This is a genomic window from Streptomyces lydicus (assembly GCF_000717345.1).
Classification (GTDB): domain Bacteria; phylum Actinomycetota; class Actinomycetes; order Streptomycetales; family Streptomycetaceae; genus Streptomyces; species Streptomyces lydicus.
In genome coordinates this window covers 1-112,452 of sequence record NZ_JNZA01000020.1, presented here as the reverse complement: position 1 = coordinate 112,452, position 112,452 = coordinate 1, and the positions used below count along the sequence as shown (strand labels likewise).

Annotated in this window: 104 protein-coding genes, 1 tRNA gene and 2 pseudogenes (1 of these 107 only partly in view); 34 read left to right on the top strand and 73 right to left on the bottom strand. The window is 72.1% G+C overall.

Going from position 1 to position 112,452, the window contains the following annotated elements:
* The 6 genes from OO62_RS20655 to OO62_RS20630 form a co-directional block, all read right to left on the bottom strand.
* Window positions 1-313 carry the beginning of a hypothetical protein gene (locus tag OO62_RS20655; protein WP_077193141.1) on the bottom strand. The gene continues 329 nt to the left of window position 1, outside the view, so the window shows 313 of its 642 coding nt (coding positions 1-313); the start codon lies at window positions 311-313; its stop codon lies off the left edge, out of view.
* A gap of 92 nt (window positions 314-405) precedes the next feature.
* On the bottom strand, window positions 406-1,203 hold the full coding sequence (locus tag OO62_RS20650; protein ID WP_033268967.1) for a type III pantothenate kinase: 798 nt from the start codon (window positions 1,201-1,203) through the stop codon (window positions 406-408).
* A 5-nt stretch (window positions 1,204-1,208) separates the two neighbouring features.
* Window positions 1,209-2,273, bottom strand: coding sequence for a carboxylating nicotinate-nucleotide diphosphorylase (gene nadC, locus OO62_RS20645; RefSeq protein ID WP_033268966.1), 1,065 nt, complete (start codon window positions 2,271-2,273; stop codon window positions 1,209-1,211).
* A gap of 52 nt (window positions 2,274-2,325) precedes the next feature.
* Window positions 2,326-4,095: an L-aspartate oxidase gene (locus OO62_RS20640; RefSeq protein WP_206738424.1), complete on the bottom strand. Its 1,770-nt coding sequence runs from the start codon at window positions 4,093-4,095 to the stop codon at window positions 2,326-2,328.
* Window positions 4,092-5,330: a pantoate--beta-alanine ligase gene (gene panC, locus OO62_RS20635; RefSeq protein ID WP_051733463.1), complete on the bottom strand. Its 1,239-nt coding sequence runs from the start codon at window positions 5,328-5,330 to the stop codon at window positions 4,092-4,094. Before panC ends, OO62_RS20640 begins: the two co-directional genes overlap by 4 nt.
* Window positions 5,327-6,415 (bottom strand): Rossmann-like and DUF2520 domain-containing protein, encoded by a 1,089-nt coding sequence (locus OO62_RS20630; RefSeq protein WP_033268965.1) that lies wholly within the window; start codon window positions 6,413-6,415, stop codon window positions 5,327-5,329. Before OO62_RS20630 ends, panC begins: the two co-directional genes overlap by 4 nt.
* Before the next feature lie 421 nt (window positions 6,416-6,836).
* Here OO62_RS20630 and OO62_RS20625 point away from each other — a divergent pair, with 421 nt between their 5' ends.
* Complete coding sequence (locus tag OO62_RS20625) at window positions 6,837-7,982, top strand: threonine aldolase family protein (RefSeq protein WP_033269022.1); 1,146 nt, start codon at window positions 6,837-6,839, stop codon at window positions 7,980-7,982.
* 126 nt (window positions 7,983-8,108) lie between these two features.
* Here the strand turns inward: OO62_RS20625 and OO62_RS20620 are convergent, their stop codons facing one another.
* Window positions 8,109-8,324 carry a hypothetical protein gene (locus OO62_RS20620; RefSeq protein WP_033268964.1) on the bottom strand — a complete coding sequence of 72 codons (216 nt, stop codon included), beginning with the start codon at window positions 8,322-8,324 and terminating at the stop codon, window positions 8,109-8,111.
* 100 nt (window positions 8,325-8,424) lie between these two features.
* Between OO62_RS20620 and OO62_RS20615 the strand changes: the two genes are divergently transcribed.
* Window positions 8,425-9,534 (top strand): DUF5937 family protein, encoded by a 1,110-nt coding sequence (locus OO62_RS20615; RefSeq protein ID WP_033268963.1) that lies wholly within the window; start codon window positions 8,425-8,427, stop codon window positions 9,532-9,534.
* Window positions 9,535-9,619: 85 nt separating this feature from the next.
* On the opposite strand, the gene OO62_RS20610 is transcribed toward OO62_RS20615, so the two are convergent.
* From OO62_RS20610 to OO62_RS20600, 3 genes are all read right to left on the bottom strand, one after another.
* Entirely contained in the window at window positions 9,620-10,336 is a 717-nt protein-coding gene (locus tag OO62_RS20610) for a glycoside hydrolase family 75 protein (RefSeq protein ID WP_033268962.1), read from the bottom strand.
* A 264-nt stretch (window positions 10,337-10,600) separates the two neighbouring features.
* Window positions 10,601-11,284 carry a response regulator gene (locus OO62_RS20605; RefSeq protein WP_033268961.1) on the bottom strand — a complete coding sequence of 228 codons (684 nt, stop codon included), beginning with the start codon at window positions 11,282-11,284 and terminating at the stop codon, window positions 10,601-10,603.
* A gap of 262 nt (window positions 11,285-11,546) precedes the next feature.
* Window positions 11,547-12,752, bottom strand: coding sequence for a sensor histidine kinase (locus OO62_RS20600; RefSeq protein WP_033268960.1), 1,206 nt, complete (start codon window positions 12,750-12,752; stop codon window positions 11,547-11,549).
* Window positions 12,753-12,925: 173 nt separating this feature from the next.
* On the opposite strand from OO62_RS20600, the gene OO62_RS20595 reads away from it, so the two are divergent.
* Both OO62_RS20595 and OO62_RS20590 read left to right on the top strand, forming a co-directional pair.
* Window positions 12,926-13,969 (top strand): SAM-dependent methyltransferase, encoded by a 1,044-nt coding sequence (locus OO62_RS20595; RefSeq protein WP_033269021.1) that lies wholly within the window; start codon window positions 12,926-12,928, stop codon window positions 13,967-13,969.
* Window positions 13,970-14,013: 44 nt separating this feature from the next.
* A complete protein-coding gene (locus OO62_RS20590; RefSeq protein WP_033268959.1) occupies window positions 14,014-15,156 on the top strand; it encodes an NADH-quinone oxidoreductase subunit D in 1,143 nt (380 codons plus the stop codon).
* Window positions 15,157-15,298: 142 nt separating this feature from the next.
* Here OO62_RS20590 and OO62_RS20585 read toward each other — a convergent pair whose 3' ends face one another.
* The 4 genes from OO62_RS20585 to OO62_RS20570 form a co-directional block, all read right to left on the bottom strand.
* Window positions 15,299-16,549 carry a coiled-coil domain-containing protein gene (locus OO62_RS20585; protein ID WP_063739036.1) on the bottom strand — a complete coding sequence of 417 codons (1,251 nt, stop codon included), beginning with the start codon at window positions 16,547-16,549 and terminating at the stop codon, window positions 15,299-15,301.
* A 64-nt stretch (window positions 16,550-16,613) separates the two neighbouring features.
* A complete protein-coding gene (locus OO62_RS20580; protein WP_033269019.1) occupies window positions 16,614-17,579 on the bottom strand; it encodes an ABC transporter substrate-binding protein in 966 nt (321 codons plus the stop codon).
* 12 nt (window positions 17,580-17,591) lie between these two features.
* Window positions 17,592-18,353, bottom strand: a complete 762-nt coding sequence (locus OO62_RS20575; protein ID WP_033268958.1) for an ABC transporter permease — start codon at window positions 18,351-18,353, stop codon at window positions 17,592-17,594.
* Window positions 18,353-19,087: an ABC transporter permease gene (locus tag OO62_RS20570; protein ID WP_033268957.1), complete on the bottom strand. Its 735-nt coding sequence runs from the start codon at window positions 19,085-19,087 to the stop codon at window positions 18,353-18,355. Before OO62_RS20570 ends, OO62_RS20575 begins: the two co-directional genes overlap by 1 nt.
* A 175-nt stretch (window positions 19,088-19,262) precedes the next feature.
* Between OO62_RS20570 and OO62_RS20565 the strand changes: the two genes are divergently transcribed.
* Window positions 19,263-20,495 (top strand): ABC transporter ATP-binding protein, encoded by a 1,233-nt coding sequence (locus tag OO62_RS20565; RefSeq protein ID WP_033268956.1) that lies wholly within the window; start codon window positions 19,263-19,265, stop codon window positions 20,493-20,495.
* A gap of 119 nt (window positions 20,496-20,614) precedes the next feature.
* On the opposite strand, the gene OO62_RS20560 is transcribed toward OO62_RS20565, so the two are convergent.
* The 6 genes from OO62_RS20560 to OO62_RS20535 all read right to left on the bottom strand — a co-directional run bounded on the left by OO62_RS20560 (window position 20,615) and on the right by OO62_RS20535 (window position 26,017).
* The gene (locus OO62_RS20560; RefSeq protein ID WP_033268955.1) at window positions 20,615-21,100 is read right to left on the bottom strand and encodes a DUF3180 domain-containing protein; all 486 of its coding nucleotides are present in this window, start codon (window positions 21,098-21,100) and stop codon (window positions 20,615-20,617) included.
* A gap of 167 nt (window positions 21,101-21,267) precedes the next feature.
* Window positions 21,268-21,864, bottom strand: a complete 597-nt coding sequence (gene folK / locus OO62_RS20555; protein WP_033268954.1) for a 2-amino-4-hydroxy-6-hydroxymethyldihydropteridine diphosphokinase — start codon at window positions 21,862-21,864, stop codon at window positions 21,268-21,270.
* Window positions 21,848-22,222 carry a dihydroneopterin aldolase gene (folB, locus tag OO62_RS20550; protein ID WP_033268953.1) on the bottom strand — a complete coding sequence of 125 codons (375 nt, stop codon included), beginning with the start codon at window positions 22,220-22,222 and terminating at the stop codon, window positions 21,848-21,850. Before folB ends, folK begins: the two co-directional genes overlap by 17 nt.
* A gap of 456 nt (window positions 22,223-22,678) precedes the next feature.
* A complete protein-coding gene (locus OO62_RS20545; RefSeq protein ID WP_033269018.1) occupies window positions 22,679-23,167 on the bottom strand; it encodes a nuclear transport factor 2 family protein in 489 nt (162 codons plus the stop codon).
* Between the two features lie 5 nt (window positions 23,168-23,172).
* A complete protein-coding gene (gene folP, locus OO62_RS20540) occupies window positions 23,173-24,081 on the bottom strand; it encodes a dihydropteroate synthase (protein WP_033268952.1) in 909 nt (302 codons plus the stop codon).
* A gap of 88 nt (window positions 24,082-24,169) precedes the next feature.
* A complete protein-coding gene (locus tag OO62_RS20535) occupies window positions 24,170-26,017 on the bottom strand; it encodes a phosphatidylglycerol lysyltransferase domain-containing protein (RefSeq protein WP_051733461.1) in 1,848 nt (615 codons plus the stop codon).
* A 141-nt stretch (window positions 26,018-26,158) separates the two neighbouring features.
* On the opposite strand from OO62_RS20535, the gene OO62_RS20530 reads away from it, so the two are divergent.
* Window positions 26,159-27,274: an alpha/beta hydrolase gene (locus OO62_RS20530; RefSeq protein WP_033268950.1), complete on the top strand. Its 1,116-nt coding sequence runs from the start codon at window positions 26,159-26,161 to the stop codon at window positions 27,272-27,274.
* Window positions 27,275-27,328: 54 nt separating this feature from the next.
* Here the strand turns inward: OO62_RS20530 and folE are convergent, their stop codons facing one another.
* The 6 genes from folE to dacB form a co-directional block, all read right to left on the bottom strand.
* Window positions 27,329-27,934: a GTP cyclohydrolase I FolE gene (gene folE / locus OO62_RS20525; RefSeq protein WP_033268949.1), complete on the bottom strand. Its 606-nt coding sequence runs from the start codon at window positions 27,932-27,934 to the stop codon at window positions 27,329-27,331.
* Window positions 27,935-28,055: 121 nt separating this feature from the next.
* Window positions 28,056-30,068, bottom strand: coding sequence for an ATP-dependent zinc metalloprotease FtsH (gene ftsH / locus OO62_RS20520; RefSeq protein WP_033268948.1), 2,013 nt, complete (start codon window positions 30,066-30,068; stop codon window positions 28,056-28,058).
* Between the two features lie 236 nt (window positions 30,069-30,304).
* Complete coding sequence (gene hpt, locus OO62_RS20515; RefSeq protein ID WP_033269017.1) at window positions 30,305-30,844, bottom strand: hypoxanthine phosphoribosyltransferase; 540 nt, start codon at window positions 30,842-30,844, stop codon at window positions 30,305-30,307.
* A gap of 86 nt (window positions 30,845-30,930) precedes the next feature.
* Entirely contained in the window at window positions 30,931-31,938 is a 1,008-nt protein-coding gene (gene tilS, locus OO62_RS20510; RefSeq protein ID WP_033268947.1) for a tRNA lysidine(34) synthetase TilS, read from the bottom strand.
* Window positions 31,939-32,129: 191 nt separating this feature from the next.
* Window positions 32,130-33,275: a zinc-dependent metalloprotease gene (locus tag OO62_RS20505; RefSeq protein ID WP_033268946.1), complete on the bottom strand. Its 1,146-nt coding sequence runs from the start codon at window positions 33,273-33,275 to the stop codon at window positions 32,130-32,132.
* A 386-nt stretch (window positions 33,276-33,661) separates the two neighbouring features.
* On the bottom strand, window positions 33,662-35,239 hold the full coding sequence (gene dacB / locus OO62_RS20500; protein WP_033268945.1) for a D-alanyl-D-alanine carboxypeptidase/D-alanyl-D-alanine endopeptidase: 1,578 nt from the start codon (window positions 35,237-35,239) through the stop codon (window positions 33,662-33,664).
* Window positions 35,240-35,325: 86 nt separating this feature from the next.
* Between dacB and OO62_RS20495 the strand changes: the two genes are divergently transcribed.
* Window positions 35,326-35,820 carry an inorganic diphosphatase gene (locus OO62_RS20495; protein WP_033268944.1) on the top strand — a complete coding sequence of 165 codons (495 nt, stop codon included), beginning with the start codon at window positions 35,326-35,328 and terminating at the stop codon, window positions 35,818-35,820.
* 108 nt (window positions 35,821-35,928) lie between these two features.
* Here the strand turns inward: OO62_RS20495 and OO62_RS20490 are convergent, their stop codons facing one another.
* Together OO62_RS20490 and OO62_RS20485 are read right to left on the bottom strand one after the other, a co-directional pair.
* Complete coding sequence (locus tag OO62_RS20490) at window positions 35,929-37,641, bottom strand: threonine/serine exporter family protein (RefSeq protein WP_033268943.1); 1,713 nt, start codon at window positions 37,639-37,641, stop codon at window positions 35,929-35,931.
* 267 nt (window positions 37,642-37,908) lie between these two features.
* On the bottom strand, window positions 37,909-38,625 hold the full coding sequence (locus tag OO62_RS20485; RefSeq protein WP_033268942.1) for a DedA family protein: 717 nt from the start codon (window positions 38,623-38,625) through the stop codon (window positions 37,909-37,911).
* Between the two features lie 197 nt (window positions 38,626-38,822).
* On the opposite strand from OO62_RS20485, the gene OO62_RS20480 reads away from it, so the two are divergent.
* The gene (locus tag OO62_RS20480) at window positions 38,823-39,191 is read left to right on the top strand and encodes a YbjQ family protein (RefSeq protein ID WP_033268941.1); all 369 of its coding nucleotides are present in this window, start codon (window positions 38,823-38,825) and stop codon (window positions 39,189-39,191) included.
* 105 nt (window positions 39,192-39,296) lie between these two features.
* On the opposite strand, the gene OO62_RS20475 is transcribed toward OO62_RS20480, so the two are convergent.
* The gene (locus tag OO62_RS20475; protein ID WP_033268940.1) at window positions 39,297-40,055 is read right to left on the bottom strand and encodes a MerR family transcriptional regulator; all 759 of its coding nucleotides are present in this window, start codon (window positions 40,053-40,055) and stop codon (window positions 39,297-39,299) included.
* Between the two features lie 115 nt (window positions 40,056-40,170).
* Between OO62_RS20475 and leuE the strand changes: the two genes are divergently transcribed.
* The 3 genes from leuE (at window position 40,171) to gad (ending at window position 43,031) form a co-directional block, all read left to right on the top strand.
* Entirely contained in the window at window positions 40,171-40,836 is a 666-nt protein-coding gene (leuE, locus tag OO62_RS20470; RefSeq protein ID WP_033269016.1) for a leucine efflux protein LeuE, read from the top strand.
* Window positions 40,837-40,984: 148 nt separating this feature from the next.
* Window positions 40,985-41,608, top strand: coding sequence for an NAD(P)H:quinone oxidoreductase (wrbA, locus tag OO62_RS20465; RefSeq protein WP_033269015.1), 624 nt, complete (start codon window positions 40,985-40,987; stop codon window positions 41,606-41,608).
* 16 nt (window positions 41,609-41,624) lie between these two features.
* Complete coding sequence (gad, locus tag OO62_RS20460; protein WP_033268939.1) at window positions 41,625-43,031, top strand: glutamate decarboxylase; 1,407 nt, start codon at window positions 41,625-41,627, stop codon at window positions 43,029-43,031.
* A 2-nt stretch (window positions 43,032-43,033) separates the two neighbouring features.
* Here gad and OO62_RS20455 read toward each other — a convergent pair whose 3' ends face one another.
* The 4 genes from OO62_RS20455 to OO62_RS20440 all read right to left on the bottom strand — a co-directional run bounded on the left by OO62_RS20455 (window position 43,034) and on the right by OO62_RS20440 (window position 46,880).
* The gene (locus OO62_RS20455) at window positions 43,034-43,702 is read right to left on the bottom strand and encodes a PadR family transcriptional regulator (RefSeq protein ID WP_033268938.1); all 669 of its coding nucleotides are present in this window, start codon (window positions 43,700-43,702) and stop codon (window positions 43,034-43,036) included.
* Window positions 43,703-43,761: 59 nt separating this feature from the next.
* The gene (locus OO62_RS20450) at window positions 43,762-44,322 is read right to left on the bottom strand and encodes a DinB family protein (RefSeq protein ID WP_033269014.1); all 561 of its coding nucleotides are present in this window, start codon (window positions 44,320-44,322) and stop codon (window positions 43,762-43,764) included.
* Between the two features lie 152 nt (window positions 44,323-44,474).
* Window positions 44,475-45,932, bottom strand: coding sequence for an aldehyde dehydrogenase family protein (locus OO62_RS20445; protein ID WP_033268937.1), 1,458 nt, complete (start codon window positions 45,930-45,932; stop codon window positions 44,475-44,477).
* Window positions 45,933-46,016: 84 nt separating this feature from the next.
* Window positions 46,017-46,880, bottom strand: coding sequence for a helix-turn-helix domain-containing protein (locus OO62_RS20440; protein WP_033268936.1), 864 nt, complete (start codon window positions 46,878-46,880; stop codon window positions 46,017-46,019).
* A 313-nt stretch (window positions 46,881-47,193) separates the two neighbouring features.
* Between OO62_RS20440 and OO62_RS20435 the strand changes: the two genes are divergently transcribed.
* Window positions 47,194-47,676 carry an ATP-binding protein gene (locus OO62_RS20435; protein WP_078617280.1) on the top strand — a complete coding sequence of 161 codons (483 nt, stop codon included), beginning with the start codon at window positions 47,194-47,196 and terminating at the stop codon, window positions 47,674-47,676.
* 95 nt (window positions 47,677-47,771) lie between these two features.
* Here the strand turns inward: OO62_RS20435 and OO62_RS20430 are convergent, their stop codons facing one another.
* The 4 genes from OO62_RS20430 to rpmG form a co-directional block, all read right to left on the bottom strand.
* On the bottom strand, window positions 47,772-48,011 hold the full coding sequence (locus tag OO62_RS20430; protein WP_033268935.1) for a DUF397 domain-containing protein: 240 nt from the start codon (window positions 48,009-48,011) through the stop codon (window positions 47,772-47,774).
* A 105-nt stretch (window positions 48,012-48,116) separates the two neighbouring features.
* Window positions 48,117-48,377: an SRPBCC family protein gene (locus tag OO62_RS20425; RefSeq protein WP_398741647.1), complete on the bottom strand. Its 261-nt coding sequence runs from the start codon at window positions 48,375-48,377 to the stop codon at window positions 48,117-48,119.
* Entirely contained in the window at window positions 48,374-48,625 is a 252-nt protein-coding gene (locus OO62_RS20420) for a type B 50S ribosomal protein L31 (protein WP_033268934.1), read from the bottom strand. The genes OO62_RS20425 and OO62_RS20420 overlap by 4 nt, the downstream gene beginning before the upstream one ends.
* 8 nt (window positions 48,626-48,633) lie before the next feature.
* Complete coding sequence (gene rpmG / locus OO62_RS20415; protein WP_033268933.1) at window positions 48,634-48,798, bottom strand: 50S ribosomal protein L33; 165 nt, start codon at window positions 48,796-48,798, stop codon at window positions 48,634-48,636.
* Between the two features lie 337 nt (window positions 48,799-49,135).
* Between rpmG and tatA the strand changes: the two genes are divergently transcribed.
* The gene (gene tatA, locus OO62_RS20405) at window positions 49,136-49,333 is read left to right on the top strand and encodes a Sec-independent protein translocase subunit TatA (RefSeq protein WP_033268931.1); all 198 of its coding nucleotides are present in this window, start codon (window positions 49,136-49,138) and stop codon (window positions 49,331-49,333) included.
* Window positions 49,334-49,351: 18 nt separating this feature from the next.
* Here the strand turns inward: tatA and OO62_RS20400 are convergent, their stop codons facing one another.
* From OO62_RS20400 to OO62_RS20370, 7 genes are all read right to left on the bottom strand, one after another.
* Window positions 49,352-50,197 (bottom strand): nitrilase-related carbon-nitrogen hydrolase, encoded by an 846-nt coding sequence (locus tag OO62_RS20400; RefSeq protein WP_033268930.1) that lies wholly within the window; start codon window positions 50,195-50,197, stop codon window positions 49,352-49,354.
* A gap of 379 nt (window positions 50,198-50,576) precedes the next feature.
* Complete coding sequence (locus tag OO62_RS40795; RefSeq protein WP_033268929.1) at window positions 50,577-51,134, bottom strand: chaplin; 558 nt, start codon at window positions 51,132-51,134, stop codon at window positions 50,577-50,579.
* 143 nt (window positions 51,135-51,277) lie between these two features.
* Window positions 51,278-51,682, bottom strand: a complete 405-nt coding sequence (locus OO62_RS20390; RefSeq protein WP_033268928.1) for a rodlin — start codon at window positions 51,680-51,682, stop codon at window positions 51,278-51,280.
* A 480-nt stretch (window positions 51,683-52,162) separates the two neighbouring features.
* A complete protein-coding gene (locus tag OO62_RS20385; RefSeq protein ID WP_033268927.1) occupies window positions 52,163-52,570 on the bottom strand; it encodes a rodlin in 408 nt (135 codons plus the stop codon).
* A gap of 334 nt (window positions 52,571-52,904) precedes the next feature.
* Complete coding sequence (locus OO62_RS20380; RefSeq protein WP_228332505.1) at window positions 52,905-53,180, bottom strand: hypothetical protein; 276 nt, start codon at window positions 53,178-53,180, stop codon at window positions 52,905-52,907.
* 281 nt (window positions 53,181-53,461) lie between these two features.
* Window positions 53,462-53,695, bottom strand: a complete 234-nt coding sequence (locus OO62_RS20375) for a chaplin (RefSeq protein ID WP_033268925.1) — start codon at window positions 53,693-53,695, stop codon at window positions 53,462-53,464.
* A gap of 364 nt (window positions 53,696-54,059) precedes the next feature.
* A complete protein-coding gene (locus OO62_RS20370) occupies window positions 54,060-54,467 on the bottom strand; it encodes a rodlin (protein ID WP_033268924.1) in 408 nt (135 codons plus the stop codon).
* 667 nt (window positions 54,468-55,134) lie between these two features.
* On the opposite strand from OO62_RS20370, the gene OO62_RS20365 reads away from it, so the two are divergent.
* The gene (locus OO62_RS20365; protein WP_033268923.1) at window positions 55,135-56,817 is read left to right on the top strand and encodes a bifunctional 3'-5' exonuclease/DNA polymerase; all 1,683 of its coding nucleotides are present in this window, start codon (window positions 55,135-55,137) and stop codon (window positions 56,815-56,817) included.
* A 134-nt stretch (window positions 56,818-56,951) separates the two neighbouring features.
* Window positions 56,952-57,977, top strand: coding sequence for an alpha/beta hydrolase (locus tag OO62_RS20360; RefSeq protein ID WP_033268922.1), 1,026 nt, complete (start codon window positions 56,952-56,954; stop codon window positions 57,975-57,977).
* Here the strand turns inward: OO62_RS20360 and OO62_RS20355 are convergent.
* Window positions 57,948-58,643: a TetR/AcrR family transcriptional regulator gene (locus tag OO62_RS20355; protein WP_078617279.1), complete on the bottom strand. Its 696-nt coding sequence runs from the start codon at window positions 58,641-58,643 to the stop codon at window positions 57,948-57,950. The two genes, OO62_RS20360 and OO62_RS20355, sit on opposite strands and share 30 nt — an antisense overlap.
* Before the next feature lie 97 nt (window positions 58,644-58,740).
* On the opposite strand from OO62_RS20355, the gene OO62_RS20350 reads away from it, so the two are divergent.
* Window positions 58,741-59,499, top strand: coding sequence for a spheroidene monooxygenase (locus OO62_RS20350; protein WP_228332504.1), 759 nt, complete (start codon window positions 58,741-58,743; stop codon window positions 59,497-59,499).
* Window positions 59,500-59,757: 258 nt separating this feature from the next.
* Window positions 59,758-60,240: a RidA family protein gene (locus tag OO62_RS20345; RefSeq protein ID WP_228332503.1), complete on the top strand. Its 483-nt coding sequence runs from the start codon at window positions 59,758-59,760 to the stop codon at window positions 60,238-60,240.
* A gap of 95 nt (window positions 60,241-60,335) precedes the next feature.
* On the opposite strand, the gene OO62_RS20340 is transcribed toward OO62_RS20345, so the two are convergent.
* The 3 genes from OO62_RS20340 to OO62_RS20330 all read right to left on the bottom strand — a co-directional run bounded on the left by OO62_RS20340 (window position 60,336) and on the right by OO62_RS20330 (window position 63,880).
* The gene (locus tag OO62_RS20340) at window positions 60,336-61,163 is read right to left on the bottom strand and encodes an arylamine N-acetyltransferase family protein (RefSeq protein WP_033268920.1); all 828 of its coding nucleotides are present in this window, start codon (window positions 61,161-61,163) and stop codon (window positions 60,336-60,338) included.
* Window positions 61,164-61,425: 262 nt separating this feature from the next.
* Window positions 61,426-62,694 carry an acyltransferase family protein gene (locus OO62_RS20335; RefSeq protein ID WP_033268919.1) on the bottom strand — a complete coding sequence of 423 codons (1,269 nt, stop codon included), beginning with the start codon at window positions 62,692-62,694 and terminating at the stop codon, window positions 61,426-61,428.
* Window positions 62,695-62,995: 301 nt separating this feature from the next.
* A complete protein-coding gene (locus tag OO62_RS20330; protein ID WP_033268918.1) occupies window positions 62,996-63,880 on the bottom strand; it encodes a glycerophosphodiester phosphodiesterase in 885 nt (294 codons plus the stop codon).
* A 297-nt stretch (window positions 63,881-64,177) separates the two neighbouring features.
* On the opposite strand from OO62_RS20330, the pseudogene OO62_RS41370 reads away from it, so the two are divergent.
* The 4 genes and pseudogenes from OO62_RS41370 to OO62_RS40780 all read left to right on the top strand — a co-directional run.
* A pseudogene (locus OO62_RS41370) lies at window positions 64,178-64,342 on the top strand (GNAT family N-acetyltransferase); the annotation flags it as partial.
* Window positions 64,343-64,824: 482 nt separating this feature from the next.
* Window positions 64,825-65,259 carry a carbohydrate ABC transporter permease gene (locus OO62_RS38190; protein ID WP_206738422.1) on the top strand — a complete coding sequence of 145 codons (435 nt, stop codon included), beginning with the start codon at window positions 64,825-64,827 and terminating at the stop codon, window positions 65,257-65,259.
* A complete protein-coding gene (locus tag OO62_RS40785; RefSeq protein WP_228332700.1) occupies window positions 65,205-65,678 on the top strand; it encodes an ABC transporter permease family protein in 474 nt (157 codons plus the stop codon). Before OO62_RS38190 ends, OO62_RS40785 begins: the two co-directional genes overlap by 55 nt.
* On the top strand, window positions 65,678-65,953 hold the full coding sequence (locus OO62_RS40780; protein WP_228332502.1) for an ABC transporter permease subunit: 276 nt from the start codon (window positions 65,678-65,680) through the stop codon (window positions 65,951-65,953). The genes OO62_RS40785 and OO62_RS40780 overlap by 1 nt, the downstream gene beginning before the upstream one ends.
* Before the next feature lie 159 nt (window positions 65,954-66,112).
* Here OO62_RS40780 and OO62_RS20315 read toward each other — a convergent pair.
* From OO62_RS20315 to topA, 5 genes are all read right to left on the bottom strand, one after another.
* Window positions 66,113-66,186, bottom strand: a tRNA-Thr gene (locus OO62_RS20315).
* A 90-nt stretch (window positions 66,187-66,276) separates the two neighbouring features.
* A complete protein-coding gene (locus OO62_RS20310) occupies window positions 66,277-67,866 on the bottom strand; it encodes an alpha/beta hydrolase (RefSeq protein ID WP_033268917.1) in 1,590 nt (529 codons plus the stop codon).
* A 233-nt stretch (window positions 67,867-68,099) separates the two neighbouring features.
* Complete coding sequence (locus OO62_RS20305) at window positions 68,100-69,362, bottom strand: DNA polymerase III subunit delta' (protein WP_033268916.1); 1,263 nt, start codon at window positions 69,360-69,362, stop codon at window positions 68,100-68,102.
* Window positions 69,363-69,595: 233 nt separating this feature from the next.
* On the bottom strand, window positions 69,596-72,919 hold the full coding sequence (tmk, locus tag OO62_RS20300) for a dTMP kinase (protein ID WP_033268915.1): 3,324 nt from the start codon (window positions 72,917-72,919) through the stop codon (window positions 69,596-69,598).
* 120 nt (window positions 72,920-73,039) lie between these two features.
* Window positions 73,040-75,889, bottom strand: coding sequence for a type I DNA topoisomerase (gene topA, locus OO62_RS20295; RefSeq protein ID WP_033268914.1), 2,850 nt, complete (start codon window positions 75,887-75,889; stop codon window positions 73,040-73,042).
* A gap of 494 nt (window positions 75,890-76,383) precedes the next feature.
* Here topA and OO62_RS40775 point away from each other — a divergent pair, with 494 nt between their 5' ends.
* Both OO62_RS40775 and OO62_RS40770 read left to right on the top strand, forming a co-directional pair.
* Complete coding sequence (locus OO62_RS40775; protein ID WP_033268913.1) at window positions 76,384-76,965, top strand: hypothetical protein; 582 nt, start codon at window positions 76,384-76,386, stop codon at window positions 76,963-76,965.
* A complete protein-coding gene (locus tag OO62_RS40770) occupies window positions 76,962-77,387 on the top strand; it encodes a DUF2752 domain-containing protein (RefSeq protein WP_051733458.1) in 426 nt (141 codons plus the stop codon). The genes OO62_RS40775 and OO62_RS40770 overlap by 4 nt, the downstream gene beginning before the upstream one ends.
* Window positions 77,388-77,403: 16 nt before the next feature.
* On the opposite strand, the gene OO62_RS20280 is transcribed toward OO62_RS40770, so the two are convergent.
* The 7 genes from OO62_RS20280 to bldG form a co-directional block, all read right to left on the bottom strand.
* On the bottom strand, window positions 77,404-77,808 hold the full coding sequence (locus tag OO62_RS20280; RefSeq protein WP_033268912.1) for a hypothetical protein: 405 nt from the start codon (window positions 77,806-77,808) through the stop codon (window positions 77,404-77,406).
* A 168-nt stretch (window positions 77,809-77,976) separates the two neighbouring features.
* The gene (locus tag OO62_RS20275; RefSeq protein ID WP_033268911.1) at window positions 77,977-78,174 is read right to left on the bottom strand and encodes a hypothetical protein; all 198 of its coding nucleotides are present in this window, start codon (window positions 78,172-78,174) and stop codon (window positions 77,977-77,979) included.
* Between the two features lie 151 nt (window positions 78,175-78,325).
* On the bottom strand, window positions 78,326-79,873 hold the full coding sequence (locus tag OO62_RS20270) for a DUF7059 domain-containing protein (protein WP_381565511.1): 1,548 nt from the start codon (window positions 79,871-79,873) through the stop codon (window positions 78,326-78,328).
* A 95-nt stretch (window positions 79,874-79,968) separates the two neighbouring features.
* Window positions 79,969-80,553: a hypothetical protein gene (locus OO62_RS20265; RefSeq protein ID WP_033268909.1), complete on the bottom strand. Its 585-nt coding sequence runs from the start codon at window positions 80,551-80,553 to the stop codon at window positions 79,969-79,971.
* Window positions 80,554-80,782: 229 nt separating this feature from the next.
* A complete protein-coding gene (locus OO62_RS20260) occupies window positions 80,783-83,188 on the bottom strand; it encodes a sodium-translocating pyrophosphatase (protein WP_033268908.1) in 2,406 nt (801 codons plus the stop codon).
* A gap of 829 nt (window positions 83,189-84,017) precedes the next feature.
* The gene (locus OO62_RS20255) at window positions 84,018-84,458 is read right to left on the bottom strand and encodes an ATP-binding protein (RefSeq protein ID WP_033268907.1); all 441 of its coding nucleotides are present in this window, start codon (window positions 84,456-84,458) and stop codon (window positions 84,018-84,020) included.
* Between the two features lie 113 nt (window positions 84,459-84,571).
* Entirely contained in the window at window positions 84,572-84,913 is a 342-nt protein-coding gene (bldG, locus tag OO62_RS20250) for an anti-sigma factor antagonist BldG (RefSeq protein ID WP_030412609.1), read from the bottom strand.
* Between the two features lie 162 nt (window positions 84,914-85,075).
* On the opposite strand from bldG, the gene OO62_RS20245 reads away from it, so the two are divergent.
* Complete coding sequence (locus tag OO62_RS20245) at window positions 85,076-87,586, top strand: DEAD/DEAH box helicase (protein WP_228332501.1); 2,511 nt, start codon at window positions 85,076-85,078, stop codon at window positions 87,584-87,586.
* A gap of 102 nt (window positions 87,587-87,688) precedes the next feature.
* Here the strand turns inward: OO62_RS20245 and OO62_RS38180 are convergent.
* From OO62_RS38180 to ssd, 7 genes and pseudogenes are all read right to left on the bottom strand, one after another.
* Window positions 87,689-87,961, bottom strand: a pseudogene (locus tag OO62_RS38180) (Rv3654c family TadE-like protein); the annotation flags it as partial.
* Window positions 87,936-88,337, bottom strand: coding sequence for a TadE family type IV pilus minor pilin (locus OO62_RS20240; protein WP_077193110.1), 402 nt, complete (start codon window positions 88,335-88,337; stop codon window positions 87,936-87,938). The pseudogene OO62_RS38180 and the gene OO62_RS20240, both read right to left, overlap by 26 nt.
* On the bottom strand, window positions 88,324-88,524 hold the full coding sequence (locus tag OO62_RS20235) for a DUF4244 domain-containing protein (protein WP_051733468.1): 201 nt from the start codon (window positions 88,522-88,524) through the stop codon (window positions 88,324-88,326). Before OO62_RS20235 ends, OO62_RS20240 begins: the two co-directional genes overlap by 14 nt.
* 217 nt (window positions 88,525-88,741) lie before the next feature.
* Complete coding sequence (locus OO62_RS40000) at window positions 88,742-89,308, bottom strand: type II secretion system F family protein (protein WP_033268905.1); 567 nt, start codon at window positions 89,306-89,308, stop codon at window positions 88,742-88,744.
* A 284-nt stretch (window positions 89,309-89,592) separates the two neighbouring features.
* Window positions 89,593-90,612, bottom strand: a complete 1,020-nt coding sequence (locus OO62_RS20225; protein ID WP_051733467.1) for a type II secretion system F family protein — start codon at window positions 90,610-90,612, stop codon at window positions 89,593-89,595.
* The gene (locus tag OO62_RS20220; RefSeq protein ID WP_033268904.1) at window positions 90,609-91,775 is read right to left on the bottom strand and encodes a TadA family conjugal transfer-associated ATPase; all 1,167 of its coding nucleotides are present in this window, start codon (window positions 91,773-91,775) and stop codon (window positions 90,609-90,611) included. Before OO62_RS20220 ends, OO62_RS20225 begins: the two co-directional genes overlap by 4 nt.
* Window positions 91,772-93,031 (bottom strand): septum site-determining protein Ssd, encoded by a 1,260-nt coding sequence (gene ssd, locus OO62_RS20215; RefSeq protein ID WP_078617278.1) that lies wholly within the window; start codon window positions 93,029-93,031, stop codon window positions 91,772-91,774. Before ssd ends, OO62_RS20220 begins: the two co-directional genes overlap by 4 nt.
* A 491-nt stretch (window positions 93,032-93,522) precedes the next feature.
* Between ssd and OO62_RS20210 the strand changes: the two genes are divergently transcribed.
* Window positions 93,523-94,431: an HAD family hydrolase gene (locus OO62_RS20210; protein ID WP_033268903.1), complete on the top strand. Its 909-nt coding sequence runs from the start codon at window positions 93,523-93,525 to the stop codon at window positions 94,429-94,431.
* Between the two features lie 375 nt (window positions 94,432-94,806).
* Here OO62_RS20210 and OO62_RS20205 read toward each other — a convergent pair whose 3' ends face one another.
* Complete coding sequence (locus OO62_RS20205; RefSeq protein WP_051733457.1) at window positions 94,807-95,664, bottom strand: Fic family protein; 858 nt, start codon at window positions 95,662-95,664, stop codon at window positions 94,807-94,809.
* 101 nt (window positions 95,665-95,765) lie between these two features.
* Between OO62_RS20205 and OO62_RS20200 the strand changes: the two genes are divergently transcribed.
* The 7 genes from OO62_RS20200 (at window position 95,766) to OO62_RS40765 (ending at window position 105,183) form a co-directional block, all read left to right on the top strand.
* Window positions 95,766-96,752 carry an ATP-binding protein gene (locus tag OO62_RS20200; protein WP_033268901.1) on the top strand — a complete coding sequence of 329 codons (987 nt, stop codon included), beginning with the start codon at window positions 95,766-95,768 and terminating at the stop codon, window positions 96,750-96,752.
* Between the two features lie 451 nt (window positions 96,753-97,203).
* Window positions 97,204-99,537 carry a SulP family inorganic anion transporter gene (locus OO62_RS20195; RefSeq protein WP_033268900.1) on the top strand — a complete coding sequence of 778 codons (2,334 nt, stop codon included), beginning with the start codon at window positions 97,204-97,206 and terminating at the stop codon, window positions 99,535-99,537.
* Window positions 99,538-99,685: 148 nt separating this feature from the next.
* On the top strand, window positions 99,686-101,650 hold the full coding sequence (gene acs / locus OO62_RS20190; RefSeq protein WP_033269003.1) for an acetate--CoA ligase: 1,965 nt from the start codon (window positions 99,686-99,688) through the stop codon (window positions 101,648-101,650).
* A 325-nt stretch (window positions 101,651-101,975) separates the two neighbouring features.
* Window positions 101,976-103,370, top strand: a complete 1,395-nt coding sequence (gene nhaA / locus OO62_RS20185) for a Na+/H+ antiporter NhaA (RefSeq protein ID WP_051733456.1) — start codon at window positions 101,976-101,978, stop codon at window positions 103,368-103,370.
* 43 nt (window positions 103,371-103,413) lie between these two features.
* A complete protein-coding gene (locus OO62_RS20180; protein ID WP_033268898.1) occupies window positions 103,414-103,872 on the top strand; it encodes a phage holin family protein in 459 nt (152 codons plus the stop codon).
* A complete protein-coding gene (locus tag OO62_RS20175; RefSeq protein WP_033268897.1) occupies window positions 103,869-104,807 on the top strand; it encodes an alpha/beta fold hydrolase in 939 nt (312 codons plus the stop codon). Before OO62_RS20180 ends, OO62_RS20175 begins: the two co-directional genes overlap by 4 nt.
* A gap of 178 nt (window positions 104,808-104,985) precedes the next feature.
* Window positions 104,986-105,183 carry a hypothetical protein gene (locus tag OO62_RS40765; protein ID WP_077193106.1) on the top strand — a complete coding sequence of 66 codons (198 nt, stop codon included), beginning with the start codon at window positions 104,986-104,988 and terminating at the stop codon, window positions 105,181-105,183.
* An 86-nt stretch (window positions 105,184-105,269) separates the two neighbouring features.
* Here OO62_RS40765 and OO62_RS20170 read toward each other — a convergent pair whose 3' ends face one another.
* From OO62_RS20170 to nth, 3 genes are read right to left on the bottom strand one after another with little or no spacing between them, the layout of a single operon-like run.
* Entirely contained in the window at window positions 105,270-106,469 is a 1,200-nt protein-coding gene (locus tag OO62_RS20170) for a MarP family serine protease (protein WP_033268896.1), read from the bottom strand.
* Between the two features lie 13 nt (window positions 106,470-106,482).
* A complete protein-coding gene (locus OO62_RS20165) occupies window positions 106,483-107,211 on the bottom strand; it encodes an NUDIX hydrolase (protein ID WP_033268895.1) in 729 nt (242 codons plus the stop codon).
* Between the two features lie 60 nt (window positions 107,212-107,271).
* Window positions 107,272-108,243, bottom strand: a complete 972-nt coding sequence (gene nth / locus OO62_RS20160; RefSeq protein ID WP_033269002.1) for an endonuclease III — start codon at window positions 108,241-108,243, stop codon at window positions 107,272-107,274.
* Window positions 108,244-108,797: 554 nt separating this feature from the next.
* Between nth and OO62_RS20155 the strand changes: the two genes are divergently transcribed.
* The gene (locus OO62_RS20155) at window positions 108,798-109,472 is read left to right on the top strand and encodes a Crp/Fnr family transcriptional regulator (RefSeq protein ID WP_006604164.1); all 675 of its coding nucleotides are present in this window, start codon (window positions 108,798-108,800) and stop codon (window positions 109,470-109,472) included.
* 95 nt (window positions 109,473-109,567) lie between these two features.
* A complete protein-coding gene (locus OO62_RS20150; protein ID WP_033268894.1) occupies window positions 109,568-110,377 on the top strand; it encodes a nucleotidyltransferase in 810 nt (269 codons plus the stop codon).
* A gap of 64 nt (window positions 110,378-110,441) precedes the next feature.
* Here the strand turns inward: OO62_RS20150 and OO62_RS20145 are convergent, their stop codons facing one another.
* The gene (locus tag OO62_RS20145; protein ID WP_033268893.1) at window positions 110,442-111,272 is read right to left on the bottom strand and encodes an MBL fold metallo-hydrolase; all 831 of its coding nucleotides are present in this window, start codon (window positions 111,270-111,272) and stop codon (window positions 110,442-110,444) included.
* On the bottom strand, window positions 111,269-112,216 hold the full coding sequence (locus OO62_RS20140) for an NUDIX hydrolase (protein WP_033268892.1): 948 nt from the start codon (window positions 112,214-112,216) through the stop codon (window positions 111,269-111,271). Before OO62_RS20140 ends, OO62_RS20145 begins: the two co-directional genes overlap by 4 nt.
* Between the last annotated feature and the right edge of the window lie 236 nt (window positions 112,217-112,452).

Here is a 112,452-nt window from a genome sequence, read left to right as displayed (position 1 = left end):
GGACGTATCCGGCCGCCAGTGCCTCCTTCAGCTGCGCGAGGTAGCCGGCGGCCGAGCCGGGGAGGGCTTCGCGGTAGCGGGCGAGGTCGGCGAGCAGGAAGGCGCGCAGCCGGCCGCCTTCGTGGACCGCCTCGTCGACGGCCTCGGCCAGCCGGAGGTATTCCTGGATGTCCTGCGACCGTTCCGGGCCGAGGGCGGCGAGCGGGGCGGAGTGGTCCGCCGTCTGGAGGGCATGGGCGAGGGCGCGACGGAGCACACGCAACTCATCGGCGCTGAACGCCATGCCGCCGCGGGTTCCGTTTGGCATTGGCATGTGGCGACTTTACGACCGAATCTGACAAAAGCCGCTTAATTCGTGAATGCTGGCGCGGCAGCGAGCCGCGCCAGCCGCCGCCGGCGGTTCGGCTACGAGCGGGCGACGTTGCGCTCGTAGACCAGCCGCAGTCCGATGAGGGTGAGCCAGGGCTCGTGTGCGTCGATCACCGAGGACTCACCGAGCACCATGGGCGCGAGCCCGCCGGTGGCGATCACGGTCACCTCGTCGGGCTCCTCGGCCAGTTCCTTGGCCATCCGCTGGACCACGCCGTCCACCTGGCCGGCGAAGCCGTAGAGGATGCCGGACTGCATCGCCTCGACGGTGTTCTTGCCGATGACGCTGCGCGGCCGGGCCAGTTCGATCTTGCGGAGCTGGGCGCCCTTGACGCCCAGGGCGTCCACGGAGATCTCGATGCCCGGGGCGATGACGCCGCCGACGTATTCGCCGCGCGCGCTGACCGCGTCGAAGGTGGTGGCCGTGCCGAAGTCGACGACGACCGCGGGGCCGCCGTAGAGCTCGACCGCCGCCAGGGCGTTGATGATCCGGTCGGCGCCGACCTCCTTCGGGTTGTCCATCAGGATCGGCACGCCCGTCTTGACGCCGGGCTCCACCAGGACGGCGGGCACGTCGCCGTAGTAGCGGCGGGTGACCTCGCGCAGCTCGTGCAGGACCGACGGCACGGTCGAGCAGATGGCGATGCCCTCGATGCCGTCGCCCAGGTCGTCGCCGAGCAGCGGGTGCATGCCCATCAGGCCCTGCAGGAGCACGGCGAGCTCGTCGGCGGTGCGGCGGGCGTCGGTGGAGATCCGCCAGTGCTCGACGATCTCCTCACCGTCGAACAGGCCGAGCACGGTGTGGGTGTTGCCCACGTCGATGGTCAGCAGCATGGCACTCAGCCGTCCTCACGCACGTCGGCATCGGGGGAGCCCGCCCCGCGGCCGTCGTCCTCGCGCAGGTCGAGGCCGATGTCGAGGATCGGGGAGGAGTGCGTCAGCGCACCCACCGCCAGATAGTCCACGCCGGTCTCGGCGTACGTCCGGGCGTTGGCGAGGGTGAGGCGGCCCGACGACTCCAGCATCGCGCGCCCGGCGACCAGCTCCACGGCCTCGCGGGTCTGCTCCGGGGTGAAGTTGTCGAGCAGGATCAGGTCGGCGCCCTCGGCGAGGATCGGGGGGATCTGGTCGAGCCGGTCGACCTCCACCTCGATCGCCAGGCCGGGGAACTCGTCGCGCACGGCGGTGAACGCCTCGGCGACGCCGCCCGCCGCGACCACGTGGTTGTCCTTGATCAGCGCCGCGTCCGACAGCGACATCCGGTGGTTGACGCCGCCGCCGCAGCGCACCGCGAACTTCTCCAGGGCGCGCAGCCCCGGCGTCGTCTTGCGGGTGTCGCGGACCCTGGTCTTCGTGCCCTCCAGGGCGTCCGCCCAGGCCCGGGTCGCGGTCGCGATGCCGGAGAGCCGGCACAGCAGGTTCAGCGCGCTGCGCTCGGCGGTGAGCAGGTCGCGGGTGCGGGTGGTGACGCTCAGCAGTGTGGTGCCGGCCTCGACCCGGTCGCCGTCCTCGACGTGCCGCTCGACCGCGAACTCGTCGGTGCACACGATGGACAGCACCGCCTCGGCGATCCGCAGCCCGGCGACCGTACCGGCCTCGCGGGCCGTGAAGTCGCCGGTGGCCACCGCGTCCTCGGGGATGGTCGCCACGGTCGTGACGTCCACTCCCTGGTCGAGGTCCTCCTCGACGGCGAGGTGCGCGATGTCCTCGACCTGGACGGGGTCGAGTCCGGCGTTCACCAGGAGCGCCGCCAGGTCGGGGTCGAGTCCGCAGGTCAGCGGGTCGATCTCGTACGCGTCGTCGTCGCCGGCGCAGCCGCAGGCATCGCCGCAGCCTCCGGCGGGGGCGCCGCCACCGGGTCCGCCGATCTGGAGGAGGGGGAGGTCGTCGGGGGTGCTGCTCACGGGATGGGCTCCGTATCCGGGGAGGGGGTGGTCGGTGGTCTGTCGGGCGGGGTTACGGGGCGAGGGCCGGCGGGAAGCCGGCGGTCGCCGTCGTACGGACGGTCAGCGCGCGGGCCGCGTCCAGGGTGATGCGGAAGTGCCGGCGCCAGGAGGCATCGTCCCGGTCCGGGTGGTCCTCGCGCCAATGGCAGCCGCGGGTCTCCTCGCGGCGGCGGGCCGCGGCGACCAGCACCCGGGCCACGCACAGGAGGTTGGTGGCCTCCCACGCCTCCACGCCGGGCTCGGGGGCCTTGTGCGCGGCTCCCGGGGTGTTCGCTTCGGCCGCCTCGGTCGCCTCCCGGTGGAGGCGGTCGAGTTCGGCGGCGGCCCGGGCGAGGCTCTCGGCGCTGCGCAGCACGCCGGCGCCGGCGGCCATGATCCGCTGTACGGCCGTGCGGGTCTCGGGGGCGAGGAGCGGGAGGGTCGCGCGGGGCGCGGCGGCCACCGGGGCGGGGTCCGCCGGGGTGTGCGGCGCGGGGTTCTCGGTGATGTCCGCGGCGATCCGCTCGGCGAAGACCAGGCCCTCCAGGAGGGAGTTGGAGGCGAGGCGGTTGGCGCCGTGGACGCCGGTGCAGGCGACCTCGCCGCAGGCGTAGAGGCCGGGGACGGTGGTGCGGCCGCGCAGGTCGGTGCGGACGCCACCGGAGGCGTAGTGCGCGGCCGGCGCGACGGGTATCGGCTCGGTGACCGGGTCGATGTGGTGGGCGCGGCAGGCGGCGAGGATCGTCGGGAAGCGGCTCTCCCACATGGCGGCGCCGAAGTGCCGGCCGTCCAAGTACATGTGCTCGACGCCCTGTTCGTGCGCCCGGCGCATGATCGCCTTGGCGACGATGTCGCGCGGCGCCAGCTCGGCGAGTTCGTGCTGCCCGACCATGAAGCGGGTGCCGTCGGCGTCGACGAGGTGGGCGCCCTCGCCCCGTACGGCCTCGGAGATCAGCGGCTGCTGGCCCTCCGCGTCCGGGCCCAGATACAGGACGGTGGGGTGGAACTGCACGAATTCGAGGTCGGAGACCTCGGCGCCGGCGCGCAGGGCCAGTGCCACGCCGTCCCCGGTGGAGACCGCCGGGTTGGTGGTCGCGGCGAAGACCTGGCCCATGCCTCCGGTGGCGAGGACGACGGCCGGGGCGTGTACGGCGCCGACGCCGTCGTGCTGGCCCTCCCCCATGACGTGCAGGGTGACGCCGGAGGTGCGGCCGTCGGCGTCCGTGAGCAGGTCCAGGACGAGCGCGTTCTCGATGGTGCGCAGTCCGGCGTCGCGGACCGCCTCGACCAGTGCGCGGGAGATCTCCGCCCCGGTGGCGTCGCCGCCGGCGTGTGCGATGCGGCGGCGGTGGTGGCCGCCCTCACGGGTGAGCGCTATCTCCTCGCCGCCCGGTGCGGTGTCGAAGCGCGCGCCGGTCGCGATCAGCCGGTGGACGGCTGCCGGGCCCTCGGTGACCAGGGTCCGTACGGCTTCCTCGTCGCACAGTCCGGCGCCCGCGACAAGGGTGTCGGCCAGATGCTGCTCCGGGGTGTCGCCGTCGCCCAGGGCCGCGGCGATTCCGCCCTGGGCCCATCGGGTGGAGCCGTCGTCGAGGCGCGCCTTGGTGACGACGACGGTGCGGCGGCCGGCGGCGGCGCAGCGCAGTGCGGCGGTCAGCCCGGCCACTCCGGAGCCCACGACGACCACGTCCGCTTCGATGGACCAGCCGGGCTCGGGGGCGTTCAGGCGTATCCGGGTGCCCGGAGCGGGGCCGGGGCCGGTGCCTGTCGCGGGGGCAGGGCCTGTTCCGGTGGCGGTCATCGGGTCGCTCCCAGGGGGCCGTGGGGGGTGGTGGGTGGTGTGCCGGGTGCTGCGGAGGTGCCGGCGGCGGCGTGCTGCGCCGCGGTGCCGCCCGTGCCGGCGGTGGCCTGCCGGGCGGCCGTGGTGTCCGGGCGGGGCGAGACGAACGTGAGCCGGAGGTTGTCGATCAGGCGGGTGGTGCCGACCTTGGCGGCGACGGCGAGGACCGCCTCGCCCTCGTAGTCGTCGGGGACCTCGGTGAAGTCGGACGGGTCGACCAGCGCCAGGTAGTCGAGCAGCAGCGGCGGCTCCAGCCGGGCGGCGTCGTCGAGGACGGCGCGGGCCGCGGCGCGCGCCACGGACGGGCCCTGGAGGGGGCTCGCGGCGGCGTGCGCGACGGCGTGGGCGTCGGCGGCGGCCCGGTCCTCGCCGAGGGCGGCCAGTGCCGCGGCGCGGTCCTGGGCCGGGTGGGCCGTGGAGACCGCCCGGGCGTGCAGCGCCTCCTCGGCGGTGAGCCGGTCGCGGGCGGCGAACAGGGCCGCGGAGAGCGAGAGGGCGGTGCGCCGCTCCGGGAGGGACAGGTAGCGGTTGCGGCTGGAGAGGGCGAGGCCGTCGTCCTCGCGCACCGTAGGGACGCCGACGATCTCGACGGGGAAATTCAGGTCGGCGGCCATCCGCGTGATGAGGGCCAGCTGCTGGGCGTCCTTCTGTCCGAAGAGCGCCACGTCCGGTCCGGTCAGGTGCAGCAGTTTGGCGACGACGGTCAGCACGCCGTCGAAGTGGCCGGGGCGGCTGGCGCCCTCCAGGAGCGTGCCCATGGGGCCCGCGGCGACCCGGACCTGCGGGCGGCCGCCCGGGTAGACCTCGTCGACGGACGGCGCGAAGACGGCGTCGGCGCCGGCTTCGGCGGCCAGTTCGACGTCCTCGTCCAGCGTCCGCGGGTACCGGTCCAGGTCCTCGCCGGCGCCGAACTGCAGCGGGTTGACGAAGACGGTGACGACGACCTGCCCCTCCGGCCCGACCCGGTGGCGGGCGGCCCGGACCAGGGCGGCATGGCCCTCGTGCAGGGCCCCCATGGTCATGACGACGGCGCGCGCGCCACTACGGCGCGGCAGGTCGCGGAGCGCGGCGGCGGTGTGGAGCAGGCGGGCCGCCGGGCCCGCGGACGGCCGGGAGGGGCACTCGGCGGACGGCTCGGCGGACGGCTGGGAGGACGGCTCGGGGGACGGCTGCGGGCTCGTGGGCGAGGAGGTCATCGGTCGCCTCCTTCGGGGCCGTGGTCGGGGGTGTCGGGGCCGTGGTCGGGACCGTCCGGGTCGTGGTCGCGGCCGTCGGGACTGCCGGGGCTCTCGGGGCTGCCGGGCGTGTCGGGGGCGGCGGGTCCGGTGCCGTGGGCGGCGGGGCCCGGGGCGGGGCGGGCGGCGGTGCCGGGGCCGTTGCCCGCGTCCGCGAGCACGCCGAGCAGGTCCTCGGCCAGTTCCGGCTTGAGCAGGCCGTGGGCCAGCGCCCGGTCCGCCGTCGTACGGGCCATCGCGAGGTACCCCGCGACGCTCTGCGGCGAGTGCCGGCGCAGCTCCGCGACGTGGGCGGCGACGGTGCCCGCGTCCCCACGGGCGACCGGCCCGGTGAGCGCGGCGTCGCCGGACCGCAGCGCGTTGTCCAGCGCCGCGCCCAGCAGCGGGCCCAGCATCCGGTCCGGGGCCCGCACGCCCGCGTCGGCCAGCAGCTCCATCGACTGGGCGACGAGTGTGACCAGGTGGTTCGCGCCGATCGCGAGCGCCGCGTGGTAGAGCGGACGGGCGGATTCCGCGATCCACTCGGGCTCCCCGCCCATCTCGATGACCAGCGCCTCGGCGGCCATCCGCAGCTCCTCGGGCGCGGTGACCCCGAAGGAGCAGCCGGCCAGCCGCTGCACGTCCACGGAGGTGCCGGTGAACGTCATGGCCGGGTGCAGGGCGAGCGGCAGCGCGCCGGCCCGGGTCGCCGGGTCCAGCACGGCGGTGCCGTAGCGCCCGGAGGTGTGCACGAGCAGCTGGCCGGGCCGTACGGCGCCGGTTTCGGCGAGGCCGGTCACCAGGTCGGCGAGCGCGTCGTCGGGGACGGTCAGCAGCACCAGGTCGGCGCGGGCGAGCACCTCGGCGGGGGTGACCAGCGGGACGTCGGGCAGCAGTTCGGCGGCGCGCCGTACGGAGGCGTCGGAGACTCCCGACACCGCGACCGGGCGGTGCCCCGCGAGCTTCAGCGCGGCGGCCAGGGCGGGCCCGACACGGCCTGCGCCGACCACTCCGACGGTCAGCCGGGCGGGGCGGTCCTGGGCCTCGAGGGGTGGAGTTGGATTCACGCGGCGATGGCCTTCCGTTCCAGTCCGCGGGGGGTACCGGACGATTCCTCGCCATGCTACGCGAGTGTTTCCGGCGGACTTCAGAGCTGTACGGACGGTGAGACGTGGGTCTCTCACGAGAGTTATCCACAGGGGTCGCGGAGCGGCGCGGGACCGAGTGATGATCGGTGCGACGGCGCGGGGCGGACGCGAACGGGATCGCGGAGCGAAGCGCGGAGAAAAGACCAGGCAGGGGGCTGTGAGGACGATGAACACCACGGGGGGCGGCGTGCCGGGCGAGAAGCCGGAGGCGGCAGTGGAGCAAGCGAAGGGCGGGGCAACGCGGGCGGACGGCTCGGGGGACGCGGTGGGCGCAGTGGACGCAGTGGACGCAGTGGAAGCGGGGGACGCGGGCCGTGTCGCGCCGGTCGGGCGGTCCCGGATGCTCGCGGCGATCCGCGGCTCGCGGCGGGTCCTGGCGGGCGGCGTGCCCGTCGAGACGGTCCGCGAGCGGATGGCCCGCCTGGTGGCCGACGCTCCCGGCGCGTACGACCTGGACGACTGGACGGACCTCTACGGCAACGACGACGGCATAGTCGGCGAGCTGGAGCGCCGGACCGCGGTAGCCCTGGGCACCGAGGCCGCCGCGTTCTTCCCGACCGGCACGATGGCCCAGCAGGTGGCCCTGCGGTGCTGGGCGGGGCGGACGGGCAACCCGGCGGTGGCCGGCCACCCGCTGTCCCATCTGGAGGTCCATGAGCGCGATGCCTGTGCGGTGGTCAGCGGGCTGCGCATGGTGCATCCGACGCAGGCGCCGCGGCTGCCGACCGCCGACGAGATCCATGACCTCCAGGAGCCGTTCGGCACCCTCGCGCTCGAACTGCCGCTGCGGGACGCCGGGTTCGTCCTGCCGGGCTGGGACGAACTGACCGCGGTGGTGGCGGCGGCCCGGGACCGGGACGCGGTGGTGCACTTCGACGGCGCCCGCCTGTGGGAGTGCGGCCCGCACTTCGGCCGCCCGCTGACAGAGATCGCCGCCCTCGCGGACAGCGTGTACGTGTCCTACTACAAGTCCCTGGACGGCATATCGGGCGCCGCCCTCGCCGGCACCGGGGACTTCGTGGCGGAGGCACGGGCCTGGCGGCACCGGTACGGCGGCCAGCTGTTCCAGCAGTGGCCGGCCGCGCTGGCCGCCCTGGCGGGCCTGGACCGTGAGTTGCCGCGCCTGCCCGGGTACGTCGCCCATGCGAAGGTCGTCGCCCGGGCGCTGGGCGAGGGGATGGCGGACGCCGCCGTGCCGTGGTTCAGGGTGCATCCGGAGGTCCCGCACACCCACCAGTTCCAGGTGTGGCTGCCCCATCCGCCCGAGGTTCTGAACGAGGCCGTCGTCCGGCAGGCGGAGGAGACGGGAACGACCTTGTTCCGCAAGTGGTTCGAGGCGGACCTGGGCGGGCCGCCCGGGGTGGCTCTGACGGAGGTGACGGTCGCCGCCTCCGCCATGAACTGGACCGCCGCGGAGGTGCGCTCGGCAGTCGCGGAGTTCCTGGGCTACGTGGAAGGAGTGCGTGCGGGGGTGAAGCGGGGCTGACATGAGCCGCGGCCGGCGTGGCCGGGGCGGACGTGACCCGTGACCGACGTGGTCGGGGCTGCGCGGTGGGCCGGGAACGAGAGGAAGGGGGGAGTGCGGCCGGCGAGGGCGGAGGCTTGCCCGGGGTCAGGACTCGGTGGGCTCGGCGTGGTGGTGCAGAGGGGCGGTGCGTGCGGCCGGGGCGGTGCGCGGTGCCTGCTCCGGGACGGCGGTGCGGGAGCGGCGCCACCGGAGGATGTCGCGGAGCGTGCGGACGGTGTGGGCGCCGGGGGCGGGCGGAGCGGATTCGGCCCGTCGGGCGGCGCGGTAGGTGTCGAGGAGGTGCTGCTGGGTGGCGTTCATGGGTGCCACTGTGCGGCGGTTCGGCGGCCTGGGGCGCGTCGATTGACGGGAGCCGTCAATCGACGACCGTGCAGGTCACACGGTCGCGCATGATGGGCGCATGGCCAACGTCATCGACATCACCGGGCTGCCGCCGGAGCGCGTCATCTTCTGCCCTTCCCCGCTGGCGGAGCTGAGCGCGGCGCTGCACGCGTTGTCCGAGCCGGGGCACCACCCGGGGCTGCACGGCTGGGTCACCGCCACCAACGCGGCGCTGAAGACCGACCTCGCCGACCGGTTGTGCGAGGCGGACTTCCTGTGGCGGTCGTCGCGTTCCGACATCCTCCTGCCGGCCCGGCCGGGGGCGACGCTTGCCGACGAACTGGACGACTTGGACCGGATCGACGACGAGCGGTTCGTGGCCTCGGCGTTCGAGATCTCCTGTTCGGCGGCGTACACCCGGGCCACGCCGTCGCCGCTGGTCGATGCGGACGAGCGGGCCCGCGTACGGGAGATGGCCGCCGCGCGCGGCCCACGGCAGGCGGCGTTCACCGACCGGATGCTGACCGACCCCGACGGGCTGCGGGTGTGGCTGCGCCGGCTGTTCGAGGACTGTGAGGAGGCGTTCTTCGGGGACATCTGGCGGCGGGTGGGCATCCAGTTGGCCGCCGACGCCCGGCACAAGACGGAACTGCTGCGCCGCAAGGGCCTGGCCGAGACGCTGCCCGCCACGTCGGCTGCGCTCTCGCTGGAGGGGGCGCAGGACGGCAGCGGTGGTGCGCGGATCGTGGTGGACAAGCTGGCCGGGGGCCGTACGACGGCGTTTGCGAACGCCGACGACCCCGGGGTCACGTTCCTGCCGACGTCGTTCGGCTGGCCGCATCTGCTGGTGAGCCACGCCCCGGGGTGGCGTCCGGTGATCCAGTACCCGGTGGCGAGCCCGGAGTTGCCGCCGCCGGCCACGCTGGAGCTCGTGCAGCAGCGGCTGGAGGCCCTGGGGCACCCGATGCGGATGCAGCTGTGCCGCACGCTGGCGCGCGGGCCCCACACGACGGGGGAGCTGGCGCACGCGTACGGCATCACCCCGCCGGAGGTGTCGCGGCACGTCACGACGCTGAAGAAGGCCGGCTTGGTGCTGACGCGGCGCCGGGGGCGCTATGTGCTGCACCAGCTGGACCTCCAGGTGGTGGCCCGGCTGGGCAGCGACTTCCTTGAGGGCGTGCTGCGCTGAGGGACGGGGAGGGGTGGGGCGGGGGGTGGGGGGTCCCCCCGGGAGAGGGCAGCGGGGTTGGGCCGGCGGGTTCTGCGGCCGCCCGTCAGTTGTCCTGGAGGAACTTCTTCGCCAGGGCGTCGCCGCGGCTGACCGCGTCGGCGTGGCTCTCGATCGGTGAAGCCTTGGAGTTCTTGAAGAGGACGTAGGTGACGCCCGAATCGGCACCGCCGTTCTCCGGGTCGGGGTTGATGCCCAGGCCCTTGGCGGCCGCGTAGGACGCCTCGCCGATTATCTTGTCGGGGCCGGTGTCGCCGACGACGGCGTACTCGACCTGGTTGTTGTAGATGACGGCGACCACGCCCCCGCCCTTGATGCCGGCGGACGCGTAGTTCCAGATGCCGCTGGAGCTGGGCACGACGACGTACGGCAGCTTCTCGGCGTTCAGCGGTTTGCCGTTGGACTGGCGGAAGGCGGTGTCGTCCTGGTACCAGGGGTCGGTGTCGGCGTTGCACTTCGAGGTGGTCTGGCCGTCGCAGTCGACGTCCATGTCGGCCTTCCAGAAGACCGCGCCGTTCTTGCCGCAGACCGGCACGGTGGCCGAAGTCTCCTCGTCCGTGCGGTACTTGCCGTTGGAGAGCTGCGAACAGCCCTTGAGCTTTGCCAGTAAGTCGGCCGCGCTGACCGAGCCTTCCTGGAGGCCGGCGCCCGGGGCGGCGGGGAGGGCGCGAGGGGCGCCGGGCTGGGCGGTGGCGGGGAGGGCGGCCGCGGCGAGCAGAGCGGCGCCGGAGGCGGTGGCGAGGGCGAGAGTTCTTCTGCGCACGAGGGACCCCTTCTGTTAGGAAAGTTTCCTTACCGCTGCAAAACTGCTCCTCCCCCACGGACGCGTCAACCCTCTTGCCGGCCACTTCCGCGCACCGTCGCGCCGGCCGCGCGCACCCGCGCCCGCCTTCGCCGTACGCCCCGGTCCTGCGCCCCGGTCCTGCGCCCCGGTCCTGTAAGCCCAATGGTCACCCGCGCCCGCCCGCCGTGCACGCCCGCCCGCAGTGCACGCCCGTGCGCCGCAGCGCTCCGGCCGCCGCAGCGCCTACGCCCCCGCGCCCCCGGCCCGGACGAGCCCCGTTTCGTACGCCAGCACCACTGCCTGGACGCGGTCCCGCAGGCTCAGCTTCGTGAGGATGCGGCCGACATGGGTCTTGACGGTCGCCTCGGACAGCACCAGTCGCGCAGCGATCTCACCGTTCGACAGCCCCTGGGCGACCAGCAGCAGCACCTCCCGCTCGCGCTCCGTCAGCCGCCCCAGCTCGGGGCGGTCCGGTGCGGCGGAGGTGGCGGGCAGCATCGGTGTGAAGCGATCCAGGAGCCGGCGGGTGGTGGACGGGGCGACGACCGCGTCGCCGCTCTGCACCGCGCGGATCGCGGCGAGCAGTTCGCCGGGCGGCACGTCCTTGAGCATGAAGCCGCTGGCCCCGGCCTTCAAGGCGGAGAAGGCGTACTCGTCCAGGTCGAAGGTGGTCAGGATGAGGACCTTGGGGGCGTCCTCCTTCTGCCCGCCCTCGCAGATCCGGCGGGTGGCCTCCACACCGTCCAGGTGCGGCATGCGGACGTCCATGAGGATCACGTCGACCTTGGTGGAACGCAGCACCTCCAGCGCCTGCACGCCGTCCCCCGCCTCCGCGACGACCTCCATGTCGGGCTGTGCGGCGAGCACCATCCGGAAGCCGGTGCGCAGCAGCGCCTGGTCGTCGACGAGCATCACGCGGATGGTCATGGCAGGAGGATCCCTTCGAACACGGGGCACGGCAATCAGAGGGCGGAGCAAGGGGCGGAGCAGGGGGCGGAGCAGGGGGTGGAGCAGGGGTCGGAACCGGGACCGGGACCGGGTTCGGCAACACCACAGGAACACGGACCGCAGGAACACGAACCACAGGAACACAGGGCGCGTACCCGGGTCGGCAACACCACAGGAACACGGACCACAGGAACACAGGTGGCGTGCGAGGTGGGGAGCGGGGTGGTCTCGCGGCGGTGGCTCACTGCGCGGGTTTGAGGGGCAGGACGGCGCTGACGCGGAAGCCGCCGCCCGGTCGCGGGCCCGCGGTCAGGCTGCCGCCGACCATGCCGACCCGTTCACGCATGCCGATCAGGCCGTGGCCGAGGCCGTCCGCGCCGCCCTCTTCGTAGAGCTCGTGCTGGGCGCCGCGGCCGTCGTCCTCGACGAGCAGATCGAGGTCGTTGTCCTTGTAGAAGAGGCGGACGGTCGCCCCGACGTCGGGGCCGCCGTGCTTGCGGGTGTTGGTGAGCGCTTCCTGGACGATGCGGTACGCGGTCAGCTCGATGCTGCTGGGGAGTGGGCGCGGTTCGCCCTCCACCCGGAAGTCGACCGGCAGGCCCGCGCCGCGTACCTGGTCCATGAGGTCGGTGAGCTGCTCGACGCCCGGCTGGGGCACGTACTCGCCGCCCTCCGGCTGTTCGCCGGTGCGCAGGACGCCCAGCAGGCGGCGCATTTCGGCCAGTGCCTGGCGGCCGGTGCCGGAGATCGTCTCCAGTGCCTGCCGGGTCTGCTCGGGGGCGGCGTCGAGGACGTAGGCGGCGCCGTCGGCCTGGACGACCATCACGGAGACGTTGTGCGCGACGACGTCGTGCAGTTCGCGGGCGATGCGGGCGCGCTCGGCGGCGACCGCGATCCGGGACTGCGCCTCGCGCTCCTTCTCCAGCCGGGCGGCCTTCTCCTCCAGCTGCGCCCAGTAGGCGCGGCGGGTGCGCATGGAGTCGCCGAGCACCCAGGCCAGTACGAAGGGCACGGTGAGCAGCCCGGTGAAGAACGCCGATTCCCACGCGGGCCGGCTGGTGGGTGCCTCCGAGAAGCGCCACACCGACAGGGCGGGGCCGATGAGGGCGCCGAGGAGGGCGCAGCGGGACGCCCAGCGGGGGATGGCGGGGCCGGACGCGACGGTGTACGTGATCACGAACATCGCGAAGTCGCCCGGGTTGGACGGGACGTAGAAGACCAGTTGGCCGACGCCGATGGCGGCCGTCAGCAGGAGCATCTTGACCGGGGCCTTGCGGCGCAGCGCGATGACCAGGCAGAGGCCGAGGGTGAAGAGGACGGCGGGGAGCTGCCGGGCGCCGTGGACGTCGGACACGATCCACAGGCCGGTGAACCCGAGGAGGAGGACCGCCCAGAAGGTGTCCACCCCCGTCGGGTGCCTGCGGAAGAAGTCGTAGAGGCGCTGCACGTAACCCAGCGTAGGCAGCGCTGATAGGTGTACGGGTCAACCGGAGGAGCGATCCTGTGCGCCGGGCGTACTCCCCAAGGTGGAGACTCTCTGCGCCAAATGTGTCGGTCCTGGGGATGCCCGGCGTGGCACGCCCGTGGGTCCGCCGGGCGCTCCCCCGTACCGTGTGGCGGGTGACGAGCGAGTGGTGCGGGTGGCGGGATGCGACGGAACGGGCCTTGTACGGGGCCGAGGACGGCTTCTACACCCGGCCCGGCGGTCCGGGCCCGGCCGGTCACTTCCGGACGTCCGTGCACGCCTCGTCTCTCTATGCCGGTGCCGTCGCGGCGCTCCTGCTGCGCGTCGACGCCGCGCTGGGCCATCCGGAGGAGCTGGCGCTGGTCGATGTGGGGGCGGGGCGGGGTGAGCTGTTGACGGGTGTGCTGGCCGCGCTGCCCGCCTCGGTGGCGGCGCGGGTGCGTCCGTTCGCCGTCGAGCGGGCCACGCGTCCGGAGGGGCTCGATCCGCGGATCGGCTGGCTCGGTGAGCTGCCGGCGGCGGGCTCGGTCACCGGGCTGCTGTTCGCCAACGAGTGGCTGGACAACGTCCCGGTGGACGTCGTGGAGACCGGTGCGGACGGGGTGGCGCGCCGGGTCCTGGTGCGGGCCGACGGCGCCGAGCGGCTGGGTGATCCGGTGGGCGGGGCGGACGCGGAGTGGCTGCGCCGTTGGTGGGCGCCGCCCCTGGAGGCCGCCGGGGACGCCCCGTGGCCGGTGGGTGACCCTGGGCTGCGCGCCGAGATCGGCCGTCCCCGGGACGAGGCGTGGGCGCGGGCCGTCGGGTCGCTGCGCGCCGGGCTCGCGGTGGCCGCCGACTACGCGCACGAGCGGGGGGACCGGCCGCTCTTCGGTACGCTCACCGGCTTCCGTGACGGCCGCGAGGTGCGGCCGGTGCCCGACGGCAGCTGTGACATCACCGCGCATGTGGCGCTGGACGCCTGCGCGGGGCCGGCGGCCCGGCGGACGACGCAGCGGGCGGCGCTGCGCGCCCTCGGGGTGGACGGCCGTCGTCCGCCGCTCACCCTGGCCTCCGCCGACCCGGCTGCCTATGTGCGGGCGCTGGGCGCGGCGGGGTCGGCGGCGGAGCTGATCGACCCGGCGGGGCTGGGCGGCTTCGGCTGGCTGCTGGAGCCGGTGGGCGGGCGGTGCGCGGCGCTGCTCGAGGAGTGGGACGGCTGAGGGCCCGCAGGGGTGCCGGGGCGGTGTCCTGCGAGACTGTTCCCATGACGGAGACGACGGTCGGCATCGGCGGCGCGGCGGAGAGCACCGACATGGTGCTGAACATCGGGCCGCAGCATCCCTCCACGCACGGTGTGCTGCGGTTGCGCCTCGTCCTGGACGGGGAGCGCATCCAGCACGCCGAGCCGGTCATCGGGTACATGCACCGGGGTGCCGAGAAGCTCTTCGAGGCGCGCGACTACCGCCAGATCGTCATGCTCGCCAACCGGCACGACTGGCTGTCGGCGTTCTCCAACGAGCTGGGCGTGGTGATGGCCGTCGAGCGGATGCTGGGCATGGAGGTGCCCGAGCGCGCGGTGTGGATGCGTACGCTGCTGGCCGAGCTGAACCGGGTGCTGAACCATCTGATGTTCCTCGGCTCGTACCCGCTGGAGCTGGGCGGCATCACCCCGGTGTTCCACGCGTTCCGGGAGCGCGAGGAGCTGCAGGCGGTCATGGAGGAGCTGTCCGGCGGCCGGATGCACTACATGTTCAACCGCGTCGGCGGCCTCAAGGAGGACCTGCCGGCGGGGTGGCTCGGCCGGGCCCGGCAGGCCGTCGCCGACGTGCGCTCGCGGATGGACGTCTTCGACAACCTGGTGCTGGGCAATGAGATCTTCCGCGGCCGGACCCGCGGGGTGGGGGTGCTCGCGCCGGAGACGGTGCACGCGTACGGCGTGTCCGGGCCGATCGCCCGCGCCTCCGGTGTGGATTTCGACCTGCGGCGGGACGAGCCGTACCTGGCGTACGGGGAGCTGGCGTCCACGCTGAAGGTGATAACTCGCCAGGAGGGCGACTGCCTGGCGCGTTTCGAGTGCCTGCTGGCGCAGAGCCACAATGCGCTCGACCTCGCGGACGCGTGCCTGGACCGGATGGCGGAGCTGCCGGCGGGGCCGGTCAACCAGCGGCTGCCGAAGGTCCTCAAGGCGCCCGAGGGCGCGACGTACACGTGGACCGAGAACCCGCTGGGGATCAACGGCTACTACCTGGTCTCCAAGGGGGACAAGACGCCGTACCGCCTCAAGCTGCGCTCGGCGTCGTTCAACAACATCCAGGCGCTGGTGGAGCTGCTGCCGGGGACGCTGGTCGCCGACATGGTCGCGATTCTCGGCTCGCTGTTCTTCGTGGTGGGCGACATCGACAAGTAGGGCGCGGCCTTGTCACGCCCGGGCGGCCGCCCGGGCGTGACGCTCCGGAACGTGAAAGCCCTCGGCCCCGGTGCTCGGGAGAGCTCCGGGGCCGAGGGCTGACGGGCGCGGGCCGGGCGCGGCGGGCGCCGTGCGGTCGCGGTCAGGAGATGGCGCTGCGCAGCACGCCGACGTCGAGCTGTTCGGTCTCGTCGTGCGCGGTGAGGTCGATGACCTCACCGGCGCCGCTGGTGGTCGGACCGTCGGCCACGAGCGCGCCGGCCGCGTCGGTGCCGCTCCGGGCGGCGCTGTCCTCGTCGGTGTCGGTCTGCGCGTCGTCGGCCCGCTCGTCGCTGCCGGCGGGCAGCTGCGGACGGCCCTGCGTACGGGCCCGGTGGCGGCCTTCGGCCCGGGCGGACTGCTCGGCGAGCGCCTCCTCACCGACGACGTCCGCCAGGTCCTCCTCCAGCGGCGCGGTCAGCTGCCGGGAGGAGGCGTCGCTGCCGTTGCCGAAGAAGTCGAAGCCGCCCAGCTCGCGGGAGGCGGTGCGGCGGGCCGGGGTGAGGGCGGCGGCGGTGGCCGGGACCGGACGGAGCGCGGAGCCGGGTGCCGTACGGGCCCGGTCCGCGCCGCCGGTGCGCTCGGCGGCGGCCGCCGGGGCGTTCCCCCGGCTGTCACCGTCCCGGCCCTGCGGGGTGCCCGTGGCGCCTCCGGAGGGGCGCTGCGCGGCGTTGCCGCCGGAGGCGGGCGCGGCGTCGCGGGCGGCGCGCTGCCGGGCGGCGTTGCGGGCCAGCTGACGGAGCGCCTGGTCGGCCTGGGCGTAGGTGGCGGTGCCCGGAGCCGGCCGGCCCCGGCCCTCGGCGGGCCCGCGCCGGGCCGGGACGGTGGCCTTCGCGGTACGCAGGGAGTCGAGGGTCCGCGGCGGTCCCGCGACGGCCGGCAGCGCCTTGGCCGGGGCGGTGGCCTCGATGGCGAGCAGGCGGCGGCCCTCCAGGGCGCTGGCCCGCTCGGTCTCGGCGGTGGCGTAGCGGCGCAGCAGCTCGGCGTGCTCGCTGCGCAGCCGGGCCAATTCGGCGCGCTTGGCCCGGAGTTTGCCCTCCAGGGCGGTACGGAGCTCGCGGGACTCCTCGACGTCCGTTTCGAGTTCGGCTATCCGCTCCTCGGTGCGCCACTCGTCGCGTACCCGGGCGCGGGTGAGTTCGGCGACCCGGCGGCCGGCCTTTCGGTCCCAGGACCGCAGCAGGACGGCGCCGGTGAGTGCGGCGGCCGCCGCGCCGGCGGCGAGCACCCGTTGCACCAGATCGTCGCCGACAAACCACGCGCCCGCGGCGCAGGCGATTGACACTCCGGCGACCGTCGAGGGAGGAAGCAGCCGGTGGAGGGGTGGTGAATGGCGGTGGCGTCCTCGTGGCATGGCCAGAAACTTACCGTGCGTGCGGGACCTATGGGGCCCCGCCCGCCGATCCGTTTCCCGCTGGTTACTTCTTGACCAGCCCCTTCGACTCCAGAAATGCCTGTGCGACATCCGCGGGCTTGAGTCGCTCGGCATCGACCTTGCGGTTCAAGTTGATCAAGTCTTCGGTCGTCAGCGCACTCGTGAGCTTCCCGAGGGCGGTCTCGATCTCCTTGTCGCCCGCGCTCTTGGCATTCACCACCGGCAGCACATTGTCGGCGTTCTGGAGCTTCTTGTCGTCCTTCAGAAGCACCAGCCCGAAGTTGTCGAGGGTGGCGTCCGTGGTCGTGGTGAGGACCAGCTGGTCGGTGCCGTCCTTGACCGCCTGCTTGGCCTGCGGCGTCCCGACTCCCTTGGGATCCAGGCCGGTGATGTCGATGCCGTAGGTCTTCTCCAGACCGGGCTTGCAGAACACCCGGGTCTCGCACTCCTCACCCGAGGCGAGTTTGATCTTCTGGTGGGAAGTGCCGAGGTCGGAGAGGGTCTTCAGCTTGTGCTCGGCGGCGAATTTCTTGCTGACCGCGAAGGCGTTCTGATCCGTCGCGGAGCCCGCCGGCAGCACCTTCAGTCCGCGCGGTACGGCGAGCTTCTTCAGCGCCGCCACCGTCTTGTCGATGTCGCTGGAGGCGACGGGCTTCGCCTTGGCGCCGTTCTGCTTCGCGTTGAGGAATTCGGCGAGGGTGGAGGCGTATTCCGGGACCACATCGATCTGCCCCTTCTCCAGGGCCGGTTCATACAGCTCGCGATTGGCGAGGGTCTGTATGCGGGTGTGGTAACCGGCGTCGGAGAGGAGACGGGAATAGATCTCGGCGAGCACCTTCGACTCGGTGAAACCGGCCGAGCCGATGACGATCTCGTCCTTGCCGCCCTTGCCGTGGGAACCGCCCTTCTCCTCCAGGCTCTGGCCACCGCATGCGGCCAGCCCGGCCGCCAGTGCGACGACGGTGCCCGCGACGAGCGCGGTACGGGCCGCGCGCGAGGTGCTGCTCATGGATGCCACCATTCAGTCCGTTCGGATCAGTTCGGGTCCGCTCGCGTCAGTCCGGGCCGGAGCCCGGCGCGACGTCGTACGCGGCCCCGAGGCGCTACGGGCGGCACGCCGCCGCCCCCGCATCGGGTCGAGGAGCCGCTCGGCGAGGACGAGGGTGCCCTCCACGGCCAGCGCGAGCACGGCCACCAGCAGGGCGCCCGCGACGACCTGAGCGGTGTCGTAGTTGCCGAAGCCGGCGGTGATGATGCGGCCCAGGCCCCCGCCGCCGGCCAGCGCGGCCAGCGTCGCGGTCGCCACCACCTGGACCGTGGCGGACCGCAGACCGGTCATGATCAGCGGGTAGGCGAGCGGTATCTCCACCCGCAGCAGGAGCTGCGGTCCCGACATGCCCATCCCGCGGGCGGCCTCGACGACATCGCGGTCCGCCTCCCGCATGCCCAGATAGGCGTTGGTCAGCAGAGGCGGCACCGCGAACAGCACCAGCGCGATGACCGTCGGCCAGTCCCCGTGCCGGCCCAGCGGGCTGAGCGTCAGCAGCACCAGCACCGCGAACGTGGGCACCGCCCGCCCCACGTTGGACAGGCTGACCGCCAGCGCCCCGCCCTTGCCGAGGTGCCCGAGCCAGAGCGCCACCGGCAGGGCGATCAGGCAGGCCAGCGCCAGACACACGCCGCTGAGCCACAGGTGCTCGGCCAGCCGGTGCCAGGCGCCCTTCTCCCCCGCCCAGTTGGCGGCCGTCGTCAGCCACTGCCAGGCCCCCGCGATCGCCCCCATCAGCCGGCCGCCCTCGCCACACGCGCGCCGCGCCGCGCCCGCGCCGCGCCGCGCGCCTGCGCCCGCGTCCAGGGCGTCAGCAGCCGCTGGAGGAGCATCAGCAGCAGATCGGCGAGCAGCGCCAGCAGCACGCACAGCACCGACGCGGTGAGCACCTCCGCCTTGAAGAAGCCCTCCATGCCGCTGGCTATGAGATTGCCCAGACCGCCGTAGCCGACGACGGAGCCGATGGTCGTCATCGCCACCGTCGAGACCGTGGCGATCCGCACACCGGCCACCAACGCCGGCAGTGCCAGCGGGAGTTCCACCTCCAGCAGCAGCCGGGCGGGCCCGTACCCCATGCCCCGGGCAGCCTCCCGCACCTCGGCGGGCACCGCCTGGAGGCCGGCGAGGATGTTGCGCACCAGGATCGTCAGCGAATACAGCACCAGGCCCGTGACGACCACCGCCGCGGAGACCCCGAACACCGGTGTCAGCAGGGCGAACATCGCCAGCGAGGGGACCGTGTAGAGCACCGTCGTCAGGCCCAGAACCGGGCCGGCCGCGCCCCGCCGGCTCCTGGCCAGCAGGGCCAGCGGAAAGGCGATCAGCAGCCCGATCAGCACCGACACCGCGGTGATGCCGAGGTGCTGCACCGTCGCGTCGGTCAACTCCTGGCTGCGGGTGCGCAGATATTCACCGCAGATCCAGTCGTTCGTCTCCAGGCAGCTCGGCCCGGCGGCGTGGCCGCTCATGGCCCGTCACCTCCCCCGCCCTCTCGCTCACTTCTTCGATTACCGTCTGCGACCCTAAACCCCACCACTGACAATCGCCCCGGTCGTGCAGCTCACCGGCCACATCGCCATCCGCCCGCAACACCGCGTTCACGACCGCCCGGCCACAATGGCCCCGTCCACACCAGGGGGAAGAATGATCCGCTTCGAGCACGTCAGCAAGAGCTACCCCGACGGCACCACCGCCGTCGACGACCTCACCTTCGAGGTCGCCGAGGGGGAACTCGTCACGCTCGTAGGGCCCTCGGGGTGCGGCAAGACCACGACGATGAAGATGGTCAACCGCCTCATCGAGCCCACCAGCGGGCGGATCTTCCTGGACGGCGAGGACATCTCCACCGTCGACCCCGTCCAGTTGCGCCGCCGCATCGGCTACGTCATCCAGCAGGTCGGCCTCTTCCCCCACAAGACCGTCCTGGACAACACCGCCACCGTCCCCCACCTCCTCGGCCGGCCCCGCAAGGAGGCCAGGGCCCGCGCCGCGGAACTCCTCGACCTGGTCGGCCTGGACCCGTCGGCGTACGGCGACCGCTACCCCGAGCAGCTCTCCGGCGGCCAGCGCCAGCGGGTCGGGGTGGCCAGGGCGCTCGCCGCCGACCCACCCGTCCTGCTCATGGACGAGCCGTTCGGCGCCGTCGACCCGGTCGTCCGCGAGCACCTCCAGAACGAGTTCCTGCGGCTCCAGTCCACGCTCCGCAAGACGGTCCTCTTCGTCACCCACGACATCGAGGAGGCGGTCCGGCTGGGCGACCGGATCGCGGTGTACGGGGCCGGGCGGATCGAGCAGTTCGACACCCCCGCGACGGTGCTGGGCGCGCCCGCGACCCCGTATGCCGCGCAGTTCGTCGGCGCGGACCGGGGCCTGAAGCGACTCGCCGTCACCCCGGTGGAGCCCGGCGACCTCGAAGCGCCGCCGGTCGTCCGGCTCGACGACCCCGCGGCCTCCGCCGCCGGCCGGCTGGCCGACGAGGGCGCGCCCTGGGCGGTCGTCCTGGACGCCGACGGCGCGCCGTACGGCTGGGTCGCGGCCGCGGCCCTGAACGGCGGCGGAGCGGGCGGGGAAACGACATCGGGCACGGGCACCGGGCCCGCGGCACCGGCCGGGTCCGGGTCCGGGAGCACCGTCCGTGCGTACGCGCGGCCGATGGACGCCTGGGTACCGCTCGGCGCGCCCCTCAAGCAGGCGCTCAGCGCGCTGCTCCAGCACGACGCCGGCTGGATAGCGGTACGGGACGGCGACCGCCATCTCGGCGTCCTGACGCCCGCCGGGCTGCACGGCGCGCTGCGCCGCTCCACCACCGCCGACGCCACGGACGTGCCGCGCGGCGGGGTCGCGCTCGACACGGTCCCGGGCCCCGGCGGCGCCTGACCACCGGCGGGTCGCCGCGGCGGGCGCGCCCGACACCGGGCCGGAGGTTCAACAGATCAGCGTGCCTCGGCAGGCCCGGCCGGCTCGGTGGCGTCGGCAGGCCCCGCAGGCCCAGCGGGTCACACCGTCGCGTCGGCCCCGCCGTTGCCGTCGTCGTCCGGCAGTTTGCAGACCCTCTCCAGGAAGATCGCCGCGGCGACCACCGCGGCGCCGGCGAGCACCGACAGACCGGCGTAGATCGCCTGGTCGCGGCGCGGGTCCACATCGAGGCCGGAGGTCAGCAGGAAGACGCCGACACCGCCGTAGAGCCCGGCGACCAGCGAGGCGACCAGCGCGCTGGCCTGCCCGAAGACCACCGCTCGGGCGGCCACCAGCGGGTCGACGCCCTTCGCCCCGGGCCGCCGCTCGCGCTGGGCGCGCAGCCGCGCGCGGAGCGCGAGCGCGGTGGCGGCGAGCACGGCGGCGATCAGCGCCAGCACGATCGGCGCGGCCACCGGAACGCTGGGCAGGGTCCCGAAGGAGTCCCACAGCCTGGCGACTCCCCAGGCCAGCACGCCGGCCGCCAGGAACAGCCCGACCAGCACCTTGATGTGTAGCTGCTTCACCGAGCGATCGCCCCTCGCACCGTCATGACCATCCCTGCCGTCACGACCATCTTGCCGTTATGGCCGCGTTGTCCGCTGCGTAGGCATACCTCCCGCATGGCACCACTCCGTACGCCTACCCGCCGTACGGAGCCGCTTCCCGCGCAGCCGACCCGCAACCCTAACGGCTACTCGGGCAGCCGCAGTTCCAGGTCGGCGCGGGCCACCACGCCCGCACGGCCGACCGCCGAGAGAAGTTCGGCCACCGCGCCGCGCCCGGGGACCTCCGCCTCCGGGTCGACGTCGAGCCACGGCACCAGCACGAACGCCCGCTCGTGGGCGCGCGGGTGCGGCAGCGTCAGCAGCGGGTCGTCGGAGAGGACGTCCTGGTAGGCCACGATGTCGACGTCGATCGTGCGCGGGCCCCAGCGCTCGTCACGCACCCGCTCGAAGGCTTCCTCGATCGCGTGCCCGCGCTCCAGGAGGGACTCCGGCGGCAGCGTCGTCTTGATCAGCACCACGGCGTTGAAGTACGACGGCTGGCTGGCGGCGTCCACGCCCCACGGCTCGGTCTCGTACACCGGCGAGACCGCCTTGACGCGCAGGCCAGGGGTGTCCTCCAGCGCGTCGACGGCACCCTGGAGGGTCTCCAGGCGGTTGCCGAGGTTGCTGCCGAGAGAGATCACGGCGCGTTTGGGGTTGGAGAGCGTCACATCGGCGGCGTCCACCTGCTCCACGACGGAGGCGGGCACCGGCTGAACGGTCGGGTCACTGCTGGTGTTCATGTACTCGACTCCGAGTGATGGTGATGGTCACGTCGTCGAAGGGGACGGTGATCGGCGCGTCCGGCTTGTGCACCACCACCTCCACTTCCTGCACGCCCGCGTGCTTGAGGCACTGGTCGGCGATGCGCTCCGCCAGGGTCTCGATGAGGTCGACGGGCTCGCCCTCCACGACGGCCACCACCTCCTCGGCCACGACGCCGTAGTGCACGGTCTTCGCGAGATCGTCCGAGGCTGCCGCCTGGCGGGTGTCCAGACCGAGAACCAGGTCGACGATGAAGGTCTGGCCTTCCTCGCGCTCACGGGGAAACACCCCGTGGTGGCCCCGGGCCTTCAGCCCACGCAGCGCGACACGATCCACGCGAATCACTCCCACTGGTCCACGGCACCTCTGGCGCCACTGTTCGTCGGTTCCGGGCAGGCGTCCGGAGCGATCCGGCAACACTGCCCCGCCATCGAATCTACCTTCGAGCACCGACAGTCCTCGCCCACGGGGGCTATGGACATGTCCCCGTCCTGCTGCTAAGCGCGGCACAGCCAGCGGGCCGGGAGATCGTCCGCGCGGCCTCTTACCCCCCTCCGCGCGCCCCACCCCTACCCGTGCCGCACTTGGCTCGAACGGGTGCGCCCTCGCCCGGATGGCTGACGTACCCCGCTGACGCCGTGCGCACCCCGCCGCCGGGAGCGCAAGAGCGGGCAGCCATGGCAAGGTTCACACGCCCGGCCGACCGGATCATGAGACGTACGGCCGCGCGGCGTGCGGCCGTACGCCGTCACAAGCGCCCAACGGACCGGCTCAAGGGCCCGGCGGACCGCCTCAGAGGACGCCCTCGTCGCCGTCGCCCTCGCCGAGTCCCCCGCCCTCGCCGTCCTCGTCCTCGTCGTCGTCCCGGTCCGCCAGCACCGGCGACCCGTGGTGCGACCACACCCGCCAGCCGTCCTCCGTACGCCGGAAGACATTGGTCGCCACGACCAGCTGGCCGATCAGCGGTCCCACCGACCCGTCGTCCTCCGCGGGGCCGCCGCTGAGGATGTTCTCGGTGCAGGTCACCAGGGCGGTGTCACCGATGACATCGATCTCGACGTCCGTCAGGAAGAACTGGATGTACTCGGTGTTCGCCATGATCAGGGCGTACGAGCGCAGCACCTCGCCGCGCCCCCGCAGCACCGGCCAGCCGGGGTGGACCACGCTCACCTGACCGTCCAGCCACAGCTCGGCCAGCGCCTCGTGATCGCCGCGCTCGATGGTCTCGTACAGGGTCGTGTTGGCCTGCTCGACCAGCTCGATGTCCGTCCGTGGGCCCAAGCCGCTCACACCGTTCCCGTCGAATTCGCCGTCGTCCCGCTCGTCCCGCCGTCACCGGCCGTCGCGCTCTCCACGGCACGGGCCACCCGTACCGCGTCCGCGCTCGCCCTGACCTCGTGCACCCGCACCGCCCAGGCCCCCTCTCGCGCCACGATCGCCGACACCGCCGCCGTCGCGGCATCCCGCTCCCGAGCGGGCGGCGGGGCGGCTTCCGCGCCGCCCGCCAGCACCCTGCCCAGGAACCGTTTCCTCGATGCCGCCACCAGCAGGGGCCGGCCCAGTGCCCGCAGCCGCGACAGGTGGGCGACCAGCGCGAGGTCGTGCTCGGCCGCCTTGGCGAAGCCCAGACCGGGATCGACGACGATCCGGTCGGGGTCGATGCCGCCGGCCACCGCGCGCTCCACGGACCGTCCCAGTTCGTCGACGACCTCGGCGACCACGTCCCCGTAGACGGCACGGTTGTTCATGTCGATGGACTGGCCGCGCCAGTGCATCACCACGAACGGGACGTGGTGGGCGGCCACCACCGGCACCATGGCCGGGTCGGCGGCGCCCCCGCTGACGTCGTTGACGAGCTGCGCCCCGGCCTCGACCGCCTGCTCGGCGACGGACGCCCGCATGGTGTCGACGGAGACCACCACGCCGGCCGCGGCCAGCTCCCGTACGACCGGGACGACCCGGCGCAGCTCCTCGGCCTCGTCGACCCGCGCCGCGCCCGGCCGGGTGGACTCGCCGCCCACATCGACCAGGTCGGCGCCCTGCGCCACCAGGTCCAGGCCGTGTTTGACGGCGAGTTCGGTGTCGAACCACTCCCCGCCGTCGGAGAACGAATCGGGCGTCACATTCACGACGCCCATCACCGCGCAGCGGTCCCAGTCCGGCAGTCCGGCCACCCGGCCACGCAAGGTACTCATGGCACCAGCGTAGGCCGTGTGCCGACCGGCCGGATTGCGGCCACCGCGTGCGGCGACCGCACCGCCCGCCGGCGTCCGCCGGTGTGCGTCAGGCGGCCGGTTCGACCGCGCCCGCGGTCCGCGCCCGCTCCACGACGTGCGCGCACGGCCGCGGCTCCGCGGGCTTCCTGCGCCGCAGTACGCGCGGCAGGCCCAGCTCCAGATAGCCCTCGGCCTGCAGCGCCGCCAGGCCGATGCGCGGGATGTCGCGGCTGTTGCGGAACACCACGAAGCGGGGCTCCCAGCGCGGCTGGAACTTGTCGTTGAACTTGTAGAGCGACTCGATCTGGTACCAGCGGGACAGGAAGATCAGCGTCCCGCGCCAGATCCGGATGACCGGCCCCGCGCCGAGCTTCTCGCCGCGTTCCAGGGACGAGCGGAAGACCGCGAAGTTCAGCGAGACCTGCTTGATCCCGAGGTCGGGCGCCGCCTGCAGCGCCGCGACGATCAGCAGCTCGTTCATGCCCGGGTCGGCGCTGCGGTCGCGCCGCATCAGCTCCAGCGAGATCCCGCTGTCGCCCCACGGCACGAAGTGCTGCATCGCCTTCAGGTCCCCGTACGGCCCCGGCTCCTCGCCCTCGCCGGCCGGCAGATGGGCGGTGGCGATCACCGCGTCGCCGTCGGTCACCGCGTCGATCCGGCCGAGCGCCATCGAGAAGCCGCGCTCGGTGTCGGTGTCCCGCCAGTCGTTCGCGGCCTGCTGGAGCCGGGCCAGTTCCTCGGGCTCCAGGTCGCGCACCCGCCGCACCCGGGTGTGGTACCCGTTGCGCTCGATGCGCTTGACCATCTGCCGCACGTTGCGCATCGCGCGCCCGCTGAGGGTGAAGCCGGCGACGTCGACGATCGCCTCGTCGCCGAGCTCCAGCGCGTCCATGCCGGTCTCCCGGGTCCACACCTGGCCGCCGGTCTCGCTGCAGCCGGTGACCGCGGGCGTCCAGGAGTGCGCCCGGGCCTCCTCCATGAAGCGCTCGATGGCGCCCGGCCACGCCTCGACGTCGCCTATCGGGTCGCCGCTGGCGAGCATCACGCCGGAGATCACCCGGTAGCAGACCGCGGCCTTGCCGGACGGGGAGAAGACCGCGCCCTTGTCGCGGCGCAGCGCGAAGTAGCCGAGCGAGTCCCGGGCGCCGTGCCCGGCGAGCAGCTCGCGCAGCCGCGCCTCGTCGTCCTCGGTCAGCCGGGCCGCCGGGTGCTCGGGCCGGAAGGCGAGGTACGCGGTGGTGGCGACGGTCAGCAGGCCCAGTGCGCCGAGGGAGTAGCCGACGGTGTAGTCGACCTGGTTGGTGTAGCCGATGGGGCCCTCGAAGCCGAACATGCCCCACAGGACGTGCTCGGCGCGCTGCGCGAAGGACGGCGAGCCGACGATCTTGTGGGGGTGGGAGCTGACGATCACCATGCCGATGGCGAAGCCGGCGCCGCCGAGCACGACCAGGTTGGCCAGCGCCTTCCAGCGGCTGCGCGGGTCCGGCAGCGCCGCGAATTCCTTGCGGTGCCACACCAGGAACACCAGCAGCGCCAGCGACAGCACCGCTCCGAAGACGGAGTGGCGGTAGCCGAGCTGCGCGGCGATACCGACCGGCAGCAGCGCCACCGCCGCCACCCACGCCCGCCGTTTACGCCGTTTGAGTCCGTGGGCCAGCAGGAGCAGCAGGATGCCGACGACGATGGAGGCGGCCGCCGCCAGCGGGCTCACCGCTCCCGGCAGCACCTCGGCCACCGCGTGCATCCGGCTGTGCCGGAACCGCGGGAACACACCGGCCGCCAGGTTCAGCAGGCCGACGATCACGCCGGCCGTGCCGACGAACCCCGGCACCGCCTCGGGCCGCGGGCCGCGGAGCCAGCGTGGCGTTCGCCACGCAACCTTCTCCGACTTTTCGCCATCTAGCCTGTCAGACATCACTTTCCCGTCGCCCCGGTCGAGAGAACGTGCGAGCCTTGTCGCAGCATCTGGACTTTTTGCGCCCTGTATGACGGCGTTTCAGGGCTCGGGGTTCCATCAGCGGTACGGATGACCCGGCCGCCCGGAAGAAAGCACCACATGGGTCTCACCAGCAAGAAAGTGCTGCTTCTTGCCGTCCTCGTCGCGGTGGCACTGTTCGTCCTCACTGTGTGGCTCTGGCCGCGGTTGTCCAAGGGGAACTGGCGTGCCGTCGTGGGACGCGTCGGACTGCTGCTGGCCACCCAGCTCTCGATCTTCGCCGCGATCGGTCTGTTCGCCAACAACTCGTTCGGTTTCTACGCCTCCTGGGCCGACCTCCTCGGCCAGGAGCAGGAACCTGGCGTGGTGACCAACTATCAGACCGGCCCGAACGGCACCAAACTGCGGATGCTGGGAACCGAGCGGATCAGCGTGCAGAACGGGTCGCGGCCCGCGTCCGCCGGCCGTATCGACAAGGTGCTGATCCAGGGCGAGCATTCCAGGATCGCCAGCCCGGCATTCGTCTATCTGCCGCCGCAGTACTTCCAGAAGAAATACGCGAAGCAGAAATTCCCGGCAGCTCTGGTACTCACCGGCTATCCGGGCACCGCGGAGGCACTGTACAAAAAGCTGCATTTCCCGCAGACCCAGCACGAACTGCTCGGCAAGCACGCGATGCGGCCGACCGTTCTGGTGATGATGCGCCCGACGGTGGCGCCGCCCCGCGACACCGAATGCGTCGACATACCGAACGGCCCGCAGACCGAGACGTTCTTCACCAAGGACCTGCGCCGGGACATCGCCGAGCACTACCGAATAGGGAGCCAGGCGAAGAGCTGGGGCGTCATGGGCGACTCCACCGGCGGCTACTGCGCCCTGAAGATGGCCATGCGCCACCCGGAGGCGTACTCCACCGCGGTCGCCCTCTCCGGCGCGTACAAGGCGCCCCTGGACGCCACCACCGGTGACCTCTTCGGCGGCGACTCGAAGCTCCAGCGGGAGAACAACCTGCTGTGGCGCCAGCGGCACATGCCCGCTCCCCCGGTGAACCTGCTGGTCACCAGCAGCAAGCAGGGCGAGGGCAACTACCACCAGACGATGCGCTTCATCGAGCAGACCAAGTCGCCCACCCGCATCTCGTCGATCATCCTCGACAGCGGCGGCCACAACTTCAACACCTGGCGCCGTGAGATCCCGGCGGCACTGCAGTGGCTGGGCAACCACCTGAGGGCCTGACGGCCTGACGACCGCACCACCCGCCGGCGGGAAACCCCCGCCGGCGGAGCCGTGTCAGCGGGCGAGTATCAGGCTCATCGCCTCGGCGCGGGTCGCCGCGTCCCGCAGCTGGCCGCGCACCGCCGAGGTGGTGGTCTTGGCGCCGGGCTTGCGGACCCCGCGCATGGTCATGCACATGTGCTCGCACTCGATGACGACGATCACCCCGCGCGGTTCCAGGATCTCCATCAGGGAGTCCGCGATCTGCGTGGTCAGCCGCTCCTGGACCTGCGGGCGGCGGGCGTAGACGTCGACCAGCCGGGCCAGCTTCGACAGCCCGGTGATCTTGCCGTCGGCGGACGGGATGTAGCCCACGTGGGCCACCCCGACGAAGGGCACCAGGTGGTGCTCGCAGCTGGAGACCAGCTCGATGTCCTTGACCAGCACCATCTCGTCGTGACCGAGGTCGAAGGTGGTCGTCAGCACGTCCTCGGGCTTCTGCCACAGGCCGGCGAAGATCTCCTTGTAGGCCCGAGCCACCCGCGCGGGGGTCTCCAGCAGGCCCTCGCGGTCCGGGTCCTCGCCCACGGCGATGAGCAGCTCGCGGACGGCGTTCTCGGCGCGCTTCTCGTCGAACTCGCCGATCTTGCCATCGACGCCCAGCGTCACAGGGTCGGTCATGTGGTGCCTCGTTCCTTCTGCGCCCGCGCGGCAGCGCGGCTGTCTCGCGGGAATGCCGCGCCCCCCAGGCTAAACCTGGGGGGCGCGGCATTTATTCCGGGTCCGGTGGGGCCGCCGGCACTCAGCTCTCGGTGCGCGGCTCCTCCGGAGCGTCCGCCTTCTCCGTCGAGACGGTGGCCGAGGTCGTCACGGAGCCGTTGGCCGGGGCCAGCTCCTTGGGCGACAGCACCGGCGGGCGGCTGGAGGGCGTACGGCGCGACGAGCCGGTCCACGCGGGGCGCGCGGGGCGCTTGACCACGTGCTTGAAGAGCTCGGCGATCTCCTCCTTGTTGAGCGTCTCCTTCTCCAGGAGCGTCAACACGAGGTTGTCGAGGATGTCGCGGTTCTCGACCAGGATCTCCCACGCCTCGTTGTGCGCGGTCTCGATGAGCTTCTTGACCTCCTCGTCGACCAGCGCGGCGACCTCCTCGGAGTAGTCGCGCTGGTGACCCATCTCACGGCCCAGGAAGGGCTCGGAGTTGTCGGTGCCGAACTTGATCGCACCGAGCCGCTCGGTCATGCCGTACTGCGTGACCATCGCGCGGGCCGTGGCGGTCGCCTTCTCGATGTCGTTCGCGGCGCCCGTGGTCGGGTCGTGGAAGACCAGCTCCTCCGCCGCGCGGCCGCCCAGCATGTACGCCAGCTGGTCGAGCATCTCGTTGCGGGTGGTGGAGTACTTGTCCTCGTCGGGCAGCACCATGGTGTAGCCCAGGGCCCGGCCGCGGGACAGGATCGTGATCTTGTGGACCGGGTCGGAGTTCGGTGAGGCCGCCGCGACCAGGGCGTGTCCGCCCTCGTGGTACGCGGTGATCTTCTTCTCCTTCTCGGACATGATCCGGGTCCGCTTCTGCGGGCCGGCCACGACGCGGTCGATCGCCTCGTCCAGGAAGTGGTTGTTGATCAGCTTCTGGTCGCTGCGGGCCGTCAGCAGGGCGGCCTCGTTCAGGACGTTCGACAGATCGGCACCGGTGAAGCCGGGGGTGCGCTTCGCGACGGCCGACAGGTCGACGTCCTGGGCGACCGGCTTGCCCTTCTGGTGAACCTTGAGGATCTCCAGACGGCCCTGCAGGTCCGGACGGTCGACGGCGATCTGCCGGTCGAAGCGGCCGGGGCGCAGCAGCGCCGGGTCGAGGATGTCCGGGCGGTTCGTCGCGGCGATGAGGATCACGCCGCCCTTGACGTCGAAGCCGTCCATCTCGACCAGCAGCTGGTTGAGGGTCTGCTCACGCTCGTCGTGGCCACCGCCCAGGCCCGCACCGCGGTGCCGGCCGACGGCGTCGATCTCGTCGACGAAGACGATCGCCGGGGCGTTCGCCTTGGCCTGCTCGAACAGGTCACGGACCCGGGAGGCACCGACACCGACGAACATCTCGACGAAGTCGGAACCGGAGATCGAGTAGAACGGGACGCCTGCCTCGCCGGCGACGGCGCGCGCCAGCAGCGTCTTGCCCGTTCCGGGCGGGCCGTACAGCAGCACGCCCTTGGGAATCTTGGCGCCGACGGCCTGGAACTTCGCCGGCTCCTGCAGGAACTCCTTGATCTCGTGGAGTTCCTCGACCGCCTCGTCCGACCCGGCGACGTCCGCGAACGTCGTCTTGGGGGTGTCCTTGGTGATCAGCTTCGCCTTCGACTTCCCGAAGTTCATCACCCGGGAGCCGCCGCCCTGCATCTGGTTCATCAGGAACAGGAAGACGACCACGATGAGGACGAAGGGAAGCAGCGAGAGCAGCACGCCGACGAACGGGTTCTGCTTCGACGGGGAGACGGTGTACCCGTCCTTGATCTCGCCGGTCTGGTACTTGGCCTGCAGGTTCTTCGCCAGGTCGACGCCCTGGTCGCCGATGTAGCTCGCCTGGAGCTTGTTGGAGCCCTCAATCTTGTTGGAGCCCGACAGCTCAATCTTGATCTTGTTCTCGTCACCGGTCGTCAGCTCGGCGGACTTCACCTTGTTGTCAGCGATCGCCTTGACGACCTGACCGGTGTCCACCGTCTTGTAGCCGCCGGACGAGCCGACGACCTGCATCAACACGACCACGGCGAGGACGGCCAGCACGATCCACATGACCGGCCCACGGAAGTATCGCTTCACGTCCATCCATACGGAGCCGTTTGCGGCCCCGTCCCTCCTGCCACAGTGAGGCACAACGCCCTTGGGTGGGTTGGTCGTGCGTACGGTGTATTACTGGCCCGAAAAAAGAACTGCCTTCGGACGGTACCCCAGCATTGTCACCCGGCGCCTGCGCCGACGGTGAACATGCAGCCGAGGATTCCGCTCTCCCTGCTCCAACGGCGGGAAGCCCCGAAGGGTTCCCGCCGGCCCGCGAAAGCTGTTCAGCCCCCGTAGACGTGGGGCGCGAGAGTACCGACGAACGGCAGGTTCCGGTACTTCTCCGCGAAGTCCAGGCCGTAGCCGACGACGAACTCGTTGGGGATGTCGAAGCCGATCCACTTCACGTCGATGGCCACCTTGGCCGCGTCCGGCTTGCGCAGCAGCGTGCACACCTCCAGCGACGCCGGCTCACGCGAGCCGAGGTTCGACAGCAGCCACGACAGCGTCAGGCCCGAGTCGATGATGTCCTCGACGATCAGGACGTGCTTGCCCTTGATGTCGGTGTCCAGGTCCTTGAGGATGCGGACCACACCGGAGGACTGGGTGCCCGCCCCGTAGGAGGACACCGCCATCCAGTCCATCGTGACGGGGGAGGACAGCGCGCGCGCCAGGTCCGCCATCACCATCACCGCGCCCTTGAGGACGCCGATGATGAGCAGGTCCTTGCCCGCGTACTCCGCATCGATCTTCGCGGCAAGCTCGGCCAGCTTGGCGTCGATCTCTTCCTTGGTGATGAGTACCGACTGAAGGTCGGCGCCCATGTCCTTGTCGTCCACCCGTGCCACTCTCGCTCGATTCGGTGTTCACGTCAGTCGTGAGACTTCGGCTGCAAGGCGGCGTCTGCGGCTCAGCCCTGCCGGATGACAAGTCTGCCACCCTGCCGTCGCACACCCACGCGCCCGGGCAGATTGATGGCTCCCTGCCCCCGCCAGCCCGTGATCAGGCGGTCCACTTCCTCGATGTGGCGGGCGAAGAGCGAACCGGCCGGGGAGCCGGCACCGATCACCGCCCGGCGCAGCACCCGCCGGCGCACGGCGGGCGGCAGGGCGAACAGGGCGGCGACATCGAGCGTGCCGGTGTCGTCGAGGACGGTGCCCTCGGCCGCGGCGGCCCAGGCGTCCAGGGCGTCGGCGTCGTCGCGGGACAGCTGGGCGGTGCGGGCCAGCGCCTCGACGACGCCCTTGCCGAGCGCTTTCTCCAGGGCGGGCAGGCCCTCGTGGCGGAGCCGGGAGCGGGTGTAGGCGGGGTCGGTGTTGTGCGGGTCGTCCCAGACGGGCAGCGACTGGATCAGGCACGCCTTGCGGGCGGTCTGCCGGTCCACGTCGAGGAAGGGCCGGCGGTAGCGGCCGCCGTGTCCGCTGGTGGCGGCCATGCCCGACAGCGAGCGGGTGCCGGAGCCGCGGGCGAGGCCGAGGAGGACCGTCTCGGCCTGGTCGTCGCGGGTGTGGCCGAGGAGGACGGCGCCGGCGCCGAGGCGCTCGGCGACCGCGTCGAGGGCGGCGTAACGGGCGTCCCGGGCGGCCGCCTCGGGGCCTCCCTCGCGGCCCACGGTGACCGCGACGGCCTCCACGGGGTCGAGCCGCAGGGCCCGCATCCGCAGGGCGACCTCGGCGGCGCGGAGGTCGGAGCCCTCCTGGAGCCCGTGGTCGATGGTGACGCCCCCGGCGCGGACGCCCAGCTTGGGGGCTTCGAAGGCGAGAGCGGAGGCGAGCGCCATGGAGTCGGCGCCGCCGGAGCACGCGACGAGCACGAGCGGGGACTCGCGCCGGTCCTGTGCGCAGTGGTGGTTGAGCACGTCGTGGAGTACGCGGCGGACCGCCAGGCGTATCGCGGCGACCGCTGGATGGGGACCCATGTCCGTTTCCAATCGTTCAGCTGGGGAGCCTCGGGCCAGCGAGGCACCTTCGTCACACAGAGTGCCTAGATGGTGACAGAGGCGAGCGGTTCCCCGAGCATTGCACGCCTATCCCTCGGTAACGGTCCCTCAGACGGGTGATTGAAGGGGCGCTCTACTGCCACGCGGCGTGCCCAGCTCACAACTTTCGCCTACGGTGCCCCGTCCGCCTTGCGGTGCACCCGCGCGATCCAGTCCGCCGGTTTGGCGATCTCTTGTTTGGTGGGGAGGGTGTTCGGTGACGTCCACACACGGTTGAAACCGTCCACGCCCACCTCCTCGGCCACCGCCCGCACGAACCGTTCGCCGTCGCGGTACTGCCGCAGCTTGGCGTCCAGGCCCAGCAGCTTGCGCAGCGCCTGGTCGAGCCGGCCGGCGCCGCTGGCCCGGCGCTTCTGGAACTTCTCCCGGATCTCGGCGACCGACGGCACGACGTCGGGCCCCACACCGTCCATCACGTAGTCGGCGTGCCCCTCCAGCAGCGACATCACGGCGGTCAGCCGCCCGAGGATCTCGCGCTGCGCCGGGGTCTGCACGAGATCGACGAGGGAGCGGCCGCCGTCCTCGCCCTCCTCGCCCTCGGGCTTGGCGCCGGCCAGCGACTGGGCGGCCTCCCGCAGCCGCTCCAGGAGCGTGCCGGGGTCGATGTCGGTCTCCCCGAGGAACGACTGGATCTCGCCCTCGATGTGGTCGCGCAGCCAGGGCACGGCGGTGAACTGCGTACGGTGCGTCTCCTCGTGGAGGCACACCCACAGCCGGAAGTCGTGCGGGTCCACCTCGAGCTCGCGCTCCACGTGGACGATGTTCGGCGCGACGAGCAGCAGCCGGCCGCCCTGCGCGGCGGCGGGCAGGGCGCGGGAGGCCGGGGCGAAGGTCTCGTACTGGCCGAGGACCCGCGACGCCAGGAACGACAGCAGCATGCCCAGCTCCACGCCGGTCACCTTGCCGCCGACCGCGCCGAGCACCGCGCCACCGGGCAGCGTCGAGCGGCGGTCCTCCATCTTGGCCAGCAGCGGCTTGAGCACGGCCCGGAACCCGGCGACGTTCGCCCGGATCCAGCCGGGCCGGTCCACGACCAGGACGGGGGTGTCGTGCGGCTCCTCGCCCGTCGCGTCCGGCTGTGCCATCCGCGTGAAGGCCCGCACATGCGCCTCGGACGCCTTGGCGTGCCGGCGCAACTCGGCGACGATCGCGCGCGCCTCGTCCCGGCTCACCTCAGGCCCCGGCCGCACGAACCGGGTCGCGGTCGCGGCCGCGAGATTCCAGTCGACCATCTCGGTCCCACCGATGCTCGTCATGAGTTCACCGTACGTGGGCGCCGTGGGTTTTGACTCCCACGTTGTTGGCTTTCCCGCTGTGGTTGTTGCTCGCCGTTGCGCCTGCGGCGGGCCGGGTGGGTGCTGGGTGCGGTGACGGACCTCCGGGGCCTGTTCTGTGGACTGCTTCGCTTTACGTCCACAGAACAGGCCCCTCCGGCCCGTCCCCTCCCGTGGGAGGAAAAGTTGAAGGCCGGGGGGCGAGCGTCCGTAAGACGCCCGCCCCCACCGGCCATTTCCTACCCCCTACGGGAGGGGCCGCGCCGCAGGACGAAGTCCGGAGGAGCGGCACCGCACCCAACAACAACCCAGCCCGCCGCAGGCGCCACGGCGAGAAACCACCACGGCGGGACGGACAAACACGTGCGCTATCGACACCCACAGTTCGCGACCGCCGAGGCCAAGTTGTCGAGTGCCTTCTGCGCGCCCTGGGGGTCCGTCGTGCCGGAGGTCATGAAGGAGAAGACCAGCAGGCGGCCGTCGGCGTCGACGACCGTGCCGGCGAGGGTGTTCACGCCGGTGAGGGTGCCCGTCTTGGCCCGTACGGCGCCGGCGCCCGCGCTCTGGCCCGTGTAGCGGTTGCTGAGGGTGCCGGTGAAGGCGGCGACCGGCAGGCCGGTGACCACCGGGCGCAGGGCGGGCTGGCCCGGGTCGGACGCCTGGAGCAGGAGGTGGGCGAGCAGGTCGGCGGAGACCTTGTCGGCGCGGTCCAGGCCGCTGCCGTCGGCGAAGACCGCGCCCGCGAGGGGCAGGTGCTGGCGGGCCAGGGCGGCGCGAACCGCTCCGGCGGCGCCGGTGAAGCTGGCGGGGCGGCCGGCGCCCAGGGCGGTCTGGCGGGCCAGCGCCTCGGCGATGTCGTTGTCGGAGTACGTCAGCATCCGCTCGACGAGGGCCGACAGCGGCAGCGAGTGGACCGCGGCGAGACGCTCCGGCTTCGCGGGGGCCTCGGCGGCGGCGGGGGCGCCGTCGACGGTGATGCCGTACTCGTGGAGGAGGTCGGCGAAGGTGCGGGCGGCGGCACCGGCCGGGTCCGTCTCGCGCGGTGCGGGGCCGTGGTCGCTGTCGTCGAGGCGCGCCTCGTCGGTCATCAGGGCGGTGACGGGGGCGATGTTCTCGTTGGGGCCGATGGGGTGCTCGACGGGGCCCGTGTAGGCGGACGCGTCGTAGCCGAGGCCGACGGTGGTGAGGTGGCGCTTGTGGAGCGCCCGGGCGGTTGCCTCGGCGAGCGCCCGCAGGCTGGCGGGCTGCTCGGCGGCGTCCGGCCGCGGGGCGCGGGCGGTCAGGGTGGGGTCGCCGCCGCCCACCAGCACGACGCGGTCCTTGCCGGCCAGCACGGCGGTGGTGTCGATGCGGTGGTCGGGGCCGCGGGTGGCCAGCGCGGCGACGGCGGTGGCGAGTTTGACCGTGGAGGCGGGGGTGGCGGCCTTGTCCTGGCCCGCGCCGAAGACCTGGCGGCGGCCGGCGACGTCGAGGACGGAGGCGGTGCGCAGCGACCCCAGCGCCGGGTCCTTGAGCAGCGGCGCCAGGGCGTCGGCCAGGCCGGCGTCGGTGGGGGCCGGTGCCGCGCCCCGGCCGGCCGTCCCGGCGGTGGGGACGCCGAGCGCGGGCAGCACCGGCGGCGCGCTGGGCGCCGGCCGGGACGGGATCGCGGCGTGATGCTCGCCACTGGAACCGTCCACAACAGCCGCCTCGGTGCGCTCGGCCGTACGCTGACCCGAGTCCCACGGGCCGGCCGCCGCCACCGCGACGATCGCGACCGCAAGACCGGTGGCTGCGGAGACAACCGTCAGCCGCCAGGTCTGCTGGGTGTGGCGCGGTGTGGCCTGCCAGGTCTGCCGCGCGGCGTCGGCCGCCGCCCGGGCGGTCCGCACCGCCGCGCGCGTCGCCGCCCGCGCGGAACGCTGCGCCGACCGCCATCTGACCTGCCATGTTCTGGTCTCCGGCACCTCGGACCAGCCCCTTTCGCCACCACACACCTGCGTGGGGGACACTTAATCACCAGACGTATGTGTTGATCATGGAGGAGCCACCCGTGGAGTTCGACGTCACCATCGAGATCCCGAAGGGTTCGCGGAACAAGTACGAGGTGGACCACGAGACCGGTCGGATCCGCCTGGACCGTCGACTCTTCACCTCGACCAGCTACCCGGCCGACTACGGCTTTGTCGAGAACACCCTGGGCGAGGACGGCGACCCGCTGGACGCCCTGGTCATCCTGGACGAGCCGACCTTCCCCGGCTGCCTCATCAAGTGCCGCGCGATCGGCATGTTCCGGATGACGGACGAGGCCGGCGGCGACGACAAGCTGCTGTGTGTCCCGGCCTCGGACCCGCGCGTGGAGCACCTCCGCGACATCCACCACGTGTCGGAGTTCGACCGCCTGGAGATCCAGCACTTCTTCGAGGTCTACAAGGACCTGGAGCCCGGCAAGTCCGTCGAGGGCGCCGACTGGGTCGGCCGCACCGAGGCCGAGGCCGAGATCGAGGCGTCGTACAAGCGCTTCGAGTCGCACGGCGGCGGGCACTGACCCGACCCGGGCGCACAGCGGTTTCCGCGCTCTGATTTTCCTACGCGAACGGGCGGCACCCAGTCGGGTGCCGCCCGTCGTGCGTGTCGGGCCGGACGGGTGTCCGCCCTAGAAGCCGCGGGTGCGCTTGGCCGCGCGGCGTCCGGCGCCGCCCGCCTGCATGCCGGGGGCGCGCAGGAACAGCCGGGCGACCTCGGAGCCGAGGTTGACCCCCACCGCGATGGCCAGCGCCAGCGAGGCGGCCTGGACCAGCGAGGTGAGGCCCTGCGGCAGGTGGCCCTGGGCGAAGTTGAGCAGGCCGAAGTACGTGGCGCTACCCGGCAGCAGCGGGCCGATGGCGGCGGTGACGTACGGCAGTGCCGAGGCGTAGCGGTAGCGGGAGAGCAACTGCCCGAAGAGGCCGACCAGTCCGGCCGCGATGGCGGTGGCGGGCACCGGGTTGATGCCGGCGACGTAGGCGAGGGCGCCGTAGACCACCCATGCCACCCCGCCGTTCAGCGTTGCGAACGCCACGGTGTGACGTTCCTGCTGGAGCAGTACGCAGAACGCCAGCGCCAGCAGCATCGCCGCGATGGTCTGCACCACCGGCACGTTGTAGGTGCCCAGCGCCTGTTCGGGGTTGAGCCGCTTCAGGCCCGGGTTCAGTTGCAGTCCGATGTACAGCACGCTGAGCACGCCGACGACGATGCCGACGATCAGGTAGCCGACCTCCAGCAGACGGGCCGCGGCGGTGATGTAGTAACCGGTCAGCCCGTCGTGCACGCCGGCGACCAGCGCCCGCCCCGGGATCAGTGCGAACAGCCCACCGGTGATCACCGCGGACGCCTGCACGTTGGCGTGTGCCAGGCCGAACGCGACGCCCACCGCGGCGGGCGGCATCGCGGCGACCACGAACTGGTAGAACTCCGGCAGTCCCCGCCCGGAGGCGAGCCACGCCAGCCGGTCGCCGAGCATCGAGCCCACCGCGGCCGCCACGAACACCAGCAGCCCGCCGCCGACGAGCATGGAGGCGGCACCGGACAGCAGCCCGGAGGCCACCGTCAGCGCCCAGCTCGGGTAGGGGTGGCGGTTCCGGCGGATCTCGGCGAGGCCGCGGTACGCCTCTTCGAGGGTGAGGCCGTCGGAGGTGATCTCGTCGACGAGCCCGAAGACCGCGGACAGCCGGTTGTAGTCGACGCCGCGGCGGCGGACCGTCCGGCTGGCCGTGACCGGGTCGTCGACCAGCGACGGCTGGTACGAGATCGACAGCAGGGTGAAGGTGACGGTCGGCTCGACGCGCTCCAGCCCGTAGGCGTACGCGACGCCGAACATCGCCGCCTCGACGTCCTCCGCGCCCTCACCACCGGCCAGCAGGATCTCGCCGATGCGCAGGGTCAGGTCGAGGACACGGGGGACCGCGGGACCGGTCTCCTCGTCGCCGCCCCCGAGGCGCTCGGGGACCGGCCGCTCCCCCACCGGCATCCGCAGCATCGTGCGCATCCGGTCCTGCCAGGGCGCTTCCTTGGTCAGGCTGATGGCCGGTATGCCCTGCGGCGGGGTGAAGGCCAGGCTCATCGCGGTGGCGCCGACGGGCTTGGGCAGCGGTGTCTGACCGGTGGTGCTGCCCGGCCGTACGAACGCGGAGCCCTCCTGTTCGGCCGGCGCCTCCGGCCGCAGGCCGGCGGGGAGGGCGAAATCGGAGGTGGGGTGCTCGTCCTCGGGCAACGGGGGATAGGGGACACCGAGTGGCGGGGTGAAGGCGCTGTGCGCCTCGTCCGACGCGGGCTTGCGGTCCTCGGCGGGTCCGCTGCCCTGCTCCGGTGCGTGTGGGTCCGACGCCACGGGTCTTCGCTCCTTGTTGGCCTCCTGGGGGGTGGTCCAAGGACACGATGCCTGATGACCGGACGGGGTGCTCGCTTAGGGGGCACCTTTCCGCTCCCCGCACCGTGCCCGACCACCGCCGCCTGACGGCAGGAACCGCCGCGGCCGGGGAGCGGGCGCGCGGCGGAGCAACTCCTGAAAGTGTCTGGTGACCGTCTCCCCCGGCGTCGGCCCCCTACTCCCCCGGGGCCTTTCCGGCGGGGTCCGGCGTGTGCGCGCCGGGCCGGTTCAGCGCTTGGCGTGCCGTCCGCGGCGGGCGCTGTCCGCGGTCGCGCCGTGCGGGCGGCCCGGCTGCGTCGGTGGGACCGGCGCCGCCCCCTGCTTCTTGGCCTTGCTACGCGCCCGCAGGAACTCGATCGCGATCGGGACCACGGAGATCAGCACGATCGCGACCAGCATCAGCTCGATGTTCTTGTGAACGAACTCGACATTGCCGAGCAGCGCACCGAGCAGGGTGACACCGGCGCCCCACAGCGCACCGCCGATGACGTTGAAGACGAGGAAGGAGCGGTAGTTCATCCGGCTCACACCGGCGACGATCGGCGTGAACGTCCGCACGATCGGCACGAAGCGGGCCAGGATCAGCGACTTGGGGCCGTACTTCTCGAAGAACTCGTGCGCCTTCTCGACGTTCTCCTGCTTGAAGAGGCGGGAGTCGGGGCGCTTGAAGAGCGACGGGCCGACCTTCCGGCCGAAGAGGTAGCCGGCCTGGTCGCCGAGGACGGCGGCGAGGACGACCAGGCAGCACACCAGCCACAGCGGGCGGTCCAGCTTGTTCGTCGTCACCAGCAGGCCGGTGGTGAACAGGAGCGAGTCACCCGGCAGGAAGAAGCCGATCAGCAGGCCGGACTCCGCGAAGACGATGACCAGGACGCCGATCAGGCCGAACGTCGCGATCAGGTAGTCCGGGTCCAGCCACTGCGGGCCGAGCGCGAGAGTATTCACGGGGTGAAGGCTCCTGGGTCGAGGGCGCCGGATCGTACGAGCGACGGGGTACAGGCGCGTGTGCGGCCCAAAACTATCAACGCCGGACGCCGCCCCTTGGTTCCAGGCGTCCGCCGGGGCCCGCCACCCGACCGCTCCCCGACCGCTGGCCGGCCTCCCGGCGCCGGGCGATGCTGGCCGCAAGGAGGTACGCGCCCATGGGCATCGACGAGTACGGCGGCGGGCAGCGCGCGCAGTCCGACGTTCTGGTGGTGACGACGAACGACGTGCCGGGGTTTCACGTGGAACGGGTGATCGGCGAGGTCTTCGGCCTCACGGTGCGCTCCCGGCACCTGGGCAGCCAGATCGGCGCGGGCCTGAAGTCGCTGGTCGGCGGCGAGCTGCGGGGGCTGACCAAGACCCTCGTCGAGACCCGCAACCAGGCGATGGAACGGCTGGTGGAGCAGGCCCGCTCGCGGGGCGCGAACGCCGTGCTGATGTTCCGCTTCGACGTGTCGGAGGCCGCGGACGTCGGCACCGAGGTGTGCGCGTACGGCACCGCGGTGGTGCTGACCCCGCAGGCTTGAGACGGCCGGGGCGCGGGACCGGCCCCGGTGTCCCGTACGGCGGCCGGGGCGCGAACGGCCGCCCGGGCCCGTACGGCGACCGGTGAGCGGCCGCCCTACGGCCTCCTAGGCGTGCCGGGCGGCGTTGGCGAGGATCGCCTCCGTCAGATAGGCCGCGAGCCCGGGCTTGATCTGCTCGAAGGTGGACCGGAACCGCTCGTCGTCGCTGTACATCCGGGCGAGCCCGGAGTGGATCTCGTAGCCGCAGTCGTAGAAGTTCCGGCAGATCTGCTGCCGGTGCTCCTCGGCCAGGTCCATCGCCGCCGGCGCGGACGGGGGCGTTCCGGCGTCCATGAGGGCGGCGAAGGCGTCGGTGTTCGCGGCGCCCTCGGCCTTGATCCGCAGCCAGTCCTCCTTGGTGTACGCGCTGACCTTGCGCTGCGACTGGCGGTACGGCTCGGTGTCGCCCCAGCGCCGCCGCGACTCCTCCTCGTACCGGTCCGGGTCGTGGTCCCCGAAGACCTCGAACCGCTCCTCGGGCGTGAGGTTGATGCCCATCTTCCGTGCCTCCATGGCGTGTTCGACGGCCGCGGCCATCTGCTGCAGCTGCTCGATCCGGGCGGCCAGCAGGCCGTGCTGGCGCCGCAGGTGCTCCTGCGGGTCCGCGTCCGGGTCGTCGAGCAGGGCCGCGACCTCCTCCAGCGGGAAGCCGAGCTCCCGGTAGAACAGGATCCGCTGCAGCCGGTCGAGGTCGGCGTCGTCGTAACGACGGTGACCGGCGTGGCTGCGGGCGCTCGGGGAGAGCAGCCCGATCTCGTCGTAGTGGTGCAGGGTGCGCACCGTCACGCCGGCGAAGGACGCGACCTGCCCTACCGGATAGCTCACTTCCGCTCCTTCCTCGGTACGCGCTCCACGGTGCGTCCTCACGCCGCGTGAGGTGCAAGTCCGCATCCTGAAAACCCGGCGAGGGCGGGGCGCGGAGGGTGAGACCATGCCGCACATGCTGGGGATAACGGATCTGTCCACCTATCTGGTGGGACTCGCGCTGATCATTCTGCTGCCGGGCCCGAATTCGCTCTACGTCGTCTCGGTGGCGGCCCGGCGCGGCCCCCGGGTCGCCTACCGGGCGGCGGCCGGGGTGCTGTGCGGCGACACCGTGCTGATGACCCTGTCGGCGGGCGGCGTGGCCTCGCTGCTGCAGGCCAGCCCGGTGCTGTTCGCCGTCGTCAAGTTCGCCGGCGCCGGGTATCTGACGTGGCTCGCGGTCGGGATGCTGCGCGGCGCCTGGGCGCTGTGGCGCGGCCGGGAGGTCCGTAAGGCCGAGCTGAAGGACGGTGCCCCCAAGGCGCCGAAGGAGACGGTGGAACGCCCGTTCCGCCGGGCGCTGGTGGTCAGCCTGCTCAACCCGAAGGCGATCCTGTTCTTCATCTCGTTCTTCGTGCAGTTCGTGGACCCGTCGTACGCCCACCCGGTGCTGTCGTTCCTGACGCTGGGCGCCTGGGCGCAGCTGTTCAGCTTCACGTACCTGTCCGTCCTGATCTTCAGCGGGACGTTCCTGGCGGCGACCTTCCGGCGCCGCAAGCGGCTGACCGCCGGGCTGTCCGCGGGCGCCGGCGCGGCGTTCCTCGGCTTCGCGGCCAAGCTGTCGCTGGCCAGCGCGAGCTGAGCCGGGCCCTCCCCGCCGATACGGGCGGGCGGCCGTCCCGCACCGGGGCGGCCGCCCGCCCGTTGCGCTTCCACTGGGCGAACCCTGGAGGCCGCACACCCCCTATGCCCTTATTGTCAGGACTGTCGGGTTCCCGGGAGGTGTGTTCATGCCCGTCCACGACGTCCACGTCGCCGTCATCTACTACTCGTCCACCGGTACCGTCGCCGAACTCGCCCGCCGCATCGCGGACGCCGCCGAACACGCGGGGGCCGACGTACGGCTGCGGCGGACCGCCGAACTCGCACCGCAGACGGCGATCGACGCCAACCCCGCCTGGGCCGCCAACGCCGCGGCGACCGCGGACGTCATGGAAGCCACCCACGAGGACATGCTCTGGGCGGACGCGGTGCTCTTCGGCACCCCCACCCGCTTCGGCAACGTCACGTCCCAGCTCAAGCAGTACCTCGACACCCTGGGCGGCCTCTGGCACCAGGGCAGGCTCGCCGACAAGGTCTACAGCGGCTTCACCGCGTCCGCCACCCGGCACGGCGGCCAGGAATCCACCCTCCTCGCCCTGTACCACACCATCCACCACTTCGGCGGCATCCTCATCGCCCCGGGCTACACCGACCCGGCGAAGTTCATCGACGGCAACCCCTACGGCACCTCCCACGTGGGCGGCCCGGACACCCCCCTCGACGACGACGCGCGCACCGCCGCCCGGATCCAGGCGGAGCGCGTCGTGAAGTTCACCAAAGCCATCAAGCACGGCCTCGCACAGGCCGGATGACGGGAAGTGGCGACAGATGACCCTGCACAAAGGCGCGCCCCCGGCCGACCGCAAGCACACCCCGCACCCGGTCAACCCCTTCTACGGTGAGGCCGACCCGGTATCCGGCATGGAGACCTCGCCACCCCGGCACACCCTGCCCGACGGCCCCCTCGCCCCGCACGTCGCCTACCAGTTCGTCCACGACGAACTCATGCTGGACGGCAACGCCCGCCTCAACCTGGCGACCTTCGTCACGACCTGGATGGAGCCGCAGGCCGGCGTCCTGATGGCGGAGTGCCGGGACAAGAACATGATCGACAAGGACGAGTACCCGCGCACCGCCGAACTGGAGCGGCGCTGCGTGGCGATGCTCGCCGACCTGTGGCACGCCCCCGGCGCGGTCGGTTGCTCCACCACCGGGTCGAGCGAGGCGTGCATGCTCGCCGGCATGGCCCTCAAACGGCGCTGGATGCGGCGCAACGCCGACCGGTACCCGGCCTCCGCCCGGCCCAACCTCGTCATGGGCGCCAACGTCCAGGTCTGCTGGGAGAAGTTCTGCAACTTCTGGGAGATCGAGGCGCGCCAGGTCCCGATGCAGGGCGACCGCTTCCACCTCGACGCCGACTCCGCCACCGCACTCTGCGACGAGAACACCATCGGCGTGGTGGCCGTCCTCGGCTCCACCTTCGACGGGTCCTACGAGCCGGTGGCCGACATCTGCGCGGCGCTCGACGACCTCCACGAGAAGAAGGGCTGGGACATCCCGGTCCACGTGGACGGCGCGTCCGGCGCGATGATCGCCCCGTTCCTCGACCCGGAGCTGAAGTGGGACTTCCAGCTGCCGCGGGTCGCCTCCATCAACACCTCCGGGCACAAGTACGGCCTGGTCTACCCCGGCGTCGGCTGGGCCCTGTGGCGCGACGAGGAGGCACTCCCCGAGGAACTCGTCTTCCGCGTCAACTACCTCGGCGGCGACATGCCGACCTTCGCCCTCAACTTCTCCCGCCCCGGCGCCCAGGTGGCCGCCCAGTACTACACCTTCCTGCGGCTCGGCCGGGCCGGTTTCCGCGCCGTCCAGCAGGCCACCCGGGACGTCGCCCGCTCCATGGCCGAACGCATCGGCTCCCTGGGCGACTTCGAGCTCCTCACCCGCGGCGACGAACTGCCGGTCTTCGCCTTCACCACCGCCGGCCACATCACCGCCTACGACGTCTTCGACGTGTCCCGGCGCCTGAAGGAACGCGGCTGGCTGATCCCCGCCTACACCTTCCCGCCCGACCGCGAGGACCTCTCCGTCCTGCGCATCGTCTGCCGCAACGGCTTCTCCCAGGACCTCGCCGACCTCTTCCTCTCCGACCTGGAAGAGCTCCTCAAGGAACTACGCGAACAACAGGGCCCCCTGGGCCGCCCGGAGAACGAGGCGACCGCCTTCCACCACTGACCTCAACTCCGGTCCCGGGGAACGCCCGCCGCCCCGTCGGCCTCCGGGGGGTGGCCCTGCCCCGCGTACGGGTTCTCCTGCCCCTCGGCGAGCACCCCGACGAACGGCTCCCCCTCACCGGCGAAGACGTACGCCCCGCCCCGGATCCGCTCGATCAGTCCACGGGTCCACTCCGCCCCGGCGTCCGCGGAGTGGACCCAGTAGTTCATGATCTCGCCGATGTGACCGAGCTGCCCCGGCCCCTCCGCCGGCGTGTAGTACCCGGTGACGGCACCCCGCCACCGCTCGATCCCCCGCACCCGCTCCTCCAGGAGCTCCAGGGCCTCCGCACGGTCCAGGTCGACCAGGAAGCCGAGCGCCGCCGAGAGCACATCCGGCTTCTGGTCGTGGGCGGTCAGGGACGCGCGCAGGAGCGTGAAGTACTCCTGCGTGCCCCGCTCCGTGATCTCGTACTCGGTACGCGGCGGACCGCCGGCCGTGGACGGCGCGGTCTCATGGGCCCGCAGCAGTCCCTGCTTCGCCATGTGCTTGAGCGCGTGGTAGATCGAGCCCGGCTTGGCGTTGGACCACTCGTGGGCGCCCCAGTACTCCAGGTCGTTGCGCACCTGATAGCCGTGAGCCCGCCCGTGCTGCCGAACGGCCCCGAGCACCAGGAGACGGATCGCTGACATACCCCCAGGCTATTGCGCGCCCCGGCCCCCGGGCCGCCCGCCTCCGGGGCGCCGCCCGCCTACTCCCCGGCCGTACGCTCCCGGCCCGCCCGCTCCTCGTCCACCAGCTCGAAGGCGGTCCTGCCGTCCAGGGACTCGCGGATGACATCGGCGTGCCCCGCGTGCCGGGCGGTCTCCTCGATCAGGTGCAGCATCAGCCACCGCATCGACTGCCGGGCGTTCGGCGGGAACCACGGCGCCTCCGGCAGCGCGAAGGTGTCGTTCAGACTCGGCACGGAGCGGATGAACTTCTCGGTCCGCTGCGCCACGCCCTCCCAGAACTCCAGCACGTCGGCCGGCGTCTCGCCGTCCTCCAGCCGGAAGCTCAGGTGCCAGGTGGACTGGTCCCGCTCGATGGAGTGCGGCAGCCCCTGCGCCGTCTCCACCCAGCCCTGCTCGGTCTCTGCGACGTGCTTGACCAGCCCGGCCAGCGACAGCTCGCTCGCACTCGGCCGCTCGGCGGCCTGCGCGTCGGTCAGCCCGAGGACCGCCCGCCGCAGCCCGCCGCGCTGCGCTTCCAGAAAGGCCAGCAGCGCACCGGTCTCGTCACCGTGTGCCTCAGCAAGAACGTGAGTGGGCATGACATCCGCCTTCCGCGACATCCCTGGGCGCCCGGCGCTCCGCCGCCGCCCTTCCGACACCCCTCACGCTACGAACCCTTGCGGACAACTTCTGTCCGCAACTCCCGCCCGCGCCGAGATTCCCCATCCGGCCCCCGCGGAACGGGGACACCTCAGAACGGGAACCGCGACCGCCCGTGCTGGATGGAGATCCACTTGGTCGTGGTGAAGGCTTCCACCATCGCGTCGCCGTTCAGCCGCCCCACGCCGGAGCTCTTCACGCCGCCGAAGGGAACGATCGGCTCGTCGTGCACCGTGGCGTCGTTGACGTGGAACATCCCGGTGTCGATCTGCTTGGCGAACTGCACCCCGCGCTCGATGTCGCCGGTGTGCACCGCGCCGCTCAGCCCGTACGGCGTGGAGTTGGTGAGCCGTACGGCCTCCTCGTCGCCGTCGAAGGGGATCAGCAGGACGACGGGCCCGAAGATCTCCTGGGCGAGCAGCGGGGAGTCCTCCGGCAGACCGCTCAGCACGGTGGGGGCCACGAGGGTGCCCCGGGCCTCGCCCTGGAGGAGCGCCGTGGCGCCGTCGGCGACGGCGCGGTCGACCAGCGAGGTGATGGCGTCGGCCTGGCCCTCGTTGATCAGCGGGCCGATATGGGTCTGCGGGTCGGTGGGGTCGCCCACCTTCAGGGACGCGACCTTGGCGACGAACTTCTCGGTGAACTCCCGCTCGACGGCGCGGTCCACGAGGACGCGGTTGGCGGCCATACAGACCTGGCCCTGGTGCACGAAGCGGCTGAAGACGGCGGCGTCCACGGCGTAGTCGAGGTCGGCGTCGTCGAGGACCACCAGGGCGCTGTTGCCGCCCAGCTCCAGCACCGAGTGCTTGAAGTTCGCGGCGGCGACCGTCGCGACGTGCCGGCCGACCTTCTCCGAGCCGGTGAAGGAGATGGTCTTGGGCACCGGGTGGTCGATCAGCGCGTCGCCGATCTCGGCGATGTCGGTGACCACGACATTGAGCACCCCGGCCGGCAGACCGGCCTCCTCGAAGATCTTGGCGACCAGCCCGCCGCCGCAGATCGGGGTGTTCTGGTGCGGCTTGAGGACGACGGCGTTGCCGAGCGCGAGGGCCGGGGCGACGGACTTGACCGACAGCAGGAAGGGGAAGTTGAAGGGGCTGATGACCCCGACCACGCCGACCGGCAGGCGGTAGAGCCGGTTCTCCTTGCCGTCGATGGGCGAGGGCAGGATGCGGCCCTCGGCGCGCAGCGCCAGCTGCATCGCCTCGCGCAGGAATTCCCGGACGAGATGCAGCTCGAAGCCCACCTTGGCGAGCGTGCCGCCGACCTCCGCGGCGATCGCGTCGGACAGCTCCGCCTCACGGTCGTCGATGATCCGCAGCGCGCGCTCGAAAACCAGCCGGCGGGTGTACGGATTGGTGGCGCCCCATTCCCGCTGCGCGCGTTCGGCGGCACGGTATGCCTGGTCGATCTCCTCGACCGTGGCGACGGGTATGGAGGTCAGCTTCTCGCCGTTGTATGGATTGAAGTCGACGATGTCCCATGAGCCGCTTCCGGAGCGCCACTCACCGTCGATGAACTGATACGCCAACTCGTCGAAGTAGGACATGTCATCCCGATCTGGAGAACAGGGCGCTCAAGGCGCCGCATTGGGGGGTGCTGGCTCCTGATGGTTCGCCATCCTACCGACGCGTCACATGAGTTGGAGTAGACCACGCAAGAGGTCTCTGGTCTCCGACGGGCTGGGGCCCTCCTCCTGGAGCCGGTCCATCACGCGCCCGTACTGGACCACCTCTTCCGGCTTGTCCAGATAGAGCGCGCTCGTCAGCTGTTCCAGGAAGACGACGTCCGGCAGACCCGACTCCTGGAAGCCGAGCATGGTGAAGGCGCCGAACTCGCCGGAGTGCCCGCCCAGACTGAAGGGCATGACCTGAAGACGCACATTGGGACGCTCGGAGACCTCGATGAGATGTCTCAACTGTTCGCGCATGACCTCGCGTTCACCGTACGGGCGGCGCAGCGCCGCCTCGTCGAGCACGCAGTGGAACTGTGCGGGCCGTTCGGCCACCAGCAGCTTCTGGCGCTCCATGCGCAGCGCGACCCGGCGTTCGATGTCCGCGGGGGCGGCATCGGGCATGCCCCGTCTGACGACGGCCTGGGCGTACGCCTCGGTCTGCAACAGGCCGTGCACGAACTGCACTTCGTAGACCCGGATGAGCGAGGTGGCCCCTTCCAGGCCGACATACGTCTGGAACCAGCTGGGCAGCACATCGGTGTAACTGTGCCACCAGCCCGCGACGTTGGCCTCGCGCGCCAGGGACAGCAGCGCCTCGCGCTCCTGGGCGTCGCTGACGCCGTAGAGCATGAGCAGGTCCTCGACGTCGCGTGCCTTGAAGCTCACCCTGCCCAACTCCATGCGGCTGATCTTCGACTCGGACGCACGGATCGAGTAGCCGGCCGCCTCGCGGGTTATCCCACGGGATTCACGCAGGCGGCGCAGCTGCGACCCGAGCAGGATCCGCCGCACCACCGATCCGCTCGACTCACTTGCGGACACCTCTCCGACCCTCCTGTGACCCCCACCCGTCCAACAGTGGGCCGCAGTCTGCCACGTCCGGGCTTCGTTGAGTGCTCATCCGGTTACTGAGATGTGCGGCTCCTGCACACCCCATTCAAGAATCGGCAGCAATAATTCGCCTGAAACCAAGGTGGGTTGGTGCAATCGCGGCACGTGCACGTGCATCTGCCCTTGCATCTGTCTCGCACATTGGGAACCATAGGCGTCGCACGCATGCACGCTCGTGAAAGATCCGCCAGATCCGGCTGACCGGCCAGGGTCATGACGTCCGCGAACGCCAGGAGTGCCTCGCATGGGGACCAAGGTTTTGACCATGCTCGAGCCGTTATGGCAGGGCTTTCCTCCCGTCGACCCCCCGGCCGTCTCCGGATCCGCGGCGTGCACACTCGCCCCGCGCTACGAATCGGTCAGCTCCGCGCGGAAGTTCACCCGGGAGACCCTGCAGGGCTGGGAGCTGGACGACCTGTTCGACTCGGTCGCCCTGGTCGTGTCCGAGCTCGTCACCAACGCGCTGCGCCACGCGATCCTCGCCGCCCCGGAACAGCCGGACGCGGTCGCGCCGGCCCGGCTCCACCTGATGCGCTGGTCACAGCGGCTGATCTGTGCCGTACGGGATCCGAGCGACGGTTCGCCGGTCGCCGGCGAGGCGGATTCCGCCGCCGAGTCGGGGCGCGGGCTGTATCTCGTGGAGTCCTTCAGTGACAGCTGGGGCTGGCACCCGCTGGCCGGTGTCACGCACGGAAAGATCGTGTGGGCGCTCTTCCGGCTCCCGTAGCCGCAGCCGCCCCACGGCCGGTACCGCACATGCGAGCGGGCGCCCGTCAGGTACGGGCGCCCGCTCGCATGCGGTGCGCGTGCCGCCTCCCGCACTCAGTCCGGTACGAGGTGGTCGAACTCCCCGTCCTTGACGCCGAGCAGCATCGCCCGGACCTCGGCAGGGGTGTAGACGAGCGCGGGGCCGTCCGGGAAGCGGGAGTTGCGTACGGCGATGTCACCGCCGGGCAGTTTGGCGAACTCCACACAGGAACCCTGGGAGTTGCTGTGCCGGCTCTTCTGCCACGTCACCTCACGGAGATCCTTTGCGGCCATGCCGTTGTATGCGTGGGGCACTGGGATCTCCCGGTGATAAACGGTGTCAACTGCCCGGGATCATAGCTGCGTTCACATGCGAATGCATGCGCAGATGCACGTGCACGACAGCCGGTGCCGGGGCCGTCACCCCTCGTCGAGGACCTTCACCAGCCGCTCCTCCACGAGTGACCGCCGGCCGCCGCCCACGATGCGGTGCGCCTGCACCTGGTACGGGGCGTCGGGGCCGAAGCCCTCATGGACGAGGAAGAGACGTGCGCCACGCCCCTCGGGTTCCAGGGCCCAGGTGATCGTCCAGTCGGCGAGGTTTGCCCTGCCGCTCGACGGCGGCCCGCCGCGCGTCCGCGTGCAGGCCGCCCACCGGTACGACGTCGAGCGGTGCCTCAACGGGTCCGCGTGCCGTAGCGGCGCTCGAAGCGCTCGACGCGGCCGGCGGTGTCCAGCACCCGGGCGGCGCCCGTGTAGAAGGGGTGGCTCGCTGAGGAGATCTCGACGTCGATGACGGGATAGGTGTTGCCGTCCTCCCACTCGACCGTCTTCTCGCTGGTCGCGGTGGAGCGGGTCAGGAAGGCGTGGCCGGCGGCCCGGTCACGGAAGACGACGGGCCCGTAGGCGGGGTGGATTCCAGGCTTCATGGCGGTCTTCAGCGCTCCTCTCGGAAGGCGACGTGCCGGCCGGCCACCGGGTCGTACTTGCGCAGTTCCAGGCGGTCGGGGTCGTTGCGGCGGTTCTTGCGGGTGACGTAGGTGAATCCGGTGCCGGCGGTGGACCGGAGCTTGACGACCGGGCGTAGTTCGTTGCGGGCCATGTGGGTAGTATACGGAAATGGTTTCCATTTTCAATAGGCCCCCACCTGGGCCGATACCCCGAGGAGACGCACCGTGCCCGCGGGTCTGAAGATCAAGGACAGCGAACTGATCAGGAACGGACGGCGGCGCGTGAGGGTGGCCCACTACGCGGCCCGGCGCGCCATCCACAGGGCCGTCACCCTCAGCCCGCGCCCACCGCGGAAGGGCGCCGAGAGCGCCCACCACGGGGCGCCGCCGGGCTCCGCCATCCGGAGCCGCCCCCTGGGGCGGGCGGCCGGACGCTTCCGGTAATACTGGACAGAACGTCCACCGCCCCCGACGAAAGCGAGCGCGCCCATGCTCCGCAACGCCTTCGAACCCTGGCACCTGATCCTGATCATCGCGGTGCTCGTGCTGCTCTTCGGTTCGAAGAAGCTGCCCGACATGGCCCGCGGCCTCGGCCGCTCGATGCGCATCCTCAAGTCCGAGGCCAAGGCGCTCAAGGACGAGCAGCCCACCGAGGCGCCCCGCGCGGAGTCCACCGCCGGCCGCTGACGCCCGGCGGCCGGCCCGTCAGTGGTCGCCGCCCTCGTCGATCAGCCGCCGCACCTCGCGGTCGATCAGCCCCAGCCGGGCCTCGGCGACCAGCGGCACCGCGCGACGCTGCCGGCGCGCCTCGGAGAGATCGATCTCGACGGTGACCAGCGACGGTTCCCACTTGGGCGCCTGCGCCACCACCGCGCCGCGCGGGTCCACCACCCGCGAACCGCCCCAGAACGACGCACCGTGCTCATTGCCGACCCGGTTGACGAACACCACCCAGCACTGCAGCATCTTCGCCGTATAGGACAGCAGGGTGTCCCAGTACAGCCCGGTGTCCATCGCCTCCGGATCCAGGCTCGCCGCACTGTTGGTCGGCACGAACAGCACCTCCGCGCCGTCCTGCACCGCCAGCCACGGCAGCACCGGCTGCCAGGCGTCGTTGCACACCAGCGTCGCGCCCCGCCCCCCGCTCTGGGACCGGTTCAGTGCGTACGCGCGCAGCGACTGCCCGGGGCTGACGTGCTTGCGCTCCTCCCAGGCCAGGTAGTTGGGGAGGTAGAGCTTGCGGTGGGCGTGCAGCAGGGCGCCCTCCGCGTAGTGCGCCGCGGTGTTGTAGGCACGCAGGCTGGTGTGTTCATGGAAGCCGACGATCACGTCGGGGCCCAGGGTGCTCAGTTCCAGCAGCCGCGGATCGTTCGCCTCGAGGGACTCGTCACGCTTGAGGGCGCCCAAGTGGTAGCCGTGCAGGCTCAGTTCGGGGAAGACGACGACGTCGGCACCCTGGGCCGCGGCCTGCTCGATCTGCTCGCGGGCGATCGTGAGGTTCTCCGCCACCTCGCCCAGCACACAATCCGTCTGCGCCAGTGCAATGAGCATGTCCGCACCTCATCGACTCATCACTTTTGCGGCTTTCCTCGTCATTCTCCCAGAGGGCGGGCGGACCGGCACGGCCCCGCGGAGACCCGTTCCCCCTGCTTCAAACGCCCCGGCCTCCGGGTCCCCACCAATGAGCGAATGGCCGGCCCGGCCCGTGCCGGGCCGGTACGCCAGGCGTTGATCCGCACGATCCGCCGTATCCCCGCAGGGGCGGCTTCCAGCCGCAGCTCCGCCCCCGCCGCGGTACGACGGCCCGCGGTCGAACCGCCCGGCGCTGCCGACGGCCGGCTCGACCGGGCGGCTCAGGCCGAGCGGCCCGCCGGACCCGCTCGGCCGGGCCGGACCGGCACCCGTCGGGCGCCCCGGCCCGGCCCCCGCCTCACTTACGCCGCGTACGGGCCCTGCGCAGCAGCAGCGCCCCTCCCAGCAGCAGCCCGCCGCCCGCACCGGCCAGCATGCCCAGCTCGTCCGCGCCGGTGGACGCCAGCAGCGCGGAACCGGCCGACGCGCCGGCCCGCTCCACCGCCCCGACCCGGGGCTCCTGTGCGGCATGGTGCGGCGCTTCCCGGTGGCCGGGGTGCGCCGCGGTCCGGTGCGCGGGCTGCGGGACCTGGTGCCGGACCGGCTCCGGGGCGCTGCGGTGCGGCGCCGGTGGTGGCGGGGCCAGCGGGGGGCGCTGCGCGGCCGGCCAGGAGGCTCCGCCGGTCCCGCACGAGGCCCCCATGGCCGGGTTCAGCGCCGCGGCCCCGTCCACGGAGTTGCCGCACGCGTTGACCGGGGTGTCCACACTGACCTGGATGCTGTTCCCGGACAGCACCCCTGGCGAGTTGGTGGTGGCTCCCGCGGCGCCGGCGTCCGCGTACGCCACGCCGCCGCCCGCCCCGAGCGCGCCCGACGCGGCCGCGAGGAGCACGCACCTCTTCAGGCTCTGTCGCATCTGTCATCCCTCGTCTGCAGTTCGTGCCTACGGGCTGCTGCCCGCGCCCCCCGTGTTCCTGACACCGCCGGGCGGCCGGCAGCGCATACGCGGCGCCGACCGCCCGGAGACACAAGCGGTGGTACGGCCTGGGTCGTTGCCCCTCAGTGGTTGCCGACACCGTTCCCGGAGAGGATCGGAATGTCGTCGATGATGTGCGACAGCGGCTCGTCGCCCTTGGCCTGCGTCGAGTTCACGACGCACTGCTGGTTCTGCGGGTTGGACAGCACATTGATGTCCTGCAACGCGATCGGCGCCGCACCGAGGAAGGCTTGGAGGTCCAGCTTGCCCAGAGCGAGGCAAGGCTCGTTCAGCGAACCCTGAACGAGCCCGAGCTGGGTGCTCAGCTTTCCGTGCGTGACGGAGTTGCCGAACACGCTCTTGGCTCCGTTGCCGTTGACCGTCCTGGTGCCCTCTTGGTCACCGATCGCCATGGCCTGCGGAGCGGCCGCAGCGGAAATCCCGACCAGCGACGCCGCCACAGCCACGCCCGCGATCATCTTGTTCATCACGAAACCCTTCAGGAGAAGGAACTCCCGACACGAGAGCCCTGTTTGAACAACCCGCCATACCTGCTTGAGTTCTGCACCATCACCCGAATAGCTGGCACCCGGCCCTGCGGGGAAGCGCTATCTGCCGTCGCTTCCGCTACCGTCACGCCGGTTCACGTACGGGAAATGCGACTTGTCGTACCGGTGCGTCAATTCCCTTTGCATGAAGCAGGGCCTGCGCTGCCAATGGAAGGCATCGCAGGCTCTGCTTCGTTACGGACGGCATGCCAATGCCCTGGCAACCCCATCAATTCGCAAGGGCATTGGCATGATTCCCTCCACACAACCTTATAACGATCCGGTGCGCCGGATTTAAGTCACGAGCGAATAACATTTCTGCTCCTGCGCCGGTCGTCGTTTTACGTACACCGGCCGACAGCAGTAACCCGGGCCACCCGGAAGAAGGAGGGCCGGGTGGCCCGGGTTCGCCTCAGCGGCTCAGTGGTTGCCGGCGCCGTTGCCCGAGAGGATCGGGATGTTGTCCAGGATGTGCGACAGCGCCTCGTCCCCCTTGGCCTGCGTGGAGTTTTCCGTGCACTGCTGGTTTTGCGGCGACGACAGGATGTTGATGTCCTGCACCGCGATCGGGACTGCCCCTGCGAGGATCTGGAGCGGCACCTTACCGACAGCGATGCACGGCTTGTTAAGCGAGCCCTGGATCAGGCCGATCTGCGGACTCATGTAGCCGTACGTGGTCGAATTGCCGTAGATCTGCGCGGCGCCGTTACCGTTGACGGTAGACGTTCCGTGCTGGTTACCGATCGCCATCGCCTGGGGGGCGGCAGCGCTGGCCACGCCGACAATGGATGCAGCCGCAGCCGCGGTCGCCAGTGCCTTCTTGATCATTTCGGTCCTTCGCGTTTCGGGATGCCCTTGGGTTGGGCAATATGCCCAACTCGCAAGGATGATTTTGGTTGTTCTCATTCACTCAAAGAGCGGAGCTTTAATCCGTTTGACGACCGGCGTAGTGGCCCGAACCCGCAACCGGGGAGCGGAAAACACGGAGGTGCGACGAAGCTTCGGAACCTCAACCCGTATCCGGGTACCGCGAATTTTTCCATGCCGCGTTGAATTCGCCGAGTGCGGCCGAGGGACAGCGAAGTTCACACCGCGTTGCCGCTTCTCGGCCGGACAGCTCCGCTGTCCGGCCGCCGGGCGGCCGACGCCACACGCCCAGGAATTACTTGAGCGGAAGACCACCGAGCAGCGAAGTCTTCTTGGCCGCCCCGGCGACGCCACGGAGCACCTTCTTCGCATTGGTCGACTTGACCTTGTCCTCCGTGGTCTTGACCGTTTCGACCAGCGGTGCGAACTGATGGCCGTCCAGCTGCTTGGTGCTCAACGCGTCGGCCAGCCCGCCGTTGAGGCTCATGGTCGGCGCGCCGGGCTGGGCGGCGAAAGCGGGCGCGACGGCCCCCAGCGCCATGACGGAACCGGCAACAACCGCAGCAGACATTGCGTACTTCACTGGAACTGTCCCTTCTCGGGCGGTGCTTGACGGTCCCGCGACATCAGCGCCGCGTGAGCAATCACTTCACTGCTCGGATCACCGCTTTCAGCGTGACTAACGATTTCCTTCGTCCGGAGAAACCCTGAATTTCGCGCTTCTTGGCCCCACCGCCCGAAACCTGTGGGCGTTATGTCTTTGCAGCCGGAAAACGCATCGCGACCGGCCCCGATACGCAGGGAACTGCGCACCGAGGCCGGCCACATGAACACGGCTCGAAGCCCTTCGAGTCAGTGGTTGAAGCAGGTGTTGCCGAACGCCGGGTTCAGCAGCGCGACGATGTTAACGGTGTTGCCACAGAGGTTGATCGGGATGTGGATCGGAACCTGGATGGCGTTCCCGGAGAGGACACCGGGAGAGTTCTTGGCGCCGCCGGCGGCACCCGCGTCGGCGAACGCCGGCGCAGCCGCGCCCACTGCCATCAGCGTGCCGGCAGTGGCTGCTGCGACCTTTGCGTACTTCACTTTCAGACCTTCCCGCAGCGGGTCCGTGGCGCACACGACCGTCGTGTCGCACGGGCGCGGATCTGCTCGCCCGTAACGCCGCTGCCGATATTGGTAACGATTTTCCCTCGTGGACGAAACTCTTGCCCGGAGGTTTTCGGAGGAATCGCCCGAAGGGTGCAAGACCGTTTCAGGAGATTGCCACCGCGCATACGACGCGGAAAAAACACCGGAGTTCGAACGAACGAGGTACCCGCCGAATACGAATTCCTATCGAAAGGGGGATCGAGAAATTTCGCCCCTCCGTTTCGCAACGGGGTGCCGCAGGCCCCGGACCGCTCTGGGAGTGAGAGCCGGCGGTCCGGGCCTGCTGCCGATGGCCGGCTCAGCGGTTGCCGACGCCGTTCCCGGACAGGATCGGGATGTCGTCGATGATGTGCGACAGTGGCTCGTCGCCCTTTGTCTGACTCGAGTTGTCGGTGCACTGCTGGTTCTGCGGGTTGGACAGCACGTTGATGTCCTGCAGCGCGATCGGAACTGCACCCGCGAGGATCTGCGCGTCCACCTTGCCCAGAGCGAGGCAGAGCTTGTTCAGCGAACCCTGGATGAGCTCCAGCTGCGGGCTCATCGCGCCGTGGGTGGTGGAGTTTCCGAAGGCGGTCTTGGCGCCGTTGCCGTTGACCGTCTGGGTGCCGTGCTGATTGCCGACCGCCATCGCCTGGGGGGCGGCCGTCGCCGAGATGCCGACGACGGACGCGGCTACAGCCGTCGTGGCCAGGACCTTCTTGATCACGATTTACCCTTCTCGAAGCGGAGTGCCCGTATCCGGAGCGCACTGGTCAACTCGCTTCTGAGGGTGCGGTTTCGCCGTTTCACTCGAATGCCACCAAACCATAAACACATATCACTGCACCCAGGCGGGCGGCCCCGCTCCGGCCGCGCATCGGTCATATCAAAGGCCGAGGGGGAATTCGTACCGGCCCTTGACGTCGAGCCCCGGGTGCGAGAGCTCCGTTCCTCAAGGGTCCTGTACCGCACCAGGGTTGAGGCAGTTGTTGGCGAATGCCGGGGTGATCAGGCCGATAACGTCGACGGGGTAGCTGGGGGCGCCGCCTGGAGCGACAGGCTGTTCAACGCATCAAGCAGGGCAGAAGTGGCGGCCTCATCGATCCTCGCCTGTTCTCCCAACCCGGCAGCGGTCAGCGCACGTTGTGCGGGGCGTGCGGTGCGAGGGCGATATGTAGGTGACCCATGCGCAGGTGCCGGACTGGTGTTGCGGTAGCAGGGCCTGGCGCTGTGGGGAGCGATCCGGGCCTGGACAACGTCTTCCGGGCAGCGGGCGTTCGGGGTGGGCCCGGGGCAGCTGACGACGCTCGGGGCGGCCGTGGGTGTGTGCCCGTGGAGCGCGTCGTGTCCGCAGGTCAGGGTGATTGTCAGACCCTGGTGCAAGACTCGGAGGCATGAGATGGGCGGTGGTGGAGGCGGGCGACGGGGGTGCTCGTCTCTGCCCGCTCGGGGCGGACGGCCGGCCCGCGGGGCCGGTGGTGCGGGAGCGGTCGCTCGCCGAGGCGGTGGGGTCGCGGCCGGAGGTCGGGCGGTGGGTGTGGCGGTCCACCGCGGAGATCTACCGGCGGCTGCTGGCGGCCGGGGTGCGGGTGGAGCGGTGCTACGACGTGGAGGCCGCCGAGGCGCTGCTGATCGGCCACGAGGAGGGGCAGTCGGGGCAGCCGCGTTCGCTGGCCGCCGCCTGGGCGCGGCTGCGCGGTCTGCCGGTGCCGCCGGACGCTCCGGTGCGCGCGGCCGAACCGCAGCCGTCCCTGTTCGAGCCGGGCCCGGTGCCGCTGCCGCCCGGCACGGACGAGCTGACCGCGCTGCTGGAGGTCTATGCCGGCCAGTTGGCGCGTACGGAGCAGGCCGGGCATCCGGAGCGGATGCGGCTGCTGCTGGCGTCGGAGTCCGCGGGGATGCTGGTCGCGGCGGAGATGCGCCGGGCCGGGGTGCCGTGGCGGGCGGATGTCCATCGGGCCCTGCTGGACGGGCTGTTGGGCGAGCGGTATCCGGGCGGGACGGAGACCCGTCGGCTGGCGGAGCTGGCGGACGAGGTGTCGCGGGCGTTCGGGACGGGCGCGCGGGTGCGGCCCGATCTGCCGCAGGACATCGTCAGGGCGTTCGCCGGCGCGGGGATCGCGCTGACCTCGACCCGCAAGTGGGAGCTGCAGCGGATCGACCATCCGGCGGTGGAGCCGCTGCTGGAGTACAAGAGGCTGTACCGGCTGCACACCGCCCACGGTTGGTCCTGGTTGCAGCAGTGGGTGCACGAGGGCCGGTTCCGCCCCGAGTACCTGCCCGGGGGCACGGTCTCCGGGCGCTGGACGACCAACGGGGGCGGGGCGCTGCAGATCCCCAAGGTGATCCGGCAGGCGGTGCGCGCGGATCCGGGGTGGCGGCTGGTGGTCGCCGACGCCGCCCAGATGGAGCCGCGGGTGCTGGCGGCCGTCTCCCGTGACCGCGGCCTGATGGAGGTGGCCGGCAGCGGCGAGGACCTGTACGCGGATCTGGCGGCCCGCGCGTTCGGTGGTGACCGGGCGCAGGCCAAGCTGGGCCTGCTCGGGGCGATCTACGGGCAGACGTCGGGCGATGCGCTCAAGCACATGGCCGATCTGCGGCGCCGCTATCCGGCCGCGGTGGCGTATGTGGACGAGGCGGCGCGTGCGGGTGAGGAGGGGCGTCTGGTGCGCACGTGGCTGGGGCGTACCTGTCCGCCGGCGTCCGTGGCGCCGCCCGACGAGGCGGGCCTGCCGCAGGAGGAGGAGCAGCCGGCGGGGTACGGCGGCAGCTCGGCGGCGGCCCGTGCCCGCGGCCGGTTCACCCGTAACTTCGTCGTCCAGGGCAGTGCCGCGGACTGGGCGCTGCTGGTGCTGGCGGCGCTGCGCCACTCGCTGTGGGAGGGCGGGCTCCGTGCCGAGCTGGTGTTCTTCCAGCACGACGAGGTGATCGTGCACTGTCCGGCGGCGGAGGCGGACGTGGTGGCGGAGGCGATCGCGGCCGCGGCCGAGACGGCGGGTCGGATCGCTTTCGGGCCGACGCCGGTGCGCTTCCCGTTCACGACGGCGGTGGTGGAGTGCTATGCCGACGCGAAGTGATCAAGCGCCGGGGAACGGGGCAGGAGTGACCGGGACGAGGGGCCGGGGCGCGGTCGGTGTGGGTGATGGCGGGGAGGGAGCGGGCCGCGCAGAATGCTGAGCCCTGGCCGCTACATGATCACGGGAGAGCTCGTATGTCCTTGCCGCGGGGAACAGTCGTTCATCCTGAACTGGCGCCGTTCGTCGATGAGTTGCCGCCCTTCTCCGATCCGTACGAGGACATCGCCGCGACCCGCGAGCGGTTCCGCGCGCTGCTGGCGGCGACGCCGGCCGACCGCTCGGGGGTGGAGAGCCGGCGTCATGAGATTCCGCGCGCGGACGGCAGTGCGCTGACGGTCGAGGTCTACCGTCCGGAGGGTGCGGGCGACGGCCGGGGGGCCGCGCTGCCCGCCGTGCTGCACTTCCACGGCGGTGGCTACGCCATCGGCCGTGCGCTGCCCGGCCAGGACAAGACGGCGATCGGGCTCTGCCGTGAGCTGCCCGCCGTCACCGTCGCCGTCGAGTACCGCCTCGCGCCCGAACACCGCTACCCGGCCGGGGTGGAGGACTGCTACCGGGCACTGGAGTGGACGGCGCGGCACGCGGCCGAACTCGGCATCGATCCGGAGCGGATCGCGGTCACCGGGAATTCCGCGGGCGGCGGGCTGAGCGCGGCGGTCGCCCTGATGGCCCGCGACCGCGGCGGGCCGGCGCTCGCCTACCAGTCGATGTGCGTACCGGACGTGGACGACCGCGTCGCCGAGGAGCCGGTGCCGGCGGACGCGGACGAGGCGCCGGATCCGCGGACGAACAGCCTGCGCACGATACGGCTGGCGTGGCGGCACTACCTGCCCGAGGGGACGGTGGCGGACGCGTACGCCGCGGCGGCCCGGGCCACCGACCTGTCGGGGCTGCCGCCGGCGTACGTCCTGGTCTGTGACCTCGATCCGCTGCGCGATCCGGGGCTGGCGTACGCGCGGCGGCTGATGGACGCGGGGGTGCAGGTGACGGTCCGCAACGTGCCGGGCGCCTGGCACGGTTTCGAGCTGTACGCGCCGGAGACCAGGCTCGCGAAGGAGACGGCCGCGCACCGGACGGGGCATCTGCGCGCGGCGCTGTACCCGGTGGGGAGCGAGGGCGGTTCTTCGGGCTCAGCCCTGGCCGGGCCCGTCCGGTCCTGATCCGCCGGGCCGGCCCCGGACGGTGCCCGCTCCGGCCGGCGCCCCGTCCCCGGGCTGCCCCTCGGCCGGGGACGGGACCGTGGAGATCAGGCCGCGGGTGATCCGGACCATGGCCGCGACGAGCAGCTCGCGGGGCCGGTCGGGGCGGTCCAGCCACCACAGGGCGAGGCCGTACAGCGAGCTGCGGATCGCCTCGCCGAGCGGCTCCAGCTCGGCCTCGGGGATGCCGGGCGCGAATTCGCGGAGCAGCGCGACATCCGTCTCCCGCTGCCGGCGCTGCACTTCGCGGTGGAAGTCCTGGACCTCGGCGTCCCCGGTGGTGTCGCGGAACATCATGCGCCAGGTGTACGGGTGGGTCTGCACATACCCGAACCAGGCGTCGTACATCGCCGTCATGCGGGTGTTCACGTCGCCGGAGCCGTGGAGGAGTTCACGGATCGGGGCGGCGGCGAGCTCGTCGCGGTGGCGCTCCAGCAGGGCCAGGTGCAGCTCCTGCTTGGACTCGAAGTGGCGGTAGAGCATCGGCTTGCTCAGGCCCGCTTCGGCGGCGATCTCCCCGATGGTCGTGCCGGCGTAGCCGCGCTCGGCGAAGAGCCGGGCGGCGGTGTCCTCGATGCGCGTCCTGGTCTCGGCGCGCGCGGCGCGGCTCCGGTCGATCCCGCTCATGCGGTCCCTCACGATCTGGCTTGTTCCGGTGGGTGTTTTCGGCTCGCCATCGCCGATGCGATGAAGGATACTGGGTCGTGTACCAGTTGGTATACGCATGAGTAACTTCAGTCCGGCCGAGCTACGGGGGCCCGCCGTGATTCTTTCCGTACACATCGCCGACCTCGGCGTCCGCTCACTGCCGGGCGTCCTGCGCGCCCGCCCGGGACCGGCCGACACCCCTGGTCTGCGCTACGCACGCACGACGTTCACCGGCGCGGTCGCCGCCGGCCCGCCCAGACTGCGTCCCGGGCGGGCCGCGCTGATCGCCGCGTGGGAGGACGACACCGCGCTCGACCGCTTCCTCGCCTCCGGTCCGCTCGCTCGGCAGCTGGCCGGCGGCTGGCTGGTGCGGCTGCGGCCGGTGCGGGTCGCGGGCGCGTGGGGGCCGCTGCCGGTCCGGACCGACCCCGCTGCCGACGCCGCGCTCACCGAGGAGGACGGCCCGGTCGCCGTCCTCACCCTCGGGCAGCTGCGGCTGCGCCGTGCCCTGCCGTTCCTGCGCGCCAGCTCCGCCGCGTCCGGCCGGGCCGCGGCCGACCCGGCGCTGGTCGCCTCCCTGGCGATGGCCAGGCCACCCCGCACGGTCGGCACGTTCTCCCTGTGGCGGAGCGTCTCGGCCATGCGGCAGTACGCCTACGGCTCCGACGGGCCGCAGCACCGGAACGCGGTCAGGGAGCACCAGGCGGATCCCTTCCACCACGAAGCGGCCTTCCTGCGCTGCCGGCCGTACGGCGCCCGGGGCCTGCTGGACGGCCGGGAACCGCTGGCGGCCGCGTCGGCCGCGCCTCCGCACGCGCCACGGGCCCGACCCTGAGCCGCCGGTGAGGGGCGGGATCCGTCCGTCCGGCCCTCGCACGGGCAGGCGCGCGGTGCGTCGCTGCCGGCGAGGCGTTGGGTCCGTCGGCGCAGGCGGGGTTCTCGGTCCGTCGCCGCCGGTGAAGGACCGGCTCCGTTCGGCCCCGATCCGGCGGGCAGGTCCTAAACTCGCCGGGAGGGGCTCCCCGGAAGGATCGGGGCGCGCTTCAATCGCTGGACGTGCGGTACGAGTTGGCGACGGAGGGGAGCCGGCGGGATGAGCGCTGAAGCGGCGGGGAGCGAGCAGGCCGGGGCGGGTGCGTACGGAGCGGGCCCGCGCGCGGACGGGGGTGGGGGCGGGCTGGAGCGCATCAATCCGCCTCATCTCGCGCCGCCGACCGGTTTCAGCCACGCCGTCCGCGCCGCCCCGGGCACGCTGGTCTTCCTCGCCGGGCAGACCGCCCTCGACGGCTCGGGGAAGATCGTCGGGGACGGCATCGTCGAGCAGTTCGAGCGGGCGCTGACGAATCTGCTGGAGGCCGCCGCGGCCGCCGGGGCGGGCCCGTCCGATCTCGCCAAGCTCACCGTCTTCGCGGTCGACGTCGCCGACTACCGCCGGCATGCCCGGGAACTCGGCCGGGTGTGGAAACGCCTGGTCGGCGGCGACTTCCCGGCGATGGCGGTGATCGGCGCGACCCGGCTGTGGGACGAGACGGCGCTGGTGGAGATCGAGGGCATCGCGGTGGTGCGCGAGCGGTAACCGGCGGGCCGCGACCGGGGCGAGGCGTCTCTCCCCTGTCCTCTCCCCCGTACATCACGTTCCCGTACCGCGGTCCCCCTGCCCTCCGGGCACGCTCACTCCTTGTGGAACGTCACCAGCGCCTCGGCGTCCGCCGCGGAGAGGGCGATGCCGAACTCCGTTTCCAGCACGGCCGGAAGCTCCTCCGGGGCGACCTCGCGCGCCTCGTGGGTCCAGTCCGGGCGGATACGGGTGAACTGCCGGCCGACCAACGTGCTGCGCCGGTCGGGCAGCGGGCGCTGGACCACCATCTGGCCGGTGAACGGCGAGCGCGGGTGGGTCGAGATGTAGTGGTTGAAGACCGCGTAGTCGGCCGGGTAGCGGCGCTCCGTCCCGAAGGCGTAGAGGTCGAACCAGCCGTCCTCGTGGCGGGTGCGCAGCACCCAGCTGCCGGTCTCGTCCTCCCGGACCAGGCCGAACGTCCAGCCGCCCTGCCGGGCCTGGACGCCGTCGCGCAGCGGCAGCGGCTCCAGCAGCGCCTCGCCGCCGAACCCGACGTCGGTGATCCACCGTTCGCCGTCCAGCTCCACCGCGAGCAGCGCGTGGGTGGCGGGGCGCAGGCGCCGCTCGCCCATGCGGGTGCGGGCGCACAGGCCGGTGAGTGCGAAGCCGAGACGGTCCAGGGCGGCGGCGTAGAGGAGGTTCTGCTCGTAGCAGTAGCCGCCGCGCCGCTGCATGACCATCTTCGTCTGCAACGACTCCAGGTCCAGCGGTACGGGACGGCCGAGCACGATCTCCAGGTTCTCGAAGGCGATCGATGCCGAGTGCGCGGCATGCAGCCCGCGCAGGGTGTCGGCGGTGGGCCGCCGGTCCCCCGTGTAGCCGATGCGGACGAGATAGGCATCCAGGTCCAGTTGCTCGCCACCCCACACGGATTCGGTCATCGCTGCGGCCTCCCCTGGTCATGGCTTCCTTGTCAGCGAGCCTATGAGGCCGCGGCCGGCGCCGCGATCGGCCATGGGGACCAGGGCGGAGGGGGCCGGGCCCAGGACCATGGACGTACCCGGGTCGGTCGGGGCGCCTCCGTCCCCCCGGTGGGCGGGACACGCGAAGGGCGCCCGTACCGCCGGTGCTTCGGCGGTACGGGCGCCCTTGGGACGCCGCTCGGCTCCGGACGCTCAGCTCCGGAGGGTCAGTTCCGGACGCTCAGTTGCGGCTGCGGGCCGCCCCGACCGGGTCCTTCTTGAACGCCCAGGTCATCTTGGGTTCCATCGCCCACCGGAACGCCCGCTGGACGGGCGGGGTGCACAGCAGGGTGATGACGGTGCCCGCGAAGAGGGTGACCAGCACCATGCCCCAGGGGGTGTGCACCCACGGGGTGTCGTACCAGTTCCCGAAGCGGGAGCCCTTGGCGAGGAAGCCGTGCAGCAGATAGCCGTAGAGGGTGCCCGCGCCGAGCGCCGTGCACCACATCGTGCGGCCCGGGATCCAGGCGAAGAAGCAGGCCACCAGCACCAGCGAGCAGCCGAACATGGCCAGCGTCATCACCGCGCCGCTCCACCAGGGGGCGCCGAGTTCCTGGGCCGCGTCGCGGTGGTAGAACCACGCGGCGTTCATCCGCGGCGCCGCCCAGTACGCGAAGACCAGGGCGCCGGCGAAGACCGGTACGGCCAGGATGCGTGCCTTCTTGCGGCGGACGAGCTTGAAGTGCTCCGGGCGCAGCGACAGCCCGATCACGAAGAACGGCAGGAACTGCAGCACCCGTTGGAGGTCCAGGTCGTCGCCGATGTCCGGGGAGAGGGACGCCAGCACGGCGATGGCCAGGGCGAGCGGAACCGGCCAACGCACGATCTTCCACAGCGGGGTGGTGAGCCGCCAGATGAACAGCGCGGCCAGGAACCACGTCAGGTACCAGGGGTCCATCAGACTGATCGGATAGTGCGGATCGTCGTCCGCCCACCTCTTGAAGAGCGTGTAGGCGACTTCGAAGAGGATGTACGGGACCGCGACTCCGGTGATCAGCCGCTGCAGCCGGTCCTTGCGCATGTCGAAACTGCGCGAGAAATAGCCGGAGATGATGATGAACGCCGGCATGTGGAAGGCGTAGACGGTGATGTAGAACGCCGCCGCGGTACGACTTCCGTCCCGCAGGGGCTCCCAGGAGTGCCCCATCGCCACCAGCACGATGGCCAGGTACTTGGCGTTGTCGAAGAAGGCGTCGCGCGGTTTCGCGGAGGTGCCGGCCGGGGTGGGCGCGGCGGTCCGGCGCCTGCTGCCCTTGGCGCGGCCCCGGCGCGAGGCCGGAGCGGGAGCCGGGGTGGGTGCCGCGGCAGGTGCTCTGGTCGCCGTCGCGGTGGCAACGCCGGCCCGTTCCGGCACCAGGGCGTCCGCCCGGTGCGGGCTTTCCTGCGGCATCTGTCGCGGCGGGGGAAGCGGCACCCGCCGTTCGCCGTACGCCGGGAAATCGTTGTTCAAGGAGCCTCCCGGGGCGAAAGCGGGGGAGGAACTGGACGCTGGCCCGCACCGGGCCGCACATCGGAACCCAAAAGCCAAATCCTGCGTCTTAGTTCTTTTACGGGAAGAGTGGCGGCGTCGAACATCTCAGGCACCTTAGCTCTGCGGCGGGAATCCCGTAAATCCCCGCCTGACGCTGCCACATGCCACGCGTCCGCTCTCCACAGCTCCTTCACGCGGGACGGGGCGCGGCGCCCGGGCCGGCACGGCCCGACGGCCCACCGGATCCGGGCATTTCCCCCTCATTCCCGTCCCCTGCCCCCTATTCAATAACGCCTTCGATGCCGCGCGCCCGCACCGACCGCCTGTTCGTGTTCTTCGCCACGTCCCAGGCATAGACCTCCAACGGCCGTCCGTGCGCGCCGCGCAGCCGGTGCACGGCTGCCAGCCAGCGCGAACTGGCGTCGGACAGACGGGGGTTGATCTGGTCGGTGAACCGCGCGTAGCGTGCCAGGTCTGCCACGGCGGGCGCGCCCAGAATTCCGGTGCGTACCTGTGGCAGCAGTGCGTGGACGGTCTTCACGCAGGCCACCGAGAAGCTCTGGATCACCAACCGGCTCCGGACATGGGCGGAATCCAGCCAGCCGCGCGCCCGCAGTTCCCGCACGACTCCCGCCTCGATTCCCGGATAGCGGCCAGGGGCTTTGATCTCCAGCAAAAGGCGCTGCCCATTGCGTTCCAGCCGGCGCAGATAGGCATCGAGCGTCGGCACCCGCTCCCCCGCGAAGCGCGCGCCGAACCAGCTTCCGGCATCCAGCCGGGCGATCTCGGCGGCCGTGAAGTCCCCCACCCGCCACGGCGCCCGCCCGGGGAACACCGTGGCGGCGTTCGTCGTCCGCTCCAGGGTGGTGTCGTGGACGACGACGAGCCGGCCGTCCTTGGTGCGCTGCACGTCGTTCTCGACCCACAGGAGGCCGCGGCGATGGGCGGCGTCCACGGCGGCCAGCGTGTTCTCCGGCGCGTAACGGGAGGCGCCGCGGTGGGCGATCACCAGAGCCGGCGCGGCGGTGGGGCCGGCCGGTGCGGTGCGGGTCACGCCGATGTCAGCGAACTCCTCGGGGCGGTACGCCACCGCGGACGAGGACACCGCCGCCGTCACCAGATACGCGACTCCGGCGGCGGGGATCCGCAATGATCTCCGAAGCATGCGGGAGCCTCCTGGTCCCCGTCCGCGGGCCGGCCGGGCTTTCTCCCTCCCCAACATGCCCGGGCCGCCCCGCACCCGCCACGCGGGCGGCGCACGTACCGCGCCGCCCCCGGCCACCCCGCCGGCCGCCTTTGCACAGGTCAGAGCGGGTCTACCGGAGGGCGACGGCGGGCGGGGCGGGGTCCCGGGCCACCCGCCATCCGGGCGCCCCCGCACGGCGACGCGGGGGTCCCGGCGGCCGCCGCCCGGGCCCGGAAAAGAGCCGGTTCGGCGGTCACTCCCTGCGCCGGATTTCAGGTGGTGGGTGCCGCCTACGCGGTGCGGCGCCGCACCCCGCTGGCCGGCACCGATCTGGAGCCGGAGAACGGCTGGATCCTCTTCTTCTTCGTCGATCCGGCGCACCGCCGCGGGGGCCTCGGCCGCCGGCTGCTCACCGGCGCCCTCCAGTGGCTGCGCGGACACGGCCGGACCCGGGACTGCTTCGCCGCGTACGCCCCCCACTACGTGCTGCCCGGCCTGGACCGGGCCGCGTACCCGGAGGCCGCCCGGCTGCTGGCGGGCCTCGGTTTCCGGACCCGCTACGAGGCCGTCGCGATGCACCGCGGCCTGGTCGGCTACCGCGTGCCGGCGGCGGTGCGGCAGCACGAGGAGACGCTGGTGGCGCGCGGTTTCCGGTTCGGCACGCCGTCGGACGACGCACTGGTGGACCTGCTCCGCCTGGCCACCGGGGAGTTCACCCCCGACTGGGCGCGCGCCGTCCGGCAGTGCCTGGCCGGCGGTGCCCCGTTGGACCGCGTCGCCCTCGCCCGGGCACCGGACGGGCGGGCGGCGGGCTTCGCCCTGCACGGCGCGTACGACGGCATGGTCGAGCGGTTCGGGCCCTTCGGCGTCCGCGGCGCACTGCGCGGCGCCGGGCTGGGAAAGGTGCTGCTGCACCGGACTACATGTACGAGCCGGGCGGACTGCTCAACGGGATACTCAATTCCCTCGGCCTGGATTCCCTCGCCTTTCTTCAGGAGCCCGGTACGGCGCTGCCGTCCGTCATCGTGGTGCAGGCATGGGCGTTCCTCGGCACCGGGATCCTCATTCTCACCACGGGACTGGAAGCAATTCCCGAGGTCTATTACGAGGCGGCCGAGCTGGACGGCGCCGGCCGGGGCACCGTCTTCCGGCGCATCACGCTGCCGCTGCTGCGCCCGTCGCTGCTCTTCGTGTGCCTGACCCAATTCTTCGCCGGACTGCAGTCGTTCGCGCTGATCAATGTGATGACCGGGGACGGGGGTCAGGGCGCCGCGGCCGGCGCCGTCCCTGGGGTGTGTACGCCGTGGTCGCCACGGGCGCCGTGCTCACCGTCGTTCCGCTTCTCGACATGCTGCTGACGTCGTTCAAGGGCCCCAGCGAATTCGGAAAGCTGCCTTTCCGGTTCCTTCCGCAGGCTTTCGACCTCAGCAACTACCGCACGGCGCTGCATCAGTTGAACCTTCCGCTGCTCTTCCGCAACAGCGTCGTCGCGACCGTTGTGATCACCGGATCGACGCTCGTGACCTCCGCGCTCGCCGGTTACGCACTGGCCAAACTCCGCTTTCCCGGCCGGGAGCTCGTCTTCCGCCTCGTGCTGTCCACGATGATGTTCCCGGCTTTCCTCTTCTTCGTGCCGCACTTCCTGATCCTGGTGCACTGGCCGGGCACGGGCGGAAACGATCTGCTGGGGCGCGGCGGCGCCGGCCTCACCGTCAGCATCGCCGCTCTCGTCATGCCGTTCCTGGTGTCCGGATTCGGGATCTTCCGATCTTCCTGATGCGGCAGTTCATGCTCTCCCTCCCGGACGACATGCTGGAGGCGGCCCGCCTGGACGGCGCCGGCGAATTCACCGTCTGGTGGCGCGTCGTCCTGCCGCAGACCAAGCCGGTGGCGGTGACGCTGACCCTGCTCACCTTCGTCAACGCCTGGAACGAATACATCTGGGCGCTGCTGGTCTCCACCGTCAATCCGCGGCTGATGCCCCTTCCCGTGGGAATCCAGATGCTGCAGAAGCACTATCTGCGCGGGGTGCTGCTCAGCGGCCTGAAGTGACCGTCCCGCCGGCGCCCTCACCGGCGGGGCCGATCTGGGCCCCGCTGAGACCAAAAAGGAGCCCGGCGACACTCGCGCGGCCCGATCGCGGCGCCGTCACCGCATCTGCTGAACACAAAACCCCAGGCCGGAAGACATCCGACCTGGGGTTTCACGCTGAGCCGCCTTCGGGATTCGAACCCGAGACCTACGCATTACGAGTGCGTTGCTCTGGCCAACTGAGCTAAGGCGGCGTGGTGCGCGGCCCAGTCTACACATGCCGGAGGGGTGGTCCGTAACCGATTGCGGGGCTGGTCAGGGGGCGGGTGGGGATGTGAGGGGGGTCACTTGCAGTGTTTGTTCTTGGGCGGGGTGGTGCCGTCCAGGAGGTAGGTGTTGACGGCGGTGTCGATGCAGTTACTGCCGCGGCCGTAGGCGGTGTGGCCGTCGCCCTCGTAGGTCAGGAGGGTGGCGTTGGCGAGCTGGGAGGAGAGGGCCTTGGCCCAGGTGTAGGGGGTGGCCGGGTCGCGGGTGGTGCCGACGACGACGATCGGGGCGGCGCCCTTGGCGGGGATGCGGTGGGGTGTGCCGGTGGGCTTGACCGGCCAGTACGCGCAGTTCAGAGCGGCCCAGGCGAAGTTCTCGCCGAAGACCGGGGATGCCTTGCGGAAGCTGGGCAGGGCGGCGCGCACCTGCTCGGGGCTGGTGAAGGCCGGCGCGAGGTCGAGGCAGTTGACGGCGGGGTTGGCGTACATCTGGTTGGCGTAGCTGCCGTTGGGGTCGCGTTCGTAGTAGCTGTCGGAGAGGGTGAGCAGCCCGCGGCCGTTGCCGCCCTCCGCCTGGGCGAGGTACTCGCGGAGCATGGGCCAGGCGCGCTGGTCGTACATCGCGGCGATCACGCCCGTGGTGGCCAGGGACTCGGTGAGCTTGCGCTCCTCGCCCGTCTCCACCGGGTGGGCGTCGAGCTTCTTGAAGAGCGCGGAGAGCCGGCGGCCGGCGTCCGCCGCGTTCTTGTGGCCGAGCGGGCAGTCCTTCTGCTTGACGCAGTCCGCGGCGAAGGCCGTGAAGGCCGTGTTGAAGCCGACGGTCTGGTCGAGGTTGACGGTGCGGGAGTCGAGGTCCGGATTCATCGCGCCGTCCAGGACCAGCCGGCCGGTGCGGGTGGGGAAGAGCCCGGCGTAGGTCGCGCCCAGGAAGGTGCCGTAGGAGGCGCCCATGTACGTCAGCTTCTTGTCGCCCAGGACGGCGCGCAGCACGTCCATGTCGCGGGCCGCCTCGATCGTGGAGACGTGCGGGAGCACCTTGCCGGAGCGGGCCTCGCAGCCCTTGGCGAAGTCGCGGTAGGCGGTGATCAGCTTGTTGACCTCGGCCGGGTCGTCCGGGGTCTGGTCGGTCTGGGTGTAGCGGTCCATCTGTTTGTTGGAGAGGCACTCGACCGGCTCGCTGCGGGCCACGCCGCGGGGGTCCATCGCGACCAGGTCGTAGCGGGCGCGGACGGCCGCGCCCTGGGGCGCGTACTGCTGGAGGTATTCGATCGCCGAGCCGCCGGGGCCGCCCGGATTGAGCAGCAGGGAGCCGAGCCGGCTACCGGGGCCGGTGGCCTTCTTGCGGGCCACCGCGAGCTTGAGGTCCGTGGCCGCGCTCGGGTGGGCGTAGTCCAGGGGGGCCTTCATCGTCGCGCACTCGAAGCCGGCGACTCCGCAGGGGTGCCAGCTCAGCTTCTGGTCGTAGTACGGGCGCAGCGCGGCCGGGACGGCGGCCGGGAGGGGCTCCAGCGTGGCGTCCGCGACGGGGCGCTGGGCGCCGGCCTCGGTCGTACGGTCCGAGGACGCCTCGGCACGGGGGGACGAACTCCCCGAGGAGCAGCCGGAGATCAGCAGAGCGGTGGCCGCGAGGGCGGCGGCGGAGGTGCGGAGCAGTCGGCTGGTGGCCATGGCGGTCCCTTGGTGTCGGTCCCTGGAAGCTGGAGTGCGGGGTCTGGCGTGCGGTGGATCCCTGGAGTGGTGAGGCGGCGGTCGGCTTCGGCTTCGGTTTCGGCTTCGGCTTCGGACTGAGGGTAGTTGAGTGATTACCTTTTGTGTCGGTTGTGGGGAGGGTTGGCGGAGGGGCGTGGCTCCTCCGGCGGCGGGCGAGGCGGGGTGTCGGTGGGAGGGGTCCGGCGGTGGGGTCAGCCGGCGCGGAGGGCCGCGGTCATGGCCTCCACCGCCAGGAGCGGGGCGACGTTGCGGTCGAGGGCCTCACGGCAGGCGATGACCGCTTCTATCCGACGGAGGGTGCGCTCGGGCGTCGACCCGGAGGCGATGCGCCGGACGCTGTCCTGCACCTCGTCGTTGGCGAGCGGCACCGAGGCGCCCATCTGGACGGCGAGGACGTCGCGGTAGAAACCGGTGAGGTCGACCAGGGCGAGGTCGAGGCTGTCGCGCTGGGTCCGGGTCGAGCGGCGCTTCTGCTTGTCCTGGAGCTCCTTCATGGCGCCGGCCGTGCCGCGCGGCAGCCGGCCGCCGGTCCCGGAGGCGGCGCCGAGCGCGGCCCGCAGCTCCTCGGTCTCCTTGGTGTCGATCTCCTCGGCGACCTGCTTGGCGTCCTCCCCCGCGGCGTCGATCAGTTCCTGGGCGGCCTTGAGGCAGCCGCCGATGTCGTCGATGCGGAGCGGCAGCTTGAGCACCGCCGCGCGCCGGGTGCGGGCACGCTCGTCGGTGGCCAGCCGGCGGGCGCGGCCGATGTGCCCCTGGGTGGCGCGGGCGGCCCGGTCGGCGACCTCCGGCTCGATGCCGTCGCGCCGGACGAGCACGTCGGCGACCGCGGCCACGGGCGGCGTACGCAGCGAGAGGTGGCGGCAGCGGGAGCGGATGGTCGGCAGGACGTCCTCGATGGAGGGCGCGCACAGCAGCCAGACCGTACGGGGCGCGGGCTCCTCGACGGCCTTGAGGAGGACGTTGCCGGCGCCTTCGGTGAGACGGTCGGCGTCCTCCAGGACGATCACCTGCCAGCGTCCGCCGGCCGGGGAGAGCGAGGACCGGCGGACCAGGTCACGGGTCTCCTTGACGCCGATGGACAGCAGGTCCGTACGGACGATCTCGACGTCGGCGTGCGTGCCGACGAGGCTCGTGTGGCAGCCGTCGCAGAAGCCGCAGCCGGGGGCGCCGCCGAGGGCGCGGTCGGGGCTGACGCACTGCAGGGCGGCGGCGAAGGCGCGGGCGGCGGTGGAGCGGCCGGAGCCGGGCGGGCCCGTGAACAGCCAGGCGTGGGTCATCTGCGAGGCGCCGCTCCGCTCGGCCGAAGGCTCCTGCCCCGGCGCCGGCTGCGTGCCGGGCGACGGTGCCTGCCGCGCCGCGTGCTCAGCGGTGACGCGGGCGTCCGCGTCACGTGCGGCAGCGGCCAGCTGCGCCGTCACCCGGTCCTGGCCGACCACGTCGTCCCATACCGCCATCGCTGTCTGCCGCTCCCGTCGTGCCGTACTGCTCGAAACCCGCCTGCCCCATTGTGGTGCAACCCACTGACAAACGAATCCGGAGGCGGAAACGGCCGTGGCCGCAGCGTAGGTGCTGCGGCCACGGCCGGTGTGGCGCCGGTGTGGCGCCGGTGGCGCGTGTGACGGGGTCCGCTCGGGTGTGACGGGGTCCTCCGACGAGGAGGCCCGGGCGTCCGCACGGCCCCGTCGGGCTAGCGGCGGCGTCCCCGGCCGCCGCGGCGGCCGTCGTCGCCGGCGCCGTCGTCCGCGTCCTCGTCCGCCCGCGGGCCGAGCAGCTCGTCGGCGAGCGACGGCAGATCGTCCAGCGGGGTCTCCTCCGCCCATTCGGGGCGCGGGCGGCCGCGCCGCGGGGCCTGCGGGGACTCGACGGGGCGGCCCGTCGCCGGGTCGATCTGCGGCATCTCGCGGGTGCGCTCGACCCCACCGGCATCGGCACCCGCATCCGCGCCGGAGCCGGCGGCGGAGTGCTCGGGCGCACCGGCGCCCGGGGTCTCCTTGCGGAACATCCACGGCGGCACCCGGTCGGCGGGGTCGTTGCCCCGTACGCCCTCGGGGCGCGCGTCGTCGCCCCGCACGGCCGGCAGCACGGCGGTCTCGTCCACGTCGGAGCCACCGGAGCGGTCGAAGCCGTCGGAGCCGTGGCCGCCGCGCGTCTCGCGGACCGGCGGCAGCACCGCCGTCTCGTCCGCCGCGCCGGGTACCTCCGGCGCCGCGGGCCGCGGCAGCGACTCCGTCCGCTCACGGTCGGCGCCGGAACCGGCAGGACCGGCAGGGCCGGCAGCGGGAGAGCCGGAATCCGACGCGTCGGACGTGTCGCCGCTCTCCGCGAAGCGCTTCCGCAGGTCCGCCACCGGCGTCTCCGCGGTCGGTGCCTCGGCGGCCTCGGCCGCCGCAGCCTCCGCCGCGGCCGCCTCCGCGGCCGCCGCCCGCCGGGCCTCCTCGGCGCGCAGCAGGGCCTCCTCGGCCTTGCGCTGCTTCTCCAGGCGGCGCTCCTCGGCCTCCCGGCGCAGCCGCGCCTGCTCCTCGTGCTCCCTGCGCAGTCGCTCCTGCTCGGCCTCACGGGCCCGTTCCTCGGCCTCGCGACGGGCGCGTTCCGCCTCCGCCGCCTGGCGGGCCTCCTCGGCGCGCTGCCGGGCCTCGGCCGCCTGGCGGGCGGCCTCCAGCGCCTTGGCCTGCTCGGCCTCCTGACGCTTGCGCTCCTCCTCCTCGGCGCGCAGCCTGGCCAGCTGTTCCTGGCGCTCACGCTCCAGGCGGGCCTCCTCGGCCTTGCGGGCGGCCTCCTCCTCGGCGCGGCGGCGGGCCTCCTCCTCGGCGGCCTTACGGGCCTCGTCCTGCGCCTTGACCTCGGCCTCGGACAGCGGCAGCACCTGGTCGAGGCGGTGGCGTACGACGGTGGTGACGTCCTCCGGCTCCTGACCGGCGTCTACGACCAGATAGCGCGCCGGGTCGGCGGCGGCCAGGGTCAGGAAGCCGGCCCGGACCCGCTGGTGGAACGCGGCGGGCTCGGACTCCAGCCGGTCGGGCGCCTCGGTGAAGCGCTCGCGGGCGGTCTCCGGCGAGATGTCGAGCAGCACGGTCAGGTGCGGGACCAGGCCGTCCGTTGCCCAGCGGTTGATCCGGGCGATCTCCGTGGGGGCGAGGTTGCGGCCGGCGCCCTGATAGGCGACCGAGGAGTCGATGTACCGGTCGGTGAGGACGATCGCGCCGCGCTCCAGCGCGGGCCGGATGACGCTGTTGACGTGCTCGGCGCGGTCGGCGGCGAACATCAGCGCCTCCGCCCGGTCCGAGAGGCCGGTCGTCGCGACGTCCAGGATGATCGACCGCAGCCGCTTGCCGATGGCGGTGGCGCCCGGCTCGCGGGTCACCACGACCTCGTGGCCCTTGCCGCGGATCCACTCGGCGAGCGCCTCGACCTGGGTGGACTTGCCGGCGCCGTCGCCGCCTTCCAGGGCGATGAAGAAGCCGGTGGGCGCGGGCGCCTGCGCCGGGTCGCCGCCGCGCAGCGCCTCGCGCAGCTCGCGCCGCAGCGGTACGCCCTGCCGGTCGTCGAGCTTGCCCAGGACCCAGGCGGCGACCGGCAGCAGCAGCGCGCCGACCAGCATCAGGGTGTAGGCGGCGCCCCCGTAGGAGAAGTCGAAGGTGCCGTTGCCGAGGTGGTGCGGGCCGATGACGGCCGCGAGCAGGGGCGCGACGACGGCGGCCAGCGCCACCGCGAGCCGGACGACGGCGTGCAGATGCCCGGTCGTACGGGCGGTGCGGGACTCCTCGGACTCCTGGTCCAGCAGGACGTGTCCCGTGTTGGCGGCGACGCCGGCGCCCACGCCCGCCAGGAGCGCGAGCAGGAGCACCGTCGTGGTGTCCGGGACCAGACCCATGGCCAGCAGCGCCAGCCCGGTCAGGGCGACCGCGAGGGCGAGCAGCCGGCGCCGGGACAGCGCGGGCAGCACGCGGTGGGCGCCCCGGATGCCGACGGCGGTACCGCCGGTCAGCACCAGCACCAGCAGCGCGAAGGTGGCCGGTCCGCCGGCCAGGTCGTAGGCGTGCAGGACGGCCAGCGAGACGGCCGCGGAGATCCCGGCCGCGACGGCGGCGCAGCCCAGCACCAGCGCCGGGATCGCGCCCGTACGGCCCCTGTCGGCGCCGGTCTTCTCGCCCTGGGGAGCCGCGGCCTTGGGACGGCGCAGACCCTCCAGGGGGGAGCGCGGCCGGGGCGTGTCCGCACCGGGCAGTTCGATGAAGTAGAGGATCGAGACGGAGGCGGCGAACAGTCCGGCCGCCACATAGGAGCCGAGGGCGGCCTGGTGCAGGTGGAACCAGTCGATGCCGGTGCCCAGCAGCTTGCTGAGAAGGGTGACGACCACCAGGGCGGCGGCCGCGATCGGCAGGGAGACGAAGGTGGTGCGCAGCGAGAGGCGGCGCAGGGCGTCCAGGTTGTCGGGCAGCGGGCGCACCGCGGCGCCCTCGGGGGGCGGCGCCGGCAGCAGGCCGGGCGCGGCGCTCTCCCGGGAGACGGTCCAGAAGCGCTCGGCGACACCGGTGACGAAGACCGTGACCAGCAGCCAGGCCAGTGCGTCACCGGGGGCCCAGTCGATCCAGAGGGGCGCGATGACCAGCAGCGCGAGCCGCAGCACGTCCGCGCCGATCATCGTCCACCGCCGGTCGAGCGGCCCGGAAGGCGCTGTCAGCGTGGTCAGCGGGCCCAGCAGGACGGCCCCGAAGAGCAGGGTCGACAGCATCCGGGCGGCGAAGACCGCGGTGACCGCGAGGGCGGCTCCCCTATAGCCGCCTCCGAAGACGGCCTGGCCGCCGAGCGGTACGTACAGCGCTGCCTGGAGGGCGAGGATTACCAGGACAAGCATGGACAGGGCATCGCCGATGCCCCCGACGAATTGGGCGCTCCACAGTCGCTTCAGTGGGGGGAAGCGGAGCAGGGCTCGCACCGCGCGCTCGCGTGAGTCCGCTGCGAGGGCGCCTGAAGTGGGGGTCACGACCGTTGGCTGCTCGGCACGCGTCATCCCGCCAGCCTAGCCGGACGCCCCACACCGTCGGGCGCCCGCCCGAACTAACGGGCGGGCTCGACGGAACGTGTCCGTCTTGCCCGCCCTTGTCCTGCGCACCACCGGGGTGCGCGGCCGTCAGTCCTCGGCCGACGCCGCCGTCTTCTTGGCCGCCGCGGTCTTGGCGGTGGCCTTCTTGGCGGTCGTCTTCTTCGCCGTGGTCGTCTTCTTCGCCGCGGTCTTCTTGGCCGTGGTCTTCTTCGCGGCCGTCTTCTTCGCCGGTGCCTTCTTCGCGGGCGCCTTCTTGGCGGTCTTCTTCGCCGGCCCCTTGGCGCGCTTCTCCGCCAGCAGCTCGTAGCCGCGCTCCGGGGTGATCGTCTCGACGTCGTCGTCCCGCCGCAGCGTCGCGTTGGTCTCGCCGTCGGTGACGTACGCGCCGAAGCGGCCGTCCTTGACCACGACCGGCTTGCCGCTGACCGGGTCGGTGCCCAGCTCCTTCAGCGGCGGCTTGGCCGCGGCCCGGCCGCGCTGCTTGGGCTGCGCGTAGATCGCCAGCGACTCGTCCAGGGTGATCGTGAACAGCTGCTCCTCGCTCTCCAGGGAGCGCGAGTCGGTGCCCTTCTTGAGGTACGGGCCGTAGCGGCCGTTCTGCGCGGTGATCTCCACGCCCTCGGGGTCCTTGCCGACGACGCGCGGCAGCGACATCAGCTTGAGCGCGTCCTCCAGGGTCACCGTGTCCAGGGACATCGACTTGAAGAGCGAGGCGGTGCGCGGCTTGACCGCGTTCTTGCCGGTCTTCGGGGTGCCCTCGGGCAGGATCTCGGTGACGTACGGGCCGTAGCGGCCGTCCTTGGCGACGATCTCGTGACCGCTGACCGGGTCGGTGCCCAGCGCGAAGTCTCCGCTCGGCTTGGCGAGCAGCTCCTCCGCGTACTCCACGCTCAGCTCGTCGGGCGCGAGGTCGTCGGGCACGTCGGCCCGCTGGTGGCCCTCCTCGCCCTTCTCGCCGCGCTCGACGTACGGGCCGTAGCGGCCGACCCGCAGCTTGATGTCGTTGCCGACGGGGAAGGACGAGATCTCCCGGGCGTCGATCGCGCCCAGGTCCTCGACCAGCTCCTTGAGCCCGCCGAGGTGGTCGCCGTCGCCGTTGCCGGCGTCGGAGGCGGCGCCCACCGAACTCGCGTCCTCGCCCTCACCGAAGTAGAAGCGCCGCAGCCACGGCACGGCCTGCGCCTCACCACGGGCGATGCGGTCGAGGTCGTCCTCCATCCTGGCGGTGAAGTCGTAGTCGACCAGCCGGCCGAAGTGCTTCTCCAGGAGGTTGACCACGGCGAAGGACAGGAAGGACGGGACGAGCGCGGTGCCCTTCTTGAAGACGTAGCCGCGGTCGAGGATCGTGCCGATGATCGACGCGTACGTCGACGGGCGGCCGATCTCGCGCTCCTCCAGCTCCTTGACCAGCGTGGCCTCGGTGTAGCGGGCGGGCGGCTTGGTGGCGTGGCCGTCGGCGGTGATCTCCCGCACGGCGAGCGCGTCGCCCTCGGAGACCTGCGGCAGCCGGCGCTCGCGGTCGTCCAGCTCGGCGTTCGGGTCGTCGGCGCCCTCCACGTATGCCTTGAGGAAGCCGTGGAAGGTGATGGTCTTGCCGGACGCGCTGAACTCGGCGTCCCGGCCGTCGGCGGCCCGGCCACCGATCTTGACCGTGACGGAGTTACCGGTCGCGTCCTTCATCTGGGAGGCGACGGTCCGCTTCCAGATCAGCTCGTACAGCTTGAACTGGTCGCCGGTCAGCCCGGTCTCGGCCGGGGTGCGGAAGCGGTCCCCGGAGGGGCGGATCGCCTCGTGCGCCTCCTGGGCGTTCTTGACCTTGCCGGCGTACGTGCGCGGCTTGTCCGGCAGGTAGCTCGCCCCGTACAGCTGCGTCACCTGCGCCCGGGCCGCGGCGACCGCGGTGTCCGAGAGCGTGGTGGAGTCCGTACGCATATAGGTGATGTAGCCGTTCTCGTACAGCTTCTGGGCCACCTGCATGGTCGCCTTGGCGCCGAAGCCGAGCTTGCGGCTGGCCTCCTGCTGGAGGGTGGTCGTACGGAACGGGGCGTACGGCGAGCGGCGGTACGGCTTGGACTCGACCGAGCGGACCGCGAAGTCGGTGTTCTCCAGGGCGGCGGCGAGCGCGCGGGCGTTCGCCTCGTCCAGGTGGAGCGCGTCGTTCTTGAGCTGCCCGTTGGGGCCGAAGTCGCGGCCCTGCGCGACACGGCGGCCGTCGACGGCGTTGAGCCGGGCGGTCAGCGTGGACGGGTCGCTGGCGTCTCCGGCGCGCCCGGTGGCGAAGGTGCCGGTCAGGTCCCAGTACTCGGCGGAGCGGAACGCGATGCGCTCGCGCTCCCGCTCGACGACGAGGCGGGTCGCGACGGACTGCACCCGGCCGGCCGACAGCCGCGGCATGACCTTCTTCCACAGGACCGGTGAGACCTCGTACCCGTAGAGGCGGTCGAGGATCCGGCGGGTCTCCTGGGCGTCGACCAGCTTCTGGTTCAGATCACGCGGATTGGCGACGGCCTCGCGGATGGCGTCCTTGGTGATCTCGTGGAAGACCATCCGGTGGACCGGGACCTTGGGCTTGAGGATCTCCTGGAGGTGCCAGGCGATGGCCTCGCCCTCGCGGTCCTCATCGGTGGCGAGGTAGAGCTCGTCGGATTCGGCCAGCAGCTCCTTGAGCTTCCTGACCTGATCCTTCTTGTCACTGTTGACCACATAGATCGGCTGGAAGTCGGCGTCGACATTCACGCCGAGGCGGGCCCAGGGCTCGCCCTTGTACTTCGCCGGGACCTCGGCCGCCCCGTTGGGCAGGTCGCGGATGTGCCCCACGCTGGCCTCGACCACATAGCCAGGGCCGAGGTAGCCCTTGATCGTCTTCGCCTTGGCAGGCGACTCGACGATGACGAGTCGGCGGCCGCCGCCCTCTGTGGCTTCGCTGGTCGGGGACAACTTCGCTCTTCTCTCCGGTCGGCGCGGAAAATGCTCCCCGGCCGGACGCCGGGGACCACTGCGGTGACGCTTGACGCTGCGGAGTGTGACGGTACCTCCCGCCCCCGTGTCAAACGGAAAAACCCCGCAACGCCACTCGAACGGTAACCCGACTACATGCCTTCATGCCGCCCGGACCGCATCGGCCGCCCACCACGGGCCCCACGGCGGCTCCCGTCGATCTTGGCGTGTCCCCGACGGTTTCCGGTGCCGCCGTCCGCCGGCCCCGGCGCGCCCCCGCCCGCGCACCTCCGCTGATCTCACAGAGTGACGAACCGCTTCCGCTTTCCCGGCCACCGTGGCCCGCGCGACTGTCACAAGGTGGCGCCGGATCCCGTCATCGCCTTGATACGGCACGTGAGCGGGCTGGCAGGATGGGCTCAGGATGACCTCGGCGCGGCTCCGCCCGGGCCGAGTACCGCCGTCGTCACGCACACCCTCGGGGGGAACCACCCATGGCGAACCAGTACCCCGGCCCGCCACCGGAGCAGCCGCCGGGCCAGCCCGGCCAGAATCCGTACGCCTCGCCGCCGGCCGGTGGACCCGCCGACGCCGGGTACGGGTATCCGCAGGGCGGCCGCCCCGGCGACCCCGGCTACGGCTATCCGCAGGCCGGCTCGCAGCCGCCGTCCGGGTTCCCGCCGCCGACCGCTCCCCCGCCCGGCGCCGGTTTCCAGGCCGGGCCGCAGACCGGCGGGATGGCGCTGTCGCTCGGCGACATCGCGGTGAGCGGCGACACGATCATGACGCCGGCCGGACCGATGCCGCTCAAGGGCGCCATCTGGACGGCGACGGACATGTCGCGGACGGAGGAGAAGATCCCGGCGCACGCGGTCGTGCTCGCCATCGTCTTCTTCCTCTTCTGTCTGCTCGGGCTGCTCTTCCTGCTGATGAAGGAGCGGGTGACCACCGGCTTTGTGCAGGTCACCGTGAACAGCGGCGGCCGGCACCACTCGACGATGGTCCCGGTGCAGTCCCGCGAGCAGGTCATGTACGTGCTCAACCAGGTCAACTACGCCCGGTCGCTGAGCGTGTGAGCACCGTGCGGCCCGCCGGACCGCTCACCGCGGGGGCGATCCGGCGCCGTACCGTCCGCCGGGCGTCGCTCGCGCTCGGCGCCGGCGCGGCGGCGGCCGGCTATCTGTGGCGCACCGATCCGCACCGGCCCGGACAGGTGCTGATCCCCTGCCCGTTCAAGCTGATGACCGGGGTGGACTGCCCGGCGTGCGGCGGCACCCGGATGGCGTACGACCTGCTGCACGGCGATGTCGTGGCGGCTTTCCACGACAACGCCGTGCTGCTCACCCTCGGCGTGCCGGCCGTGGCGTTCTTCGTGCTGCGCTGGCTGGTCGCGGGGTTGCGCGGGCGCGCCTACCGGCTGCAGCTGACGGCCCGCGGCAACGCCGTGGTGTTCGGCATCGCCGCGGTGTGGATGGCCGCCCGCAACCTCATGGGGTAGGCGCGGCCCGGTGGCCTCAGCGGACGGTGACGGTGACCACCGGCGAGACGGTGGCGCCCACGCCCATGCGCAGCTGGTTGACGCCCTTGATGCCGAGCTTGACCCGCACCGAGTACGTGCCGCTGGTGTTGACCGGCGTCTGCGCGGGCAGCGAGACCCACTTCGTGCCCTGCTTCTGCTGGACGGTGACCTTGGTGCCCGCCTTGATGCCCTTGGCGGTGCCGGAGATCCGGAACTGCTCCCACGCCTTGACCGTGGTCGCACTGGCCTTGGCGGTCAGCGAAGCGGCGGCCGGGGCGGCGGCGACGACCTTTGAGGGCGAGTGGAGGTCCTGCGGGGCGGCGAAGGCGGCGGCCGAGCCCCCGGCGAGCAGGGAGACGGCGAGGACGCCGACGGAGGCGTAGCGGAGTGCGCGGTTCATGGGAGTTCCTCACTGACGGTGGTGAGCCGTTGCCGGCCTTTCACCGGGGAACATGGCCAGAAGGCCGAAGACGTTCCGCGTACCGGTTCATATCGGCCATCTGTCGGCCGCCTGTTACAGACGTGGCGGAATCCGAACGGAACGGCCCCGGGCGCGGGACGCCAGCCCCTAGAGCGCCGCCAGCAGCCAGCCGCCGGTGGCGAGGAACACCACTCCGGCCAGCAGCGCCGTCACGGTGGCGACGGGCCGGCTGACGCCGTCGGCGACCGGCGCGCCGGTCCGTGCGCAGACGCCCGTCCACACCAGCAGTCCGGCGCCGAACAGCGCGAACGCCGCACCGGCGAACACCTCGGGTGCACTCTCCATGCGGGCAGCCTCACAGCCCGCGGCGGCCACCCGGCGAACACCGGGTGAACGCCGCCCGCCCGTCCCGTACGGATCACCCGTTCGGCCCCGGGGGCCCTCCGGCGGACCCGTACGGATCGGCCGGATCCGCACGGTTCTTCCCGCCGGCTCGTCAGGCGCCGTCCGCCACCGGCTCCAGGAACCCCTGCTCGACCAGCGCGCGGATCGAGTCCGGGGTGCGGTCCCGCAGCAGGACCGGGTCCTCACCGACGAGTTGGGCGATGGCGTCGAGGATCCGGCCGGCGGGCAGCGAGCCGTCGCACACCCCGGCGAAGCCCGCGCCGACCGTGTCCACCTTCGTCGCCCGCCGCATTCCGCGGTTCTGACGGAGCACCACGTGCTCGGGGTCCTCCGCCCCGGGCAGTCCGACCTGCTCCTGCACCACCTCGTCGGCGAGCCGGAAGCGGCCGGCCAGCAGCGCCGCGTCGTCCGTGGAGCGCAGGTAGTCCTGCCGGTCGAAGTGCTGCACGACCGACTCCCCCAGCGGCTGTTCGACCGGGTGCGGCCATTCCTCGACCGTGATGGAGGAGGTGTCGGACCCGGACTTGCGCAGCGTGATCCAGCCGAATCCGACGGCCTTGGTCTTGCGGGCCTCGAACTCGTCGAGCCAGGCGTCGTACCGCGCGGCGTACGACTCGTCACCGGCGCGGTGGTCGCCGGCGTCCCGCAGCCACAGCTCGGCGTACTGGGTGATGTCCTGCACCTCGCGCTGCACGATCCAGGCGTCGCACCCACGCGGCACCCAGGAGCGCAGCCGGTCGTGCCACTCCTCCCCCGCCACGTGCTGCCAGTTGGCCAGCAGCTGGCAGTACCCGCCGTCGTTGAGGTGCGCGGCGGACTGCTGGACGAGGGTCCGGCACAGGTCGTCGCCGCCCATGCCGCCGTCGCGGTAGGTCAGCCGGGCGCCCGGCGAGATCACGAACGGCGGGTTGGACACGATCAGGTCGTACGTCTCGTCCGCGACCGGCGCGAACAGCGAGCCCTCGCGCAGGTCCGCCGGCCGCGCCCCGGAGAGCGCCAGCGTCAGCGCGGTGCAGCGCAGCGCGCGGGGGTTGAGATCGGTGGCCGTGACCCGCGTCGCGTGCCGGTCCGCATGCAGCGCCTGGATGCCGGAGCCCGTACCGAGGTCGAGGGCGGAGCCGACCGGCCGGCGCACCGTGATCCCGGCGAGGGTCGTGGAGGCGCCGCCGACGCCGAGCACCAGCTCGGAGCGGTCCGCCTCCCCGGCGCCCCGGATGCCGCCGGCGCCGCCGACCGCGCAGCCCAGGTCGGAGACGATCCACCAGTCCTGCCCCTCGGGGCCGCCGTACGGGCGTACGTCCACACTGGCGCGCAGTTCGTCGCCGTCCTGGACCAGCCAGCCGTCGGCGAGGCAGTCCGCGACCGGCAGGGCCGCCCGCGCGCGCCGCAGCTCCACCGGACGCTGCAGCAGGAACAGCCGCACCAGCGTCTCCAGCGGGCCGTCGCCGCGGGTCGCCCGCAGCGCGGGGACGGTCTCACTGCGCGCCAGCGCGGCATAGGCCGGCGCGCCGAGCAGGTCCAGCAGCCCGTCGGCGGTGAAGGCGGCGGTCAGCAGCGCCTCGCGCAGCCGTGCGGTGCGGGCGTGGCTCTCGGGGTCCTGGGCATCTGCGGTGGGGAGGTGCGTACTCACGTCCCCCATTGTCGGTGCTGGCACTGACAATCGGCGACGGCCCGGCGCCACACCCCTCTCGGGCGCGTCGCCGGGCCGTGTCTCCGCGCTGCGGATCGGTGCGCCTACGGGTTCTTCGACGGCGTGGGCACCGGGGAACCGGACGCGGCCTGGTTCTGGCAGCCCTTCTGCTTGGCCATCGCCGCGCCGACGTCACCGGCCTCCAGGTTCTTGAAGGCGGCCTCGCTCTGCTTGTTGAGCTTGTTGATGCCGTTGGACAGGTCGCGCAGTCCGTCGGCGAACTTGAGCTTGTCCGAGGTGTCCAGGCCGTTGACCTGCTTCTGGAGGTCCGCGTAGCCCTTGGAGAGCGAGTTGAGCTCCTTGACGGCGTTCGCCTGGGCCTGCTTGCCCTGGTCGGTGGGGGGCGGGCCGGCCTGGTCCAGGTTCTTGGCCAGCGCGGCATAGGCGTTGGAGATCTGCTGGAAGGCCGCGGAGTCGGTCTTCTGGACCTTCTTGGAGTCCGTGTTGCCGCTGTCGGCCGTCTGCATGGCGGCGTTGGCGTTCTGGATCTTCTTGAACTGAGCCTGCGCGGGGTCGCAGAACGTCTTCGCCCAGTCGTTGAGCTTCTTGCTGTTGTCCTCGCTGCAACCGGTCAGCGCGAGCACCAGTGCGGCACCGCCGGACAGTGCAGCCACAAGCTTCTTGTTCACCGGATTGGTCCCTTCCATGGCTCTCGGCCCCGGAACATACACGTCCAAAGGGCCTGGTCCCTGGGTCGGGCATCCCGTCCGCCCCTCATTGCAGCCATTTGCACCAAGGTCCGGCCGCGTGCCGGGACGGCCTCCGGGCAAGCGGAAGGCGGGCGGCCGGCGTCCGTGAAAGACGCCGTCCACCCGCCCAGTTGAGCGCTCCGCGAGCCCTTTCGGCGGTCCTTGCCCGCTAGGACGCAACCGCCGTCTTCGCCGACTTGGCGATGTTTTCCGGGTCTTCGGAGTTGTCTTCGTCACCCACGGCGATTCCGCGCCGCTTGGAGACGTACACCGCACCGACGATGACCGCGATCGCCAGCAGCGCCACCACGAGCCGTACGCCGACGTTCTTGTCCTCGCCGTAGGAGAACTTGACCACGGCGGGCGCGATCAGCAGCGCCACCAGGTTCATCACCTTCAGCAGCGGGTTGATCGCCGGTCCCGCGGTGTCCTTGAACGGGTCGCCGACGGTGTCACCGATGACCGTCGCGGCGTGCGCCTCGCTGCCCTTGCCGCCGTAGTGGCCGTCCTCGACGAGCTTCTTGGCGTTGTCCCAGGCGCCACCGGAGTTGGCGAGGAAGACCGCCATCAGCGTGCCGGTACCGATCGCCCCCGCGAGGAACGAGCCGAGCGCGCCGACGCCGAGCGAGAAGCCGACCGCGATCGGGGTGAGCACCGCCAGCAGTCCTGGGGTGGCCAGCTCGCGCAGCGCGTCCTTGGTGCAGATGTCGACGACCCGGCCGTACTCGGGCTTCTCGGTGTAGTCCATGATCCCGGGGTGCTCGCGGAACTGCCGGCGCACCTCGAACACCACCGCTCCCGCCGACCGCGACACCGCGTTGATCGCCAGCCCGGAGAACAGGAAGACGACCGAGGCGCCGAGGATCAGCCCGACCAGGTTGTTGGGCTGCGAGATGTCCAGGCTGAGCCCCATCCCGCCGGCCGCCCGGCCGATGTTGCGCACGGCGGTGGCGATCGCGTCCCGGTACGAGCCGAAGAGCGCGGACGCCGCGAGCACGGCGGTGGCGATGGCGATGCCCTTGGTGATGGCCTTGGTGGTGTTGCCGACCGCGTCCAGGTCGGTCAGCACCTGCGCGCCGTCACCGGTGACGTCACCGGACATCTCGGCGATGCCCTGCGCGTTGTCGGAGACCGGCCCGAAGGTGTCCATCGCCACGATCACGCCGACGGTGGTCAGCAGACCGGTGCCGGCCAGCGCCACCGCGAACAGCGCCAGCATGATGGAGGCACCGCCCAGCAGGTACGCCCCGTAGACGGCCAGGCCGATCAGGACCGCCGAGTAGACGGCGGACTCCAGGCCGACCGAGATGCCCGCGAGCACCACGGTGGCGGGCCCGGTCAGCGACGTCTTCCCGATGTCCCGCACGGGCCGCCGGCTGGTCTCGGTGAAGTAGCCGGTCAGCTGCTGGATCAGCGCGGCGAGCACGATGCCGATGGCGACCGCCACCAGCGCCAGCATCCGCGGGTCGCCGCTGTGACCGAGGATGTCCGGGTCGGTGACACCGGCCAGGTCCTGGTACCTGGACGGCAGGTAGATGAACACCGCGGCGGCCACCAGGACCAGCGAGATGCCCGCGGAGATGAAGAAGCCGCGGTTGATGGCCGTCATGCCGCTGCGGTCGCGGCGCCGCGGCGCGACGGCGAAGATGCCGATCATCGCGGTGAGCACGCCGATGGCGGGGACCAGCAGCGGGAAGGCCAGGCCGGCGTCACCGAAGGCGGCCATGCCCAGGATGAGCGCGGCGACCAGCGTCACCGCGTAGGACTCGAAGAGGTCGGCCGCCATACCGGCGCAGTCACCGACGTTGTCGCCCACGTTGTCCGCGATGGTCGCGGCGTTGCGCGGGTCGTCCTCGGGGATGCCCTGCTCGACCTTGCCGACCAGGTCGGCGCCGACGTCCGCGGCCTTGGTGAAGATGCCACCGCCGACCCTCATGAACATCGCGATCAGCGCGGCACCCAGACCGAAGCCCTCCAGCACCTTGGGGGCGTCGACGGCGTACACGAGCACCACACAGGACGCGCCGAGCAGGCCCAGTCCCACGGTGAACATGCCGACCACGCCGCCGGTACGGAAAGCGATCTTCATCGCTTTGTGGGAGACCGCCGTAAGATCCTTTTCCCGATTTTCGCCCTCGGCCGGAGTCGCTTCCCGGGCGGCTGCCGCGACGCGCACATTGCTGCGCACCGCGAGCCACATGCCGATATAGCCGGTGGCCGCCGAGAATCCGGCACCGATCAGGAAGAAGCCGCTGCGTCCGGCGCGTTGCGTCCAATTGTCCGCGGGCAGCAGCATGAGCAGGAAGAACACCACCACGGCGAATACGCCGAGGGTCCGCAACTGCCGCGCCAGGTAGGCATTTGCGCCTTCCTGCACGGCTGCCGCGATCTTCTTCATACTGTCGGTTCCCTCGCCGGCCGCGAGCACCTGGCGGACCAGCACCGCCGCGACAGCCAGCGCTGCCAGGGCGACCACGGCGATCACCAGCACGATGCCGCGGTTGCCCGCCGTCAGCGAGGGCCCGGCCAGAAAAGAGGGGGTGTCAAGCATCTGAGGGGTGTAAGGCCCCGCCATTCGTCCTCCTTGACGTTTGGCACATGGGCGCGCGGAAGCACGCTCAGGCGTCCTGAGCAAGATGTGCACGGGATTGTAGGGAGCCGCCGTTGATCAAAACAGGGCGCCTCAAAGGGAATTCGCCGATAGTAGCGAAGATCAAAAGGCTGACGCCGCGCAGAATTCGCCCGGACGAAGGAAAGCCCTTAATTCACTGACCGCCGGATGATGATCTCGCTGTCATACTGATCGTCTTCGCCTCGCCCACTGATCGTCGCTGCTCAACGACTCCGCCGAGGAAATGGCTCCCGCTGTGGCCGGCGGGACGCCGGAGAGAATTGAGCCGTCCGGCCGCGGCCGTACGGGTGCCCCCGCCCCTCCGTGCCGCCGGCGGAAGCGCGATGACAGGACGTCAGATCGAGTCCGGATCGCAATGCACGGGGTGGGCGCGGCGCGGGGGGACGTGGCACGGGGGGATGTGGCGTGGGGGTGCGGCCGGTTGTGCGGCCGGGGGCCGAGCCGGGCAGCGGGTATCGCGGAGGTGGCCTCCTGCCGGCCGCTGAGGGGGCGGCAGGGGTCAGGGAGGTCCTCAGGGGGTACGGGAGGCTCCGTTGCCACTCCGGAGCGGCGGGACGGCATACGAAGGAGCGTCGTACGTACGCCGACCACGGGCGGAGGCCGGCCTCGACACCTACGAGGGCTCGGTGCCTACGCGAAGGGGGAGCGTCCCCCGGCGGCGCGGACACGCCTCAGGAACGCTTCAGGAACGCCTCAGAAGCGCTTCGCAAGCGCTTCGGGAAACTCAGGGGGCCTCAGGGGGCCACGCAGGAAGTGCGGTCACGGTCGCCCGTCAGGGGAGAACTGCCGCCGTCGTCGTCGGCCAGGTCATGCGGATCATGCCGCCCTCCTTGCCGGCGGTCACCTCGACGTCATCGACCAGCCCGCTGATGACCGCGAGGCCCATCTCGTCCTCGCCCTCACCGTCGCTCTCCGCGACTCCCTCGGCCTGGGCGGCGCCCTGCGCACCGGCTCCACCGGGGCCGGGCACGCCGTCGCCCACCTCGATCGAGAACTTCTTCTCGTCCTCGATCAGCAGCACCCGCACCGGCGCCGCGATGTCATGGCTCTCGTGCAGTCCCACGGCCCGGCTGCATGCCTCACCCACGGCCAGCCGCACCTCGTCCAGCACGGCCTCGTCCACCCCCGCGCGCCGTGCCACGGCAGCCGCGACCAGTCGCGCGGTGCGGACATGCTCGGGAAGGGCGCTGAAGCGAAGTTCGACGGTGGCCATGCCATCCCCCTCGTTATGCGGGCGTGCGACGCAGGGGGCCGGACACCTCGTCCGGTACCCCCCACACTGCTTCCTCCCCCCGCGCCAGGCCGGCGCGGGGGACCGGTAAGCCGTCAGTCAGTGGCTGCGACGGCTTCCTCGACCGAGGTGTGAATCGGGAACACCTTGGTCAGACCGGTGATACGGAAGATCTTGAGAATGCGCTCCTGGTTGCAGACCAGGCGCAGCGAGCCCTCATGGGCACGCACCCGCTTGAGCCCGCCGACCAGCACGCCGAGCCCAGTGGAGTCCAGGAAGTCGACACGTTCCATGTCCACCACGAGGTGGTAGCTTCCGTCGTTCACAAGCTCGACCAGCTGCTCGCGCAGCTTGGGCGCGGTGTATACATCAATCTCGCCACCGACCTCGACGACCGTACGGTCGCCAACGGTCCGGGTCGACAGGGACAGGTCCACGGATCCTCCAGCACCTTGCTATCGAGCGGTCGCCCCCCTGGGGCCTCCCCACCGAAGGTAGGGGCGGATCTGGCAGCCGCGATGGCATTCAATCACTTACCAGCAGGCGTGCACGACGCCCTTTAAGCATTGTCCGTCACTCCGGTGACACACTCGGTGCCGATGGCCTCCAATCGACTCCCTCCGGATGCGGGCGCGCGTCCTACCCCAGGCATGATTCTCGAACGTCTCGCCCGAGGCGCGACCCGCGCTGCGCGCATCACTCATACGGAGCACTTGCCCCCGCGCATCGGCAGCCATGCCGACTGGCCGGAACGGATCCGGCCGGAAGTGATCGACGCCATCCGTTCGGCCGGAATCGAGCGCCCGTGGGCCCACCAGGCACGGACATCCGAACACGCATTGCGCGGCGAGTCGGTCGTCGTGGCCACCGGCACCGCCTCGGGCAAGTCGCTGGCGTACCTCGCACCGGTCCTGTCCACGCTCCTGGACGGCTCCGAGGCGCCGAACGGCCGGGGGGCCACGGCCCTGTACCTGGCCCCCACGAAGGCGCTGGCGGCCGACCAGCGGCGTGCCGTGGGCGAGCTGGCCGCCCCGCTGGGCACGGCCGTCCGGCCCGCGGCCTACGACGGTGACACCCCCGTCGAGGAGCGCGAGTGGGTCCGCCAGTACGCCAACTACGTCCTGACCAACCCCGACATGCTGCACCGCGGCATCCTGCCGTCGCACCCCCGCTGGTCCTCCTTCCTGCGGGCGCTGCGCTATGTCGTCATCGACGAGTGCCACACCTACCGCGGGGTATTCGGCTCGCACGTCGCCCAGGTCGTGCGCCGGTTGCGCCGCGTCTGCGCGCGCTACGGCTCCGAGCCCGTCTTCCTGCTCGCCTCCGCCACGGCGGCCGAACCCGCCCGGGCCGCGACCCGGCTGACCGGCGTGCCCGTGGTGGAGATCACCGAGGACACCTCGCCGCGCGGCGAGTTGGTCTTCGCGCTGTGGGAGCCTCCGCTGACCGAGCTCCACGGCGAGCAGGGCGCGCCGGTCCGCCGCACCGCCACCGCGGAAGCCGCCGACCTGCTCACCGATCTCACCGTCCAGGGCGTCCGCACCGTCGCCTTCGTGCGCTCGCGGCGCGGTGCCGAGCTGATCGCGCTGATCGCGCAGGAACGCCTGGCCGACGTCGACCGCTCGCTTCCCGGGCGCGTCGCGGCGTACCGGGGCGGCTATCTGCCCGAGGAACGCCGTGCCCTGGAGCGGGCCCTGCACAAGGGTGATCTTCTCGGCCTGGCGGCCACCACCGCGCTCGAACTGGGCGTGGACGTGTCCGGCCTCGACGCCGTGGTGATCGCCGGCTATCCGGGCACCCGCGCGTCCCTGTGGCAGCAGGCCGGGCGGGCCGGCCGCGCCGGGCAGGGCGCGCTGGCCGTGCTGGTGGCCCGCGACGACCCCCTGGACACGTATCTCGTCCACCATCCCGAGGCGCTCTTCGACCAGCCCGTCGAGTCCACCGTCCTGGACCCCGACAACCCCTACGTGCTCGCGCCGCACCTCTGCGCCGCCGCCGCCGAACTCCCCCTCACCGAGGCCGACTTTCCGCTCTTCGGGCCCGCGACGGCGGAACTGATGCCGCAGCTGGAGGCCGCCGCACTGCTGCGCCGGCGCGCCACCGGCTGGCACTGGACGCGCCGCGAGCGGGCCGCCGACCTCACCGACATCCGGGGCCAGGGCGGCTCGCCGGTGCAGGTCGTGGAGGCCGGCACCGGGCGGCTGCTCGGCACCGTGGACGCCGGGGCCGCGCACACCACCGTGCACGACGGCGCGGTCCACCTCCACCAGGGCCGCACGTACGTCGTCCGGCACTTCGACCTGGACGACGACGTCGCCCTGGTCGAGGAGGCCAATCCGCCGTATTCCACGACCGCCCGGGACACCACCGCCATCTCCATCCTCGAAACGGACACCGAGGTCCCCTGGGGTGACGCCCGGCTCTGCTTCGGTTCCGTGGAGGTCACCAACCAGGTCGTCTCCTTCCTGCGCCGCAAACTGATCACCGGTGAGGTCCTGGGCGAGACCAAACTCGACCTGCCGCCCCGCACGCTGCGCACCCGCGCCGTCTGGTGGACCGTGACCGAGGACCAGCTGGACGCCGCCCGCGTCGGCCCCCGGCAGCTCGGGGGCGCCCTGCACGCCGCGGAACACGCCTCCATCGGCATGCTGCCGCTCTTCGCCACCTGTGACCGCTGGGACATCGGCGGCGTCTCCGTCCCGCTCCACCCGGACACCCTGCTGCCGACCGTCTTCGTCTACGACGGCCACCCCGGGGGCGCCGGCTTCGCCGAACGCGCCTTCCACACCGCCGCCGAATGGCTCACCGCCACCCGCCAGGCCATCGCCTCCTGCGAGTGCGAAGCGGGCTGCCCGTCCTGCATCCAGTCCCCCAAGTGCGGCAACGGCAACGATCCGCTCCACAAGCGGGGCGCCATCCGCCTGCTGGCGGAGCTCCTGCGCGGGGCCCCGGCCGGCGCGACGGAGCAGGCGAAGGGATCCGCCGAAGCGGCCGGGGCGGACGAGGCGGACGGCTCCGACCAGATCAACGGGGCGGAAGGTGCCGACGGGGTGAAGGGGGCGGACGGCTCCGGCCCGGCGCAGGGGACGGACGGGGTGGACGGGGCTTAGGGCGTGCGGCGGGCGTGCCCGGTGGGGCGGTTGCGCCTCGGGCGGTCCCGCGCGTGCCCGGACCCTTGCGAGGAAGGGCGAGCGGCCCGCCTCGACCGACACGTCCGCGACCTCCCCTGTCACCGAGCAGCGCACCAGACGCGCACGCTGTGCGGTGGCCACCCGGCCGGCCACCGCACAGGCCCCGGCCTGGCCCTGGAGGGCCTGGTCCGCCGCGGCGAGGGCCGCGAGGTCGGCGGCACCGCCCGCCCGGTGCCGTACGGTGACGGCCTGGCCCACGCCGAGCAGCGCCAGGAAGACGGCACAGAGCGCCGCCGCCGCGAAGACGGTCCAGACCGTCGCCGAGCCCTCATCGCGCTTCCGATTCCTCCGCACGAGCCACCGCCTCCCCTCCGATCTTGATCGCCAACTGCCCTATCCCCGGCAGATCCGCCTCGACGCGTACGCGCACCAGGTCGCCCTCCCGCGCCAGCGCGATCCGCGCGCCCCGTGGGGCGGCGCCCCGGACCGCCGCGAGCACCGCCGGCTGCGGTTCCGACCGTGCCGCCGCCCGCGCCCCGGCCCGCGCGGCGTCCACACATTCGATGCGGGCACACACCGCCATCAGCCCCCAGATGAGCGCCCCCACGAGCGCCACCAGCACCGGCATGACCACGGCGGTCTCCGCGGTCACGAAGCCGCCGTCGCGCGCGGCCCGCGGGGCGCCACGGACCGGAGGCGGCGCCCCGCCCCTGCCGTCAGAACGGGGCATGGAGCGCCCGCTCGAGCACCGACTGCAGCATCGACTTCACGGCCTGGCTCGTCACGATCCGATAGAGCACCACTGCCAGGGCACACGCGGCGAGCGTCCCCATGGCGTACTCCGCCGTGGTCATTCCCTTGTCGTCGGCCGCTGCCGTCCGCAGCCCGGTCCACCAGCGCCGCGTCCTCGCGTACATGGCATGCATTGCGTTCCCCCGTTTCCTCCGGCTCCGCGCCGGTCGCTGAACTTGCGTGTGCCACCGAGCAGTTGGATCCCGGTGTTCGTGAAGGTGTCCGTGAACGTCTTCGTGAAGGTGTTCGTGAAGGCGTTCGTGAAGGTGTCCGACTTGGTACCGGTGCCGGTGTCGATGTCGATGTCGGTCTCGATGCCCGTTTGCGGTGCGGTGGCGGTGATCAGGTGTGTCCCAACAGGCCCGTTGCCAGGCCGATCAGCACCGGTGCCACCCCGAGCGTCAGGAACGCCGGCAGGAAGCACGCCGCCAGCGGGAGGGTGACCAGCACCCCGGCCCGGCGGGCCCGGGCGGTGGCCGCTCTGGCCTGCTCCGCCCGGAGGTCGGACGCGATCCGGGACGCCGATTCGACAGCCGGGACCCCGGATATCCCGGCGCGCTCCATGCAGCGCGCCAGCCCTTCCGCTCCGGGGAGCGCGGCCAGCCGCCGCCATACGACGGCCGGTTCGCCGCCCAGTCGCAGTTCTGCCGCCACCTGGCGCAGCCGCTCGGCCACGGGCCCGTCGAGCGAGCGGCCCACCGCTTCGGCGGACTCCCGTGGACCGGCGCCCGCCGCGAGGCAGGCGGCGAGCAGATCGCCGGCCGGGGCCAGCGCCGTACGCACCTCCATGTCGGCCAACCGCGCTGCCTGCGTGCCTCTTTGGCGCATCAGCCAGCGATGTGTTCCGAAACCCACGGCGAGTCCTGCCAGCACACCGGGCACCCCGCCGACGAGGATGGCCACGCACATCGCCGCCCCCAGGGCCCCGAGCCATGCTCCTGCCCTACCACCGTCCTCCGGACCGCCGGCCGCTCGTTCACCTGCCCGTATCCCGTCTTCCCGCCTTGCACCGCGCCGCCCCTGACGGCGGCGGCCGGCGGCCACCGTGGGCCCGGCCGTGGGTCCGTCCCTCCCGTCGCGCGGGGCAGGTCCGCCGCCCCACACCGCCGGCACCCGCCTCCGCACGGCCCGCTCAAGGCGCGCTTCCCGCGCCAGCGCCAGGGCGCACAGCACCGTCATCACGGCCGCACCAGTCATCCCCAGCCTGTGGACAACTTCTGCCTCCACGACTCCCCCTTCCTGTTTGCCCCTGTTTCTTCCGCCTTGCGGGCGCCCTCCGCCGCCGCGACGATGCGGGCCGTCCAGACCACGCCGCCCCACTCCAGGAGCCCGCCCGCCACGAGACAGCCCCAGCCCGCCGGGGTGTGCAGCAGCACTCTCAGGGGGTCGGCGCCCAGCGCGCTGCCCATCAGGAGCCCGCCCGCCGGGAGCAGGGCGAGCATCAGCGCGGTGGCCCGGGGGCCCGCCAACTGGGCGCGTAGCTCGTCACGTTGGTCCCGCTGGGCGCGGAGACCGGCCGCGATCCGTTCCAGTCCGGAGGCCAGGGCGGCACCACCCTCCACCGCCACCTGCCAGCAGGCCGCCATGCCGGTCAGGCCCTCCCCGCCCGGCAGCCGGGCCGCGGCACGCAGCGCCTGGGGCACGTCGCCTCCGTAGCGGGCGGCGGCCACCACCGCCGAACCCGCCGCCCCGAGCCCCGGCAGCCGCACGGCGGCCAGGGCCTGGACCGGCTGCCGCCCGGCCCGCAGCTCTCCCGCCACCGTCGCGCAGAGGGTGATCACCTCCGCGGCCCGCCGGTCCCGTGCCCGCTCGGCATCGCGGGTGGCCAGCCACCGGCGGACGAGGAACAGGCCAACCGGCGAGGCCAGCACCGGCAGTACGGACCCACCCAGCGCGCCCAGCGCCAGCCCCGCGGGCAGACACCAGACCTCCGGCCCGAGCACCCCCCGGCGGCCGACCCGCCACCGCCGCTCCTCGCCCGTTCCGGACGCCACTGCCCCGGCTGACGTTGCCTCCGCATCCGCGCGCCGCGTCGCCCCCGCACCCCGCAGCCGGGCCCGCCACCGCGCCGCCGCGCCCCCTTCCTCTTCCGGGCCGAACAGCGCCCGGGCCCGCCGCCGCACGTGAGGGCGCCCGCCGACGGCCAGGTGGGCGGCGGCCCCCGCGCAGAGCACCGCGACCGCCGTCACCGGCGTCACCCCTGGCCAGTTCATCGGTCCGCACCCCGCTCGCACAGCTGTGACAGCCGCTCCCCGCCACGCGCCTCCTGGAAGCCCGAAGGCCCCCAGACCGCGGCCGGTACGGTCACCACGAAGCCGTCGCGGTCCCGTTCCAGCACATGGAGTTCGGCGATCCGGCGCCGCCCGGACCGGTCGCGTACGAGATGAAGCACCACCGAGAGCGCGGCGGCCAGCTGGCTGTGCAGTGCCGCCCGGTCGAGACCCGCCGTCGAACCGAGCGCCTCCAGCCGCGCGGGGACGTCGCAGGCGGCGTTGGCATGGACCGTTCCGCAGCCGCCCTCGTGGCCGGTGTTGAGCGCGGCCAGCAGGTCGGTGACCTCGGCGCCGCGCACCTCACCGACCACCAGCCGGTCCGGGCGCATGCGCAGCGCCTGCCGTACGAGGTCCCGTAACGTCACCCGTCCGACGCCCTCCTGATTGGCCGGGCGGGTCTCCAGCCGCACCACATGGGGGTGATCCGGGCGCAACTCCGCGGAGTCCTCGGCCAGGACGATCCGCTCGGCGGGTCCGACCAGGCCGAGCAGGGTGCTCAGCAGCGTCGTCTTGCCGGAGCCCGTGCCCCCGCTGATCAGGAACGACAGTCGGGCGGCGAGCATCGCCCGCAGCAGCCGGTCGCCGCCCGGCGGGACGGTACCGGCCGCCACCAGCTCCGCCAAGCCGAAGGCGCGCGGTCGCAGCACCCGCAGGGACAGGCAGGTCCCGCCCACCGCCACCGGGGGCAGTACCGCGTGCAGCCGGGTGCCGTCCGGGAGCCGGGCGTCCACCCACGGGCGGGCGTCGTCCAGACGCCGGCCCGCCACCGCCGCCAGCCGCTGGGCGAGCCTGCGCACTTCCGCGGCGTCCCGGAATCGGACGTCCGTGCGCTCCGGTCCGGCGCCGCGGTCCACCCAGACCTCGTCCGGTGCGGTGACCAGCACATCGGTCACGTCGGGCGCGGCCAGCAGCGGCTCCAGGGGCCCGCTGCCCACCATCTCGGACCGCAACGCGGCCACCACGCCCAGCACTTCGGCGTCCCCGAGCAGCCGGCCCTCCGCGCGCAGCGCCACCGCCACCCGCGCCGGTGTGGGTTCGGCCCCCGCCTCGGCGAGCCGCCGCCGCACCACGTCCAGCAAGCCCTGCCCCTGCCCCGGATTCACGACCGGCCTCCTTCCGGGGCGTCATAACGGACCGGCCAGGAGTCCTTCGCGGGCGGCACTCCGGAGCCGGGCGACGGCCCCCCGTCCGGCCCGGCGTCCCGCCCCGCGACGCGCCCGGCCCCCGCCCCCGGCGCTCCCCCGGCGGGCCCACCGGCCCCGTCGGCCACCACCCGCGCCCAGAAGGCCGCGCAGAACCGCGCCAGCGGCCCCCGGGCCCGGGCCCCGGGCGGCAGGCCGCGCGCCAGATCCCCCAACAGGCCGACCTCCCAGGGCAGTTCCCCGGCCAGGGGCAGATCCATCAGGCGCGCGACCTCGTCCGGCGGGAGGCCGTGGCCATGACGGTCGGGGGTGCCGCACGCCACCACGCGGACGTCGGCGAGCAGCCGCTGGACGCCGCTGGCCACCCGTTGGGCCGCCGCGACCGCGCGCAGTTCCGTGGGGACGAGCAGCAGCGCCATGTCCACCTGAGCCAGGGCCTCCGCCGCGGCCTCGTCTACGCGACGTGGCAGGTCCACGACCACGACGCCGCCGCGCCGCCGCGCCGCGGCCATCACCGCACGCATGGCCGCGGGCGGAATGGTGACATCGGCGCCCCGGTCCCAGCTCAGGACCCGAAGGGAGTGCAGGTGGGGCAGCGATTCCGCCAGGGCGCCGCCGGCCACCCGGCCGCGCGATTCGGCGAAGGCGGGCCACCGCAGCCCCTTCTCCTTCTCGCCGCCCAGCAGGACGTCCAGCCCGCCGCCCAGCGGATCCCCGTCGACGAGCATGGTGGAGCGGCCCGCACGGGCGGCGGTGACGGCCAACGCACCGGCGAGGGTGCTCGCTCCGGCGCCGCCGCGTCCGCCGAGGACCCCGACCGTCAGGGCCGGCGGACCGACGCCCTCGGCCGCGTCGGCGATCCGGTCCACCAGCCAGCGCTCACCCTCGGGGAGGGCCAGTACGCGCTCCGCCCCGATGGCGACGGCCCGGCGCCAGGTGCCTTGGCCGTCGGTGTCCCGGCCCGCGAGGATGACGCCGTCGCGGCGCCCGGCGCCGTACAGCCGGCGCGCGCAGTCATCGCCGACGATCACCAGCGGCGCCGCTTCCCAGGCCCCCTTGCGGCCCGGCAGGCCGTGCGCCACTTCGGGCAGCGCACCGGCCGCCGCGCACAGCCGCAGCAGGTCGTCGAGGAGCCGTTCGTCCTCAGTGATGATGAGCGGCCCGCCCCGCTCGGCAACCGTTCCGCCCGGTCGTTCCGATGGCGTGGTTCCAGCCACGTTCCGTCCCCCTGTCGCTACGTCACTCGCACATCCGCGAACTCGCGGACTTTTACGATGCAGCGATCGGGAAATCCGAGTGGATCTTGAAGCAAATCTGTGGACAACTCCGCGGCTGTGAATATCCCCGTCACCTATTCCAGCGACGAAGGACTACTCCCGGGACACGAGAGGGACGCCCAAGGGACGTATGAGGGCCGCGTGAGGGGGCTTTCGCAGCGCAGCGCTGCGACTACGGTGAGTGACGAAAGGTCGACGCGCGGCCGACGGGCCCTGTACGGGCGGAAGGGGAGGCGGAGCGGCGCCTAGAGGCGCGACATGCGTCCGGACATGCGACGACCCCCGCCGGGGGGGAGAGCGGGGGTCGTCCCCACGGCCGGCTCGGGGGGGGAGGAGCCGGACCGGGTTAGCACGGTCGCGAACGATCCGTGACTTCCATGGTGTACCCGAGAGCCTTCTCAAGCAAACCCACGCGCCACACCTTACGCCGAATGGTGGGCGCCTATGCTCGCCCCGTGGAAAACCACTCCGTGCCTCACTCGACCCCCCGTACTGCTGCGTTCTTCGACTTGGACAAGACCGTCATTGCAAAGTCGAGCACGCTGACCTTCAGCAAGTCGTTCTACCAAGGCGGACTGATCAATCGGCGGGCCGTACTGCGCACTGCGTACGCCCAGTTCGTGTTCCTCGCGGGCGGCGCCGACCACGATCAGATGGAGCGGATGCGCGAATATCTCTCCTCGCTGTGCCGAGGCTGGGATGTGGCGCAGGTCCGCGAGATCGTCGCCGAGACGCTGCACGATCTGATCGACCCGATCATTTACGACGAGGCCGCCTCCCTCATCGAAGAACATCACGCGGCCGGGCGGGACGTCGTCATCGTCTCGACCTCCGGCGCCGAAGTCGTCGAACCGATCGGTGAACTCCTGGGCGCCGACCGGGTCGTGGCCACCCGTATGGTCGTCGGAGAGGACGGCCGCTTCACGGGCGAGGTGGAGTATTACGCCTACGGCCCGACCAAGGCGGAGGCCGTCCGGGAACTCGCCGCGTCCGAGGGCTACGACCTGGAGCGCTGCTATGCGTACAGCGACTCGGCGACCGACGTCCCGATGCTGTCGGCGGTCGGCCACCCCTTCGCGGTCAATCCGGACCGGGCGCTGCGCCGCGAGGCGGTCGCGCGCGGCTGGCCGGTTCTCACCTTCAACCGACCGGTACCGCTCAAGCAGCGGCTGCCCGCGCTGTCGATGCCCTCGCGTCCGGTGCTCGCCGTGCTGGCCGCCGCGGGCGCGGCCATGGCCACCGCGACGCTCGTCTGGTACGCGAGCCGGCGAAAATCCACAAAGCTGCGCCTCGGCGATTTCGACGGCCTCACCGAGGCCGTCCGTAATGCCCGCGTTTGAAGCCAAACGTAAAGATCTGCGGTCCGGGGTTCCACTTCACCGGTACGAGTAGTACAAAGGACTTAACGGCCCGCGAGACCAAGGACATCCGAGAGGAACACCTTTAACGCAGCAAGTGGCCCACGGACCGATGCATGAATGTCAGGCACCCACGCGACGCCGACCCGTCGATTACGGGCCAGCCGCACCAGGTAACCGGACGAAGATTCCGACCTGATGGGCACATATTCGAGCACGCACTGGTAACCCGGCAGACATGCCAGCGGCGGTACCACCCATTGGTACCGCCGCAACCCTGTTCAGGCGAATGAAGCAACGCTTCCGAATTTGCGGGGCGCCGGCCGAGCCGTCGCCCCGGTGCTGCTCACACCGTTCTTATGCCGCCCCGCGCTGCAGCGCTTCACAGACCGCGGTGCTCTCCCGGACGCCGAGTTCCACCGCGCGCCCGCAGTGGGCGATCCACGCCGCGACGCCCTCAGGGGTACCCGAGACGTAGCCCTCCAGGGCCGCCACGTAGGCCGCGCGCCCGGCTTCGGCGTGCCCGACCTCGGCAGGGCAGATCGACTTCGGGTCCAGTCCGCTGCCGATCAGCACGATGCGTTCCGCCGCCCGGGCGACCAGCCCGTTGTGCGAGGCGAACGGCCGCAGCGCGAGCAGCTCGCCGTGCACCACCGCGGCGGTCACCAGGGCCGGCGCCTCACTCCCGGCCAGCAGCAGCCGCGAGAGGCCGTCCAGCCGGCCGGCGACCTCGTCGGCGTCCGGCAGCGGGAGCTCGATGAGCGGTTCGTCCACCGGTTCACCGGCCAAGCGGGGCCGCCCGACGGTCTCATCCGGCGACTCCTTGCCGGCCGCGACCAGATGGAGCCGCGCCAGCACCCGCAGCGGCGACTGCCGCCACACACTCAGCAGCTGTCCGGCCTCGGCGGTCAGCCGCAGCGCCGCGCCGACCGTCCGCGCCTCGCCCTCGACACCGAAGTCCGTGCGGCGCCTGACCTCCTCGAGCGCCCAGTCGGCGCCGGAGAGCGCCGCGGAACCGCGCGCTCCGCGCAGCGCCGCCTCCGACGTGACCTCATTGCTGCGGCGCCGCATGATCCGGTGGCCGTAGACCCGGTCGACGCCCTTGCGTACGGCGTCCACCGAGTCGGCGACGCCCGGCAGCGACGCCAGGGCCACGAGCGGATCGGCGCTCGCCTTCGGGGGTGCGGGGGACGTCCCCCGGGAGTTTCCAGCCATACGTACGACCCTACGCACCGCAAGGCCGAACCCCTCGAAGGAGTGGTCTTCCTCACCCAAACCTCTCACCCAGAGCTATAGCGAGATTACGCTTGGTGAACATGAAGATCGCTTTCGTAGGCAAGGGCGGCAGCGGCAAGACCACCCTGTCCTCCCTGTTCATCCGGCACCTCGCCGCGGCCCGGATCCCTGTCGTCGCGGTGGACGCCGACATCAACCAGCACCTGGGTGCCGCGCTCGGGCTCGACGAGGCGGCGGCGGCCGCCCTGCCCGCGATGGGCGCTCATCTCCCCCTGATCAAGGACTACTTGCGCGGCAGCAACCCCCGGATCCCGTCCGCCGAGTCCATGATCAAGACCACTCCGCCCGGCGAGGGCTCACGGCTGCTGCGGATCGACGAGGACAACCCCGTCTACGACGCCTGCGCCCGGACGGTCGCGCTCGACGACACCGCCGTCCGCCTGATGGCGACCGGCCCGTTCACCGCCTCCGATCTGGGCGTGGCCTGCTACCACTCCAAGGTCGGCGCCGTCGAACTGTGCCTGAACCACCTGGTCGACGGGCGCGAGGAGTACGTCGTCGTCGACATGACGGCCGGATCCGACTCCTTCGCCTCCGGGATGTTCACCCGCTTCGACATGACCTTCCTGGTCGCCGAGCCGACCCGTAAGGGCGTGGGCGTCTACCGGCAGTACAAGGAGTACGCCCGGGATTTCGGCGTGCCCCTCAAGGTCGTGGGCAACAAGGTGCAGGGCCCCGACGATCTGGCGTTCCTGCGCGACGAGGTCGGCGACGACCTGCTGGTGAGCCTCGGGCACTCCGAGTGGGTGCGCGCCCTGGAGAAGGGCCGCCCGGCCCGCTTCGCCTACCTGGAGCAGGCCAACCGCCGCGCGCTGGAGACGCTGCACGACACCGCCGACGCGTCCTACGGGCGGCGCGACTGGGAGCGCTACACCCGCCAGATGGTGCACTTCCACCTGAAGAACGCGGAGAGCTGGGGCAACGCCAAGACCGGGGTCGACCTGGCGGCCCAGGTCGACCCGGCCTTCGTCCTCTTCGAGGGAGCGGCCGCCCCGCAGCCCGCCTGACCGCCCGGCCGCGCCGACGGGCGCGGCCGGCTCGGGCCCGGTGCGCGGCAGGGCGCCCGCCTCCCCCGCGACGATCCGCTCGGCACGGCTTTTCCGTCCCGCGAATCCGGCCCGCCCCGGCCCGCTCGCGACAGACCGAATCCCTCCCGGGCGGGACTCCGGATCTCTCCGGGCGACGCTCCGGAATGCGATCCGGAATCCCGCGCCAGGGAGGGGGCGGAAAAGACAAGTCGAATGCCTGAATATTCACCCAATAGGTGGGTGGATTGGGGCGAATGCCCGCAAAGCCTTCTCACCGCCTTTACCCGTCATTACGCTTCATTTACCGATGCTTGAGAGTCACCGGACCGTCACCTATCGCGACGCCCGCCGGCCGGCTCGCGTCTTGCCGCAGTACACCGCCGCCCACGATCGCGCCCCGCGCGACCGCGTCGCCCCGGAGGAGACGGGAATGTCGCAGATCGAGAAGTCGCCGCCGCAGCCGCCGCCCACCTCGCAGCCCGCCCCGATCCCTCCCGAGCCCCGTGCGCGCCCGGAGGAACCCCGACCGGAGCGGGCCGGTCCGGCCGCCTGGCGCGGGGACCTCTCGGCCTCGCTCGTCGTCTTCCTGCTCGCCGTACCGCTGTCCCTGGGCCTCGCCCTGGCCACCGGCGCCCCGCTTCAGGCCGGGCTGGTCGCCGCGGCCGTCGGCGGCATCGTCGCCGGACTGCTCGGCGGCGCTCCCCTTCAGGTGAGCGGTGCGGCCACCGGCCTCCTGGTGGTCACCACCGACCTCGTCCAGCACTACGGCTGGCGCGCCACCTGCGCCATCACCGTCCTGGCCGGCCTGGCCCAACTCGCCCTGGGCGCCCTGCGCGTGGCCCGCGCCACGCTGGCCGTGAGCCCGGCGATCGTGCACGGCATGCTGGCCGGCATCGGTGCCACCATCGCCCTCGGGCAGCTCCATGTGGTGCTCGGCGGACGCCCCGACAGCTCCGCGCTCGACAACGCGGCCGCGCTGCCCGGCCAGTTGGCCCACCCGCACGCCGCCGCGCTGCTGATCGGCGCGATCACCGTCGCCGTCCTGGCGGGCTGGGAACGGCTGCCGGGCCGCGCCGGCCGCTGGGCACGGGTACTGCCGGCCCCGCTGGCCGCGGTGCTCGCCGCGACGGCCGTGAGCGCCGGTATGACGGTGCCGCGCGTGGACCTGCCGTCCTGGCGGCTGCCGGAGCTTCCCGCGCTGCCGGAGGCGTCCGTTCCGGCGCTGGCCGCCGCGGTGCTGACCGTCACCCTCGTCGCCAGTATGGAGTCGCTGCTGTCGGCGGTGGCGGTGGACCGGCTCGCGGCCGGGCGTCCCGGCACCCCCACCGGCCGCCCGCGGCTCAACCGGGAGCTGTGCGGCCAGGGCGTGGCCAACGCCGTCTCGGGGCTGCTGGGGGGCCTGCCGGTCTCCGGGGGCGCGATCCGCGGCTCGGCCAACGTACGGGCCGGCGCGGCCACCCGCCGGGCCACCGTGCTGCACGGCGTCTGGGTGCTGCTGTGCGCCGGCCTGCTGGCCGCCGTGCTGGAGCTGATCCCGCTGGCCGCGCTCGCCGCGCTGGTGATGGTGGTCGGCGTACGGATGGTGAGCTTTGCGCACATCCGGCATGTGCAGCGGCACCGCGAGTTCCCGGTGTACGCGGGCACCCTGGGCGGGGTGGTACTCCTCGGCGTCCTCCAGGGCGTGCTCGCCGGGATCGCGATCGCGGCCTTCCTGGCACTGCGCAGGCTCACCCACACCCGGATCACGGTCACCCAGGAGGGCGAGGGCTACCGGGTGTGCGTCAGCGGGCAGTTGACGTTCCTGGCGGTTCCGCGGCTGACCCGGGCGCTGGCCCAGGTGCCCGCGCACACCGAGGTCGTCGTCGAGCTGTGCGGCTCGTTCATGGACCACGCCGCCTACGAGGCGCTGCAGTCCTGGTCCGCCGCCCACCGGGCGCACGGCGGCTGGGTGGCCCTCGGCGGCCGCTCGGGCCGGCCGGTCGCCGAGCCGGCCGGGGCGCACGCGTGCCGGCCCTGGACGCCGTGGCGCAACCACCACTGCACCCGGCCCGCCCCGGAGCTGACCGCGGCACCGGAGAGCAGCGAGGGCCAATTGCTGGGCGGGGTCAGCGCGTTCCAGCGCCATACGGCGCCGCTCGTGCGCGAGGAGCTGGCGCGGCTGGCGCGCGAGGGCCAGCGGCCCACCCAGCTCTTTCTGACCTGCGCGGACTCCCGGCTGGTCACCAGCATGATCACTTCCAGCGGACCCGGCGATCTGTTCACCGTGCGCAACGTCGGCAATCTGATGCCGCCCCCCGGTTCGGACACCTCCTGCGACTCCGTGGGAGCGGCGGTCGAGTACGCGGTGGAGGTGCTGGGCGTCGGTTCGATCACGGTGTGCGGCCATTCGGGGTGCGGCGCCATGGGAGCGCTGCTGCACGCGCCCGCGCCGGACGACGCGGAGCCGACCCCGCTCGGCCGCTGGCTGCGGCACGGCCGGCCGAGCCTGGCCCGGATGCAGCGCATCGGGCGGCTGGGGCGGGGAGAAGTCGCCCTGAGCGGGCGGCCGGTGACCGACGACCAGGAGCGGCTGGCGCTCGTCAACGTCCTGCAGCAGCTCGACCACCTGCGGGAACACGCCTGCGTGGCCCGGCGGGTGGCGGAGGGGAAGCTCACGCTGCACGGCATGTATTTCCACGTCGGGGAGGCCCAGGCATACGTGCTGGACGAGGCCACCGGGCGGTTCTGCGCGGTCCGCGGGGAGGCCGCACCGGTGGGCGTCTGACCTGCGCGGCGGCCGTCCAACACCCCGGGAAAGCACCGGCGGCCGACAGGTCTACACCAATATTTTTCCACAGCCCTTGTCAGGGTCGGTCGCGGGCTGATGAGCTATGGCCTGGGACATATCGCACGCCCTGGGAATGGGAGAAGTCGTGAGTAACGAAAGCCTGGCCAACCTGCTCAAGGAGGAGCGGCGGTTCGCACCGCCCTCCGATCTGGCCGCGCACGCCAACGTCACGGCTGCCGCGTACGAAGAAGCCGCGGCGGACCGGCTGGGCTTCTGGGCGGAGCAGGCCCGGCGCCTGACCTGGCAGACCGAGCCCACCCAGACCCTCGACTGGTCCAACGCGCCGTTCGCGAAGTGGTTTGCCGACGGCAAGCTCAACGTCGCCTACAACTGCGTGGACCGGCATGTGGAGAACGGCCTGGGCGACCGGGTCGCCCTCCACTTCGAGGGCGAGCCGGGCGACAGCCGCGCGATCACCTACGCGGAGCTGCAGCGCGAGGTCTCCAAGGCCGCCAACGCCCTGATCGAGCTGGGCGTGCAGACCGGCGACCGGGTCGCCATCTACATGCCGATGATCCCGGAGACGGTCATCGCCATGCTGGCCTGCGCGCGCCTGGGCGCACCGCACTCGGTCGTCTTCGGCGGCTTCTCCGCCGACGCGCTGGCCACCCGTATCGAGGACGCCGACGCCCGCGTGGTGATCACCGCCGACGGCGGCTACCGCCGCGGCAAGCCGAGCGCGCTCAAGCCCGCCGTGGACGAGGCCCTGACCAGGCCCGGAACGGAGAACGTCCGCAGCGTCCTGGTGGTCCGCCGCACCGGCCAGGAGGACGTCGCCTGGCACGAGGGCCGCGACGTGTGGTGGCACGAGATCGTCGAGCGGCAGAGCGACCAGCACACGCCCGAGGCGTTCGACGCCGAGCACCCGCTGTTCATCCTGTACACGTCCGGCACGACGGGTAAGCCCAAGGGCATCCTGCACACCACCGGCGGCTACCTCACCCAGACGTCGTACACCCACCACGCGGTCTTCGACCTCAAGCCCGAGACCGACGTGTACTGGTGCACCGCCGACGTCGGCTGGGTGACCGGCCACTCGTACATCACCTACGGCCCGCTCTCCAACGGCGCGACGGAGGTGCTCTACGAGGGCACGCCGGACAGCCCGCACCAGGGCCGCTGGTGGGAGATCGTGCAGAAGTACGGGGTGACGATCCTGTACACCGCGCCGACCGCGATCCGCGCGTGCATGAAGTGGGGCGACGACATCCCCGCGAAGTTCGACCTGTCGTCGCTGCGCGTCCTGGGATCGGTGGGCGAGCCCATCAACCCCGAGGCGTGGATGTGGTACCGCAAGCACATCGGGGCGGAGCGCGCGCCGATCGTCGACACCTGGTGGCAGACCGAGACCGGCGCGATGATGCTGAGCCCGCTGCCCGGGGTCACGGCGACCAAGCCCGGCTCGGCGCAGGTGCCGCTGCCCGGCGTCGCGGCGACCGTCGTGGACGACGACGCCAACGAGGTCCCCAACGGGGCCGGTGGCTACCTCGTGCTGACCGAGCCCTGGCCGTCCATGCTCCGCACGATCTGGGGCGACGACCAGCGCTACCTCGACACGTACTGGTCCCGCTTCGAGGGCAAGTACTTCGCCGGCGACGGGGCCAAGAAGGACGACGACGGCGACATCTGGCTGCTCGGCCGGGTGGATGACGTGATGCTGGTCTCCGGCCACAACATCTCCACCACCGAGGTCGAATCCGCGCTGGTCTCGCACCCCAAGGTGGCCGAGGCCGCGGTCGTCGGCGCCACCGACCCGCAGACCACCCAGGCCATCTGCGCCTTCGTGATCCTGCGCGGCACCGCCGCCGAGGACGAGGGCCTGGTCGAGGAGCTGCGGGCGCATGTCGCCCAGCAGCTGGGGCCGATCGCGAAGCCCAAGCGGATCATGCCGGTGGCCGAGCTGCCGAAGACCCGCTCCGGCAAGATCATGCGCCGGCTGCTGCGGGACGTCGCCGAGAACCGCGACCTCGGTGACGTCAGCACGCTCACCGATTCCTCGGTGATGGACCTGATCCAGGCGAAGCTGCCGAGCGCGGCCTCCGAGGACTGAGCGGGACACACCACGGAGGGGCATCCGGCCAGGGCGGCCGGGTGCCCCTCCGCCGCGTTTTCCCGGGACTCCGCCGTGTTTTCCCGAGAGCTCCGCCGCGATTTTCCGGGGGTCCGGCGCCGCAGGGCGCTCCTGCCCGTGGCCTCCGCTCCAGCGGCCGGTCGCCCGATATGCCCGTAAAGTGAGGCCACCGGATACCCGCTTGCGTCCGCCCGGTAAAGTGGTCAGGGCGTCAATGACACGCTAAGAACTCAGGGTGCGCCGGGAAGTCTGGTCGGCAACTGCAACAGCCGTACACAGCTGCCGAAGGCCGGAGGTCACCCCCGTGAGTGCGCCCACCAACCGTCGTTCCCCGTTCCTCGGGCGGATGTCGCTGCCCGAGCGGAACTTCATCGCGGACGCGCTGCGCACCGAAACCGTCGGCGGGGTCCTCCTCCTCGTCGCCGCCGTAGCGGCTCTGATCTGGGCGAACACCCTCGGCGGAAGCTACGCGGCGGTCAGCGGCTTCCACCTCGGACCGGCTTCGCTGGGCCTGGACCTGTCGATCCAGCACTGGGCCGGCAACGGCCTGCTCGCGGTCTTCTTCTTCGTCGCCGGCATCGAGCTCAAGCGCGAACTGGTCGCCGGCGAGCTGCGCGACCCCCGGGCCGCCGCCCTCCCCGTCATCGCCGCGCTCTGCGGCATGGCGATGCCGGCGGCCGTCTATTTCACCGTCAACACGCTCGGCGGCGGCTCACTTCAGGGCTGGGCGATCCCCACCGCCACCGACATCGCCTTCGCGCTCGCCGTGCTCGCCGTCATCGGCACCTCCCTGCCCGCCGCGCTGCGCGCCTTCCTGCTCACGCTCGCGGTCGTCGACGACCTCTTCGCCATCCTGATCATCGCGATCTTCTTCACCTCGAAGATCAGCTTCCTGCCACTCGGCCTCGCCGTCGCCGGCCTGGCGCTCTTCTACTTCCTGCTGCGCAAGGGCGTACGCGGCTGGTACGTCTACGTCCCGCTGGCCCTGGTCATCTGGGGGCTGATGGAGAACAGCGGGGTGCACGCCACCATCGCCGGCGTCGCCATGGGCCTGATGCTGCGCTGCCACCGCCGCGACGGCGAGGACCGGTCCCCCGGCGAGCGCATCGAGCATCTGGTCCGCCCGCTGTCGGCCGGGCTCGCGGTCCCGCTGTTCGCCCTCTTCTCGGCCGGCGTCGTCATATCCGGCGGCGCCCTCCACGACGTCTTCACCCGGCCGGAGACGCTCGGGGTCGTCCTCGGCCTGGTGGTGGGCAAGGCGCTGGGCATCTTCGGCGGTACGTGGCTGACCGCCCGCTTCACCAAGGCCGAACTCAATCCCGACCTGAAGTGGCCGGACGTCTTCGCGCTCGCCTCCCTGGCCGGCATCGGCTTCACCGTCTCGCTGCTGATCGATGAACTCGCCTTCGCGGACAACCTCGCGCTGGCCGCCGAGATCAAGGCGGCGGTGCTGATCGGCTCGCTGCTCGCGGCCGTCCTCGCCGGCACGCTCCTGAAGATCCGCAACGCCAAGTACCGCAAGCTGTGCGAGGAAGAGGAGCGCGACGAGGACCAGGACGGCATCCCCGACATCTACGAACTCGACAAGCCCGAATACCACCTCCGGATGGCGGCAATCCACGAAGCAAAGGCCGCCGAACACCGGCGGCTTGCCGAAGTGGCCTCCAGCTCGCACGCCGGAGACGATGGTCCGGCATGATCTGAGAGGCTTTGCATCCGGTGACGAGATGAGGGAGACGGCGATGAGCGCAGCCGACGCGAACAGGGACCGCAGCCTCGGACAGCTGGTGGCCTCGGCCACCGCCGAGATGTCCGCACTGGTGCACGACGAGATCGCGCTGGCCAAGGCGGAGCTGCGGCAGGACGCCAAGCGCGCGGGCATCGGCAGCGCCGCGTTCGTCGTGGCGGGGTCGCTGGCGCTGTTCGCGCTGCCGGTGCTGAGCTTCGCGGCGGCCTACGGCATCCACAACCTCGGCCTGGGGCTCGCCTGGTCGTTCCTGATCGTGGGCGGTGCCTTCCTGGTCCTCGCCGGGCTGCTGGCCCTGATCGCGATGGCCAAGATGAAGAAGATCAAGAAGCCGGAGAAGTCCATCAACTCCGCCAGGCAGACCGCGGCCGTGCTGCAGAAGGCCAAGCCGCACCCCCGGGTGACGGCCGCCGACCACCCGGCCCTGGAGTCTGTGACACGCTCATCGGTATGACAGCCCCTGACAGCACCGCCTCGGTCGTACGACTCGACGTCCCGGGTGGGCACGAGGTGTCGCACCGCGATGTCGCGGCCAACGGCGCGCGTTTCCACATCGCCGAGATGGGCGACGGTCCGCTGGTGCTGCTGCTGCACGGCTTCCCGCAGTTCTGGTGGACCTGGCGGCATCAGCTGCCGGCGCTCGCCGACGCCGGTTTCCGCGCGGTGGCGATGGACCTGCGCGGCGTCGGCGGCAGCGACCGCACCCCCCGGGGTTACGACCCGGCGAACCTCGCGCTGGACGTCACCGGCGTCATACGGTCCCTGGGCGAACCGGACGCCGCGCTCGTCGGGCACGACCTGGGCGGCTATCTCGCCTGGACGGCGGCGGTGATGCGGCCCAAGCTGGTGCGCCGGCTGGCGGTGGCCTCGATGCCGCACCCGCGGCGGTGGCGCTCGGCGATGCTCTCCGACGTACGGCAGAGCACCCGAAGCTCGCACATCTGGAACTTCCAGCGGCCCTGGCTGCCTGAGCGCCGGCTGACGGCCGACGACGCGGAGCTGGTGGGCCGGATGATCCAGGACTGGTCCGGCCCCCGGCAGCCCGACGACGAGGCGCTCGCGGTCTACCGCCGCGCGATGAGCATCCCGTCCACGGCCCACTGCTCCATCGAGCCGTACCGCTGGCTGGTGCGCTCGATGGCGCGTCCCGACGGCATCCAGTTCAACCGGCGGATGAAGATGCCCGTAAGGGTGCCGACCCTGCATCTGCACGGCTCGCTCGACCCGGTGATGCGCACCCGCAGCGCGGCCGGCTCCGGTGAGTTCGTCGAAGCCCCCTACCGCTGGCGGCTCTTCGACGGCCTCGGGCACTTCCCGCACGAGGAGGACCCGGTGGCGTTCTCCACCGAGCTGATCAACTGGCTCAAGGACCCGGAACCGGACCGCTGAGCTGTGTGCGCCGGCCCGTCCGGCGCACCGCTGAACGGGCCGGCGCACACCGCTCAGCGGTGCCGGCACCCGGCGGACTCGAACACCTCTGTGACGAACGGCCACTTGCCCGGCGCATAGGCCAATTGGCCGTCTCCGCGGCGGTTACGGACCTTGGGCCACGGGCAGAGTCGAAGGTATGGGCTGGACGCACGACTACCGTGACGTGGCAGGCAACCGCAGCAGCAGCGCCGCTGCCGTGGGCACACAGGAGAGGGGCGCCCCGGATCTCGGGTCCGGCGGATCCCCCGATCCGGCGCACCCGATGGGCATCCCGCGCATCCTGCGCCGCAGAGCGCGCTGGATGAGCGCGCGCCTGCGCCATCCCCGCACCTGAAGCCGCGGCGTCCGCCGGCCGGGCGCGGGAAGCCCCGCTCCCCGCGCCGCCCGCGTCCGCCGCGGCGGTGACCGCCGCGGGCCGTCTCAGATCGCGCACCCCTGGGTGTCGACCGGCTGGTTGCCCGCACGGCTCCGCAGGGCGTCCGGACGGACCTCGTCGGCGGTCAGCGCGTAGCCGGTGCGGGAGTCGTCCCGCGACTTCGCGAAGACGACGCCGTAGACCTCGCCCTTGGGGGTGAGCAGCGGGCCGCCGGAGTTGCCCTGCCGGACCGTGGCGTAGAGCGAGTAGACGTCGCGGCCGACCGTGCCGCGGTGGTAGATGTCCGTGCCGTTGGCCTTGATACGGCTGCGGATACGGGCCGCGCGGACGTCGTAGCCGCCGTTCTCCGGGAAGCCGGCGACGATGGCGCTCCTGCCGCTGCTCGCGTCCGCGTTCGCGAAGCGCAGCGCGGGGGCGTTCAGGGAGGGTACGTCCAGCACCGCGATGTCGCGCCGCCAGTCGTAGAGCACGACCTTGGCGTCATACGTGCGTCCTACGCCGCCCACCTGGACCGTCGGTTCGCTCACGCCGCCGACGACATGGGCGTTGGTCATCACGCGGTGCCGCCCGAAGACGAAACCGCTGCCTTCGAGGACCTTGCCGCAGCTGGGCGCCGTACCGACGACCTTGACGATGCTGCGCTTGGCCTGCGCCGCGATCGGGCTCGTGGCGAGCTGCGGGTCGGGCGCCGGCACATTGTTGATCGGTTCGTTGGAGAACGGCGTGAAGACCTGCGGGAAGCCGTTCTGCGCGAGTACCGAGGAGAAGTCCGCGAACCAGGTGCTGGCCTGGGGCGGCAGCACCCGGGAGACGCCGAGCAGCACCTTGGAGTTGCGGACCTCCTTGCCGAGCGTCGGCAGGGACGTACCGGCCAGCGCGGAGCCGATCAGCCAGGCGACCAGGAGCATGGCGAGGACGTTGACCAGCGCGCCGCCGGTCGCGTCCAGCGCCCTGGCGGGTGACCAGGTGATGTGGCGGCGCAGTTTGTTGCCCAGATGGGTGGTGAGCGCCTGGCCCACGGATGCGCACACGATCACGATGGCCACTGCCGCGATGGCCGCGAAGGTGCCGGGCGTGGCATCGCCGGTGATCTCGTTCCAGATCACCGGCAGCAGATAGACCGCGATCAGTCCGCCTCCGAGGAAGCCGATCACGGACAGGATGCCGACGACAAAGCCTTGCCGATAGCCGATGATGGCGAACCACACGGCCGCGACCAGCAGCAGGATGTCCAGGACGTTCACGCCGGACACCGTCTCACGAGCGCCAGTCGAGCGGGACCTGCTTGTCACGGTCCCACGGAATCTCCCACCCGGCGTAATGCAGAATCCGGTCGATCACGCCGGCGGTAAACCCCCAGACCAGGGCGTTCTCGACAAGGAACGCCGGACCTACGTGGCCACTGGGGTGGCGCGTTGTCACACGATGGGCGGGATCCGTGAGATCCGCCACGGGAACGGTGAACACCCGGGCGGTCTCGGCCTGGTCGACCGCGCCGACCGGGCTCGGCCGCCGCCACCAGCCCAGCACGGGCGTCACCACGAAGCCGCTGACGGGGATGTAGAGGCGCGGCAGCACGCCGAAGACCTGTACGCCGGACGGGTCGAGGCCGGTCTCCTCCTGGGCCTCACGCAGCGCCGCCCGTACCGGGCCGGGGCCCTCGGGGTCGCCGTCCTCGGGGTCCAGGGCACCGCCGGGGAAGGAGGGCTGGCCGGCATGGGAGCGCAGGGTGCCGGCGCGCTCCATCAGCAGCAGCTCGGGGCCGCGGGGGCCGTGGCCGAAGAGGATCAGCACCGCGGACTGCCGGCCGCCGTGCTCGGGCGGCAGGAAGCGGCTGAGCTGCCGCGGTTCGATCGTGCCGGCCGCGCGGGCGACCGGCGCCAGCCACTCGGGCAGGCCGTCGGCCGTCACCGGGACCTCCCGGCCGGCCACCGCCCCGTCGAGGGCGGCCTCCTCGCCGTACTGCTGCTCCCGTGCACTCCTCATCCGCGCCCCCTCAGGTCCGATGTCGATGGTGGGTCCCCCGCAGGGGTGTCGCGGCTGCCGTCATGAAGCGGCCGCCGGGGGCGCCATCGGGGGCGCGGGCTGCCCCGGATAGTCGGCCGGCGGCTTCAGCCGCTGCCCGGGCTGGCCGCCCAGCTCGTACTTGAGCAGCTTCCTGGCCTTCTCCGGGTCCGTCTCGCCCTCGCCGTACGAGGGGCACAGCGGGGCGATCGGGCAGGCGCCGCAGGCGGGCTTGCGGGAGTGGCAGACGCGGCGGCCGTGGAAGACGACGCGGTGCGAGAGCATCGTCCACTCGCTCTTGGGGAAGATCGCGGCGACATCCGCCTCGACCTTGTCCGCGTCCTCCTGGGTGGTCCAGCCGAAGCGGCGGGCCAGCCGGCCGAAGTGGGTGTCGACGGTGATGCCCGGGACGCCGAAGGCGTTGCCGAGCACCACGTTGGCGGTCTTGCGGCCGACGCCGGGGAGCGTGACCAGATCCTCCAGGCGGCCCGGCACCTCGCCGCCGAACCGGTCGCGCAGCGCCGCGGACAGCCCGAGCAGCGACTTCGTCTTGGCCCGGAAGAAGCCGGTCGGGCGGATCAGCTCCTCCAGCTCCTCGGGCGGCAGCGCGGCCATGTCCTCGGGCGTCGGCGCGACCGCGAAGAGGCGCGGCGTGGTCTGGTTGACCCTCATGTCGGTGGTCTGGGCGGACAGGACCGTGGCGACCAGCAGCTCGAAGGAGTTGGTGAAGTCCAGCTCCGGGTGGGCGTACGGATACAGCTCGGCCAGCTCGCGGTTGATCCGGCGGGCCCGCCGCACGAGGGCGGTCCGGGACTCGGGCTTGCGCGCGGGGGCCTTCTTGGCCGGCGCCTTCTCGGCCGCAGCCTTCGCGGTGGTTTCCTTCGCGACGGCCTTGGTGGTGGCCTTCGTCGCCGGGGCCTTCTTGGCGGCGGTCTTCTTGGCCGGGGCCTTGGTGGTGGTTCTCTTCGCCGGGACCTTCTTGGCCGCCGTCGGCTTCTCAGGGGTGTCGTTCACGGCGGCCTTCTTTCCTGCCGAGCTCTTGCCTGCCTGCGTCTTCGTACCGGACGTCCGCGCCGCGGCGTGCCGCCCGTATGCGTCCGTCACGAGGGCTTTCGCCGTGGTCGTGAGGGGGTGGACGTCGTGGTCGTGTCCGTCGCCGTGGTGACCGTCGTGGTCACGGGCCTGGCGGTGGTGGGCCGCGTCGCCGGTCGACGCGCCGGACATCCGGACGGTCAGCTTCCGCTCGACCGGCTCCTCGTGGTGCGATTTGTTACTTTTATCCGAATTGGCCGCTCCGCCGGATGCCTGTTCGCCCACAGCGGAATCACGCCCTGCGCTCACTCGTCCGGCCCCCCAGTCCTCTGCTCTCACCGGCGTATTGGACACTCGGCCAGACTAAGGCCACCCACTGACATCCGGCTTGATCACCGTGATTCGTGGGCCCAATCGGCCCCCTGCCTTATGGCGGAGGGCACCGGTCCGGCAAACTTGTGATTGATCGCACTGTTTTGCATTCCGGCATGATGGGGACCACAGTCCCCCGGAGCATGTCGACAAGGAGAGATCTCGTGGACGACGTTCTGCGGCGCGCACCGCTCTTCGCGGCGCTCGATGACGAGCAGGCGGCCGAGCTGCGCGCCTCAATGGGAGAGGTCACGCTCGCCCGCGGCGACGCCCTGTTCCACGAAGGGGACCCAGGCGACCGCCTCTATGTGGTCACCGAGGGCAAGGTGAAGCTGCACCGCACCTCCCCGGACGGCCGGGAGAACATGCTTGCCGTTCTCGGGCCCGGAGAGCTGATCGGTGAGCTCTCGCTCTTCGATCCCGGCCCCCGTACGGCCACCGCCTCCGCCCTGACCGAGGTCAAGCTGCTCGGCCTGGGCCACGGCGACCTCCAGCCCTGGCTGAACGCCCGGCCCGAGGTGGCCACGGCCCTGCTGCGGGCGGTCGCCCGCCGGCTGCGCAAGACCAACGACCAGATGTCCGACCTGGTCTTCTCGGACGTGCCGGGCCGTGTGGCGCGCGCCCTGCTGGACCTGTCGCGCCGCTTCGGCGTGCAGTCCGAGGAGGGCATCCACGTCGTGCACGACCTGACGCAGGAAGAGCTGGCCCAGCTGGTCGGCGCCTCCCGCGAGACGGTCAACAAGGCGCTCGCGGACTTCGCGGGCCGCGGCTGGCTGCGCCTGGAGGCGCGCGCCGTGATCCTGCTGGACGTCGAGCGGCTGGCCAAGCGCTCGCGCTGACGGCACCCGCAGACAGCCTCGGTGAGGGCCCCGCTCCGGCGGGGCCCTCACTATTTCCCTCGCGGACCCGCCCGTCGGCTCGCCATAGTGGCGCCATGACCAACGGCACGGGGCTGGACCGGGACGGCTGCTTCGTACGGGAAGGGTCCCTGGACCGCGTGTCCGCGCCCTTCGCGCCCGTGGTGGCCGGGCTCACCGCCCGGCTCGCCGAGCACTTCGGTCCCGGCCGCCTGCACAGCGGCTACCTCTTCGGCAGCATTCCGCGCGGCACCGCCGTCGCCGGGGTGTCCGACCTCGACGCGCTGCTCGCCCTACGGGACGAGCCGACCGACGCCGACCGGGCCGCCGCGCGCGCCGTCGAGGAGGAGCTCGATGCCGCCTACGGGCAGATCGACGGCGCAGGGTTGCTGCTGTACGGCGTGGACCGGCTGCTGAGCGAGCCGGAGCGGCACGACCTGGGCTGGTTCGTGGCCTGTCTGTGCACGCCGCTCAGCGGCCCGGACCTGGCCTCGCGGCTGCCCCGTTACCGGCCCACCTCGCTGCTGGCACGCGAGACGAACGGCGACCTCCACCGCGACCTGTCCGGTCTGCGCGCGAAGGCCGCAGCGGCCGTCACGGCGGCCGAACGCACCCGGCTGACCCGGGGCGTGGCGCGGCGGCTGGTACGCACCGGGTTCACGCTGGTCATGCCGCGCTGGGGCGGCTGGACCAGCGACCTCGGCCGGTCCGCGGAGGTGTTCGGCCGCTACTACCCGGCGCACGCCGAGCAGATGCGCGCCGCGGCGCGCGCCGCCCGGACGCCCGCCGCGTACCCCACGCTGCTGGACGAGCTGCTGGCCGGCCTCGCGCCCTGGCTGGCCGACGAGTACCTCGCCGTCCACGGGGCGAAGGCCCCCCGGCCGTGAACCTGCTGACGGGGCCTCGCGGCGGGCAAGCCGGCCGGACCGCCACGAGCCCCCGCTGCGAGTCCTAGATCAGTCCGTGCTCGCCCAGGTAGTCCAACTGCGCCCGTACGGACAGTTCGGCCGCCGGCCACAACGACCGGTCGACGTCCGCGTAGACGTTCGCGACGACGGCGGCGGAGGTCCGGTGCCCGGCCTCGACCGCGGTCTCCACCTGGGCGAGCCGGTTGGCGCGGTGCGCCAGATAGAACTCCACGGCCCCCTGGGCATCGTTCAGCACCGGCCCGTGCCCCGGCAGGACCGTCGCCACGCCGTCGTCCACCGTGAGCGAGCGCAGCCGGCGCAGCGAGTCCAGGTAGTCGCCCAGCCGGCCGTCGGGGTGCGCGACCAGGGTCGTACCGCGCCCCAGGATGGTGTCCCCGGTCAGCACCGCACGGTCGGCCGGGAGATGGAAGGAGAGCGAGTCGGCGGTGTGCCCCGGTGTGGGGACCACCCGCAGTTCGAGGCCCCCGGTGGTGATGACGTCGCCGGCTGCCAGTCCCTCGTCACCGAGGCGCAGCGCCGGGTCCAGCGCCCGTACGGCCGATCGGGTCAGCTCGGCGAAGCGGGCGGCCCCGTCGGCGTGGTCCGGGTGACCGTGGGTCAGCAGGGTCAGCGCGACGCGCTTGCCGGCCCGTTCGGCGGTCTCGACGACGGCTCTGAGGTGTCCCTCGTCGAGCGGTCCCGGGTCGATGACGACGGCGAGATCGGAGTCCGGCTCGGCGACGATCCAGGTGTTCGTGCCGTCCAGCGTCATCGCCGACGGGTTGGGGGCCAGCACGCAGTGCGCCCGCGGGGTGGCCTGCCCGGTGATCGCTCCGCCTCGGGGCTGGCCCGGGAGAGCGGCTGCGTCGGTCATGCGGAGGTCCCTCCCGAGGGGCTGGGGGCGCCTGAGGGGCCGTCGGATGCGGCGCCCCCGGGGGTGCCGCTGCCGGCGTCCGTCTGCGCGATGTGCTTGGTGAATTCGTCGTGCCCCGGCCAGCTCAGCACGATCTCGCCGCCCACGAGGCGCGCCTGGGCCAGCACGGGCGTCAGGTTCTGGGCCTCCGCGGCCGCCAGTGCGTCCGCGGCGGTGGCGTACGGCTGGAGCCCGCGCAGCGTCGCGATCGTCGGCGGCATCATCAGCAGCTCGCCGCGGTCGTAGCCGGCGGCCGCGTCCTCGGGGCGGATCCACACCGTGCGGTCCGCCTCGGTGGACGTGTTGCGGGTGCGCTGGCCTTCGGGCAGCGCGGCGACGAAGAACCAGGTGTCGTAGCGCCGCGGCTCGAACTCCGGCGTGATCCAGCGTGCCCAGGCACCCAGCAGGTCGGAGCGCAGGACCAGACCGCGGCGGCCCAGGAAGTCGGCGAAGGACAGCTCGTGGGCCACCAGGGCCGCGCGGTCCGTCTCCCAGTCCTCGCCCGTCGTGTCCGCGACGACCGTGTCGGCCGAGGCGCCCGCGAGGAGCACACCCGCCTCCTCGAACGTCTCGCGCACCGCCGCGCACACGATGGCCTGTGCGGTGGCCGGGTCGACGCCCATACGGACCGCCCACTGGGCGCGCGAGGGACCCGCCCAGGCCACCGGCCGTTCGTCCCGTGGGTCGACGCCGCCGCCCGGATAGGCGTACGCGCCTCCTGCGAAGGCCATGGAGGCGCGTCTGCGCAGCATGTGGACGGCGGGGCCGCCGGTGTCCGAGTCCCGCAGCAGCAGGACGGTCGCGGCCCGCCGGGGCTCGGCGGGGGTCAGCTCGCCGTTGGCGAGTGCCCGGATGCGGTCCGGCCACTCCGGCGGGTACCACTGGCCATTGGTCGAGGACGACATGGCCGGATGCTATGCGCTCGCGCGCGGATGTTCGAGGGCACCTTCCGGGCCGGGGCGGTGGCGGGCGGCGCGGGCCGGGTGCCGGGGCACGGTGCGGACCGGGCGCCGGGGCACGTACGCCGGGGCTCACATCCGCGTGCGAGGGGGCTGGCGGCCGCGTACGAGGGGGGGCACGCACTCCCCCCACCCCCGGACCCCCCCCCCGCCCCCTCCCCCGAAGGGGGGAGGAGGGGGAG

Excerpts from the sequence above, each read along its gene's own strand:
- OO62_RS20650 (WP_033268967.1), bottom strand. The coding sequence starts at position 1,203 with ATGCTGCTGACCATCGACGTGGGCAACACCCACACCGTGCTCGGCCTG.
- OO62_RS20640 (WP_206738424.1), bottom strand. The coding sequence starts at position 4,095 with ATGACCGCCACCGGAACAGGCCCTGCCCCCGCGACAGGCACCGGCCCC.
- panC (WP_051733463.1), bottom strand. The coding sequence starts at position 5,330 with ATGACCTCCTCGCCCACGAGCCCGCAGCCGTCCCCCGAGCCGTCCTCC.
- OO62_RS20625 (WP_033269022.1), top strand. The coding sequence starts at position 6,837 with ATGCTCGCGGCGATCCGCGGCTCGCGGCGGGTCCTGGCGGGCGGCGTG.
- OO62_RS20620 (WP_033268964.1), bottom strand. The coding sequence starts at position 8,324 with ATGAACGCCACCCAGCAGCACCTCCTCGACACCTACCGCGCCGCCCGA.
- OO62_RS20615 (WP_033268963.1), top strand. The coding sequence starts at position 8,425 with ATGGCCAACGTCATCGACATCACCGGGCTGCCGCCGGAGCGCGTCATC.
- OO62_RS20605 (WP_033268961.1), bottom strand. The coding sequence starts at position 11,284 with ATGACCATCCGCGTGATGCTCGTCGACGACCAGGCGCTGCTGCGCACC.
- OO62_RS20590 (WP_033268959.1), top strand. The coding sequence starts at position 14,014 with ATGACGGAGACGACGGTCGGCATCGGCGGCGCGGCGGAGAGCACCGAC.
- OO62_RS20585 (WP_063739036.1), bottom strand. The coding sequence starts at position 16,549 with ATGCCACGAGGACGCCACCGCCATTCACCACCCCTCCACCGGCTGCTT.
- OO62_RS20580 (WP_033269019.1), bottom strand. The coding sequence starts at position 17,579 with ATGAGCAGCACCTCGCGCGCGGCCCGTACCGCGCTCGTCGCGGGCACC.
- OO62_RS20575 (WP_033268958.1), bottom strand. The coding sequence starts at position 18,353 with ATGGGGGCGATCGCGGGGGCCTGGCAGTGGCTGACGACGGCCGCCAAC.
- OO62_RS20570 (WP_033268957.1), bottom strand. The coding sequence starts at position 19,087 with ATGAGCGGCCACGCCGCCGGGCCGAGCTGCCTGGAGACGAACGACTGG.
- OO62_RS20565 (WP_033268956.1), top strand. The coding sequence starts at position 19,263 with ATGATCCGCTTCGAGCACGTCAGCAAGAGCTACCCCGACGGCACCACC.
- folK (WP_033268954.1), bottom strand. The coding sequence starts at position 21,864 with ATGAACACCAGCAGTGACCCGACCGTTCAGCCGGTGCCCGCCTCCGTC.
- folP (WP_033268952.1), bottom strand. The coding sequence starts at position 24,081 with ATGAGTACCTTGCGTGGCCGGGTGGCCGGACTGCCGGACTGGGACCGC.
- OO62_RS20535 (WP_051733461.1), bottom strand. The coding sequence starts at position 26,017 with ATGTCTGACAGGCTAGATGGCGAAAAGTCGGAGAAGGTTGCGTGGCGA.
- OO62_RS20530 (WP_033268950.1), top strand. The coding sequence starts at position 26,159 with ATGGGTCTCACCAGCAAGAAAGTGCTGCTTCTTGCCGTCCTCGTCGCG.
- folE (WP_033268949.1), bottom strand. The coding sequence starts at position 27,934 with ATGACCGACCCTGTGACGCTGGGCGTCGATGGCAAGATCGGCGAGTTC.
- ftsH (WP_033268948.1), bottom strand. The coding sequence starts at position 30,068 with ATGGACGTGAAGCGATACTTCCGTGGGCCGGTCATGTGGATCGTGCTG.
- hpt (WP_033269017.1), bottom strand. The coding sequence starts at position 30,844 with ATGGGCGCCGACCTTCAGTCGGTACTCATCACCAAGGAAGAGATCGAC.
- tilS (WP_033268947.1), bottom strand. The coding sequence starts at position 31,938 with ATGGGTCCCCATCCAGCGGTCGCCGCGATACGCCTGGCGGTCCGCCGC.
- OO62_RS20505 (WP_033268946.1), bottom strand. The coding sequence starts at position 33,275 with ATGACGAGCATCGGTGGGACCGAGATGGTCGACTGGAATCTCGCGGCC.
- OO62_RS20480 (WP_033268941.1), top strand. The coding sequence starts at position 38,823 with ATGGGCATCGACGAGTACGGCGGCGGGCAGCGCGCGCAGTCCGACGTT.
- leuE (WP_033269016.1), top strand. The coding sequence starts at position 40,171 with ATGCTGGGGATAACGGATCTGTCCACCTATCTGGTGGGACTCGCGCTG.
- wrbA (WP_033269015.1), top strand. The coding sequence starts at position 40,985 with ATGCCCGTCCACGACGTCCACGTCGCCGTCATCTACTACTCGTCCACC.
- gad (WP_033268939.1), top strand. The coding sequence starts at position 41,625 with ATGACCCTGCACAAAGGCGCGCCCCCGGCCGACCGCAAGCACACCCCG.
- OO62_RS20455 (WP_033268938.1), bottom strand. The coding sequence starts at position 43,702 with ATGTCAGCGATCCGTCTCCTGGTGCTCGGGGCCGTTCGGCAGCACGGG.
- OO62_RS20450 (WP_033269014.1), bottom strand. The coding sequence starts at position 44,322 with ATGCCCACTCACGTTCTTGCTGAGGCACACGGTGACGAGACCGGTGCG.
- OO62_RS20445 (WP_033268937.1), bottom strand. The coding sequence starts at position 45,932 with ATGTCCTACTTCGACGAGTTGGCGTATCAGTTCATCGACGGTGAGTGG.
- OO62_RS20435 (WP_078617280.1), top strand. The coding sequence starts at position 47,194 with ATGGGGACCAAGGTTTTGACCATGCTCGAGCCGTTATGGCAGGGCTTT.
- OO62_RS20420 (WP_033268934.1), bottom strand. The coding sequence starts at position 48,625 with ATGAAGCCTGGAATCCACCCCGCCTACGGGCCCGTCGTCTTCCGTGAC.
- rpmG (WP_033268933.1), bottom strand. The coding sequence starts at position 48,798 with ATGGCCCGCAACGAACTACGCCCGGTCGTCAAGCTCCGGTCCACCGCC.
- tatA (WP_033268931.1), top strand. The coding sequence starts at position 49,136 with ATGCTCCGCAACGCCTTCGAACCCTGGCACCTGATCCTGATCATCGCG.
- OO62_RS20400 (WP_033268930.1), bottom strand. The coding sequence starts at position 50,197 with ATGCTCATTGCACTGGCGCAGACGGATTGTGTGCTGGGCGAGGTGGCG.
- OO62_RS40795 (WP_033268929.1), bottom strand. The coding sequence starts at position 51,134 with ATGCGACAGAGCCTGAAGAGGTGCGTGCTCCTCGCGGCCGCGTCGGGC.
- OO62_RS20390 (WP_033268928.1), bottom strand. The coding sequence starts at position 51,682 with ATGAACAAGATGATCGCGGGCGTGGCTGTGGCGGCGTCGCTGGTCGGG.
- OO62_RS20385 (WP_033268927.1), bottom strand. The coding sequence starts at position 52,570 with ATGATCAAGAAGGCACTGGCGACCGCGGCTGCGGCTGCATCCATTGTC.
- OO62_RS20380 (WP_228332505.1), bottom strand. The coding sequence starts at position 53,180 with ATGTCTGCTGCGGTTGTTGCCGGTTCCGTCATGGCGCTGGGGGCCGTC.
- OO62_RS20365 (WP_033268923.1), top strand. The coding sequence starts at position 55,135 with ATGAGATGGGCGGTGGTGGAGGCGGGCGACGGGGGTGCTCGTCTCTGC.
- OO62_RS20360 (WP_033268922.1), top strand. The coding sequence starts at position 56,952 with ATGTCCTTGCCGCGGGGAACAGTCGTTCATCCTGAACTGGCGCCGTTC.
- OO62_RS20355 (WP_078617279.1), bottom strand. The coding sequence starts at position 58,643 with ATGAGCGGGATCGACCGGAGCCGCGCCGCGCGCGCCGAGACCAGGACG.
- OO62_RS20350 (WP_228332504.1), top strand. The coding sequence starts at position 58,741 with ATGAGTAACTTCAGTCCGGCCGAGCTACGGGGGCCCGCCGTGATTCTT.
- OO62_RS20345 (WP_228332503.1), top strand. The coding sequence starts at position 59,758 with ATGAGCGCTGAAGCGGCGGGGAGCGAGCAGGCCGGGGCGGGTGCGTAC.
- OO62_RS20340 (WP_033268920.1), bottom strand. The coding sequence starts at position 61,163 with ATGACCGAATCCGTGTGGGGTGGCGAGCAACTGGACCTGGATGCCTAT.
- OO62_RS20330 (WP_033268918.1), bottom strand. The coding sequence starts at position 63,880 with ATGCTTCGGAGATCATTGCGGATCCCCGCCGCCGGAGTCGCGTATCTG.
- OO62_RS38190 (WP_206738422.1), top strand. The coding sequence starts at position 64,825 with ATGTACGAGCCGGGCGGACTGCTCAACGGGATACTCAATTCCCTCGGC.
- OO62_RS40780 (WP_228332502.1), top strand. The coding sequence starts at position 65,678 with ATGCGGCAGTTCATGCTCTCCCTCCCGGACGACATGCTGGAGGCGGCC.
- OO62_RS20310 (WP_033268917.1), bottom strand. The coding sequence starts at position 67,866 with ATGGCCACCAGCCGACTGCTCCGCACCTCCGCCGCCGCCCTCGCGGCC.
- OO62_RS20305 (WP_033268916.1), bottom strand. The coding sequence starts at position 69,362 with ATGGCGGTATGGGACGACGTGGTCGGCCAGGACCGGGTGACGGCGCAG.
- tmk (WP_033268915.1), bottom strand. The coding sequence starts at position 72,919 with ATGACGCGTGCCGAGCAGCCAACGGTCGTGACCCCCACTTCAGGCGCC.
- OO62_RS40775 (WP_033268913.1), top strand. The coding sequence starts at position 76,384 with ATGGCGAACCAGTACCCCGGCCCGCCACCGGAGCAGCCGCCGGGCCAG.
- OO62_RS20280 (WP_033268912.1), bottom strand. The coding sequence starts at position 77,808 with ATGAACCGCGCACTCCGCTACGCCTCCGTCGGCGTCCTCGCCGTCTCC.
- OO62_RS20275 (WP_033268911.1), bottom strand. The coding sequence starts at position 78,174 with ATGGAGAGTGCACCCGAGGTGTTCGCCGGTGCGGCGTTCGCGCTGTTC.
- OO62_RS20270 (WP_381565511.1), bottom strand. The coding sequence starts at position 79,873 with ATGGGGGACGTGAGTACGCACCTCCCCACCGCAGATGCCCAGGACCCC.
- OO62_RS20260 (WP_033268908.1), bottom strand. The coding sequence starts at position 83,188 with ATGGCGGGGCCTTACACCCCTCAGATGCTTGACACCCCCTCTTTTCTG.
- OO62_RS20255 (WP_033268907.1), bottom strand. The coding sequence starts at position 84,458 with ATGGCCACCGTCGAACTTCGCTTCAGCGCCCTTCCCGAGCATGTCCGC.
- OO62_RS20245 (WP_228332501.1), top strand. The coding sequence starts at position 85,076 with ATGGCCTCCAATCGACTCCCTCCGGATGCGGGCGCGCGTCCTACCCCA.
- OO62_RS20240 (WP_077193110.1), bottom strand. The coding sequence starts at position 88,337 with ATGCCCCGTTCTGACGGCAGGGGCGGGGCGCCGCCTCCGGTCCGTGGC.
- OO62_RS20235 (WP_051733468.1), bottom strand. The coding sequence starts at position 88,524 with ATGTACGCGAGGACGCGGCGCTGGTGGACCGGGCTGCGGACGGCAGCG.
- OO62_RS40000 (WP_033268905.1), bottom strand. The coding sequence starts at position 89,308 with ATGTGCGTGGCCATCCTCGTCGGCGGGGTGCCCGGTGTGCTGGCAGGA.
- OO62_RS20225 (WP_051733467.1), bottom strand. The coding sequence starts at position 90,612 with ATGAACTGGCCAGGGGTGACGCCGGTGACGGCGGTCGCGGTGCTCTGC.
- OO62_RS20210 (WP_033268903.1), top strand. The coding sequence starts at position 93,523 with ATGGTGGGCGCCTATGCTCGCCCCGTGGAAAACCACTCCGTGCCTCAC.
- OO62_RS20205 (WP_051733457.1), bottom strand. The coding sequence starts at position 95,664 with ATGGCTGGAAACTCCCGGGGGACGTCCCCCGCACCCCCGAAGGCGAGC.
- OO62_RS20200 (WP_033268901.1), top strand. The coding sequence starts at position 95,766 with ATGAAGATCGCTTTCGTAGGCAAGGGCGGCAGCGGCAAGACCACCCTG.
- OO62_RS20195 (WP_033268900.1), top strand. The coding sequence starts at position 97,204 with ATGTCGCAGATCGAGAAGTCGCCGCCGCAGCCGCCGCCCACCTCGCAG.
- OO62_RS20180 (WP_033268898.1), top strand. The coding sequence starts at position 103,414 with ATGAGCGCAGCCGACGCGAACAGGGACCGCAGCCTCGGACAGCTGGTG.
- OO62_RS20175 (WP_033268897.1), top strand. The coding sequence starts at position 103,869 with ATGACAGCCCCTGACAGCACCGCCTCGGTCGTACGACTCGACGTCCCG.
- OO62_RS40765 (WP_077193106.1), top strand. The coding sequence starts at position 104,986 with ATGGGCTGGACGCACGACTACCGTGACGTGGCAGGCAACCGCAGCAGC.
- OO62_RS20165 (WP_033268895.1), bottom strand. The coding sequence starts at position 107,211 with ATGAGGAGTGCACGGGAGCAGCAGTACGGCGAGGAGGCCGCCCTCGAC.
- OO62_RS20150 (WP_033268894.1), top strand. The coding sequence starts at position 109,568 with ATGACCAACGGCACGGGGCTGGACCGGGACGGCTGCTTCGTACGGGAA.
- OO62_RS20145 (WP_033268893.1), bottom strand. The coding sequence starts at position 111,272 with ATGACCGACGCAGCCGCTCTCCCGGGCCAGCCCCGAGGCGGAGCGATC.
- OO62_RS20140 (WP_033268892.1), bottom strand. The coding sequence starts at position 112,216 with ATGTCGTCCTCGACCAATGGCCAGTGGTACCCGCCGGAGTGGCCGGAC.